Source organism: Croceivirga lutea, from assembly GCF_014235875.1.
In the GTDB taxonomy this organism is placed as follows: domain Bacteria; phylum Bacteroidota; class Bacteroidia; order Flavobacteriales; family Flavobacteriaceae; genus Croceivirga; species Croceivirga lutea.
Genome location: NZ_JACJUK010000001.1, coordinates 1 through 115,343, shown reverse-complemented (window position 1 = coordinate 115,343; position 115,343 = coordinate 1). Strand labels below are relative to the sequence as shown.

Genomic DNA, 115,343 nt, shown 5'->3' with positions numbered 1-115,343 from the left:
TTCTGGTCCCCAAACTCCCGCAGCATAACCATACATTCTAACATCTTTACCATTAGCCCAATAATCTAGAATTGGGTCTACAAATGCCCAAGCCGCTTCAACTTCATCTGCTCTAGCATATAAAGTAGCGTCGCCTTGCATGGCATCTAATAGCAAGCGTTCGTAAGCTTCCATGACATTGGTTTCAGCCAAATCTGCATAATAAAAATCAAGATTTGCGCGCTCAACTTTAAAACCTTGACCAGGAACCTTAACGCCGAATTTTATTAATATTCCCTCATCTGGTTGAATTCTAATGATTAACTTATTGTCTTTACTACTCATGCCAGAATCTTGAAATATTTGATGGTGAGGCGTTTTAAAATGTATTACTACTTCGGTAACTTTTGTTGGCATTCGTTTAGCCGTTCGAACATAAAATGGAACTCCTTGCCATCGCCAATTATCTACAAAAAACTTAACAGCTGCATAGGTTTCTGTGGTAGAATCTTCAGCAACACCTTCCTCTTCTCTGTACCCTTTTACCTTTTCACCATCAATGGTTGAAGGCATATATTGTGCCCTTATGGTGTTGTTAAACAAAGTTTTTTCGTCTTTCATTATTTGTAAAGAACGTAAGGCTTTTACCTTTTCATCTCTGATATCTTCTGGAGCGTCACTAATAGGTGGTTCCATAATAATTAGTGAAACAATCTGTAATAAATGGTTTTGAAACATATCTCTCAAGGCACCAGATTTGTCATAATAGCCACCTCTTTTTTCTACTCCTCCGTCTTCGGCATTAGTAATTTCTACATGATGAATATAATTTCTATTCCATAGTGGTTCAAAAATGCTATTGGCAAAACGGGTAACCAGTAAATTCTGAACGGTTTCTTTACCTAAGTAATGGTCAATCCTATAAATCTGATGTTCTTCAAAATGTTTTTGAAGTCCATTGTTCAGTTCTTTAGCCGTTTCCAAACTATAACCAAACGGCTTTTCTACTATCATACGTTTCCAACCATTTTTCTGGGTACTCATTCCAGCATCAGCTAAATTTTGCGCAATGGTTTCATATAAAGAAGGTGGCGTGGATAAATAGTAAATAATATTGCCTGAGGTATTGTGTTTAGATTTTAAATCCTCTATTCTTTTCTTAAGATTACTGTAATCCGTGTCATACGAACCTCCTAAATCATGATAATAAAAACAATTGGCAAATTTTTCTAAATCATTAGTATTCAGTTCCTCACGCTTATCTTTTAAATACTTACTTTCTGTAACAACCCGTTTTCTAAAATCCTCATCAGACATATCACTACGGCTTGCGCCTAACACCACAAAATTCTTAGGTAAATTTTCTGAAACGAATAAATTGAATAATGCTGGCACCAGTTTTCTTGCAGTTAAATCGCCAGAAGCGCCAAATATTACTAAAATTTGATTCTCAGTTTTCTTAGCCATAGTATTTTTACATTGGTAAAAACGAATATAACCTTTATTTTAAGCAGCATAGCTGGTTATTGACTTTCTTAGTGCTATCTTAACATTTAAAATTACAAAGCATGGCAGATATAAAATACGATTTCGGACTTGTAGGTTTGGGCGTAATGGGTAGAAACTTTATTCTAAATGTAGCAGACAAAGGTTTTACAGCTTTTGGTAATGATTTAGATGATGAAAAAGTAAATGCCCTAATTGAGGAAGGTGGTGATACTCAAAAAGTAAGTGCAAGTACAGATGCTGCTGAGTTTGTAAATGCGTTAAGTACGCCCAGAAAAATAATGCTTTTGGTACCCGCAGGTAAAGTTGTTGATGCGGTTATTGAAAATCTTTTGCCTCTTTTAGACAAAGGCGATATCATAATTGATGGTGGAAATTCTTTTTTTACTGATACAGACAGGCGTGAAGCCTTTTTAAAGGAAAAGGGAATTAACTTTTTTGGAGCAGGAGTCTCTGGTGGTGCCAAAGGTGCCCGTAGAGGTCCTAGTATAATGCCAGGTGGCTCCAAAGATGCTTACCAACATGTTAGACCTATTTTTGAGGCTGTTGCGGCCAAATATGATGGGGAACCGTGTGTGGCCTATTTAGGACCAAAATCTGCAGGAAATTATGTGAAAATGGTACATAATGGCATTGAATATGGTTTAATGCAATTAACATCTGAAATTTACGATGTTCTTAAAAAAGCGGGTAAATTATCTAATGAAGAATTACATGCTACCTATGCCGAATGGAATAAGGGTAGATTGCAATCTTTTTTAGTAGAAATAACTTCTGAAATCTTTGAACAAAAAGATAACTTAACTAACGGTGACTTAGTTGATGTTATTTTAGACAAAGCAAAGCAAAAAGGAACTGGTAAGTGGACCTCTCAAAATGCAATGGACTTAGGTATACCAGTACCCACCATTGACATTGCTGTTAGCATGCGTGAAATTTCTGCTTTGAAAGACGAACGTAAAAAAGCTGACGAACTTTACAATAGACCAACTCCAAACGCTATCAATAAAACTGAATTGATTAAAGACTGTGAGCAAGCACTTTACTTTGCTTTTATTATGGCGTATGCTCAGGGTATGCATCAATTAGCAGATGCCTCTAAAGAATATGGTTATGAATTAGATTTAGGAGAGATTGCCAAAATATGGCGTGCCGGATGTATTATTAGGGCAGCTCTTTTAGCCGATATTACTAATGCTTACAAAGCTAATTCAGGATTGCAAAATTTACTTTTAGCAGATTCTTTTGTTGAAAAAGTTCAAAGTACAGTGGTCGCTGCTAGAAAACTTGTTTCTTATGGTGCTTTAAACGGAATTCCCTTACCTGGTCTTTCCAATGCACTAACCTATTTTGATGCGTATACCTCTGAACGTTTACCATTGAATTTAATACAAGCACAGCGAGATTATTTTGGTTCTCACACCTACGAAAGGTTGGATAGAGAAGGAATTTTTCACACAGAGTGGGAAGCATAACAGGTCTTTGTGATGCAAAAGTATTGTGTGTATGTTATTGAATTACACAAGAAAGTGTACACAGAGAATAAACGCTTTAGAGAAGCAAATCCTCAGTATAATGGAGTGCTAGAATGCCTCTATGTGGGTATGACTAGTAAAACACCAAAAGAACGTTTTGAACAACACAAAAAGGGATTAACCTCCAAAAAAGGTTATTCTATTTCATCCAGTATTGTACGTAAATACGGTAGCTATTTAAGACCCAGTTTATACAACCACATTAAACCCGTTAATACAAAAGCTGAAGCTTTACAACTAGAAGAGCAACTGGCAAAAGAATTACGCCGCAAAAGATATGCGGTTTGGTATAATTAAAAAAAGGGATATTTCTGAATTGAAAATATCCCTTTTTAAACTAGTATACACTATTCTTTATTTTGATAGGTACATTTTTCTTCTAGAATATAAATTGTAGAATTCGTCGTCTTTTAAACTATCAATAAACAAAATACTCTCTCCTGTACTTTTCATTTCAGGACCTAAATTCTTATTCACATTCGGAAATTTATTAAAAGAGAAAACTGGTTGTTTAATTGCATAACCTTCTAACTGCGGGTTAAAATTAAAGTCTTTAATCTTTTTTTCACCCAACATAACTTTGGTTGCATAGTTTACGTAAGGCTCTTTATAAGCTTTTGCAATAAACGGTACTGTTCTAGATGCTCTCGGATTAGCTTCTATTATATATACCGTATCGTCTTTAACCGCAAATTGAATATTGATTAAACCAACAGTGTTCAATGCTAACGCAATCTTTTTAGTATGGTCTTTTATTTGCTGAATTACAAACTCGCCTAAATTAAATGGTGGTAAGGTGGCATTAGAGTCTCCAGAATGAATTCCGCAAGGTTCTATATGCTCCATAATACCTATGATGTATACATCTTCACCATCACAAATTGCATCTGCCTCAGCCTCTATTGCTCCATCTAAATAGTGGTCTAATAACAACTTATTATTTGGAATCTTACGAAGTAAATCTACCACATGAGCTTCTAAATCTTCCTTGTTGATAACAATCTTCATACCCTGACCTCCTAACACGTAAGATGGTCTAACTAGAAGTGGAAAACCTAACTGTTCAGCCAATTCTAAAGCTTCGTCTGCACTTTCTGCAGTGCCAAATTTTGGGTAAGGAATGTTGTTGTCTTTAAGCAAAGTAGAAAAACTACCTCTATCTTCGGCTAAATCTAAAGACTCAAAGCTAGTGCCAATAATTTTAACACCGTAACGCTCAAGTTTTTCTGCTAATTTCAATGCAGTTTGCCCTCCGAGCTGAACAATTACACCTTCTGGTTTTTCATGTAAAATAATATCGTAAATATGTTCCCAGAAAACAGGTTCAAAATATAGCTTATCAGCAGTATCAAAATCTGTTGAAACCGTCTCTGGATTACAGTTAATCATTATAGTTTCATAACCACATTCTGCTGATGCCAATACCCCATGTACACAGCAATAATCAAACTCAATTCCCTGACCAATACGGTTAGGCCCTGAACCTAATACTACAATCTTCTTTCTATCTGTAACCTCACTGTCATTGGCTACATATTTTTTACCGTCTGCAGATTGTATTTGTTCCTCAAAAGTAGAGTAATAATAAGGTGTTACCGCTTTAAATTCGGCCGCACAGGTATCTACTAATTTGTATACTCGAGTAATATCATACTCTTCTCTTTTCTTATGCACCTCACTCTCCCAACAATCTAGCATATGCGCTATCTGTCTATCTGCAAAACCTTTTTGTTTGGCTTCGAGCAGTAAAGACTTTGGTAAGCTTGCAATAGTGTATTTAGATATTTCTTTTTCTAATAGATGCAATTCTTCATACTGTTTTAAGAACCACATATCTATTTTAGTAATATCATGAATGGTCTTTAGTGAAATACCTAACTGAATGGCATCATAAAGTACAAATACCCTATCCCAACTTGGTACTGTTAATTTCTGAATGATGGTATCATAATCTTTTAAGCCTTTACCATCTGCGCCTAAACCATTTCTTTTTATTTCTAAGGATTGTGTTGCTTTATGCAGCGCTTCTTGAAAAGAACGTCCAATACCCATTACCTCACCAACGGCTTTCATTTGAAGACCAAGTGTACGGTCAGAACCTTCGAATTTATCAAAATTCCAACGCGGTATTTTTACAATTACATAATCTAAGGTTGGCTCAAATAACGCAGAAGTTGATTTGGTAATTTGATTCTGTAACTCGTCTAAAGTATAACCCATAGCCAATTTTGCGGCTACTTTTGCAATAGGATAACCTGTAGCTTTAGAAGCTAAAGCTGAAGAACGAGAAACACGTGGGTTAATTTCAATTGCAATTATTTCTTCCTCTTCATCAGGACTAACTGCGAATTGAACATTACAACCCCCTGCAAAATCACCAATGCTTCGCATCATATGTATGGCCATATCTCTCATCCTCTGAAAAGTTCTATCAGATAAGGTCATTGCTGGTGCAACGGTTATAGAGTCTCCTGTATGAATACCCATTGGGTCCATATTTTCTATGGTACAAATAATAACTACGTTATCATTTTTGTCTCTTAATAATTCGAGCTCATATTCTTTCCAACCCATCATGGCCTTATCAATCATCACCTCATGTATAGGTGATACTTCTAAACCATGGCTCAATAGTTTATCAAAATCTTTTGGGTCATAAACAATAGATGCCCCAGCTCCACCAAGCGTAAACGATGCTCTAATTACTAATGGAAATCCAAATTCTTGAGCAATTTCTTTTCCTTTTAAGAATGATGTAGCTGTTGCTTGTGGTGCCATTGGCACCCCAATCTCTGTCATCAACTCTCTGAATTTTTCTCTGTCTTCAGTAATGTTAATAGCATCAATATCAACCCCGATAATTTCTATGCCAAAATCTTCCCAAATGCCTTTTTCGTCGGCCTCAATACATAAATTTAATGCCGTTTGACCACCCATTGTTGGTAAAACAGCATCAATATTTGGATGTTTTTTTAAAATTTCAATTATCGATTTAGTATTTAAAGGCTTTAAATAAACATGGTCAGCCATTGAAGGATCCGTCATTATCGTAGCCGGATTACTATTAATCAAAATAGTTTCAATACCATCTTCACGTAACGAACGTAATGCCTGTGAACCAGAATAATCAAATTCACATGCTTGGCCAATAATAATTGGTCCTGATCCAATAATTAAAATCGATTTTAAATCTTCTCTTTTTGGCATATTCTCGTGGGTTTACTTCAATCGTTAAAAATAGGTCAAAAAAAAGGTGCTAATTTAAATATCAGCACCTTTATATTCATAAGTTATCTACAATCATCTATTTTTTGTGTCTTGGCTCAGATGATACAGTTAATTTTTTTCTTCCTTTAGCTCTTCTTCTAGCAAGAACCTTACGGCCATTGGCTGTTGCCATGCGCTCTCTAAATCCATGCTTGTTTCTTCTCTTTCGTTTCGATGGCTGAAATGTTCTTTTCATTTGTTTTCGTGCTTAAAGGTTATTATGAAGCCTTTCAAAATTTCTGGGCGCAAATATACAAAGACTTTTTGCTCTGACAAGAACATTTAAAAAAATGTTTGTGTTAGTTTTGCTTTTTTATAAAAATACCACATTTATAATTTATGACCCTTTTTAAATACGAGGCTTTTAAATTCTTAAGTGCGGTAAATTATTTTTAAAAACAGAACACAACTAACTAAATTAAAATACGCTTAATGTTTCATAAAAACATAAAACTTGTACTAGCAGCAGCAATAATTGGTTTTGCAGTTTATCAATTTATTGAGGGTGAAATCGGAAATGGTATTTTCCTAATCTTACTTTCTTTGATATTTATTTTTTTGTATTTCAGAAATGAAATCATTCTTTTAGCTTTTCTTCAAATGCGTAAACAAGATTTGAATGGTACAGAAAAATGGTTATCAAAAATTAAAAATCCAGAAGCTGCCCTAGTTCAGAAACAACAAGGTTACTACAATTACCTACATGGTATAATACAAAGCCAAAAGAATTTAAGCAAAGCTGAAAAGTTTTTTAGAAAAGCGCTTAAGCTGGGTTTAAACATGGATTATGATGCTGCCATGGCGAAACTTAGTTTAGCAGGAATTGTAGCGCAAAAGGGTAGAAAAAGAGAAGCTACAACGCTTCTACAAGAAGCTAAAAAATTAGATAAAAACGGTATGCTGACGGATCAAATTAAAATGATGCAACAGCAAATGAAAAAAGCTCAGGCAGCTGGTGGCCGCCCAAGATATCGCTAGTTTATTTGGCTGTTCTATAATATCCTTTATTTGGAATTTTAATGCCGTATTTTTTGCGTGATGCATTATTTAAATGTGCTTCGCGCAACCATGGGTTATGACGTTTTAAAATCTTGTAATTGATTTCGTAGGTTGAAGCAAAATCGGCCCAATCTGCAATGGGTTCATCTACTTCTACCGTAAATGTTGGTACATCTTTATACAAATCATCTTTTTCCAGCTCAAAACCATATTTTTCAGGATTGGAAAGAATCTCTTTAATGGCCATAATTCTAAATACATAACGGCCGGTTTCTTGCCCTAAAAGTAAATCGTAATAATCATCAACTTTTTGAATATTCATGTACTTTTGAATACCGCCTGGTCCAGCATTATAAGCCGCCGCAGTGAGTGTCCAAGTACCAAAACGGTTTTTCCATTTATTTAAATAATCGCACGCTACTTGTGTTGATTTCTCTAAATGATATCGCTCATCAACATTATCATTAACTTCTAAGCCATATTCTCTACCAGTGGCCTTCATAATTTGCCAAAACCCTGTAGCACCAGCTGGTGAAACAACATTTTGCAAACCGCTTTCAGCAACAGCTAAATACTTAAAATCATCTGGTATACCGTTCTTAGCTAAAATAGGTTCAATTATTGGAAAGTATTTATTTGCACGCTTCATTAACAATAAAGCATTAGACTGCCAATAGGTGTTTACTAAAAACTCCCTATCTACACGCTCCATTATTTCAGGGTCTGATAATGGTACCATTTCACCGGAAAAATTTAAATCTTCTGGTATATCAATAGCACTAATTTGATAGGTATCACTAACATTTTTATCAGTCTCTGTTTCTGTTACTTTTTGGTTTTCAATGGCATTATCAGAATTATCTTGTTGAATGGCATAAATTAAAGTGCCAACCACAAAACCAAAACCTATGATTGCTAGGATATTTTTCAAATACTTCATTAAATCAATTTTTATGCAATATATAAACTTAATTAAGACAAAATTAGTGCAGGTAAGTGTTCATTAAACCATTTTGAACGATGTATAATCATGGTATGTGTCCCATTCTTTACAGTAATACACTCTTTTATATTGACTATTGGAAAGACCGCGTCTTTTTCTCCATGTATATGAATAGTATTTTCTAAAGGCTCAGTTTGTTTCCAATTTACAATGGTATTTATGGCCCAATCCAAATAAACTTTATCTCTTACACTTAAATACATTTCGTACAGGTGTAATCTTTTATTTACGGTTTCTCCAAATGCATATTTAGCAAGTAATTCTATATTAGTTACCAAACCTGTTGGCAACAATTTATGTACTTTGGTATACTTAGCAAACCACATACGCTTTGGCATTTCTGAATTGGATTTTACTGAAGATATAATAATCAATTTACGAACTGGTATATGCTTTGCCATTTCTTGAATTAACATACCCCCAAACGAAACCCCTAAAAGTACTGGATGATCATGTGTTACCATGTTACACATATGCTTAGCGTATGCTGAAAAAGACATTCCCTTTTCGGGCATAAACCATTCTAAGTACACAATTTCAAAATGTTCTTCAGATAGCCTTAAGTTTTCGAATATTTTAATACTAGCTGCCATACCTGGCATTAGGTAAAGTGGAACTTTAACAGCATTCATAAGTCGAAAGTAGCGGATTTACTAGGAAAAATGCTATATTTTACATAATTTTGTAATCCTTTTGTGAATTACCCCAATTAATGCTTTTTTAAAAATAGGGCAATAATGGAAGTGAATTCAAACCAACAAAACCTAATCCACACAAGAATTAACACTATATTTTTTATATATGGAAATTACTGACAATAGCTTTTTACGCCAATTTGAAATCAATGTTGACGGTCATTTGGCAAAAATTGAGTACTCTTCACAAGAAAGAAAAGTATTCTTGACCAAATTAGTCATCCCTGAAGCGATTGAGCAAGAAGGTTTTAAAGAATCTTTTATTAAAGCTGTACTAAACCACATTCAAGACCAAAATCTTAGAGTGGTTCCAACAAGTCCGCACATTGCTGGCTTTTTACGTAAAAATAGACATCAATATAAAGAGATGTTACCTGTTGGAATAAGAATATAAGTACAGAACAGTACCAAAGAAAAATCCCGATTCTCATCGGGATTTTTTTATGCAAAAACTTTTTCTTTTATAAAGTCGAACCTAACCAAACCGTCTTCTGCAATCTGAGTTAGCTCTACTTTATGTAAGGTGTTTACCAAATCAGGATTCCAAGGTGCTTTAACCTTTACATAATTCTCTGTAAAGCCATGAATGTAACCTTCCTTATTTTCGCCTTCAAATAAAACTGTTCTTATGGTTCCTAGCTGACTTTCGTAAAAGGCTCGTCTCTTTTTTGTTGAAAGCCCTCTAAGCATTTTGCTTCGTTTAGAGCGTATATTTTTAGGTACCACAGCTTCCATTTCAGCAGCTATTGTATTTGCCCTTTCTGAATAGGTAAATACATGCAAGTAAGAAATATCTAATTCATTTAAAAAGTGATAGGTCTCAAGAAAATCTTCATCAGTTTCACCAGGAAAACCAACTATCACGTCCACTCCAATACAGGCATACGGCAACACCTCTTTTATTTGCCTAACTCTATCTACATACAAATTTGTTAGGTACCTGCGGCGCATCAACTTTAAAATTTTGTCGCTTCCGCTTTGTAAAGGAATATGAAAATGGGGGACAAAACTTGAGCTTTGCGCCACAAAGTTTATAGTTTCATTTTTTAAAAGATTGGGTTCAATTGAAGAAATGCGTAGCCTATGAATACCTTCAACATTATCTAGCGCTTTGACCAAATCTAAAAAAGTATGCTCATGCTTTTTATTACCAAATTCTCCTTTGCCGTAATCTCCAATATTAACTCCGGTTAAAACAATCTCTTTGATGTCTTGCGCTGCAATTTCACTAGCATTTTTTAGCACATTTTGTAAAGAATCACTTCTAGATATTCCTCTAGCCAACGGAATTGTACAATAGGTGCATTTATAATCACAACCATCTTGAACTTTTAAGAATGCTCTAGTTCTGTCGCCAATTGCGTAACTACCCACATAAAAATCTGCGTCTTCAATCTCACAAGAATGTATTTCAGCTAACCCCTTAGATTTTTCGGTTTGACTTAATAGGTCATTTAAATAATCGGTTATTTTAAATTTTTCTGTTGCTCCAAGAACCAAATCAACACCATCAACTGCAGCTAACTCTTCTGGTTTTAATTGTGCATAACAACCAATAGCAATGACAAAGGCTTCCGGATTCACTTTTTGGGCCTGCTTAACAATGGTTTTAAAACGCTTATCAGCATTCTCTGTAACTGAACACGTATTAATCACATAAATATCAGCATATTCAGAAAAATCTACCCGATTAAATCCGTCATTTTCAAAACTTCTAGCAATGGTAGAAGTCTCTGAAAAATTTAGCTTACAACCCAGTGTATAAAAAGCAACGTTCCTCTGCATAACCTCTTGTAAATGGGGCGCAAAGATACAATATTCGATACAAAATTTTTGGAGCTTAAAATAAGAATGTCAATCAGGATAAGATTAACTTTTTCTCCATTTTTGAGTGAGCTCAAATACGGTTTCCAAAATATCTTGTTCAATTTGGTCGAATTCAACACCTCGCCTACCCATCATAGCCTTGGCGGTTTCAAATGCTTTGTTAGTTCTATATGTAGTAAAACCAGATGCACCTCCCCAACTGTAACTTGGTACAAAATTTCTTGGGAAACCAGTTCCAAATACATTAGCACTCACCCCTACAACGGTACCTGTATTAAACATGGTATTAATTCCTGCCTTGCTGTGGTCACCCATCATTAAACCACAAAACTGTAATCCGGTTTGGACAAACCCTTCTTTTTTATAATCCCAAAGTTTAACAGGAGCATAATTATTTTTTAGGTTTGAAGTATTTGTATCAGCACCCAAATTACACCATTCTCCTAGAACTGAATTTCCTAAAAAACCTTCATGACCTTTATTAGAGTACGCAAATAAGACCGCATTATTTACTTCTCCGCCTACCTTGCAAAACGGGCCAAAAGTTGCAGCACCATAAATTTTAGCACCCATTTTTAAAACTGCGTTATCACATAGAGCTAAGCCACCACGAATAATACAACCTTCCATAATTTCTGCATTCTTACCCACATAAATAGGCCCCGTACTTGCATTTAATATAGAGCATGACACCTGGGCTCCTTCTTCAAGAAAAACGTTTTCAGGATTTATTACTGTATTATTTGACGGTATTGGTTGACTTTTTCTGTCTTTGGTAAGTAAATCAAAATCTTGTTGTAAAGCTTCAGCATTTTTAGAAAAAATATCCCAAGTAGTTGTTATAGAAATAAATTCAGCATTGGATTCAATAACATTTAAATCAGCAACAGAAAAGTCTTTTAAAGGGTCGTTAGTAACATAACCAATAACAAGTGAATTTTTTACCAAAACCTCATTTGATTGCAAAGCAAGTAGTTGATTCACTAAAACTGCTGTAGGCAAAATACCTCCATTAACCACCAAATTATTTTCACCAACTTTTAAAGAAAATTTAGCCGCTAGGTAGTCTTTTGTTTGATAACTCACCGTTGCCTTTAGGTATCTTTCCCATTTTTCAGCAATTGTAAGTATACCAACTCTAATGCCTGCTACAGGCCTTGTAAACGTAAAAGGAAGTAAATTATCGCTATTGAAATCTTTTAGAATAATATTCATTGCACTTTAGGTTTGTGTAAAAATAAAAACGCCTTCGTTAAGAACGAAGGCGTTTCATATATATTCTCGTAAAAGGGACCTACTTATCTTCCTTTTTAAATTTTTTGTATTTGTTCTTGAACTTATCAATACGTCCAGCAGTATCAATAAGCTTGGTTTTACCAGTATAAAACGGATGTGATGTTCTAGAAATCTCCAATTTAATTAATGGATATTCTTCACCATCTACTGTAATGGTTTCTTTAGAATCTGCCGTTGACTTAGTAATAAACACATCGTCATTAGACATATCTTTAAAAGCTACTAATCTATAGTTTTCTGGGTGAACTCCTGCTTTCATTTTCTTGACTTCAATTTTTCGGACTGCAAATTTAGATAAAATTTTATCACTTACAACACTTAATACAAAAAAAGTTAAATTGTATTTTTCTTGTAACAAAATTAACTGCTTTACTACTAATAACCGTAATCAACTAAATTCTTAATAATGGAAGAAACCGATTTAAAAACAAGAAAACAAACCATAAACTTTGGAATATTTGCTGGTGTAGTCAGTGTAGTTTTTGGACTTATGCTCTTTTTTCAAGAATTACATTACGAAAGAAGCTTTGGTATACAAGCTGTACAATTTGGAATTGTAGCACTATTTGTTGTATTAGGTGTAATCCAATACAAAAAATCTAACGGTGGGTACATAACCATTATGCAGGCCTTGAAAATTGGCGCTGGTGTTGGTGCCTTAAGTGCTGTAATTGGAATTATCTACTATTTATTTATGTCTAATGTATTAGACCCTAATTTCTTAGACAATTCTATTGATTTAGCAAAAGAACAAGCTTTTACTCAAAACCCATCTATGACTGAAGAACAATGGCAACAAGGAGTTGAAATGCAGAAAAAGTTCATGCCAATATTTTTAGGTATAGGTGTGCTTTTAAGTACCATTTTTGGATTAGTTGTGGGTTTAATTACTGGTGCAATTGTTCAAAACAAGAGAGCACAATACTAGAAAAGTTTTACTTTTGACGGAATTTCGACTGAATCAAACATGCAGTTATCGCTGGTAATTCCGTTACTTAACGAAGAAGAATCTTTAAAAGAATTACACGGTTGGATTGTAGATGTAATGCAAGCCAACCGTTTTTCTTATGAAATGATTTTTATTGATGATGGTAGCACAGATAAATCTTGGCAAACCATTCAAGAACTTTCCCAATCTAATGAGTTCGTAAAAGGAATTCGTTTTCAGAAAAACTTTGGTAAATCTCAAGCATTACATGCTGGCTTTAATACCGCTCAAGGTGATGTCGTAATTACCATGGATGCTGATCTACAAGACAATCCGGAAGAAATACCTGAATTATACCAACTTATTACTCAAGAAAACTTTGACATTGTTTCTGGTTGGAAAAAAAAGAGATATGACTCTATTCTGGCTAAAAATCTACCTTCAAAATTATTTAATTGGGCTGCCAGAAAAACTTCAGGGTTAAAACTGCACGATTTTAATTGCGGTCTCAAGGCTTATAAAAATGAGGTGGTGAAAGCCGTAGACGTTACTGGTGATATGCACAGATACATTCCGGTTCTTGCCAAAAATGCGGGCTTTGATAATATTGGAGAAAAAATAGTAAAACACCAAGCCAGAAAATATGGTAGAACCAAATTTGGTATGAGTCGTTTTATAATTGGTTTTCTAGATTTAGCTACTATTTGGTTCATCTCAAAATTTGGTAGAGCACCCATGCATCTTTTCGGAGCTCTTGGGGTTTTTATGTTTTTTATTGGTTTTGTATTTGCAGTATATTTAGGTGTAGATAAATTATTCATCAATAAAACAGGACGTTTAATTACCAATCGCCCTCAATTTTACATAAGCTTAACAGCCATGATTATTGGAACACAGTTATTTTTGGCAGGATTTCTAGGAGAAATTCTAATCCGAAATCGCAAAAAGGAAGCTAGGTATACAATAATTGACGAATTTTAACATTACTGTAAGCAAATACTTACGGTAAAATATAAAACCACCTCTTAACATGAGTACTATTAAAGATACGGCCGCTAAATGGCTAACCGATTTTTTCGACCCAGAAATTAAAAATCAAATTCAAAACCTAATTGATACCAATGAAGAAGAACTAAACGATTCATTTTACAAAAACTTAGAGTTTGGTACTGGTGGTATGCGAGGTATCATGGGTGTTGGTACTAATAGAATTAATAAATACACCCTAGGTAAAAATACTCAAGGTCTTAGTAATTATCTAAAAAAGGTATATCCTAATGAAGATTTAAAAGTTGTAATTGCTTATGACTGTCGTCATAATAGTGACACCTTATCGCAAGTTGTTGCAGAAGTGCTATCAGCAAACGGAATTAAAGTTTACCGCTTTTCTGATTTAAGAACTACTCCAGAATTGTCTTTTGCAGTGCGCCATTTAAATTGTCATGCAGGAATTGTATTAACTGCATCTCACAATCCGCCAGAATATAACGGTTATAAAGTTTACTGGACAGATGGTGGTCAAATAGTACCACCACAAGATGGAGAAATAATTGCTGAAATTAATAAATTAGATTTTACAGATATAAAATTTGAACCTAATACAAATTTAATTGAAGCTATAGACAAAGAAGTCGACGAAGCTTTTTTTGAAGAATCTGTAAAAGTGGGCAACTTTAACGCCGATGGTAAAGACGATTTTAGCATTGTATTTACTTCTATTCATGGCACTTCAATTACAGCAATACCTGAGGTTTTAAAGCGTGCAGGTTATAAAAACGTAACTGTTATTGAAGAACAGGCTACACCTGATGGCAACTTTCCAACGGTGAAATCTCCAAACCCTGAAGAACCAGAAGCTTTAGCAATGGCTTTAGCTAAAGCAGAAGAAATTGGAGCTGACATGGTTGTTGGTACAGACCCAGATAGTGACCGCTTAGGCATTGCTGTTCGCAATCTTGACGGCGAAATGGAATTGCTTAATGGCAACCAAACTATGGTTTTAATGACTAAATTTCTTTTAGACCAGTACAAAGCAAAAGGTTTTGCGGGTAATGAATTTATTGCGACCACCATTGTATCTACTCCAATGATGGAAAAAATGGCAGCTTCTTATGGTGTTGAATTTAAAACTTCATTAACTGGTTTTAAATGGATTGGTAAAATGATTAAAGATTTTCCCGAGTCCCATTTTATTGGTGGCGGTGAAGAAAGCTTTGGCTATATGGTAGGTGATTTTGTTCGAGATAAAGATGCTGTGACCTCTACCCTATTAGCCTGCGAAATTGCAACTCAAGCAAAAGCTAATGGTAGTTCTTTCTACAAAGATTTAATTGATTGTTATCAGCAATTTGGTTTCTACAAAGAAAAACTTGTTTCTTTAACTAAAAAAGGGCAGTCTGGAGCGGAAGAAATTAAGCAAATGCTTAAAGATTTTAAAGAGAATCCGGTTGAATCTGTTCAAGGTGCAAAACTACTTTACATTGAAGATTACAACACTTCAATTAAAAAAAACGTTCAAACCGGCGAAGAAACTACTATAGACATTCCGAAGTCTAATGTTTTAATTTATGAAACTGAAGACGGAACAAGAATAGCTGCTAGACCTTCTGGTACAGAACCTAAAGTAAAGTTTTATATTACTACGAACACAACTTTAGTAAATACTTCAGATTTTAAAACCGTAAATTCGCAGTTAGATTCCAAAATTGATGGAATTTTAGCTGATTTGAATTTAGGTTAATGAATAACATACTTGGCAAAATCTTACGGTTTGCCAAACCGTATAAATTTTATGGCATACTCAACATTATTTCCAATGTTTTGTATGCCTTTTTTAATGTACTCTCCATTATCATTTTTATTCCAACACTTGGTATTTTATTTGATAATCAAGAAAAGGTCTATCAAAAGCCCGTTTATGAGGGGTTTTCTAATTTAAAAACATATGCAGAAAACTCGCTAAATTACTTTTTAACAGATAAAGTTTCTGCTGATGGTCCAATGGCTGCACTCGCTTTTATTTGCATTGCTAGTGTATTTATCTTTTTTCTAAAAAACTTTTTCCGATATGCGGCTTTGTATTTTTTGGCATTTCTAAGAACCGGTATGGTTAAAGACATACAAGACCAACTTTATCACAAAACAGTTGATTTGCCAATCTCATTTTTTTCAGAAAAAAGAAAAGGAGATTTACTTGCTAGAATGACCTCTGATGTTAAAGAAGTTGAAGGATCAATAATAAACTCACTAGAAGCTCTTGTAAGAGAACCCATTACCATTGTTATTGTATTAGCAACTATGCTTGGTATTAGTGCAAAACTTACACTATTTGTATTTCTATTTTTACCAATAGCTGGTTTTTTAATATCTGTAGTTGGTAAAAAATTAAAGGCACAATCTGCTGAAGCACAAAAAGAAACGGGCAAATTTTTATCCTTTTTAGAAGAAACATTAACCGGACTTAAAGTGATTAAAGGTTTTAATGCTGAACAAAGCCTAGCCAAAAAATTTACCGATTCTACTGATAAATTCAAAAATATTATGACCTCGGTTTTACACCGAAAAGGTCTAGCTTCACCATTTAGTGAGTTTTTGGGTGTAGCTGTAGTTATAACCGTTCTTTGGTATGGCGGTAGTTTAGTTTTTGATGAGGGTAGCAACTTAAAACCACAAGATTTTATGGGCTATATTGGTTTATTCTACACTATAATTAATCCTGTAAAGGCAATCACAACGGTAAACTATAGTATTAAAAAAGGAAATGCCGCAGCAGAACGAATTTTTGAAATTCTAGAAACCAAAAACCCTATCGCAGATAAAATTGATGCCAAAGTAGTTACAGACCTTAAAAATGGTATTGAATTTAAAAACGTAGCCTTTAAATATATAGATGAACTTGTTGTAAAAGACTTTAATCTAGCAATTAAAAAGGGTCAGACTGTTGCTTTGGTAGGCCAATCAGGCAGCGGAAAAAGTACAATTGCCAATCTCATAACTCGTTTTTATGATGTAAATTCTGGTAGCATTGCAATAGATGGTGAAAACATAAAAAACATCACAAAAAAATCTTTACGTGGGTTAATGGGCTTAGTAACTCAAGATTCAATTTTGTTCAATGACTCGGTTAAGAATAATATCTGCCTTGGCAAACCACTAGCTACTGATGAAGAAATTATTGAAGCGGCTAAAATTGCAAACGCCCATGAGTTTATAGTTAACTTACCAAATGGGTATGACACCAATATAGGTGACAGTGGTAATAAACTCAGTGGTGGTCAAAAACAGCGACTTTCTATTGCACGTGCAGTTTTGAAAAATCCGCCCATTATGATTTTAGATGAAGCAACCTCTGCTTTAGATACAGAAAGTGAACGCCTAGTACAAGATGCACTAGAAAAAATGATGCAAAACAGAACCTCTTTGGTTATTGCTCATAGATTATCTACAATACAAAATGCCGATTCAATAATAGTAATGAATAAAGGAGAAATTGTTGAACAAGGAACTCATGAAGAACTTATGAAATCTCAAAAAGGCTATAAAAAGTTAGTAGAGTTACAGACTTTAGCTTAATTAAAAGTTCAAAACTAAATATTGTTTTCTATCTCATCTTAATAAGTAACCGCATTATTAAAATACTTAACCTTTAAACCTTTTATTACTTTTATAGTCATAAGGTAAAAGCACACTTTTGATTTCAGAAGAAACCCTTGTTTTGGAACTTAAAACCAAAGAAAGTCAAGCTAAGGCTTTTGAGGTTTTGGTAAATACCTACAAAGAAAGATTGTATTGGCATATTCGTAGAATTGTAATGAACCATGATGATGCGGATGATGTTTTGCAAAATACTTTTATCAAGGTTTATCGCAATATAAATAGCTTTAAAGGAGACAGTAAGTTGTATTCATGGCTATATAGAATTGCAACAAATGAGAGTCTCACTTTTTTGAAGCAAAAATCAAAAAAGTCAGGAATATCGAGTGAGGAATTACAGCAATCGCTTATTGATAATTTAGAATCAGATGTATATTTTGAAGGAAGTGAAATTCAGTTAAAGCTTCAAAAAGCAATTGCAACCTTACCCGAAAAACAAAAACTAGTGTTTAATATGAAGTATTTTCAAGAAATGAAATACGATGAAATCTCAGAAGTTTTAAAGACTTCGGTAGGTGGGTTAAAAGCTTCATATCATTTAGCAGTAAAAAAAATTGAAGCATTCTTAAAAGAAGGTTAAACCAATTAGCTTTATCAAAGTCTTACGATTGAAATGAAGGATAAAAACGAAAATAAATTTACTACCCCTGAGGGTTATTTTGATAACTTTAATGAAAGGCTATTTGCAAGAATTGAAGCGGAATCAGATAATGAACCAAATACTGATTTTTTACCAAAGACAGACGGTTTATCGGTGCCACAAAATTATTTTGAGCAAGTACAACCCAAAATACTTCATAAAACTTTAAATAATAAAGAATCAAAGGTTATACAACTTAATCCCTTTAAAAAATATTATGCAGTTGCCGCAGCAATAGTTATACTCTTATCGTTAGCTACTGTTTTCTTTTTATCTAAACAAGAAAAAAGCATAACATTTGAAGATTTGGCCGCAGACGATATTGATACTTATTTTGATACCGCAATTTTAGACATGTCTTCTAATGAAATTACCGAGGTATTAGAATTTGAAACCCTTTCTCTAGATGATATTTCAACCTATGCTATTGAAGATGAAGCTATCTTAGAATACTTAGATGAAGCATATGATGATATAGATGATATAAATTTTACCCAAGATGAAATTAATTAAACTTAGTAGCACACTTTTTACACTACTTTTTACAGTGCTTACCTTTGCACAAAGACCTCCAAGAGATAAGGTAAAAACACTTAAAGTTGCCTTTATTACAGAAGAATTGGAATTGACTTCAAAAGAAGCTCAAGATTTTTGGCCTATTTATAACGCTCATGAAGAGCAGATGGAAAAGCTCAGAAGAAATGAACGCGAACAATTTGGCGGTAAACATACAAACGTGACTGAACTTTCAGAGAAGGAAGCTGAACAAATTTTAGAATCAATTCAAAATTTACAATCTAAAAAAGTAGAAATTGATAACGCATTTATAGCTAAACTCAAAAATGTGCTTCCTAGTAAAAAAATTGTGCAGCTCATAAGGGCAGAAGAACAATTTAAGCGTAGGTTACTACAAGAGTTTCGACGAAAAAGACAATAATTATTTATAAAAGAGCTTCAGTTGAAGCTCTTTTTTTTGAATAGCATTAAACCTTTTCAATTAATAACAGTCAAATACATATAATCCCAAATTGTAATTAATATGAAAAAGCTTGTTGTTTTAATGGTCATATTCTTTTCAACTGCAGTGTTAACTTCCGTTGAAGCACAGAAAAAAATTAGGGTCTATCCTGTTATTGGAACGGTAGTTACCAAAATTTCTAAACCTAAAATTATCATTAGAAATACAGCAAAAATCTATTTTGCTGATGGTATTTGGTATAAGCAACAAAAAGGCAGATATATTGTAATTAGCGCTCCTACAGGCGTCACAGTTTCAAAACTTCCAGTTAGGCGAAAAGCTGTGGTAATTAATGGTAGAAAATTATTTAAATATAGAGGTGTTTATTACAAAAAGTCAGGTAGAAACTTTGTGGTAGTAAACGTATAATAATAGGTTAGTTTAGTTTGATTGATTGTTAGTTAAAAAGCATCTATAACATGTATTTGAAATAGGTGCTTTTTTAATGAAAGGTAAGTTTAGCTATTCGATTTTTTCCAGCAGCATAGGCAATAGAATCATTTAAAAAACGTATGGTGTAAAATCCTTCATCACTAATAGTAGACCAACCCAATCCCCCATTATTAGATACAGAAATGCCCGTAAAACCAACAGTTACTAGTTTATCTGCATCAGAATTGGGCACATACTGCACACAGCTTTTATAACCTGGTTCAGCATTATCTGCAACCAATTGCCATGTTTGCCCACCATCTTTAGTCTGTATTTTGTTAGATTTATTTAGCGTTGGCTTTGAAAAATCACCACCAATACCATATCCATTGTTTTCATCATAAAAATCAATTGAATAAATTCCCTGGTATTGTTCTTTTATTTCAATAGGGGTACGTATTTTTTCCCATGTTTTACCTTTGTCATTGGTAACTACTATTTCTTCTTTGGATGTCATAATCCAAGCCTTGTCTCCTTTAACTTCTATATTCGTATTACTGGCTGCGTAAGCACCAACATCACCCTGTAGCTTTGGTAATTCTGAACAATCAATTTTAGACCAAGTATTTCCACCATTTCTTGTGATAACAATGGCTAAACAACCATTGCTACCATCGCCAATAGCAAGCCCTTCATCATCATTCCAAAAAAGCATAGCATCATAGAATACATCTTCTCCTTCTTCTTTATAAACCAATTCCATTTTACCATTACCCCCAGTTTTATATATTAATGCAGGAGAAGCTACAGATAGCATAAAAAAATCTGTTGATGTATTGGCTACAGCCCTAAATTCAGGGTAAATACTGTCAAACTTTTGAACATTAGATCTAATTTTTTTTGAAGGTAAATCTACAGTCCCAAAAGTTCCATGAGTTCCTGCAAAGGCGAGCGTATTAGTATCTAAAAAAGTAATAGCTCTAATATTTATAGAATCTGTATAAACCTCTTCAATAGTCACCGTACTTATGGGTTTAACTTCTTTTTTGGTCTTACAACCAACTAGCAGTAAACCTATTAGCATGAGAGATGTGAGCAATTTCATTTCACTAATTTTTTCAAAGATACTATTACCAAAGGGTTTGGTTGTGACACAAGAGTCTACTTAATTAAAAATCATAAGTTACCTTTGCTCCCTTAATTTTTTATATGCGACTCCATAGAAATTTAGTCTTTGCTGTAATTGATGCCTTAAACATGATTTTCAATGAAAATGAATATGCAGATAAGGTTATTGAAAAGGTATTAAAATACGATAAAAGATGGGGTGCCCGTGACCGTGGGTTTATTGCTGAAACCACTTACGAAATTGTACGCTACAAACGCTTGTATACTGAAATTGCTGAAGTTAATGCTCCATATTCAAGAGCTAATTTATTCCGTCTTTTTGCCGTTTGGGCAGTGTTAAGAGGTATTCAATTACCAGATTGGAAACAATTAGAAAGCACCCCTGTGAGACGCATAAAAGGTAAATTTGATGTACTGTCTAAGATTAGAAAGTATAGAGAAAGTTACCCAGATTGGATAGATACCTTAGCAGAAAAGGCTTTAGGAAAGGATTTATGGACTAAAGAAGCTGCTGCCTTAAATAAACAAGCAGAAGTTATACTAAGGGTTAACACGCTAAAAACAGATAAAAATACATTACAGGCTGTTTTAGCTGAGGAGGAAATAAATACCGTTCCCATTGCTAAAAATCCTGATGCCTTAAAATTAGTTGAACGCAAAAACGTTTTTGTAACACAGGCATTTAAAGATGGTTTATTTGAAGTTCAAGATGCATCTTCCCAATTGGTTGCTCCTTACCTACAAGTGGAACCTGGCCAACGTGTTATTGATGCCTGTGCTGGTGCCGGAGGTAAAACTTTGCATTTGGCATCTCAAATGCAAAATAAAGGTCAATTAATTGCTATGGATATTTACGAGAGTAAATTAAAAAAGCTAAAAGTTAGAGCTCGTAGAAATGGTGTGCATAACATGGAAACTCGGGTAATTGATTCTACAAAAGCCATTAAAAAATTACATGCAAAAGCTGATAGAGTTCTATTAGATGCCCCCTGTTCAGGTTTAGGGGTTATTAGAAGAAATCCTGATAGCAAATGGAAATTAGAACCTGAATTTTTAGAGCGTATTAAAACAGTACAGGCAGAGATTTTAAGAGACTACTCAAAAATGGTAAAACCTGGTGGAAAATTGGTCTATGCAACCTGTTCTATTTTACCAGAAGAAAACTCTGAACAAGTAAAAAAATTCCTTTCTTCAGAAGCTGGCAAAGATTTTAAGCTTGAAAAAGACCAAAATATTTTTGCTTCTGAAAGTGGATTTGATGGTTTTTATATGGCCTTACTAAATAAAATTGATGAAGTAGGCTAAAATACCTGACAATTCTTCACCTCATAACCAATCAATTTACCATTTACTAAAAGCAATGTTAAGTCTTCGCTAAATATCCTCAACATATCATAAATATAGGATGCTGGCATGACTATTGTGCACTTGTAATGAATCTATAAAAGTAATTATTATCTCTTATTTTAAATTTTGCCTTCCGACTTCAAAAAAGCAAATTTTATTATTTAAACCTCCAATGGTTTAAAGGCACCATTTAGACTTCAGCATTTTGCTGTAATGGTGCCACCCTCTTTCAAATACCTTAATACTAAAGACCGTATTGGAAAACTATTTTTCTAATAATGTAGTCATTTAGACTGTTAGAATTCTTCAACAGTTATTTCATTTTATTTAATAACTATTAATTGCAATTATGTTAAAAATAGAGGTTAAGTCTGGCGAAAAAATCGAAAACGCCTTAAAACGTTACAAAAGAAAAGTTCGCAACACTAAATTGCACAATCAATTAAAAACCAGAAGGTACTATGCAAAACCTTCCGCAGAAAAAAGAGAACAATTACAGAAAGCAACATACAAGCAACAGTATATTTTAGAAAGCAATAATCAATAAAAAAGTGTCTTAAAGACCACAAATTATGAGAGTATTATTAATAGGTGCCGGAAATATGGGACTTACCTATGCTGAAGGTATGTCTAAATCTAAATTGCTCAAAAAACGCAATATTATGGTATTAGACAAATCTGCAGAAACCCTTGAAAAGGTTGAAAAAATAACCCATTTCGACACGTTTGACAGGTTAGAAGATTGTGTGCCTATGGCAGAAGTAATAATGATTGCCGTTAAGCCCTATCACGCAGAAGAACTGTTTAACAGAATTAAACCCTTGGTTAACAATGAACAAATGGTTATCTCAATAATGGCTGGGGTTACCATAAACTATATTCAAGAAGCCTTAGGTATAGAAAAAATAATTCGTGCAATGCCAAATTTGCCAGCTCAGGTTGGTTTAGGTCTAACCTCTTATGTGGCATCAGAAAAAGTGTCGCGTTTAGAAATGTTTTTAGTAGAAGACCTATTAGGAACCACGGGGAAAGCGTTACGCGTTCAAAACGAAAAATTTATAGATGCTTCAACGGGTATATCTGGTAGTGGACCGGCCTATGTATTTTACTTTATGCAAAGTATGATGGAAGCTGCATTACAAATGGGCTTCTCAGAAAATGTATCAAAAGTTCTGGTAAGCCAAACTTTTACGGGGGCGGTTGAACTATTCAATCAATCCAATTTAATGCCAGATACCTGGATGGCCAAGGTTGCTTCTAAAGGGGGAACTACACAAGCTGCCTTAGATTCTATGGACGATAATAATGTAGGAGAATTAATTAAAGAAGCCGCTTTCGCAGCGTTTAACAGAGCTGTAGAATTGGGTGAAGAATATTAAATTATGTATAAACAATTAGTGGTTATTAAGGTTGGAACAAACGTAATGACCAATAAAGACAATAGAATTGTAAGACCTGTTCTTAAAAATTTAGTACGACAAATTGCAGAGCTTTATGAAAGAGACATCATGACAATTTTAGTTTCTTCTGGTTCTGTTATTGCCGGAAAAGAAGTTTTAGGTAAGGCAAAAATTAAAGATAAAACACAACGTAGGCAAGTATACTCCGCAATTGGGCAGCCAAGAATGATGCGCCTCTATTATAACATTTTTAGAGATTATGGTATGAAATGCGCACAAGTACTTCCTACTAAAAGAGATTTTAATCCCGGTGTACACCGCGATAATATGATTAATTGTATTGAAGGATTACTTTCAGAAGGGGTTATTCCTATTGCTAACGAAGATGATGCCGTTTCAGTTACCATGAGTATGTTTTCAGATAATGATGAATTAGCTACTTTAATTGCCGAATTAATGAATGCTGATAAATTTCTGTTAATGACCGATATTGACGGACTTTATAATGGGCACCCGCAAGAAGAAGATTCTAAAATCATACATAATGTTGAACCCCAAGAAGACCTAAATAAATACATTGAAGAAGCCGGAAAAGGTGAAGGTGAAGGCCGAGGTGGTATGGGTTCTAAATTAAATTATGCCCAACAAGCTGCTTCAAATAACATACCTTCTTACATTGTTAATGGTAAAACAGAAAACGTAATTATTGATGTCATTGAAGGAAAAGAAGTAGGCACCAAAGTAGCCCTTTAATCTTTTAAAATAGAATTCATGAAATTATTAAATACCGAAATAAAAAATAAAGTTCTCGCTACAATGGAACGTCTTCTTAATGAAAAAAGAAACCTACTCCTTGAAGCAAATGTAAAAGACTTAGAAGCTTTTAACCGTAACGACCAAGCGTTGTATGACCGTTTGGTTGTAAACTCTAAAAAGGTGGACCAAATGATACAAGCGGTTAAAGAGGTTCGCATGCAAGATGATCCAGTCAACCAAGAAATATCTAGTGTGGAATTAGAAAATGGTTTAAATATTATCAATAAAACAGCACCTTTCGGGGCTATTCTTATCATCTATGAATCTAGACCAGATGTTACTGTAGAAGCAGCCGTTCTAGCTTTTAAAGCCAACAACAAAATATTCCTTAAAGGGGGTAAAGAAGCCATTCATAGTAATACCGTTTTGGTCGATTTTTGGCACCAGGCTTTAGAAGAAAACAATCTAGATAAGGGGTATATAGAATTATTGAATTTAGACAGAACTGCAACTCAAGCATTCTTAAAAAACCCGCCAGAACAGTTAGATTTAATAGTACCTAGAGGTGGTGAGCGTTTAATAGCTTTTGTAAAAGAGCATGCTACTTGTGCTGTCTTAGTTAGTGGTAGAGGAAATAATTTTTTATATGTACACGAAAAAGCCGATTGGCAAAAAAGTATTGAAGTTATTTTAAACGCAAAAACACATAAAATATCTGCTTGTAATGCCTTAGATAAAATTTTAATTGATGTTAATCTTAATGGCTATGAACAAAAAATCAAAGAACTCGAAGCAATTTTAAAATCACACAATGTAGAAATATTGGTTGATGCAAACAGTAAACAAGTGCTTTCAGAAGCTCAACTAATAGAAGATGAAGCTATTTGGAAAGAAGAGTTTCTAGCCATGAAATGTGTCATTGGAACCGTACAAAACGTAGACGAGGCTATTGCTAAAATCAATTTGAATTCTGGCGGACATTCTGCAGCAATAATGACAGAAGAAAATAGTACTGCTGATAATTTTATGCAGCAAGTAGATTGTGCAGCTGTTTATAAAAATGCAAGTACGCGTTTTACTGATGGGGGTCAAATGGGCGTTGGAGCAGAACTTGCCATTAGTACAGACAAACTTCATCATAGAGGTCCGTTAGGTTTAAAACAATTGGTCACCAATAAATATTATGTTTTTGGAGACGGACAAATAAGAGACTAAAAAAAGAGGCTGTACAGCCTCTTTTTTTATTGTTTTTTTAAAGTAGGATAATCAACTCCAAGTTGTTCTAAGTAAGAATCGTACTTGGTTTCATCATAATAAAACACCTCTAATTCTTTTTTAAATGCATCTTGCTTTTCTTTATTAAGATAGATAGGTGCTACATCTGTTTCTGAAATCATGGGCTTATATTGTTGTTCTTTACTTTGAACATTATTAAAATAGTCCCACGCTTCATCAACCAAAGTTGGATTTAATAAAAAATCTAAAATTGTCATAGCTTCGGCTTTTGCTCCTGCGGTTACCCCTTTATGAGCAATAGGGGTTGCCATTGCTATAGCATTACTCCAATGATGACCTTGTAACCCAGGAATATTACTTGGGTAGCGCATGGTAACGGTCGGAATTTTCCAAGAAACGTCTCCAATGTCATCTGAACCACCGCTTTTTGGTTCCACAACGGGCAAACCAATTTTTGAAATTTCTGTTGCTAATCCGGTAGTATCTTTAGAACTAACTTCCTTTTGTACCGCCTTAGCTAAAACTTGGTCTTCTTCTGACCAAGTGGGTAGACCAACTTCTTTGATATTTTTATACATGGTTTCTGCTATGGTCTTATTAAAATGTCTTGGCCAAGCTGCCCCAAGAACTTTAGATTCCATAGTAGTTCCTGTCATTAAGGCAGCTCCTTTTGCCATATCATTAGCAGTTGCATACATCTCCATAATTCCATCATAAGTCACATCCCGCAGATAAAACCAAATACTTGCTTTACTCGGCACCACATTAGGTTGGTCTCCCGCATCTGTAAAAATGGAATGACTTCTTTTTAAAGGATGTAGGTGTTCTCTTTTGTAGTTCCAAGCTATATTCATCAACTCAGCTGCATCTAAAGCACTTTTTCCTCTCCAAGGAGCACCTGCCGAATGTGCCGCCTCTCCCGAGAAAGCGTACGCTACAGAAATTAAACCCGTACCCCAGGCCTGCCCCCATGACACACTAAAATTACTACTCACATGCGTAAAAATGCACAAGTCTATTTCATCAAATAAGCCATCTCTTACAAACCAAGCCTTTGAGCCTAACAACTCTTCTGCAATACCCGGCCATATTACCAAAGTGCCTCCAATGTTTTCTCGTTCCATCAATTGCTTAACTGCCAATGCTGCTGTAACATTTAAAGGAACTCCAGAGTTATGCCCTTCTCCATGTCCTGGGGCTCCTTCAACCATAGGTTTATGATAGGCAACCCCTGGATATTGAGATGCCTTTGGTATGCAATCTACATCACTACCAAGAGCAATAACTGGCCCTTCTCCATTACTCCAGGTTGCCAACCATGATGTTGGTATTCCGCTTAAAGAGTCAGTGACTTTAAAACCATTATTTTTTAGGATACCCGTAATATATTTTTGGGTTTCAACTTCTTGAAATCCCAATTCAGCAAAACTAAATAGCTTATCAACCATAATTTGGCTTTGCTTGTGATTATCTTCAACAATCTGAGCAACTTCAGTTTTTAGTTTTTTAATTTTTGATTTTGAGATTTTTTGTGCTTGTAGGAATAATGGTAGAAATAAAAGAAAGCATAAAATTCTAATAGAAGTAAATTTCATTTTAATGTATTTTGAAGTAGTTGATATTCCTAAAATAGGAAACTTAAAGCTATATAAATGAGATGATTGATAATTTTATTTAATTATCAGAAATCATCAATCTAATCATCACTTTACACTAAAACTAAATAGAATTTATTTGAAATTATAAGGTAATTAACTCCAAATTCTTTTTAGAAAAGACAGAAAGTTATCATGCAAAACTTTTAAAATGTCAGTTTTAGAATATCCACGGGATTGTAATATTGCTGGAATTTTTTGTAGGTCTGCAATGGTATCCATATCGTAAGGTGCTTGCTCTTTACCAAAGCCCCCATCTAAATCAGAACCAATACCTACATGGTTGCAATTGCCAGCGAGTTGACAAATATGGTCAATATTATCTGCTACTTGCTGTAGTGAAACTCCCATAGCTTCTGGTTTTGATACACCCCGTTGCCAGTTTTCTTTCATCATCCAAGCATCTAAAACAACCCCTATTACCCCTCCTCTACTAATAATTTCTAGAATTTGTTTATCACTAAATTGCCTATTGTGGTTAACAAGAGTTCTACAATTATTATGACTTGCCCATAATGGACCATTATAGTAATCCATTGTTTCCCAAAAACTGGTATCACTTAAATGGGTAACATCTAAAATCAATTGTAATTCTTCAATTTTCTTGAGTAATTCTCTTCCTTTTAAACCAATGCCGCCGTCAGAATCTGTCCCATAAGCATACGTGCCTGGTCCGTAATGGGCGGGTCCTATAGCCCTCAATCCTTGTTCATATGACTTTTCTAGATAATCTAGATTACAAATACTATCTGCTCCTTCTAAACTTAGAATATACCCTATAGGTGTAGCGGTATTGTTGGTTTTCCAGTTACTTAAATGATTTTCTACCTGCTCTTTATTCGTAATTTGTATTAATTCACCCGCAGCCTCCATGGCTTTATACCAAGCAAGTTGTCCTTGAGTTTGCGCCCATGCTTGTTCTGGAGAGTTCCAACCTGGCAACAAATTACTTTTTTTAACGTAACGTGCTATTTGTGTAGCCACACATAAACCTACATTACCTTTACGCATAGCTTTAAGTGATACCATATTATTACCTCTGTCTGGTAAGTCTGAAAGGCCTTTTTCTCGCTCACGAATTTCTGTAACAGACAATCGTAAATCTCGATTCCATTCCATGGCATTCATAGACAAATCTAAATGTGCATCAAAAATGAAGGGGTACTGCATTAATAGGTGATTTTATGGTCTCTAGCTGCTACTTTCCATGAATCAATAATTTCCCCATTTTCAACTACGGTAACTTTAGGGTATTTGGCAACGGTAGGACAAACATGTATAGGAACAGCATAAAAAACATCACCGATTTGATACTTTTCAGGATTGGATACCTTTACTACAAAATGTTCTTCACTTTGACTTATTTGCTCAAAATCATCTGTATTTAAAAACTTAACTCTTGGAAACGGCATTTCTGATGCCAAAGCTTTGTGTCCTAAATCTAGACAAAACTGATTTGGTTTTGGTTTGCTTAATAATCTGGTAACTAATACAGCCGCGTGTTTAAATTCCATATCAGGGAATTTGCTTCCGTAACCTTGGTCCCATAGTAAGGTAGTTCCTGGTGAAGCAATAACCTTTGGCCGTTTTGCATGCACATAAAAGGTTGGAGAACCACCGGCAACTATTTCACCCGCCTGTATTTTTTCCAAATCTAAACGTTTAAGCAATTCGTCTACCGCTACAAAAGCTTCATTACACTTTGTAAAGCGTTCATCAATATTCGAAATCCGAATATGTCCATCGTATACATGCAAACCCTTTAATTGAACAAACTCATCTTTGGTAATCTCTTTTATCAACTCAAAAGAATCTTCTGGTGAAATTCCTGTTCTAGACATACCGACATCCAAATCAATAAAAATAGCTAAGGTGGTATTTCTACTTTTAGCTTCTTTGGATAGCTCATTTAATGAAAACTCATTATCAACAAGGCAAGCAAAGTATTTATGAGGAAATGCTTGTTTTAAATTGAAAAACCTGGAAATATTTGGACCAATGGGTTGCATTGCCAAAAGAATATCCTGAGCGTCAGAAGTTGCTAACAATTCAGCTTCAGCAATTGTTGCACATTTGAATTTGGTTATTCCAGCTGCTACCTGCATAGCAATAACCTCTTCCATTTTATGGGTTTTAATATGAGGCCGAAGTTTTTTGGCGTCACCTGTTGCCGCAACCATCAAATTTATATTATGAGCAATGCGGTCTTTGAAAACAAGTAGCCCAGGTGAAGCAATTTCTCTAGGGTTATTTAATTGAAACCAGTTTATATTACTCATCTGTGCAGCTCAAACATTGCTTCTATTTCTACTAAAACGTTACTGGGTAGCATCATGCCTACAGCGCTTCTTACGCCAATACCATTTTCTTTTCCAAAAACATCAGCCATTAATTCACTAAACCCATTTATCACATAAGGATGTTGCTGAAAATCTGGAGTACAATTTACCATACCCAATACTTTGACTACTCTTTTAATTTGGTCTATATCTCCAAAATGTGTTTGAATCGTAGAGAGCATAGTTAGGCCAACTTGCCTAGCGGCTAATTTAGCACCATCTTTATCTGTAGTATCTCCTGCTCTGCCAATCATAAGATTTTCATCTGGAAGAACGGGTCCCTGACCAGAGACATATAAAAAATTATCTACCACCAAAACAGGCCGATAAACCCCTGCTGGAGGTGGCGCAGGTGGTAAAATCAATCCTAATTCTTTAATTTTTTCAGAAGCTTTTTTCATTTGACTTAAATTTAGATAATAGTACTTAATAGTAAGGTTCCTAATAGCCCCATAATACCCACAATAGTTTCCATAACAGTCCAAGTACGCAATGTCTGATTTACAGATAAATTAAAGTATTCTTTAAATAGCCAAAATCCGGAATCGTTCACATGAGATAACATTAAACTACCAGAGCCAATAGCTAGAACAAGCAATTCTGCATGTACGCCTGGTGCTGAGGCTAGTGGTAATACAATACCCGCAGCAGTTAATCCTGCAACGGTAGCAGAGCCAACGCAAACCCTGATGGCAGTGGCTATCAACCAAGCCAAAAGAATTGGAGAAAAATTTGAACCTTCTAATAGACTTGCTATATAATCACTAACTCCGCTGTCTATTAATATTTGTTTTAATGCCCCTGCTCCGGCAATAACTAATAAAATCATGGTAATGCCCTTTACACCGTCTACCATAACTTCCATTACAGCTTTCATTTTTTTACCTTGTTTAATTCCTAGGGTATAAATTGCAAGTAAGACAGAAAGTAACATTGCCATGACTGGACTACCTACAAAAACTAAAATGGTTTTTAATAATCCGTCATTTAAAAACTGCTCTGCACCAATGGCAATAAAAATTAAAATTATAGGAAATAAGGCCGTAAATAAACTAGTGGCCGAAGATGGCATTTCGTCATCTGTAAGTACGGTTGGGTTATAAAAACCAGCTAAAGGCTTTGCTTCAATATTTTTTATTGTTCTTGCAAAAAATGGTCCTGCAACTATTATAGCTGGCACTGCAATTAGTAAACCATACATTAATGTTTTTCCAAAATCAGCATTAAACATAGTGGCAATGGCTGTTGGTGCAGGATGTGGCGGTAGATAACCATGCGTTACAGATAAAGAGGTTAACATAGGTAATCCAACATATAACAATGGTAACCTTGTGGTTGCTGCAATGGTAAAGGCCAAAGGAACTAAAATCACAAAACCAACAGAGTAAAACATAGGTATACCCACAATAAACCCCGTAAGTACTACAGCCCACTGCACATGTTTAATCCCAAAAGTGTCTACAAGTTTTGTGGTTATTCTTTGTGCGGCTCCGCTATCAGCTACTAATTTACCAAGCATAGCTCCTAAGCCCAGAATAAGTACCAAGAAACCTAGTGTGCTACCAATACCTTTCTGTATAGAATCTATTATGGCTAAAGGCTCCATACCTTGTAATAGTCCTACAAATAAACAAACGATAATAAAGGATAGAAAAGAGTTGAGTTTTAATCCAGCAATTAAAGCAAAGAGCAATAATATGCCCGCAATTACAATTAATAAAGACATTGATCTAGTTTGGTTCAGTTAGTTGTACAAGCTTTAAAAGTAGAAAAAAGGATGGAACTAATCTATTTCATTATCTTTCGAAGGCATTTTTATTTCAACTTTAATTCATGAAAAAGTTTTACGATTTTAAAAATTTCAAAGGTGATTTAACTGGTGGTTTAGTTGCCGGTATTATTGCATTACCATTGGCCCTTGCTTTTGGTGTACAATCTGGAATGGGTGCAGCTGCTGGGCTTTATGGTGCAATCGCCGTGGGTATTTTCGCAGCACTCTTTGGTGGTACTGAAACGCAAGCAAGTGGACCTACCGGACCCATGACTGTAGTCTCTGCAGCACTTGTTGCTGGTGCAATACAACTCAACGGTAGTCTAGAAAATGCCATGGGTATTATTCTACTTACTTTTTTATTAGGCGGACTTATACAGGTAATATTTGGTTTATTAAATATTGCCGGTTATGTAAAGTACTTTCCGTATCCCGTGGTTTCTGGTTTTATGAGTGGGGTTGGACTTATTATTATCATTTTGCAGTTATTCCCCTTAGTTGGGCTTTCTTCTCCAAAGTCCACAATTAAGGTAATTCAAGATTTACCCAGAATGTTCGCTGAGGCTAATATTTATGCGTTAATTCTTGGCGTATTGACAATTGTTATATACTACGTTTTTCCAAAAATCACTAAGGCCATTCCAAGCGCCCTTGTAGCACTTGTACTAGCGTCTTTAGCGGGTTATTTTTTAAAGTGGGATGTTCCAGTAATTGGTGAAATTCCATCTGGTTTGCCTTCTTTACAAATTGGAAATTTATGGCCTGTAGATGCTGGAGCCTATAGCATTATCATCGAGTACGCTGTTGTATTAGCAGTGCTGGGAAGTATAGACTCATTATTAACATCAGTAATTGCTGACAATATGACCAAAACCAAACACAACAGTAATCGAGAACTTATAGGACAAGGTATTGGAAACATGATTGCTGCCCTATTTGGCGGTATTCCTGGAGCTGGAGCAACAAAAGGTACTGTTGTTAATATTAATGCTGGTGGTAAAACGCGTTTATCTGGTGTTTTACACGGTATTTTTCTTTTAACCGTTTTACTTGGTCTGGGAACCTTAGCAGCTCATATTCCCCTAGCGGTTCTTGCCGGATTACTAATTCCTGTAGGTTTCAAGATTATTGATTTTAAAGGACTTAAGCATTTAAAGGTAGTTCCACGAGCAGATTCTGTGGTCTTAATTATTGTGCTTCTTATTACCACCTTCGGAAGTTTAATTAATGCCGTTGGTATTGGTGTAGCGTTGGCTTCGCTACTTTTTATGAAACAATCTAGTGACTTGGCCAAAAATGGATTAGACGTTGGGCCTGTAGCCGATTTTGACGGTTCAAAACCATGGCAAGACGAAAAAGAGTTCTATGAAAAATATAAAGACAAAGTTATTATCAAACACCTATACGGACCTTTTTTCTTTGGATTTACATCTCATTTTAAAGATGAAATAAAAAGTTTAGGTAATGATATTAAAGCATTGATAATTAGAATGGACCGTGTACCTTATATTGACCAATCAGGTTTATATGCTCTAGAGGAAGCTGTGTTTGATTTGCGTAAACAAAATATTGAAGTAATTCTAACCGGAATTAAAGAGCAACCAAGAGACCAATTAGAAGCTATTGATTTAATAGATGATTTAATTCCTCATGAAGATGTATTTAATACTATTGATGAAGCATTTGCCTACCTAAAAACCAAACTCGAGTAGTAGGTTTTTTAACAATTATGGTTAACAACTCAATCCATTGATTGCTAATAATACTCAACTATTTGGTAAATTTGCTTTTTGCAATTTTTTGGATATGATTCACTTTTTCGGAAACCCACAAACAAAGGTTTTCGCTCTGCAGACTCAAGAAGAACTTAGCGTTCAAAATAAGGAAAAATTAAGCTGGTTATTTGGTAACCAGCCAAAAATAGAAGCGGCGTCAATAGACGCCTTTTTTGTTGGTCCAAGAGCAGCAATGATTACACCCTGGAGCACTAATGCTACCGAGATAACCCAAAATATGGGCATTCAAGGTATTATACGAATTGAAGAATTTGTTTCGGTCTCCGCTGATTATTCTGATTATGACCCCATGCTTTTTCAAAAGTTTACTAGTCTTAATCAAGATATTTTTACAATTGCGGTTTCTCCTGAACCTATTCTTGAAATTGAAGACATTGCGGCTTACAACACTAAAGAAGGGCTGGCTTTAAATGATGAAGAAGTAACCTATCTAGAAAACCTTGCAAACCGATTGGGTAGAAACCTCACAGATTCTGAAGTATTTGGTTTTAGTCAGGTAAATTCAGAACACTGTAGGCATAAAATATTTAATGGAACCTTTGTGGTGAATGGTAATGAAATGCCTACTTCACTCTTTAAATTGATTAAAAAAACGTCAGAAGAAAATCCGAACGGAATTGTTTCTGCATATAAGGATAATGTTGCCTTTATTAAAGGTCCTAAAGTAATTCAATTTGCTCCTGAAAGAGCTGATATTCCAGATTATTACCAAGAAAAAGAATATAATTCTGTGCTTTCTTTAAAAGCAGAAACACACAATTTTCCTACAACTGTAGAACCTTTTAACGGTGCTGCAACAGGCTCTGGTGGCGAAATTAGAGACCGCCTTGCTGGTGGTAAAGGTAGTTTGCCACTTGCGGGAACAGCCGTGTATATGACTTCGTATTCTAGATTAGAAGATGAGCGTAATTGGGAGAAAGCCTTTCCAGAAAGAGAATGGCTATACCAAACTCCAATGGATATCCTAATAAAAGCTAGTAATGGAGCTTCTGATTTTGGCAATAAATTTGGGCAACCATTAATTGCAGGTTCTGTGCTAACATTTGAACATCAAGAAGCGTCTAAGCTTCTTGGGTTTGATAAAGTTATCATGCTTGCTGGGGGTATTGGCTATGGCAAACAAGAACATGCCTTAAAAGAAACTCCAGAAAAAGGAGATAAAGTGGTAATTCTTGGTGGTGATAATTATAGAATTGGTATGGGTGGAGCTGCTGTATCTAGTGCTGACACCGGAGAATTTGAAGCCGCTATAGAATTAAATGCCGTGCAGCGTAGCAATCCAGAAATGCAAAAAAGAGCTGCGAATGCAATACGTGGAATGGTTGAAGGAGAACACAACCCCATAGTTTCTATTCATGATCATGGTGCTGGCGGTCATTTAAATTGTTTATCAGAATTGGTAGAAGAAACTGGCGGTAAAATAGACTTAGACAAATTACCTATAGGCGACCCTACCCTATCTGCAAAAGAAATTATTGGCAATGAAAGTCAAGAACGTATGGGTCTTGTCATGGGTGAGGCAGCTATGGATTTGCTTCAAAAAATAGCAGAAAGGGAACGCTCTCCCCTTTTTGAGGTTGGTGAAGTTACTGGTGACCATAGATTTACGTTTGAAAGTAGTGCTAACGGTGATAAACCTATGGACCTGGAGCTTGCCGATATGTTTGGCAGCTCACCAAAAACAATACTTGAAGATCATAAAATTGAGGCTAACTACAAGGATAACTCGTACAGTTTAGAACATTTTCATGAGTATTTAGAAAATGTACTTCAATTAGAAGCCGTAGCTTGTAAAGATTGGCTTACTAACAAGGTTGACCGGTGTGTTGGCGGCAGAGTAGCTAAACAACAATGTGTTGGCTCGTTACAGCTACCTTTAAATAATGTTGGTGTAATGGCCTTAGATTTCAAAGGAAAAGAAGGCCTAGCTACAAGTATTGGTCACTCCCCAATTTCTGGTTTAATTGACCCAAGTGCTGGTAGTAGAAATAGTATTGCTGAGGCCCTAACAAATATCATCTGGGCTCCATTAGAAGACGGTTTAAAATCAGTTTCACTTTCAGCTAATTGGATGTGGCCTTGCAAAAATCCTGGTGAAGATGCTAGGTTGTATGAAGCTGTTGAAGCTTGCTCAAAATTTGCCATAGAATTAGGCATTAATATACCAACGGGCAAAGACTCGTTGAGTATGAAACAAAAGTATGCTGATAAAGAAGTAATTGCTCCAGGTACGGTAATTATTTCAGCTGCAGGGCATTGCTCAGACCTTACTAAAGTGGTGGAACCCGTGCTTCAAAAAGATGGTGGTGATATTTATTATTTAAATTTTAGTAAAGACAACTACAAATTAGGTGGCTCTAGTTTTAATCAAATTCTTAACAGTGTTGGTAGCGATACCCCTACAATTACTGATGCTGCTTACTTCAAAAAAGCTTTTAACGCCATACAAGAAGAAATTAAAGCAGGTAACATTAAATGCGGACATGATATTGGTTCAGGTGGTTTAATAACAACGCTATTAGAAATCTGTTTTGCGGACAACAATTTAGGGGCAGCTATTGATTTAAGCGGACTAAACGAAAATGATACCATTAAGTTACTTTTTGCTGAGAACATAGGCATCGTTTTTCAGGCTAAAACCAGTGTAGCTTTGGGTTTACAGTCTAGAGGAATAAACGTAATAAATATAGGTACACCAGGTAATGAAGCTACACTCAAATTAAAAAATCAAGGTGTTGAAATCGGCCTTAATATAGCTTCATTAAGAGACACTTGGTTTAAAACATCATATTTATTAGATGATAAGCAAACTGCAAATGGTCTTGCTAAAGAGCGATTCGAAAATTACAAAAATCAACCGCTAACTTATTCTTTTCCAGATAATTTTAATGGAAATGAAATTATCGTGAATTCAGAATCAAACAAAAAACCAAAAGCGGCTATTTTACGAGAAAAAGGAAGTAATTCTGAAAGAGAAATGGCAAATGCCATGTATCTAGCTGGTTTTGACGTTAAAGATGTTCACATGACCGATTTAATTTCGGGTAGAGAAGACCTAAAAGATATTCAGTTTTTAGGCGCCGTAGGCGGATTTTCAAACTCTGATGTTTTAGGTTCTGCTAAGGGTTGGGCAGGTGCTATTAAGTACAACGAAAAGGCTCAAAAAGTAATTAGTGATTTCTTTGCTAGACCAGACACCCTTTCTGTGGGTATTTGCAATGGTTGTCAATTGTTTATGGAGCTAGATTTGATTAATCCAGAACATGGTGAGCAACATGGAAAAATGATTCATAACGAATCTCAAAAACACGAAAGTAATTTTACTTTAGTAGCTATTCAAAAGAACAATTCTGTAATGCTTTCTAATTTAGAAGGAACAACTCTTGGCGTATGGATTAGCCATGGAGAAGGTAAATTTAAATTACCCCTATCTGAAGACAATTATGATATTGTAGCTAAATATGGTTATGAAGGTTATCCAGCAAATCCAAATGGTAGCGATTACAATACAGCTATGATGTGTGATAAATCTGGTCGCCATTTAGTTACCATGCCTCATATTGAACGTAGTATTTTTCCTTGGAACTGGGCGAATTATCCCAAAGATAGAAATGAAAAAGTTTCACCTTGGGTACTCGCTTTTATTAATGCAAAAAAATGGATAGAAAAAAATAGCTGATAACCAAAACTATATTCTAAAAATCAGCTGTTTACGTTTATTTAGGTTATGTAAGTTAGTTGCTTTTAAATTGATTATTTGATAAAATTTTTGAGTGTATATTGTTAAATACATTTTAAAATACCATTTTCAATTCCTAATTTGCAATTACTTTACAGAAACTTAATATGACTCAGGTAACCCGACTCTTTGATTTCCCTTACTATCAAAGGGACAAATTCAACCTACAAAAGGCATTGATTACCAAACAGAATGGTAAGTGGGAGGCAACATCTTCTCAAGGCTACATAGACAAAGCAAATGCCATAAGTAGAGGTCTTTTGAAATTAGGCGTTAAACCCAATGATAAAATTGCCATTATTTCTATGACAAATAGAACAGAATGGAATGTAATGGACATTGGTGTACTACAAATTGGTGCACAAACAGTACCTATTTATCCAACTATCTCAGAAGACGATTATGAATATGTATTGAATCATTCAGAAGCTAAATTCTGTTTTGTTTCGTGTGACGAGGTTTTGCAAAAAGTACTTTCAATAAGCAGTAAAACTAAGAAACTCGAAGATGTTTATTCTTTTGATGAATTAAAAAACTGCAATCATTGGAGTAATGTATTAGAACTTGGTAAAGATAAGTCTAATCAGAATAAAGTAGAAGAGCTAAAAGATGCTGTTAAACCTGAAGACTTAGCTACACTAATATACACCTCTGGTACTACTGGCAAACCAAAAGGAGTTATGATTAGTCATGACAACATCGTATCTAATGTTATTGCTAGTGAAAAAAGAGTTCCCTTAGAAGCAGGTTCTAGAGCATTAAGTTTTTTACCTGTATGTCATATTTTTGAACGCATGATTTTATATCTATATCAGTACTGTGGTATAGAAATTTATTTTGCAGAAGGTTTAGATAAAATTGCTGATAATGCAAAAGATATTAAACCTAATGTAATGACTGTTGTACCTCGTTTGCTTGAAAAAGTTTATGATGCAATTGTTGCTAAAGGTTCTGAACTAACAGGAATTAAAAAGAAGTTATTTTACTGGGCTGTTGAACTAGGTTTAAAATTTGAACCTTATGGCGCTAAAGGCTGGTGGTATGAGAAACAACTCGGAATTGCAAGAAAACTAATTTTTAGTAAATGGCAAGAAGCCCTAGGAGGTGAAATTAGCATGATGGTTTCAGGTAGTGCTGCTCTGCAACCCAGATTAGCTCGGGTGTTCGCTGCTGCTCAAATGCCCGTTATGGAAGGTTACGGTTTAACAGAAACCTCTCCTGTAATTTCTGTAAATGAAATAGCCAATAAAGGTTGGAAAATTGGTACTACAGGTAGAATTATAGAACGTGTTGAGGTAAAAATAGCAGATGATGGTGAAATTCTTTGTAAAGGACCTAATGTAATGATGGGCTATTACAAAGACCCAGAAAAAACTGCTGAAGTAATTACTGACGGTTATTTTCATACCGGTGATATTGGGGAGATTGATAAAGAAGGATTCCTAAAAATCACAGACCGTAAAAAAGAGATGTTTAAAACATCAGGCGGAAAATATGTTGCCCCGCAATTGTTAGAAAATAGATTTAAACAATCTCGTTTCATAGAACAAATAATGGTTGTTGGTGAGGGCGAAAAAATGCCAGCTGCTTTAATTCAACCTAATTTTGATTTTGTTTATGCTTGGGCAGAAAAACACAATCTAACTATTGGTGCAAATTCTGATATCTGCATAAATGAAAAAGTTATTGCACGTTTTCAAGAAGAAGTAGACAAGGCTAATGCAGATTTTGCTAAGTGGGAGAAAGTAAAGCAATTTAGACTAACACCAGATGCTTGGAGTATTGATGAAGGGCATATGACCCCCACAATGAAACTCCGCAGAAAAATTATTAAAGAAAAATATGCTGCACTTTATAATGATATCTATGGTCATTAATTAAAGGCTACAAAATTTTAAAAGCTCACCTAAAGTGAGCTTTTTTTATTTATAACTTCATCAAATTTATTATGCATGCATAATAAATTTTCCTATATTTGAATTCGAAATTTGTTCCATGAAAGAATTGACAATTGACTGGGCGCTCAGAGCTACATGGCAAGCTGTAACTAAATTATACAACGAAGAGGCTAAAAACTATGGTCTAACTATGGCAATTGGTTTTACCCTTTTAAGCATAGACCCTAAGAAAGGAACACCTAGTACTAATCTTGGCCCTAAAATGGGAATGGAAGCTACTAGTCTTTCTAGAATATTAAAAAATTTGGAAGAAAGAGGTTTCATTGTTAGAAAACCCAATCCAAATGATGGTCGAGGTGTATTAATTCATCTTACTGAACTAGGCTTAGAAAAACGTGAAGACTCCAAAGAAGTTGTACTTCGTTTTAATGAAGCTGTAAAACATAACGCATCTCAAGAAGACCTTATTGGCTTCTTTAACATAATGGAGATTATTAATAAACTTATCGTAGATAAGAAAATCTACACTAAAACAACAACTGAATAAAAACTCAAGTCTAAACATGAAAAAAAGGCATATAAACAAAGTTGCCGTTATAGGCTCAGGTATTATGGGTAGTGGTATTGCATGCCACTTTGCTAATATTGGAGTTGAAGTATTGCTCTTGGATATTGTTCCAAGAGAACTTAACGAGAAAGAACAAGCTAAAGGGCTAACATTGGATGACAAAGTAGTTAGAAATAGGTTGGTAAATGATTCATTAACCAAAGCCTTAAAGTCTAAACCTTCACCAATTTATCATCAAGATTTTGCTAAGAGAATAAGCACTGGTAACCTTGAAGATGATATTGCAAAGGTTAAAAATGTAGATTGGATTATTGAAGTGGTAGTGGAACGTTTAGATATTAAACAAAAGGTGTTCGAAAGTTTAGAAAAACACAGAACTCCTGGAACACTTATAACTTCAAACACTTCGGGTATTCCAATAAATTTCATGAGTGAAGGTCGTAGTGACGATTTTCAAAAACACTTTTGTGGTACCCATTTTTTTAATCCAGCTAGATATTTAAAGCTTTTTGAAATTATTCCTGGACCTAAAACCTCAGAAGATGTACTTCAGTTTTTAAACGGCTACGGAGAGCAGTTTTTAGGAAAAACTTCAGTGGTTGCTAAGGATACTCCTGCATTTATTGGTAATAGAATTGGAATTTTTAGCATCCAAAGCCTTTTCCATGCTGTCAAAGATTTAGGTATGACAGTGGAAGAGGTTGATAAATTAACCGGACCAGTAATTGGTAGACCAAAGTCTGCTACATTCAGAACCGTAGATGTTGTAGGTTTAGATACCTTAGTTCATGTAGCTAATGGTATATATGACAACTGCCCTAATGATGAACGCCATGAGCTTTTTAAACTTCCTGGTTTTATCAGCACCATGATGGAAAACAAATGGTTAGGTAGTAAAACGGGTCAAGGTTTTTACAAAAAAGTTAAAAATGCTGAGGGTAAGAGCGAAATTTTAACGCTCGATTTAGACAGCATGGATTATCGTTCTAAAAAGAGTGCAAAATTTGCAACCTTAGAACTTACAAAAACCATAGATAAAGTAGTAGACCGTTTTGCGGTATTATGTGGTGGCAAAGACAAAGCTGGAGAATTCTATAGAAAAAGTTTTGGTCAATTATTCGCCTACGTATCTCATAGAATACCGGAAATCACTGATGAGCTTTATAAAATTGATGATGCCATGAAAGCTGGTTTTGGATGGGAACACGGTCCTTTCCAAATCTGGGATGCTGTTGGTTTAGATAAAGGTTTAGAATTTATAGAAGCTGAAGGTCAAAAACCAGCAGAATGGGTAAACCAAATGAAAGCTGATGGTATCGACTCCTTTTATTCTGTAAAAGATGGTGCAACCTACTATTATGACATTCCCAAAAAGGAAATGACTAAAATTCCAGGTCAAGACGCCTTTATTATTTTAGATAACATTAGAGAATCTAAAGAAGTCTTTAAAAATAGTGGTGTTGTTGTTGAAGATTTAGGTGATGGTATACTAAATGTAGAATTCCAATCTAAAATGAATACTATCGGTGGTGATGTATTAGCCGGACTAAACAAAGCCATTGATATTGCTGAAAAAGATTTTCAAGGTCTCGTAGTTGGTAACCAAGCCGCTAATTTTTCTGTTGGAGCCAACATTGGAATGATTTTTATGATGGCTGTGGAACAAGAATATGATGAGCTAAATATGGCTATTAAAATGTTCCAAGACACCATGATGCGTATGCGTTATTCTTCTATTCCAACTATTTCTGCCCCTCATGGTATGACTCTCGGTGGCGGATGCGAACTTTCTATGCATGCTGATAAAGTTGTTGCAGCAGCAGAAACCTATATCGGGTTAGTAGAATTTGGTGTTGGTGTAATTCCTGGTGGTGGTGGTTCTAAAGAAATGGCTATGCGTGCTTCTGACTCTTTCCGTAAAGGAGATGTTGAGTTGAATGTATTGCAAGAGTATTTCTTAACCATTGGTATGGCTAAAGTATCTACCTCTGCCTATGAAGCCTTCGATTTAGGCATACTTCAAAAAGGAAAAGATATTGTTGTGGTAAACAAAGACCGCCAAATTGCAACTGCAAAGGCATATGCTAAATTAATGGCTGAACAAGGGTACACTAAACCACCACAACGTAAGGATATTAAAGTACTTGGTAAACAAGCATTGGGTATGTTCTTGGTAGGTACAGATTCTATGGAAGCTAGTAAATACATTAGTGAGCACGACCAAAAAATTGCCAATAAATTGGCCTATGTTATGGCTGGTGGTGATTTATCTGAACCTAGTTACGTTAGCGAACAATACCTTTTAGATATTGAGCGCGAGGCTTTCTTATCGCTTTGTACAGAAAGAAAAACCTTAGAACGTATCCAACACATGTTAAAAACTGGTAAACCACTTCGTAATTAAGAAGTAGTTAATTATGATAATAGTTAACAGAATAGCAATTGACTACTATCTAAAATCTAACATCGAATAAAATGAAAACAGCATATATAGTTAAAGGTTATAGAACTGCAGTTGGTAAATCTGGAAGAGGCGGCTTTCGCTTTAAAAGAGCAGATGAATTAGCAGCAGAGACTATTGAACATTTGGTAAAACAATTACCTGATTTTGATAAAACACGTATTGATGATGTCATTGTTGGTAATGCTATGCCTGAGGGTTCTCAAGGATTAAATATGGCAAGATTAATCTCTTTAATGGGATTAAATATTGTTGACGTACCAGGAGTAACCGTAAACAGATTCTGTTCTTCCGGATTGGAAACCATTGGTATTGCCACAGCTAAAATTCAGTCAGGAATGGCTGATTGTATTATTGCTGGTGGTGTAGAAAGCATGAGCTCTGTTCCCATGACTGGCTTTAAAACCGAATTAAATTACGATTTGGTAAAATCTGGCCATGAAGATTACTACTGGGGTATGGGTAATACTGCAGAGGCAGTAGCTCAAGAATTCAAAGTCTCTAGACAAGACCAAGATGAGTTCGCTTTTAATTCTCATATGAAAGCTTTAAAAGCGCAGGCTGAAGACCGTTTTCAAGACCAAATTGTTCCAATTGAAGTTGAACAAACTTATGTAGATGAAAATGGTAAAAAAGCTACCAAAAAATATACGGTCACTAAAGATGAAGGCCCACGAAAAGGCACTTCAATAGAAGCGCTTGCCAAATTAAGACCAGTTTTTGCAGCAAATGGTAGCGTTACTGCAGGTAACTCTTCTCAAACAAGTGATGGTGCTGCATTTGTAATGGTGATGAGTGAAGAAATGGTGAAAGAATTAAACCTTGAACCAGAGGCAAGATTAGTGAGTTATGCCGCAGCGGGTGTTGAACCAAGAATTATGGGAATTGGACCTGTAAAAGCTGTGCCAAAAGCGCTAAAACAAGCTGGTTTACAACAAAGTGATATCGAACTTATTGAATTGAACGAAGCTTTCGCATCTCAGTCTATCGCGGTAATTCGAGAATTAGGCCTTAATAATGATATTGTTAATCCTAACGGGGGTGCAATAGCTTTAGGTCACCCACTTGGATGTACAGGAGCTAAACTTTCCGTTCAACTATTTGATGAAATGCGTAAGCGTAACATGCAAGGTAAACACGGTCTTGTTACCATGTGCGTGGGCACCGGACAAGGAGCAGCCGGAATCTTTGAATTTTTAAAATAAATTAAACTTAACAAAATACAATTGCCATGAGTACTGAAACTTTAAATAAGGATATTCTTCGAGGAGGGCAGTTTTTGGTTAAAGAAACCAATTGTGAAGATGTTTTCACCCTTGAAGATTTGAATGAAGAACAAAAAATGATGCGTGAAAGCACCAAAGAATTCGTTGACCGAAAGCTTTGGGCGCACTGGGAACGCTTTGAGAAAAAAGACTATGCCTACACAGAAGAGTGTATGCGTGAGGCGGGTGAATTAGGATTACTTAGTGTTGCGGTACCAGAATCTTACGGTGGTATGGGAATGGGCTTTGTTTCTACCATGTTGGTTTGTGATTACATCTCTGGTGCAACCGGTTCTTTCAGTACAGCTTTTGGAGCTCACACCGGTATTGGCACCATGCCAATTACCCTTTATGGCACAGAAGAGCAAAAGAAAAAATACGTTCCTCAATTGGCATCTGGCGAATGGTTTGGTGCTTATTGTTTAACTGAACCTGGTGCTGGTTCTGATGCCAATTCTGGTAAAACTAAAGCAGTACTTTCTGAAGACGGAAAATATTACAGTATTACTGGTCAAAAAATGTGGATTTCAAATGCCGGATTCTGTAACCTATTTATAGTTTTTGCTAGAATCGAAGACGATAAAAACATTACAGGCTTTATTGTTGAAAATGACCCTAGCAACGGAATTACTTTAGGTGATGAGGAAAAGAAATTAGGTATACATTCTTCCTCTACACGTCAGGTATTCTTTAATGAGACTAAAGTTCCTGTAGAAAACATGCTATCTGAAAGAGGTAATGGTTTCAAAATTGCAATGAATGCACTTAATGTAGGGCGTATTAAACTTGCAGCTGCATGTTTAGAGGCACAACGTCGGGTAATTAATGAAGCGGTAAACTACGCAAATGAGCGCATCCAATTTAAAACTCCAATCATCAATTTTGGTGCTATCAAAGCTAAAATTGCAGATATGGCAACCAATGCCTATGTAGATGAATCTGCTTGTTACCGTGCAGCAAAAAATATTGAAGATAGAATAGCCATTAGAGAAGCTGAGGGTAATACGCACCAAGAAGCTGAACTAAAAGGTGTTGAAGAATACGCTATTGAATGTTCAATCTTAAAAGTTGCTGTTTCTGAGCATGTACAAAATACTACTGATGAAGGTATTCAAATCTTTGGTGGTATGGGCTTTAGTGCAGATACGCCTATGGAATCTGCATGGAGAGATGCTAGAATTTCTAGAATCTACGAAGGTACCAATGAAATCAACAGAATGCTTTCTGTAGGTATGTTAGTTAAAAAGGCTATGAAAGGTCATGTAGACTTATTGGGTCCAGCCAGTGCTGTCGGTGAAGAACTAATGGGTATTCCTTCTTTTGATGCTCCTGACTACAGTGCATTATTTGCAGAAGAAAAAGATATCATTAAAAGATTAAAAAAGGTTTTCTTAATGGTAGCCGGTAGTGCAGTTCAAAAATTTGGAACTGAATTAGAAAAACACCAACAATTATTAATGGCAGCTTCGGATATTCTGATTGAAATTTACATGGCTGAATCTGCAATTTTACGTACCGAAAAGAATGTAAATAGATTTGGTGAAGATAATCAAGCTACACAGATAGCCATGGCCAAATACTATCTTTATAAAGCAGTTGACGTTTGCAGTGACAAAGGTAAAGAAGCTATAATTTCATTTGCTGAAGGTGATGAACAACGTATGATGTTAATGGGCCTTAAGCGATTTACAAAGTACACAAACTTCCCAAATATTGTGGAATTAAGAACTCAAATTGCTAACAAAATAGCCGAGGATAACGGTTATAAATTCGACTAATTCAGATAGCTTTTCGACTAAAGCTAAACCGTCTTGATTTTTATCAAGGCGGTTTTTTGTTTACTTCAATTTTTGAAGCAATTTTACAAAATGAAAAATATTTGGGAAGATTCTGTTTATAACGAAAATGAATTTTTAAGATTAAGCAATTTAATGCTTAAAGAGCTTCAAAACCATCTGGAAAACTCTAAAAATTCTACTTCCAAAACTATAAATTGGAATAGCCCTGAAAATGAGCTATCATTTTGGCTAGACTTTCTAAATAATGGTAAGAAAGATGACTTTGTAAAAGAAGTTCTAACGCGCACCATTCATGTTCACAATCCTAAATACGTTGGGCATCAGGTTGCTGCGCCCGCTCCAATTACGGCTATAACCGCAATGGTAAGTGCATTGCTCAATAACGGTATGGCGGTTTACGAAATGGGTATGGCTCCATCTGCTATAGAACGAGTGGTAACAGATGAAATTTGTAAGACCATTGGTTATGATAAAAATTCTGGTGGATTTTTAACCTCTGGTGGTACCTTGGCTAATCTTACCGCACTTTTATCTGCAAGAAAAGCTGTTGTAAAAGAAGACATTTGGAACCATGGTACTACTAAACCTTTAGGAATACTAGTATGTGAAGAAGCACACTACTGTGTTGATAGAGCTGCTCGAATAATGGGACTTGGTGAAAAAGGTATCATCAAAATACCAGCAACTTCTCAATTTGACATGGATACTACTTTATTGGAACAATATTTTAATAAGGCTTTAGAAAGTGGTATTGAAATATTCGCTATAGTGGGTTCAGCACCATCTACCGCTACTGGAGCTTATGATGACCTTCAAAAAATAGCACAATTTGCACAACAAAAGAATATTTGGTTTCATGTTGATGGTGCCCATGGTGGGGCAGCAATTTATTCTCAAAAATACAAGCATCTTGTTAAGGGAATAGAAAATGCCGATTCTGTTGTAATTGACGGCCATAAAATGATGCTCATGCCAACCATTACCACTGCCCTACTCTTTAAAAACAAACTCCATGCACAGCATACTTTTAGTCAAAAAGCTGATTATTTATTAACAGATACTGAGGAAGACCAATGGTACCAAAGTGGTAAAAAGACTTTTGAGTGCACAAAAACAATGATGAGTTTACATTGGTTTGTTTTACTAAAATATTATGGTGTAGCACTCTTTGATGAATTTGTAACCAGACAATATGACCTTGCTAAAGACTTTGCTCTAATAGTAGATAAACACCCAAATTTTGAGCTAGCTGTACAGCCCAAATCAAACATACTTTGCTTCAGATATATAAGACCATCAATACCTGGAGAACAAAGCAATGAAATTAATGCTCGTATTCGAGAAATGATTTTAGTCGACGGTGAGTTTTATATGGTGCAAACCAAACTTAATGGTATTCTTTACCTGCGAACTACGTTAATGAACCCGTTGACCACCATAGAACACTTAAAAGCTCTACTGGATAAAATTTTAGCAATAGCTACTAAAATTAGCTCATAGATTCTAAAATATGTTCACTACTTTCTTTTCTTGAAAAATTAATAGCACATTCAATTAAGGCTAAATGGGAATAGGCTTGTGGAAAATTACCCAGCATTCTTTTTGTTTTAAAATCTAAGTCTTCACTAAACAATCCTAAGTGATTGCTATAGCTTAACAATTCATCAAACATTGCTTTTGCTTTTTTACGCTCACCAATTTTTATTAGCGCATTAATAAACCAAAAAGTGCATACCGTAAAAGACGAAGATGGTAAACCAAAATCATCTTCATTTTTATATCTATATAACAAACCTTCATAACACAGCTCTTTCTCTATAGCGTGTACCGTTTTAATATAGCGCTCATCTTTGGCATCAACACAACCATAAGCTTCCATTAATAAAACTGAAGCATCTAAATGCTTACTACCGTAAGATTGCGTGTAAGCTTGAACTTCATCATTCCAAGCATTATCATAAATATCTTGCCAGATTTCTGCTTCAAGTGGTTTCCACTTTTCAATTTTATGCTTTTTACCTAAAATTTTAGCAACCTTAATTGCTCTGTTCAACGCTGTCCAGCATAATACTTTAGAAAAGGTAAAATGCCTGTCTTCTGTTCTAAACTCCCAAATACCCTTGTCTGGTTCTTTCCAAGATTCGCTAACAATCCAAACAATACCCTTGGTAATTGTCCATAATTCCTCTCCATTTTCGATATCTGTACTAAATTTCTCTAGCTGTTGATAGATGACATCCATCAAAATACCATAGATATCATTCTGCTTTTGCATGTAGGCAGCATTGCCTATACGCACAGGCTTGGAATCTTCATAACCCGCTAGATGCTCTAATGTTACCTCGGTAAGCATTTTTTCACCGTTAATACCATACATTATTTGCAGTTTCTCAGCCTTATCAGGTATAATATTCATAATGAATTTTAAATACCGGCGAGCAACATTTTCATGACCAAGTTGTGAGACAACTTTAATCACCATTGAAGCATCTCTAATCCAACAGAATCTATAATCCCAATTTCGCACCTCTCCGATAGTTTCTGGTAATGAGGTAGTTGCCGCTGCTAAAACTGCACCAGATTTATCATAACTCAATAGTTTTAAGGTAATGGCACTTCTGGTAATTTGCTCATTATAGGTTTTGTAATTTGGTGTTTTACTACACCAATTTAACCAGTAAACCTTGGTGCGTTCAAACTCTAAATAGGTTGTAGCCGTTGTTGGCGCAAAAATCTTTTCGTTATATGCTAAAAGAAAATATCCATCCTCTTCCAATTCTAATTCCTCACCAGCTAAAATTTTCTCTTTATTAAATGAAGTATATAGAAAAACGGTATCAAACTTTCCTTCTTTAGTTAAACTTGCAATAAATTCTGGCTTAACATAAGAGTCTGTACCCCCTTTTGCATAATTTAATTTTGGAGTATAATTTACCTTAAATTTTGGCTTACCTTCTACTATCATTACATAGCGTATCAGCTCTGGTGGTGAATAATAGGCGCCATTGTGCTTTGTATAACGAGGCATAAAATCATACACTTCAAAACAATCAGTCCCATTACTATATTTTGTAATTAGAATAGCTGTATTTGCTTTATAACGTTGTTCAATGGTATAGTCATCACTTACAATAATTTCAAAGCTTCCCCCAATTTTTTTATCCAATAACCTACCAAAAACGGAAGGTGAATCAAATTCTGGCAAACAACACCAATCTATTGCTCCGGTTTTGGATACTAATGCTGCACTCCTGCAATTTCCAATAATTCCGTAATCTAGGTTATCCATATATTAATTATCTATAAAAGGGGGTTAACTAATTGCTTTTGAGCCCGAATTTGACGAAATTTCAACAAACTTTAAAGAAAAATCATCATAATTTACATTTTATGGGTAAAACAATCATCATTTCCAACAGATTACCGGTTCAGTTAAAAATAGAACAAGGAAAACTTTCTGCTACACCAAGTGTTGGTGGTTTAGCTACAGGATTAAAATCTGTTCATAGAGATGGAAATGGATTGTGGATAGGTTGGTCTGGATTAACAGAAGAAGACACTCCCAGTGAAATGGAATCTGAAATTGATAGTGCTCTTGCTGATTTAAATTGTTCTAAAGTAATTTTAAATAGTGATGAAATTGAAGGTTTTTACTTTGGGTTCAGTAATAGAACGGTTTGGCCGTTATTTCATTACTTTCTAGAATATACTGAGTACGAACTAAATTTTTGGGAAACTTATAAAAATGTTAATCAAAAATTTGCAGACGCTATTATAGCTAATGGTAACGAAGATGATACCATTTGGGTACATGATTATCAGTTAATGTTAGTACCACAAATGGTTAGAGAAGTTTGGCCTAATGTAAATATTGGGTTCTTTTTACATATACCCTTTCCGTCTTACGAAATATTCAGAACAATGCCTTGGCGTGAAGAAGTATTACAAGGTCTTTTAGGGTCAGATTTAATTGGTTTTCATACTTATGATTACGAACGTCATTTTTTAAGCTCTGTTAGAAGATTACTTAATCTAGATGTTAGTTTTAATGATATCTATTTAGACAATAGGGTTATTAAAGTAGATTCATTTCCAATGGGAATTGATTATCAAAAATTTGAAAAAGCGGCAGAAGCCAGTGCGGCAAGAACTGGTGATGAACGTAATGATATACAAATACGTTTAGACGAGCATAAAAAATCAGCACCCGGCACCAAACTTATCGTTTCTATTGACCGCCTAGACTACAGTAAGGGTATAGCTAAAAGAATTAATGCTTTTGAATATTTTCTAAACAAATACCCAGAATACAAAACCAAAGTGAGGTTGATAATTTTGGCAGTACCTTCCCGTTCTAATGTTCCGCAATATCAATTATTAAAAAGAGAGATAGATGAGCTAGTGGGTAGAATTAATGGTGAACTCTCAACAGTTAATTGGACACCAATTTGGTACTTCTATCGGTCGCTTCCGTTTAGTGATTTAATTGATTTATATACCTCTAGTGATATAGCTTGGTTAACACCCTTACGAGATGGTATGAACTTAGTAGCTAAAGAATTTATAGCTACGAGAACAGATAAAAAAGGGGTGTTAATTTTAAGTGAAATGGCAGGTTCAGCCTATGAAATGAACGAAGCATTGTTAATAAATCCAAACAATTTTGAACAACAGGCAGATACGTTAAAAAAGGCTATAGAAATGCCAGACGAACAGCAGATAGCTAGAAACACTTTTCTACAAAATCGACTTAAACGCTACAATGTTGAAACATGGGCTAACGATTTTATGGGTGCTTTAAATAATATGAAATTAGAAGAAGTTTCTAATATTTCACTTAAACTTTCAGCTCAGGTTTTAGATAACATTTCTGAAAAATACAGGTCTGCTAAAAAACGTCTCTTGTTTTTAGACTATGATGGAACCTTATCTGGTTTTCATAAAGACCCGCAAAAAGCATCACCAGATGATGAATTATATGAATTGCTAGATACCATTAGTAATCAAGAAAACACTACCATGTTTTTGATTAGCGGAAGAGATAAAGACACCTTTACCCGTTGGTTTTTACCTAAAAAATACAATATGATTGTGGAACATGGTGTTTGGATTTCTAGAAATGGTGAAGAATTTAAAATGATGGAACAGGTGAAAGGTGAATGGATGGAAAAAATACGACCTGTATTAGAATCTTTTGTAGACAGAACCCCGGGTTCATTTATTGAAGAAAAGAATTATTCGTTAGCGTGGCATTATAGAAACACTGACCCTGATTTTGGTAACAAAAGAGCAACGGAACTAAATACTGTGCTTACTAGCCTCATTGGCAACGATGATATAAGTATTCTAAACGGTAATAAAGTTATGGAGGTCAAAAACAGCAACGTAAATAAAGGAAGAGCCTCTGCACGAATCTTTAGTGAAGAAAATTATCAATTTGTTTTTGCCATTGGAGATGATTGGACAGATGAGTTTATGTTTCAAGAATTACCAGATTCTGCCATCACTGTTAAGGTAGGTTTGCAAAAAACGGATGCTAAATACCATGTAGAAGGTCCTAAAAAGGTTCGTGAACTTTTGAAAAAGTTTGCTACATTAGGCTAACATGAAATACTTACATAATAGTAGTCGCATCGAAGCCTTTAGCGATGCGGTTTTTGCCTTTGCCGCTACCCTTATGGTAGTCAATCTCAATTTTGTAGAAGGTCTAAATATCACAAAATCTAATGCAGCCGATTTTCTTGGTTTTGCTGTGAGTTTTTTTGTTTTAGTAGCCCTTTGGTGGGTGCATTATAATTTCTTTAGAAGAACTAAGTATATGGATAATGGTATTATTACCCTAAATGCCTTTTTACTGTTTGTGGTCTTATACTATGTATTTCCTCTAAAACACTTAGTTTACTCTTGGATGGGAGAAGGTGTGAAAACAAAGGAAGACCTTTCCAACTTATTTGTGCTGTATGGTATTGGATTCTTACTAATATTTTTATGTTTTGCTTTGATGTACTACAGAGCTTACAAAAAAACTACGGCTACAGCACAAAAAATTAATCTACTTTTTTACGCTAGACACTTTAGTATTTTTGTCTTAGTAGCCGTCATTAGCGTATTGCTTTCTGTTTTAGAAATTGGTATGAACTACGGTTTTCCTGGCTTTTCTTACGCTCTTTTAGGGCCCCTATGTTTTCTACATTCAAAAATGTTTTATAAAAAAATTGAACTTAAATAATTATGAAAAAATTTACCCTTTTATTAGTACTAGTCACTTCCTTAAGTTTTGCCCAATCAAATACCAAACTCTATGATATTATCAATTCGGTTTCGGCAGAGCGAATTGAAAAAGATGTAGAAACACTTGTAAATTTTGGCACAAGACATACCTTGAGTGACACTACTTCAACCACTACTGGTATTGGTGCTGCTAGAAGATGGATTAAATCTGAATTCGAAAAAATATCTAGTGAATGTAACAATTGCCTCGACGTTTTTTACCAGAAAGATTTAGTTAAAAAAGGAGAAAATCAGCGCATCACAAAAGACGTTTATGTGGTTAACGTAGTTGCCATAAAACGCGGCACTAAATTTCCAAATAGATATATTATCATGAGTGGTGATATTGACAGTCGTGTAAGTGACCCAAATGATTTTACTTCTACTTCACCCGGTGCTAACGATAATGCAAGCGGAATGGCTGGTACTATTGAAGCCGCAAGAGTGTTATCAAAGTATAATTTTGAAAGTAGCATTATTTTCGTTGGACTTTCTGGAGAAGAACAAGGTCTTTTTGGAGGTAAAGGCTTAGCCGCTTACGCTAAGAATAACAATTGGGATATTGTGGGAGTTTTAAATAATGATATGATTGGTAACATTACTGGTGTTGATGGTGTAGTAAGTAATAGAGACTTCAGAATATTTTCAGAACCCGTACCACCTACAGAAACCGAAAGACAACGTAACTCTAGACGTTTTTATGGAGGTGAAGTTGACGGTATTTCTAGACAATTGGCTAGGTACATTCATAAAACAACAAAAACCTATATGCCAGAAATGAATCCAATGCTTATTTATCGATTGGATAGATTTGGTAGAGGAGGTCATCACAGACCCTTTAACGATGCAGGGTTTGCAGGAATAAGAATCATGGAAGCCCATGAAAACTATACACAACAACACCAAGACATTAGAGAAGAAAACGGAATAAACTACGGTGATGTATTAGCACATGTAAATTTTGATTATGCCAAAAAATTAACCGCTGTAAATGCTATTAATTTGGCTTCAATTGCATGGGCTCCGCCGGCACCTACTGAAGTTGAAATTGGTGGAATTGTGCAACCCTCGACAAAACTTAGGTGGAAAAAAGTCGATGGTGCCAAAGGTTATAAAATCTATTGGAGAGATACCACTAGCCCAACTTGGGATAATCAACGTTATGTAGGTGATGTTAACGAGTTTACCCTAAACGGAATAGTTATTGATAATTTTTTCTTTGGAGTAGCGGCTGTAGGAGAAAATGGTGAAGAGAGTATTGTTACATTTCCATCAGGAGTTTATAGATAAAGTAGTATGAAAAAAGGAGTATTTCTTCTTTCGCTTTTAGGTGTTTTTGCATTTGGCCAAGACCAAGAAAGTTATACAGAAGACGAGTTTTTAAGAGGTAGTATTACCCCAGAAAGAGAATGGTGGGACTTAACTTTTTACCATTTAGATATTACCGTAAATCCCGAAAAAAAATATATCTCTGGGAGTAATGATATTCATTTTAAAGTGCTAAAAGAAAATCAGGTTTTACAGGTTGATTTACAACCACCATTGAAAATTGATAGTGTTCTTTACCAAAACAAAGCACTACCTATTAAGAAAAAAGGCCTAAATGTGTATTACGTCTTATTTGATGAAAATTTAGATAAAAACACGCACCATTCTATAAAAGTCTATTACTCGGGCAAACCAAAGGAAGCAGTAAGAGCACCATGGGACGGCGGAGTTTCTTGGAAAAAAGACAAAAATGGCAATCCATTTATAGCCACTTCTTGCCAAGGTTTAGGAGCCAGTGTTTGGTGGCCTAATAAAGACCATATGTATGATGAGGTAGATAGTATGCTTATTAGCACAACTTTTCCTAAAAACTTAATGAATGTTTCTAACGGTAGATTACGCAGTACTGAGGAGCAGAGAAACACACAAACTACACATTGGTTTGTAGCTAATCCAATAAACAATTATGGGGTTAATATAAACATTGGCGACTATGTTCATTTTGGCGAAGATTACGATGGTGAGAAAGGAAAATTAGATTTAGATTACTGGGTTTTAAGAGATAATCTTGAGAAGGCTAAAAAGCAATTTTCCCAGACCCCAAAAATGATGGAAGCCTTTGAGCATTGGTTTGGTCCCTATCCATTTTATGAGGATGGTTTTAAACTGGTTGAAGTGCCATATTTAGGAATGGAACATCAAAGCAGTGTTACCTATGGTAATCAATATAATAATGGGTATTTGGGTAGAGATTTATCCGGTACAGGTTGGGGACTAAAGTTCGATTTTATCATTATTCATGAAGCGGGGCACGAGTGGTTCGCCAATAATATTACTTATAAAGACATTGCTGATATGTGGATTCATGAAAGCTTTACTGCCTATTCTGAAAGTTTATACTTAGAATATCATTTTGGTAAAAAAGCTGGTGAGGACTATGTTATTGGTACACGAAATAATATTCTTAATGATGAGCCAATTATTGGTAGATACGATTTAAATAGAAGAGGTTCTGGAGATATGTATTATAAAGGCTCCAATATGATACACACCCTAAGACAGTTGGTAGAAGATGATACCAGATGGCGGTCTATTTTAAGAGGTTTAAACGAAGAATTTTATCACCAAACTGTTACAACTAAACAGATTGAAAATTACATTTCTAGTAAATCACAAAAAGATTTGAGTGCCTTTTTTGACCAGTATTTACGAACTACAGCCATACCAACAATAGAGTATAAACTAGAAAATGGAACACTTAAATACCGCTATCTAGATACGGTGGAAGATTTTGATATGCCCATAAAAGTAACCTTAGATGGTAAGGAAAAATGGCTGTTCCCAAATAAAAATTCTGTTTGGAAAACCGAAAAAATATCGGGTTCTAAACTGGTTGTTGACCGAAATTTTTATGTGAATGTTAAGCAGGTAAAATAAAAAGCTATACTTAACAAAAAGGCCAGCAAATGCTGGCCTTTTTTATTGGTTGGTTAATTGGTTGTTTATTAATTAAACTGAACCTGCGTTATTGCAAAAGTTCCTAATTCTGCACCTTCTGCTTTATACGTTAAATACAGTTCAGATTGTATTCCGTCTGTCTTCTGAATTGGAATGACAATGGCTCCACCTTGACCACCAGTAGAAGCTGGGTCTAAAGTTCCACTACCGATAACCTGACCATCAGAACTACCTGTTCTAAGCTCCATAGTATAAGGTATAGTTGGTGGTGCTTGCCAACCTACTATTGCCATTATCGTAGATACTCCTGTTAAATCTGTGTTTTCAATCTTCAACCAGCCCTCAGCATCATTTAACAATTGTAACTGCATTCCATTAAATACCATAGCCTGCATGCCTTTAGTTGGTGTACCTTCAGGGAAGCTCATACTATTACTAGATAAAGCTATAGTTTTGGAACCAGTTAATGGTAAAGCCTCTGAAGTACCCTCATCTGTATAACTAGCCGTTAGTAAAAATAATTCTCCATTTTGTTTGGCTTCTGGTCTTACCGTACCCGTTAAAGGTAACGATGGTTTTCTAGTATCACCACCTGTTAACGATTGAATATACTGTGTAATTTGTCTAGCTTCTAATTGCGTAACATTAGGGTGCGCCGGCATAGTTACTTCACCCCAAACGCCTGTGCCACCAGCAATGATTTTGGCCATTAAATAATTTGTAGCTCTTCTATCACCTTTATACTTTGTTGAGATGTCAACATAACTTGGACCTATTGAAGCTTCCTTTTCTTTATGACAAGACTTACAATCCATACTCTGGGTTAATGCTTTGCCCATTACCGCACCAGAAACTTGTTGATGGCCCATATTCATATTAACCTCATCCATTCCTTCTCTATAATCAACTGAAACATAAACATTACTCAAGTCTACATTTCCTTCAGCATCTGTAACCGAAACTTTGTAATTTATAGGTTGACCAGGCACGTAAAAAGATTTATTAGCCTGTTCTAAATCAATGGACACTACTGGCCTTTGATTACCTGCAACAATAGTTTGGTCTGTACTTTTTATGGTTTCTCCACCTGAATCTTTTGCCGTAACACTTAGTTTATAAGAACCTGCATTGTCATATGTATGTGTTAGTTTTGGCTCACTAGTTTCTTGGGTACTACCATCTCCTAAATCCCAAACATAAGTCATTTCATCACCTTCTCTATCGTGCGCTTCTACCGTTGCGTTTACTGTTAAGGGTAAAGAACCAGAATCTACATCAACTATAAAACTGTCTATTACTGGTGGTCTGTTACCACCATTATATTCAATATAACCTAATCCGCTATCTGGATTTGCAGAGAACCAACCACTGCCATACTCTAATAAATAAACGCGACCGTCTGGACTCATTTCCATGTCTATTAGGTTACTCACCTTTATATCAGAAGCAAAAGGTTCCATTTTATTAAAACTACCATCTTCAAATAAATGAACTGCCATCATCCAACCACGCATCCAATCATAAATGATAACTTTTCCATCATAATAAGCGGGTAAACCACCACCATTGACATATAAATCTGACCAATAGGTGGGTCCTGCCATGGCATTTCTACCCCCTGTTGCAACTTGCGGAAAATCTCCTGTTTCGGCATAAGGATAATATACATAGGCTGGTTGTGCAGGTGGTAATTCTGTTAATCCTGTATTATTTTCAGAATCGTTAATAGGTTTTTCGGGGTCAAAAGGCTCTCCAAAAGTTCCAGTGGCATAATCATAATCTCTGTAAGCATAGTTATCTCCAATAAACAATGGCCAGCCAAAATTACCTGGTTGACGAGCTTGGTTCATTTCATCATACCCGCGTGGGCCTCTGGTTGCTAAACTATCTGCTCTAGCATCTGGCCCTACATCACCCCAATAAACATAGCCTCTTTTTAAGTCTACTGAAATTCTGTATGGGTTTCGATGTCCCATAGTATATATTTCTGGTCTTGTTTTTTCTGTTCCGACCGGAAATAAATTTCCTTCAGGAATATCATAACTTCCATCTTCATTAACCTTAATTCTTAATATTTTACCTCTTAAATCGTTGGTATTACCAGATGAACGTCTGGCATCATATTGTTGCTTTCCTGGCAAATCATTTAAAGGTGCAAAACCATTGTTTACATAAGCTACCTCTGGTTCATTAAACGGTGTAGAGTTATCTCCGGTTGATAAATACAACAAACCATTACCATCAAAAGCAATAGAACCCCCTGTGTGACAACAAATTTCACGCTGACTATCCACTTCTAAAATTACCTGCTCAGAGTCCATAGCAAAGTTTCCGTCGGCGTATTTAAATCTAGATAATCTATTTATCCACTTATCTCCTGTAGGAGAATAGTATACATATATCCAGTTATTTTCTGCGTAATTAGGGTCTTTTTGTAAACCCATTAAACCTTCTTCAGCATTCACTCCAGGAGTTTCTAACGTTTTATAATACACGTCTAAAAAAGCAACTTGGGTTAATTCGTTGGTTTCATTAGAGTACAACATAACTTCACCCCTGCGCTGTGCTATTAAAACATCGTTATTAGGTAAAACAGTCATTTCTGTAGGCTCAAAAAACTTACCAGTTGAAAGTGAAACTTTAGAAAAACGGTCAATTTCTGGTGGTATCTGAGAAGTTGCTTTACTGTAATCTAATTCTAAATTTTTACCAATGGCATAATCTATTCCGCCTTGTAAATGTTTAAGAAATAACGCTTCTGAATAACTTTCATCTGTGTGCCCACCAGCAGTATAAAAAGCTCTACCTCCGTCAAAGTTGTGATACCAAGCCATGGGGTGATTGTCTCCATTCTGGCCACCCTCGTAGGTAGATTCATCAATGGTAACCAACACATTAACACCGTCGTAAATGTTTTTGTAATTATACATTTCATCGGTTCTATGCCAAATTGTATCTGTGAAAAACGAAGTTGATGGATGATTTTTATCCTTTATAATAAAATCAGCCTCAGGTGTACCGGCGGGGTGACTTAAAAACTGGGCACCTGCTAATCTATTATACCAACCCCAATCATACTCAGTATCAGCAGCTGCATGTATACCTACATAACCACCACCAGCTTGAATATATCTTTCAAAAGCTGCCTCTTGACTTGCGTTTAACACATTACCAGTGGTACTTAAAAAAACAACAGCTGAGTATTGTTTTAAATTCTCATCTGTAAATAAATCGGCATTCTTAGTTGTATCAATAGAGAAGCCGTTTTCTTTGCCCAACTTTTCTAGGGCTGCTATACCTGCAGGAATTGAAGCATGTTTAAAGCCTTCTGTTTTGGAAAACACCAAAAGTTTTGGCGGTCCTTGACGCTTTTTCTCACAGCCAATACTAATAAAGAGCAAACAAATTGCTCCCATAATGAACTTTTTCATGTTAGGAAGTAATAAAATTGTAGAATTCGTAAAGTTTAGTTTTTCTATTCGGTAAAATACCGAATTTTGGGTAAGATAATTACAATTTTGGTAATTACCCATTTCTATTGTCTCAAATTGAGAAAATAAATGTACGAATCATCTCGTATTCAAATAAATATTCTGCATTCATTTTAAACTATACGAATAACCATTATCTCGTTTATGAAGTAACCTTCAAAAATATTTGATACCGTAATCAAGGTTCTACGCGTTCTAAACTGCGTACTTACGATGGTATAATAAAGAAGCTATTGCGCCAATAAACGCAAACGCACTTAACATTAAAAACACATATTGATGCCCTATTTCCTCCCCAGGGTGAGCGTCTAATAGCATACCATATGCTGGTCCAGCAAAAACATCAGGTGTGTATCCAATTAGAGAAATAAGCCCAACGGCCGTTCCTGTTAATGCTAAGGGTATTTTACCAACTTGCATAACCCCAAAATACAATGCTCTTGTGGCGTAAACACCTGCTGCAATTACAATTACAGAAAAGAAGAATAAAATTGTGGTTGAAGGGCTAATTATTCCCGTCGCAAATAATATTCCTCCAAAAAATGTAATTATAAAACTTAAAAATAACAACCATGTTATTTTAAAACGGTCAGCGAAAAAGCCTATAAGAATGCCGGTAGTTGGTCTTAAAAATTGTAAAAGTGTTCCCACTTTGGCAGACTCAACTTGGTTATACAACATTACTTCTTCTGCATATTGCGATATAATATCTGTTATTTTATACCCAACATAACCGCATAGAATTATAATCATTAATAACCAAACGGCTGGCAGTTTTAATACTTCTTTCAATTGTTGCCATGTAATTTTTTCTAAGACCTCCTTTTCTTGAGCTACAGGTGATTTCATAAATAACCAAACCAAGATTCCCACAACTATGATTATTATTGAGGCACTGTAAATTACATAAGTAAAGGCTTGTTTGCGGTCTTCTAGAGATGCCGTTGTAGGCTCTTCATATAAAAAGAAGGCAAAAATAATTACCCCTAATAGTCCAAATAATGCACCGGTAAGCCCTCTACCGCCGTCTAAAAAACCAAATGCTTTACCTTGAGCTTCTACCCCGCCCCAAATTCTAGTTGCTTTAATCATTGGAGCCCAAAACAAAAATATTGTTGTAAAACCCCACCAGCCATAAAGTAGTTGTAAAACATATAATTTTGGGTATTGCGCAAATACAAAACCACCCAAAGCAGTTAACCAAAGTGCTATTGCAATTAATTTTCGAGGTTGATATTTGTCGGCAATTGGGCCTCCAAATAAATAAGAAACCATAGCTACCAAACCATAAACCGAAAAGCACAACCCTAATTGTACATTATCTAATTCTAAAACATCTAAAACGGTTGGTCTAAAAATTCTGGGTAAAACAAATGGTAAAATAAAAATGGCTTCACCAGATAAAATAAGTAGTAGTAAATAGAGCCAGCTGGGTTTGTTTTCTTTCAAAATGTTGGGTTGGTTGGTCTAAAAATCCCGAAAAATCTTCAGAATTGCAAAATTGTAATTTGTATCTAATTTTTATTGGTTGGTATTCACCTTTACCCATTTAAAATAATCGGTTTGGTCTTTAAATTCCGAAATACCCAAAATCCAACAGACTTCAGAAAAGTCAGAAAAATCTAAACCTCCAGCTTTCATTGATGTGTTTAAATACCTGCCCTCTTCGCCATTATAAGCATTTGCTAAAGCAATAGCTAACTGCCAAATTGGTAACATCTTTGCATTTAGAAACAATTCTAAGGTGATATTATCATCTGCTCTAAAACCAGGAGTACCGTTACCGGTGGCGTTACCATCTGGTATTTTTTGGTAATGCGCATTCGATTTTACATAGGATAAACTAGACGGTGTTGTCGTCTCCTCATTCCAATCAGAATGTTGCACTACATGATAGCGTTTTTGTGATTCAAATTGGGGTAATTGTTTTTTTATTGCTTTCAACAGGGCGGCTGAAAAATCAGACTGCCCACCTTCTGCAATCCATATAGCACCTCCATTTTTAATAATAGCTATTGCCTTTGTGGTAACTTCATTAACTGCGTTTTCAAAATCAGCATCAGCATCACTCCAATTAGTTCCAAATGCCAATTTGCAAAGCTTATTTGGCGGAACGTACAGGCCTGCTTGCATGCCGTAAGTACCAGAAACAGCATGGAAATTAACACCACTAAATGCTTTGGTATTGGCTAAAGTTGCAAAAGCGGCCGCTGAATGCAAATCATCAACATCAGTTTTAAAATCATAATGCAATAGCAACAAATCGTTTTCTAAGTCAAAAGGCTTTTCTGCAGCTCTTTGAGCACTTAACACACTTGTTATAAAAACTATTATAACTAGTAAGGTGAATTGACGTTGTTTCGTAATCATGATTTTAGTTCAGTTTTTCTAAAGCTACATAATTATACAATTCCAACTGCCGTTGCTGAATCTAATTTAGGCGTTAACATCATGTTAAGAAACTAGCTTTACCAATTCTTTATCTTTAGGCAACTAATTCAACTCACAAATGAAAAAATTACTACTCTTCTTGATGCTAGTTGCATCTACGGCATTGTATTGCCAAGAATTTTCAATGGATTTGGTTCAAGATTTAAAACCAAGAAACATTGGCCCTGCTGGTATGAGCGGGCGGGTTACTGCAATAGATGTGGTAACCAATAATCCAGATATTATGTATGTTGGTACCGCTTCTGGTGGCCTCTGGAAATCTACTTCTGGTGGTATTAAATGGGAACCTATTTTCGACAAAGAGGTAACTGCTTCTATTGGTGCTGTAGCAATTCAACAATCTAATCCTTCTGTGATTTGGGTAGGAACTGGAGAAGGTAACCCAAGAAATAGTTTAAATGGAGGTTATGGTATTTACAAGTCTCTAGACGGTGGTAAAACCTGGAAAAGTATGGGCTTAGAAAAAACCCGTCATATCCATAGAGTTATTATTGACCCTACCAACCCTGATGTTGTTTATGTTGGGGCCATTGGCTCACCTTGGGGAGAACATCCAGAACGTGGTGTCTTTAAAACCACAGATGGTGGTAAAACATGGAACAAAATTCTATTTGCAAATAACAAAACAGGTGTTGCAGATATGGTTATAGACCCTACCAACCCTAATAAGCTTCTTGTGGCGCTTTGGGAACATAAAAGAGACCCGTGGTTTTTTAAATCTGGGGGTAAAGGTAGTGGCCTATATATGACTCATGATGGTGGTGATAATTGGAAAAAACTTTCTAATGAAGATGGCCTACCAAAAGGGGAATTGGGAAGAATAGGAATAGCCATGGCCAAAAACAAACCTAATGTGATTTATGCGCTAATTGAAGCTAAAAAAAATGCATTGTACAAATCAATAGATGGTGGTTTTAAATGGTCAAAAATCAATGATAAAAATGATATCGGAAACAGACCATTCTACTACTCAGACATTAGGGTAGACCCTGAAAATGAAAATCGTGTTATTTCTGTTTTTACCTATGTTAATGTATCAGAAGATGGCGGAAAAAGTTTTAAAGAATTAATGCCCGCTTATGGTGTAGATAACGGTGTACATCCAGACCATCATGCGTTTTGGATACATCCAGAAGACGGTCAATTTATGATTGATGGTAATGATGGTGGATTAAACATTTCTAAAGATGGTGGTAAGTCTTGGCGGTTTATAGGCAATTTACCTGTAGCACAATTTTATCATATTAGTGTTGATAACGAATATCCGTACAATGTTTATGGAGGCATGCAAGATAATGGTTCTTGGAGAGGCCCTGCTTATGTATGGAAAGCACAAGGTATTCGTAACAGTTACTGGCAAGAAATTGCTTTTGGTGATGGGTTTGATGTGGTACCTGATTTAGATAACAGTCAGTATGGCTATGCCATGAGTCAACAAGGATTTGTATCTAGATACGATTGGAAAACAGGGAATAATTACATTGTACGCCCTACCCCACCAGATGCTGAAACCAAGCTTCGTTTTAACTGGAATGCTGGTATTGGCCAAGACCCTTTCAATAATTCTACTGTGTATTTCGGAAGTCAATTTGTACATAAATCAACAGATAAAGGGTTAACCTGGAAAGTAATTTCTCCAGATTTAACAACAAACGACCCCGAGAAACAAAAACAAAGTGAGAGTGGCGGTTTAACAATGGATGCTACAGGGGCTGAAAACCACTGTACTATTTTGGTTATAGAACCTTCTGTTGTTGAACCAAATATGCTTTGGGTTGGCACAGACGATGGTCGTGTACATTACACGCAAAATGGTGGTGAGTCTTGGACTGAAGTTACAGCCAATATTAAAGGATTACCAAAAGGTAGTTGGATTCCTCAAATTAAAGCGTCTCAAAAAAATCGTGGTGAAGCATTATTAATTGCGAATGATTATAGAAGATTTAATTATACACCATATGCTTACAGAACAAAAGATTATGGTAAAACCTGGACACGTATTGTTGATGCCGATGATGTAGAAAGCTATACCCTTTCTATAATTGAAGACCCTGAAAATCCTAATCTAGTTTTTTTAGGTACAGATGATGGTTTATATATATCATTTGATGCGGGTGAAAAATGGCAAAAATGGAAGGAAGGCTATCCAACGGTTTCTACAAAAGATTTGGCTATTCATCCAAGAGAGCAAGATTTGGTAATTGGTACATTTGGTAGAGCCGCATGGGTTTTAGATGATATTCGTCCTCTACGAGAAATAGCCGCGAATATGGCTGTTCTGCAAAAAGAAATTGCTCTTTTTGATACTCCTGATGCATATTTAGCAGCATATCAGCAACCTACAGGTAGCAGATTTGGAGGTGATGCCTTGTACAATGCAGAAAACAAAAAGGCAGGAGCTATGATTACCTATTATTTAAAAGAAGGTAAGAAAGATGTAGCTAAGAACTCGGCTACTGAGAAAAAAGAAGAAGAATCTGAAGAAACAAATGCAGAATCAAAAGAAAAATTAACAGGCGTTCAAAAGAAGGATTCAATTCAATTTGATTTTTATAATGGTGACCAATTAATTCGAACATTAAAATATAAAACTCCAGAAAAAAAAGGATTTCATAGAATTTATTGGAGGATGGATGAAAAAGGTGCTGATAGACCTTCTCGCAAAATCAGTAAGAATACTAGAGAACGCGGTGGAGTGTCTGTAAAATCAGGAACGTATAAAGTAGTAGTTAGTTTTGGTGATAGCACAGATTCCACTACGGTTAATGTTAAAACAGACCCAAGAATAGATGTGAATACCTCAGCTTTAAATGAAGTCTATGCTGCTGGTAAAAAGCTCCAAAGCTATTCACAGACTGCGGCTGATGCAGTAAAACAACTAGTAGAGAGCAAAGATTTAGCCAATAAGTTTCAAAAAGAAATGAAAGATTTAGATGAAGATAACTACAAAGAGCAAATAGAAGCATCTAAGGCTATTGTAAAGAAAATTGATTCTGTGATTGCTTTGTATCTAGGTAAAGAAGATAAAAGACAAGGTATTACTAGAAACCCAGAAATTACGGTTATGCAACGTATAGGTACCGCATCTAGATATGTATATACTAGAAAAACCGGACTTACAACTACAGAGAATCAACTAATTAAGTTTGCTGAAGACGAGCTAAAAATGGCACTAGAAAAAACCAATATGTTCTTTACCGAAGATTGGAAACCATATCAAAACACCATTGAAAGCTTAGACCTTTCACCTTTCAAGAAAACCAAAACTTTTACTTTAGATTAATGAAGAAACTTTTTATTTCCCTTTTTCTAATTTCATTAGCAGTAAACGCCCAACAACCTGGAGAAGGTGAAAATGGTATCTGGTATATGTATTTTGGCATGAATAAGATTGCCGAAAAATGGAGCCTACATACCGAAGCGCAGTTCAGGTATTTTGAAACTAGTAAGAATTTTAATCAGTTATTATTACGAACAGGCGCAAATTACCATATCAACGATAACGCAATAGCCACAATCGGTTATGCTTTTGTTGATACAGACCCCACTTTTGAAGGTTTTGAAAGTGAGGTTAATAAAATTTCTGAAAATCGAATTTTTCAACAATTCATTTTAAAAAATAAGGTGTGGGAATTTTTGTTTGAACATAGATATCGATTAGAACAACGATTTATAGAAGTGGAAAATGAAAATAGTCCATTCTATTCTAAAAGTACAGAACACAGAGCTCGCTACAGACTTCAACTAACTTTGCCGTTAACAAATACTTTCTTTCTAAATTTTTATGATGAACTATTCATAAATCTACAAGACAATTTATTTGGACAAAATAGACTTTATGGAGCTTTGGGTGTTCATATAACCGAGAACAGTAGTTTGCAATTAGGGTGGTTGAGAAATCAGTTCTCAAACGCTGTTTTTAACAGATATCAGATAGGTTTCTTTTACAATCCCGACTTAAGAGGTGTATTCAAAAAGAAATAATGAACTCTCAAAAAATATCCTTTAAGAATAAAGATGGTCAAACATTGGCAGGTAAATTAGAATTACCTGCCAATGCTAAGCCACATAATTTTGCACTTTTTGCCCATTGTTTTACCTGTACCAAAAATTTATCTGCCGTTAGAAATATTGCAAAAGCATTAACTGCAAATGGCTTTGGTGTTTTGCGGTTTGATTTTACTGGACTTGGTGAAAGTGAAGGTGATTTTGAGAACACTAATTTTTCTGGAAATGTAGAAGACTTAGTAGCGGCTTCAGATTATTTGGCTAAAGCACACCAATCTCCTACCCTTTTAATTGGGCACTCTTTAGGTGGTGCAGCCGTTATTTTTGCAGCTGAAAAAATTTCTTCTGTACAAGCTATTGCTACTATTGGTGCTCCTTCAAATACAAACCATGTAAAACATCTTTTTAAAAGTGATTTAGAAGTTATTCAAACTACAGGTAAGGCGGTGGTTAATTTAAGTGGTAGAGATTTTACCATTAAAAAACAATTCTTAGATGATTTAGAAACCAAGTCTTTAACAGAAACTGTAAAAAATCTAAGAAAAGCAATGCTGATTATGCATTCACCTCAAGATACAATTGTAGGTATTAAAAACGCAGAAGAAATTTATGTAGCCGCACATCATCCTAAAAGCTTTGTAACCTTAGATGGGGCCGACCATTTATTAATGAAACAAGAAGACTCGTTATACGTGGGTCAAATAATAGCTACGTGGGCAAATAGATATTTAAATAGTTCTGTAGATGAATCAACTGTGTTACAATCTGAGCATCATGTTGTGGCTAGTCTGGATAAAGAAGATGATTTTACTACGCAAATGAAAGTTGGTAGCCATCATATGATTGCTGATGAACCCCATTCTTTTGGAGGTAAAGATTTTGGCCCCTCACCTTATGAATTTGTTTCAGCAGGTTTATCTGCTTGTACTGCAATGACACTTCAGTTATATGCTAAACGTAAAAAATGGCCTCTAGAAAATGTGGAGGTACATACTTCTTACAGTAAAAGTCATGCCGTAGATTGTGAAAACTGTGAAGACCAATCTTTAAAAATAGATACGTTTGAACGTGAGATTAAACTCACAGGCATATTAGATAGTACACAAAAACAACGCTTGTTAGAAATTGCAGATAAATGCCCTGTGCATAAAACCCTGCACAGCCAAACTCAAGTGGTTACCAAGCTAGTACAGTAATGAAAAGTTCAGTTTTTGAAGTTAGCCTTCAGGGTTCTCATACCATAGTTTTACCAGAAAATATTATAAATCCATTCTTAGAAAAGGGTCAAAAACGCGTGGTAGTCAAAGCCATATATGAAAATAAAGAATTAACCTTTCATGCAGCAATAACCAAATATCATGGTAATTATATTATGATGTTTAGTAAGGCCAAACAAAAAGAGCTGGGTGTTTTTCTTAATGATTATTTTCAACTTCAATTTTTTGAAGATACCTCAAAGTATGGCGTAGAAGTTCCTGAGGAATTTGAAGCCGTTTTAATGAGCGACTATGAGGCCTACCAAATTTTTGAAGAATTAACTAAAGGAAAGCAACGAAGCATTATCTACGCCATTAGTAGACATAAAAATGCGCAAACTCGTATTGATAAAACCATAATCGTATGCGAGAATTTAAAAAGAGGAATCCGAGATAATAAAGATTTGTTTAAGACTTTTTAATTGGTGCTGCTTGTATTTATTGTTAAATTACAACTCAACTTAAAAACACACAATCAAATGAAAAAGATATTACTAATGCCAATGGCATTAATTCTACTAACAGCTTTTAGTTGTAAACAGGTAAAAAAAGAAACAGAAGAGGTTTCTGAAGAGATGGAAGAAATGGTTGATGAAGCCAAAGAAATGGTTGAAGAAGTTAATGTCGAAACCATTAATTTTCAAATGGAACCAAAAAGTGGAAGCACAGTTACTGGAGACGTAACCTTTACAGAAGAAAATGGCGTTGTTAAAATGAAGGCTATGTTAACTGGTTTAACCGAAGGAGAACATGCAATTCATATTCACGAAAAGGCGGACTGTTCTTCTGATGATGGAAAATCAACTGGTGGTCACTGGAACCCAACTGGTCAACCACATGGAAAATGGGGTGCAGAAGAAGGATACCACAGAGGAGACATAGGTAATTTTACTGCAGATGCTGAAGGTAACGCTACAGTTGAATTTGAAACAGACCAATGGTGTATTGGTTGTGAGGATGAAACAAAAAATATTGTTGGTAAAGCTGTAATAGTACATCAAGGTGTAGATGATTTTACTTCTCAACCAAGTGGTGCTGCCGGGGCCAGAGTTTCTTGTACGGGAATTATTCAGTAATCAAATTATTTCATGAAAAAAGTCGCTTATTGAGCGACTTTTTTTTGTGTATATTTTGAATGTTAAAAAAATCACAATGCCTTTTAAATTCAATTGCTTTCCTATATTTGAAAGACTATGAAATTAGAAACATTAATCGAAAAATTTCAACAAAAAGATACCGCTGCTTTTGAGCAGTTACATCTTATGTATGCTGAAAATATATGTGGAGTAATTCACACCATAATTAAAAATAAAGAGCGTTCAGAGGAATTGTGCCAAGATGTTTTTATAAAAATTTGGAATAATGCGGATAGTTATAATAAATCAAAAGGCAGATTTTTTACATGGATTTTAAATATAGCGCGTAACGCGGCTATTGATGAATTGCGCTCAAAATCTCATAAAAACTGGAAAAAAAACCTCAGTACAGATTACTTCGTAGGTATTCTTGAAAGTTCAGAAGAAACTAACGAGACTATTGACACCTCTGGACTTCGAAAATTAGTACAAGGGTTAAAAGAAAAGTGTACCCAAATAATAGAATTATTATACTTTAAAGGTTTCACCCAAAAAGAAGCCGCTGAACAATTAAACATTCCGCTAGGTACCGTAAAAACTAGAAATAGAAATTGTATTTCTCAATTAAGAGAAAATATTAGTATTTAATATGGATACACAAGCCTACATAGCATCTGGAATACTTGAACTTTATGTTGCAGGGTTACTTTCACCTATAGAAAACTTAGAGGTCTACGATAATGCCCAGCAATATCCAGAGATTCAAAAAGAAATTGAAGCTATTGAAGCTGCGGTTTTAGCCTTATCAAAAACGGCAAATCCTGGGTACAATCAAAATAACTTTAGAAGAATTCAAACCTTTACAAGTGGTGTTAAAAAAGTTGAATCAGCAGCTACCAATCGTAAGCTATTTAGTGGATTAGGTTGGGCTGCAGCTCTTATTTTAGCTGCCGGTTTGGTTTGGATGTATATACAAAATAACAAGCTTGAATCTGAATTTGAAATAGTTACGCAACAAAAAGACACGCTAAAAAAAGAGGTTTATGATGCTAACATACAAGTTGCAGAAAACGAACGTATTTTAAATATCATTCGAGACCAAGATGTTTCAATAATTACTTTAGGCGGACAAACCGTATCGCCTTCATCTTTTGCAAAAGCATATTGGAATAAAAACAATCAAAAAGTAGTTATAGACGCAAGTGGTCTGCCTGAACCACCTCCCGGATTTACTTATCAAGTTTGGTCTTTGAAATTAGACCCTTTAACCCCTACCAGCCTAGGGTTACTAGATGATTTTGCTGAAAATGATAAAAGACTTTTTGAGTTGAGTAATACAAATGAATCTGAAGCCTTTGGAATTACTTTAGAGCCAGAAGGTGGTAGTGAAACTCCAACCCTAGAACAGCTATATACATTAGGTACAGTGGCTTCTTAAATACATATGATAGATACGTTTGCTTTACTATTAATTGATATTCAAAAAGGCTTAGACGAGGTCGACTTTTATGGCGGTTATCGTAATAACCCTAATGCTGAAAATAACGCAGCCATCCTTTTGAATTGGTTCAGAGAAAAAAACAAACCAATTTTTCATATTAAACACAGTTCAACGAACCCAAATTCACCATTACATGCCTCTAAAGAAGGATTTTCAATTAAAGAAGTAGTTAAGCCATTACCAACTGAACCTGTTATAACTAAAAACGTTAATTCTGCTTTTATAGGAACAGATTTACAGAAACACCTTCAAAAGCAAAATATCAAAAATTTAATCATTGCAGGTTTAACCACAAATCATTGTATTTCGAGTACTGTTAGAATGGCTGCTAATCTTGGTTTTGAAGTAAACGTAATAGCTGATGCATGTGCCGCCTTTGACCAATTTGGCATTGAAAATCAAAGACAAGGGGCGGAGTTGGTGCATCAAATCACCTTGGGCAACTTAAAAACGGAATTTGCTCAAATCTTCACAACCCAAGAAATTTTACAAACACTAAATAACCATTTCTAACTTTTACGTATTTTTCGGCCATGGATATTAAAAAGATATTTGGAGCTACACTTACCTTACTAGGTATTGGTGGACTGGTTTATACCGCTATTTTATTTGGAAACAATCATGCAAATACTAGAGCCATGATAGTCTATGGTGTTCTAGGTGCCATCTTCTTTTTCTCTGGAATTGGATTGTTACGAACCACAAAAAGTAGTTCTTAAGCTATAAATCTTTAGTTACTCGACTAAATTTTAATGTTTTAACCATCCAATTAGGCAATGGTTTCTTGGCGTTTCTGTTTTTGAGATTTATAAACAAGCCTAGTTTTTTACTAACTGGTACTTTATGGGTTTCAACTAGTTCAATTAAAGTGCCATCTGGGTCCTCTATATAAGCAAATCTACCTGCGGCTTCACCCATATCAAAACTTTCCGCACTATCCACTTTAAAATTAAATCCCATCTCTCCTGCCTTGTTCTTTAAAATTTCAATACCCATAACATCAAAACATAGATGAATATAACCAAGGTCTCCCCATAACCTATCTTTAAATATGCTATTAGGTTGACAAGATAGGTTTTGAACTAATTCTATTTGGCATGGCCCAAGTAATTTGCCAAAGCCACCAACTGCTCTTTTATTATGTTTAAGTAGTACTCTTCTAAATTTTGATTGACCACCAGGTAAATTCTTAAAACTCTCTATATGTCCTGTTTCGTCAAGAATTGTAATATTAAAACCTAAAATTTCTTTATAAAAACGTATTGCTTTTTCAATATCAGACACCCCAATTATAGCACCCATTACTCCGCCGTTGGAACTAGTTTTAGTATCACAAAAACAATAATCGTCTTGTACTAATTGAATCCAATTGCCAAATTTATCCGTAATAAATTCTTGGGAAATTCCGGTTTTTGACCGCAACTTCATCATATTAATACCTAAGTCACCTATTTTAAATTCACTTTTGGGGCCAACGGGTTGCCTATTTAAAAATTGCCAAATTTCTAGGCCCCCGCCACCAATTAAGTTCATAGTTAACAACGCTTTACGTTTTTCTACCCTACCATTGGTGTATTTGGTCATTAAATTAGCTTCAGCTTCATCTTCAAAAACTAGAATATCAAAGCCAAAGTTTTTACGATAATAGTTAAATACCGCATTAGCATTGCTGACACCAATACCTATTTGCTGAATACCATTTATAGTATAATCCAAAAATTTAGTTTTTGGTTTGGTAAGAAAGACGTAATAAGCGGTTGTGCAGTACTTTTAATTTCTCCGCAGAAAAACCCATTTTAAAAAGTATGACTAAAAGTAAATTAGATAGATTAACTCGTAGATAGGAGTTTTCTTGATATTTCCGCGCTGAAACAATGAGCTCATTAGGAACAATTTTATAAGAAACCTTGGCTTTTTTCATCCGTTTAAAAAACTCAAAGTCTTCCATTAAAACTTGTGCTTCATTAAACCTTCCTAGTTCTTCAAAGGTTTTCCTTTTAATGAACAAACATTGGTCTCCCCCACCTGTAAAAACCCCATCTTTTTTTGTAAAAGACGCATTTAAGTTAAGAAGGAAACTTTCTTTATCAAACTTATAAGAAAAGAAGCCCGCCTCATTTCCACTTTCTAGCGTAGTCATAATATCTTTAAAAAAACCTTTTGGTGGTCTTACATCGGCGTGCATGAAAACAAAAACATTACCCTTAGCCAAATTAGTTCCATAATTCATCTGGCTTGCTCTCCCCTTTTTTTTACAATCTATAAACTGTATGGGTTTTGAAAAGTTTAAATTCAGGGTATCATCCTGATTAGCACAAGAAACACATACTAAAACCTCATACTCAAAACCCTCCCCTATCATTAATAAGGTTGGTAAAAGTTCTTTTAGATTATCAATTTCGTTGTGTGCAGGTATGATTACACTAATCATTAATAACGTTTTATTTAGTTACGTAAATAGGCTATTTAGGGTTTTAAAAAAATCACTTATAAAAACAAATTAAATTTGATACGAATCCATTTCAATATTAATGCTATACTTCTAATTTTAAGTAAATACTTTTGAAAGGTAACAAACAACATACGACCAAACCTTTAGTCTATTGTTATCGTATTTAAAATAAAACTATGTACAGACTATTTTTATCTTTTCTTTTATTGCTTTCTATTGTGGGTTGTAAAGTAAAAAGAACAGAGTTATCACAACAGAATAATCCTACCAATCTCAATACCTTATCTGAGCGTTTATTGCAAAATATCATCGAAGATAAAGACACTAAAGCTTTAGAAGAAGAACTGGCAAATATTTCTTTTGATACGCTAGACAGCACCTTACGTACAGATGCGCAGAAGTACGCTTTTTGGCTAAATATTTACAATGCCTACATACAAATTGTACTTACTAAAAATCCTGATTTGTATAAAGACAGAAGAGATTTTTTTTCAAGAGAACAGCTAAAAATTGCTGGAGAGCAAATTTCATTTGAAAAAATAGAACACGGCATTTTAAGAAAGTCGCAATGGGGGTTTGGTTTAGGATATGTTAGAAAATGGTTCCCCGAAAAATTCGAAAGAAAATTACGTGTAAGTAAGCGCGATTTTAGAATTCACTTTGCCTTAAACTGTGGTGCTAAAGATTGTCCGCCTGTGGCAGTATATACTCCAGAACGCTTAGAAGAACAGCTTGAAAAAGGTACTGAACGTTATTTAAAACAATCTTCTGACTATGATAAAGCAACAAACACTGCTAAAGTTACATCATTATTTAATTGGTTTAGAGGCGATTTTGGCGGGAAGTCTGGGGTGAAAAAAATATTGAAATCGTACAAAATAATTGACGATACTAAGGATGTTTCTATTTCCTATAAAAATTATGATTGGACACTAGACCTTGATAATTTTATTACCCTATAACTAAAACGCCACGGTCCCCACCGTGGCGTCTCTAAAAACAACTAAACATCCAACAAGGAATTCTTAGTATAGGTAATGGTTAATGGAGCTAGATGCTACAATTGTTCAATTTCTTGTCTACTCCCCGGACCTAATTCATAAACCGCGCCTATTAATTCTTGCTTAAGCGCATCAACTTTATCAAATTGATTAGTAGCCTTGTACACTTGTGCCACACTAAGTAATATTCCTGGTTCGTAAGTTTTACCCACCACGTAATTTTCAATTATAGCGTTGGCTTTTACTTTTTGCCCAATTTTTAAATAAGCAGTTGCTAGCATGGCATAAGATTCTGGTGTAGCTCTGTTTTCTACTTCGGTTTTAGCTATTGCTAATGCCTTATTCAGCTGTACATCATAATCTAGAAAATAATCAAAATGATAATTGTTATACATATGACCATATGCTATGTTTTTTGAAGTTTCATAGAATAGCTTCATATTTTCATGGTACAAACTAGAATCTCCGATAAAACTTGCGATTTCTGATTTTAGCAAAAAATAATCTGGAGCATTATAATTAGAGGTAACCGCGTCTAAAATTCGTAAGGCTTCTTTACCATTTTTTTCATGTGAGTAAACTATCCAAGCAATGCCTTTTTTAGCATAAGCATTATTAGGGTCTAGTTGTAATGCTTTTAGATAATGATTATAGGAGTCTTTTAATCTACCGGCATGACCGTAATAATCGGCTAAATTGGTGTAAGACCATAATTTTAGATTCTTATTATTGGCGCTTTCGGCTTTAGCCATAGCCTTTTCCATCATTAAAATGGTGGTGTCTAAATTGCCTTTATAATCGTTCCATTTTGCTAAACGAATTAGATAACCGAAGTCTGAAAAATTCTTTAACTCTTCTAAGTATTTCTCAGCAATGTCATAATTGCCAAGTTCCATATGTATATCAAAATAAAGACTTTGAGTATCCTTTTTTCCTTCATTTTCAGCATTAGCCAAATCTGCTAGTTGCAGTGCATCTTTAAATCTATGTTGTGAGATGTAATTTCTTGCAAGCGCCCGAGCATAACTTGCCTTATTAATATTGGCTACTTCTAACGCTTTTATTAAGGCTTTTTCGGCCTTTTTTAACTGTGCTATATCACCCGTATTTTTAAAAAAACGGTTGTACTCACTACTTACATTTGCCAAAGCCATCATTTGAACACTATCCGTTTTAATTTTAGCATTCCATAATTCGTAGTATTTAGAAGTTTTTTCAGCAGTTTCGGTGGCTTCTAAAAAAGAGTTGTAGTCCTTTGAATTGGTAACAAATGATGTGTTTTCATTTGTACACGACATTAATAATATGGTAAGAAAAAAGGTATATACTAAGGTTTTCATTGTTGTTGTTTTTAGTTGAAAAAAGCAAAAGGGAGAGGCAATCCCCCAACTCCCCCTAATGCACATTAATCATAGCAATTTTGCTTATTCAGGATTGCTTAAATAGGGAAAAGTTGAAGAGATGGTGGCAGTTAACGGAACACCGTCTGTAACTAATTGGGGCAAACCGTTTTCTCCATTAAAACGTGCACCGTTTCCACCACCAAATAATAATATTAGTGACACATCTATAACATCATCTTGTGGAGTTCTACCGGTTAAACCAATACCACCTTCATATGTTGGCGCACCAGCTCCAGGATTAAAATAAGTTGTAGCTGCATCTGGAGCTACTTCTAATACGTCTGTTGCCAATACCGTTGTTAATACCTCTGCAGTTACTGGATTTTCTGTAAAACCGTCATTTTCAGGACCATTTAAAATATCTCCTAAAATATTTGGTTCAAAATCAACATCTTCAGCCGTAAGACCAAGAGCTACTGCATAAGCATCATGATAAGCTTCTAATTGATTTTGAAATACTGGTTGAAAAATTGCACCCATTTCAGCTGGTATAGCTTGGTTGTGCATATCCTTAACATCACTTGAGCTCAGAACGGTATTAATTCCTGGTCTTCCCATAAAGTCAACTTGCACATAGGTACCAGAAAAATCAGGGTCCATGCTCATGGTATCATCATCCATCATCATGTCGTCATCCATCATCATATCATCATCCATCATGCCATTATCATCACTATCACAAGAAACTACCATGGCTAAAGTTGCCATTGCTAATAATCCGTATTTTAAATTTTTGAATATCATATCTCTACTATTTTTGTTGATTATTGTTTTCTGTTTGTGGTTACCCAAGTCTTATAAACTGGAACTCCCAATACATTAGTTCCTGTTGCTGCACCCAACCTATTGTTAGGTATTTCAATAGCAATAGACATTGTATTTGCGCCATCAAAGGTGTCTTCTCCTGGCACATTAAAGCCAGAGTTGTCTTCTGCTGAAGGCATTACTACTTCATTATATCTGAAGAAATCAAAGAAGAAAGGGTCTTGGCGGGGTCCTGCAAAAAGCATTACACCATCTGCAGTAGTTTCTACAATTGCTTCTGTTGTTGAAATTTCAACATCTCCAAGGGGAGCATCTACAGCAACTTCACTTGTTAGACCGGTAGTACTTGGCGCTACTGGACCAAAGAAATACATTCTACCTTCTCTTGCAATGGCTTGTATTACCATATCTTCTGTTAAATCGCCATCTGCATCAATATTAATTTCTGTTAATACATCTTCATCAAAAGTGCCGTAAGCAAGGTCTGGTAAAACGCTTGATTGCAGGTCTACAATAAATACGGTGTTATCTGAACCTGCTTTAGGTTCAAATGCAAAATAATCGGCAATGTCTGCCGAGGTACCCATGCTCCCTGGAGCATCAATATGGTCGGCTGCTACAAATATTCCGGTGGCAATTGCTAGTGCACTAATACCTAGAATAATTTTACTTGATTTTTTCATCCTATCTTTTTTAAGAGGTTAATTACCTTACCTACGCAAGCATTATTCAAGGGTTTGGTTTATTTTGTTAAACTCTTCTTAAACCTATTCAAGTAAATTTTTACTTTTGAAGAATCAATCAAAAAACTATGAACCCTTCAACCTCTGGCTGGATTAAGAAGTTTGGGTATAATCTCAAAAAAACAAAACAGCCCTATTCTACTTTTGAAGCATTGTATAAGGGCTTATTAGATTCTGGATTTATTTATGGTATACACTTATATCCGCCCGCATGGATGCCGACAGAAATTAAACTTACTGAGGATGAAATTGCCAAAATAAACCTACTCAATGCCCTTTACTTTAGTTATGTATTCGAACGTAAAGACACTACATTCTCTAAATTTTTAGAGGTAGTTTTTGAATATTACAACGAAATTGAATTAGGTAAAATCTCGTTTTTAAATAAAATCTTAACGGGCAATAAAACTGAAGACCAGCTAGAGAAGTTACTAGATTCTCGAATTTATTTGAATGGAAACGTATTTAATAAAGCTATTGGTAATAGTTTAACCAATTCATTACTTTTTGTTGATGTTTTAATATTTCAAGCGTATTTACGTGGTGTAAAATCATTAATGGGTCATGCAAGGCTTTTAGAATATGTAACCATTAATATTGCCTACCATGCATTAAACTCTAAAGAGATGAATAAGAATGATGCTAAGCTGATTCAATTACTGGCATCTTCTTTATCTTTTGTGGATTTAAAACAAGACGAATTTGATGGTACATATCTAGATTTATTACACTCTAATTTTACAGCAATTGAGCGTCAATATTTATTAGATATTGCATGCTTAACTGTGTGGGAAGATAAGGCTATAGATTATACTGAATCTGAGTTTATATATGAAATAGGTAACGACTTAAATTTTGACCAAAAAACTATAGGACATTCTTTAAAAAATGTGGGTGCTTTTTTTGCTACTAATATTGAAAAAATACCTTATTTAAAAGACCAAAATTTAGCTCAGCGGTATTACGATGGAATGTCTAAAAATGTAAGTAGACTTATTCTTAGAAACGGGAAACGACTTAAAAGAGAACTTCTAGAAAGTAAAGAATTGGTTTCTTTAATTTCTAAATCAACAGTAAAAGAATTAACCAAAGAAGAGCGTAAAAAGGTACAATTACAACTTTTAGATGTATTTAAATCAATACCATCTTTAGCTATATTTATGTTACCGGGAGGAGCTGTTTTATTACCAATTGCCGTAAAATTAATACCAACTTTATTACCTTCAGCTTTTGATGAGAACAGAGTTGACAAAGAGACAGAATAAGCAACTATAAGATTTTTCTATAGTTTGTTCTAATAATTTTATTTCCAGTTAATTAAATAACGTTATTCTAACCAAAGCTTAAAGTCTTTTACCCGTTCTCTACTTACGATGATTTCTTGCTCTGAAAAGCTATTTAGCTTAATTTGAAGCCTAGAATTAGTATATGAAATTATATCTTTAATGTGATGTATGTTAACATAGAATTTTCTGCTAACTCTAAAAAATGATTTGGGTGAAAGTTCAGGTTCTAAATTTTCTAATGTAGTATCTAAAAGATAATTTCTGCCATCTGTAGTTGCTGCATAAGTTCCTTTATTTTCACTAAAAAAACATTCTACTTCATCTGCATTTATAATTTTAATGTGCTGCCCTACTTTGGCCGTAAACCTTTTTTTGTATTCTCTTTCTAAAGGGTTTACCAAAAGCTTTTTAATGTCTTCAAAATCAACTGAAATTTTTTCTTCAGTAGGTTTAAATTCACCATATTTTTTTACTGCTATTTCTAACTCCTCATCATCAATTGGTTTAAGCAAATAATCAATACTATTTAGCTTAAAAGCTTGCAGCGCATATTCATCAAAAGCGGTAGTAAAAATGATTGCACTTTTTACTTCAATTACATCAAAAATTTCAAATGAAAGACCATCTGATAATTGTATGTCTAAGAATATTAAATCTGGATGCGTATTTGCTTGAAACCAATCTATAGATTCCTCAACAGAATGCAACATAGTAGCTACGTCCACCTCTAAACTAGACAGTAATCTTTGTAGTCTTCTTGCCGCGGGTTTTTCATCTTCAATAATAATTGCCTTCATAAATTCTAAGCTTTTATTAGCGCTTTTAAATTTAACTTAAATACTAGTTTTATTCTTTATTATCTAGTTTTTCTTTATCCAATATTTTTTGAATCTGGCGAGCTTCCCATTTTTTTAATAATGGAACTTTATCTCGATAAACATATACTGCGTGTACAATTAGAATTACTCCCCAAATAAGTAAATTAATATCTACCCAACTATAAAAACTTGGTTCTGAGGTTAAGAATTCTGGAATAAATCTATTGAATACACCTAGCTTAAATAGGTAGAAAAATCCATTTATTAATGCAAAGACTTTTATATGTCTAAAAAGAGCCTTTAGTTCATCTACCCTTTTTTTGGCGCGTTCATATTTGTTTTCAAAACTTTCCATTTTATTATTTTAAAAACTTGTTAGCGTCTTCTCTATCCTTATCCATATACTTTTTTATTTGGCGCTCTTCCCAACTCTTGCTAAAGAAAGGGTTTTTACCAAAAGTATGCATCCAGTGGAACAACACCCCAATACCCCAAAAAAATGGCGTTATAAAATGCCCCCAATGCCAGAAATTGTTTGATTGTAAGCCAATATTTACTAAAATAAATATGTTTATAGCCAGGTATACAGCAAAGTGAATGTAAAATCCTTTGATTTCGTTTACACGCTTTTTTGCTCTTTCCAATTTATCTTGATTAAAATTTTCCATTACTATTCCCATTTTGATTGATTTTTGTCTTTATCCATAAACTCCTTAATCTTACGCTCTTCCCAATCTTTATTAAAAAGCGGATTCCATCTAAAGGTGTTTATTGCATGAAAAAATACACCTATTCCCCAGCCAAATGCTGCCCAAAGAAACCAAGGGTAGCTCCAGCCATCTACCCAATAATTTAAAGCTGCTAATGCCGAAATTACTATGATATATGAGGTTAGGTTACTGTAGAATTTTTTAAGTTCATCTACCCGTTCTTTAGCCCTTGTATACTTATTTTCTCTATTTAATTCTTGCATGATTTCTATATTAGAAGTTATCACTTTGCATTAGTTCTTCTATCTTTCTTTGTTCCCAATCTTTACCCCAAAAAGGGTTTCTACCAAAAACACTCCACCCATTTATTATAAGACCTATACCCCAGCCTATTGCCGGAAAAATAGCCCATACAAAACTAGTTGTCTTGTAATTTAGCCAAAATAATGCGGGTATTACTATTAGATAAGCTAGTAGATTGCCATAAAAACTTTTGATTGCTTCTACCTTTTCTTTTGCTCTTGTATATCTTGTTTCATTAGTTGTCATAATAATAAGTTTTATTGATTAATTACACTTCAAATATCTAAAACAATACATGGCGTTGAAAAAAGTACTTACTCAACTGTAGATATACTATACTGGATTGTGAAATTCTATATTATTCAATTAAAACTATTGAACAAATTGTAATTTAGATTTAGTTTTCGTTCTCAATGTTTCGTGAATTATGAAGATATGTTACCGGTTTTTAGATGATAAAGGTCTAATGATAAAAAAATACATTGGTGACCCTTGCTTAAATACCTATATTAACTATTTAGATGCTATTACCAAGGAAGAATTTTTTCCAAGGTTAAAGTATATTATTACAGATTTAACTGGTATGAAGATTGACCAGGTTAAATTATCCGCTCAAAAAATTAGTGAAATACGAAAAGAGAAGGTGTCTTTGTCTTTTACTGAGGTTATGGTAGTAGCTACCCCAGATACCACTGCATTTGCTACTTTATTTAAAAAGGAAGAAAATGAAAATGCTAAATTTAACTACTGCAGTACATTTGAAAAAGCGTTAACACTTTTGCCAGTAGAAATGTCTATTGAAGAGTTGAAAGAAATTCTTCAGAATATAGAAAACTATACCTGTATTTCTTAAAAATCTTCATTTTCCATCAACTCTTTCATTTTTTTCTCTTCCCAGTTTTTACCCCAAAGTGGATTGTATCCAAAGGCTTCTAAACCATGAACCGTAAGACCAATACCCCATCCAATAGTTGGGAAGATTGCCCAATAAAAATCAGTAGTTCTTGTGTTTAACCACCATAAAAAAGGAATAACAAGGCAATATGAAATTAAGTTTCCATAAAACCCCTTTATCTGGTCTACACGCTCTTTAGCTTTTAGGTACCGCTTTTCTTCTAAATGCAATTCTTGACTTTCTTCTTTTCTGGCCATTGCAATTTGCTGAGAAAGCATTGGCAAGGATACTGTGAATTCTTGATTGGCATTAGAAATCATCATTTCCCTATCCGTCAAAATAGAATATCGTTGTCTAATATTTTGTAATCCTACTCCACTACTCTTTTTAACCACCTGTTTTTCTTGTATGTTGTTTTTAACTTTAAGCATTCCATTTTCTTCATAAACCTTTAGGCGTAAAGGTCTAGAACTAGTTACAACATTGTGTTTTACTGCGTTCTCTAAGAGTAATTGTAATGATAACGGAACTATTTTAAATTCTGGATTAGTAGCCTTCTCTGGAATTTCAAAATCTAAACTATCTTCAAAACGCATTTTAAGTAATCTAACATAGGTTCTAGCAAAATTTAATTCTTCATCTACCGTAACTAAATCCTTATTTTTTTGTTCTAAAACATACCTATAAACTTTAGAAAGTGAAGTGGTAAACTTTTGAGCAGCGTCAGGGTCTTCCTCAATTAAACTAGTTAAAACATTTAAACTATTGAATAGAAAATGAGGGTCTAATTGATTCTTTAACGCATCAAACCGGGCTGATGCTGAACCTGCAATAATCTTCTGTTCTTTAACCTGCCTCTTCTGTAATGCCCGATAAAAATAGAAGGCATGTGTAAATAAAGAAGCAATCAATGTAATTACAAATGCAACCACATAAGAGGGTGACCTTTCATTTTCTAAAAACTCAGTAAACGATGCACCTGTATAATAAAAGGTAATAAGATAGCGTAGTAACCCAAAAGTTAATAGGGTTAAAATAAACGAGCCAATGGCACCAAACCAAAGTCTTTTTTGTGGCCTTGTTTCCCAGTTGTATTTTAGACTTATCCAATCATGGAAATAAGCATTAACTGCCGTTAAACCAAAAGAAAAAATAAATACGATTATTGTTTGTTCTAAAATATTTGATAGCGAATAATCTCCGCTATCAAATACAAAAAGGTTCAAAATGGCAACAATAACCGTAATGAGTAATGAAATCTTTAGAACCTTTATAAAATTTTTCATTGATAATTTTTATGCTTTACATTCTGCTAAAACCTCTTGTGCTCTTTCTGCACCCCAGTCTGGATAATAAGGTTCTTCACTTGGTTTAAAAGTAGTAAAAAGTTCTACTGCCTTTTCTATATCCAAACAATATGGTGCAGTGTCTTTACCAAAATACCTTGCAGAACCCATGTCCCATTCGGTTTTAGATAATACTACTCTAGGATTTTCTGGCGCTAATTGCATAGCTTTTGCATACAATTGCGTGTTTTTTCCTGACAACGTCATACCATAAGTAGCGCCATCAAAAGCAATCCAAGCGGTATTGGTCATGGCTTCTAAAATCAGTAATTCAGCGTTATCTGGTGAAAGATTTTTAGCAATATCTACGAACTCCTTTGCTTTATCTAATTGCTGTTTTAATTTGGTATCATCTTTTTCTCCAAAAGAAGCAGATGTATTTACCATAGCCACATAATAGTAGGGAATCCAATTATCGTCTTCTGCTACTGCTATGCGCTCCAATAAGTTAGAGGCTTCAACTATTTTGCCTTCTCCCCAAAGCTTCATGGCCTTTTCCATACCTTTTTCATATTGACTTTGAGCAGTTACCAATAGAGAAAATAAAATTACTGTTAGTGTGAATACGTTTTTCATGACTGTTTGTTTTTTATTTTGAATACAATGTAAAAATGGTGTATTTGTATGCTGAGAACTAATAAGAACTACTCAACTGTAGTATTCTATAGCTCAATTGTATTTTTTAAAGATTGTTTAATTGATTGCTTTTGTTATCTGTACTGAGTGTCCAAAAGAATCCAACGAAAAAGAAACTATCCGCGGCCGGAGATATGGCTCTTCTATCAAAATTACCCTGGGCATTTGGCGCATTAGCGTATTGATAGTTACCTATATTTCTTGTGCCTAAGACATTGTTTACAGATAAAAATAGAATTTTTTGCTGGTCTATAAGATAAGCCCAATTTAAACTTAAGTTATGATAGTCTTTAGTTTTTTCGGCATAAAAGTCTGTGGTATTTGGATTGTTATAAGGTCTACCAGAACCGTAGCTATAAGACACGCCTATTTGTGAACGCCAATTGTTAACCCAATACTTTGCTACTGCTGAAAAATTATGGGCATTAGCAAAATTTGGTGTAGCTGTAGTTCTAAAATTTAGAAAATCTCTTTCAGTATCTAAATAGCTGTAAGACAGCCAATAATCTAAATTTTCAATACTCTTATTGTCTCTATAAAAAACATCTATCCCGGTTGCATAACCACTACCGTTATTGGTAAAATCAGAGCTAAATTGTGGCGCTACAGTATTGTATTTTACAAGATTAGCATAGTCTTTATAATACCCCTCTATACGAAACGTTTTTCCATTCTTATTATACTGATAATTAGCTATGTAATGAGAAGTTTTTTCATAGTCTAAGCTATTATCATAATTAATAAATTGTGTTAACGGGTTTTGAAAAAAATCACCATAAGCTAGAGAGAATTGAGCGCTTTCTCCACTTTTATAAGCCAACGAAACTCTTGGCGCAATATTCCAATCTTCAATTAATGTGGAATATTCAGCCCTTGCCCCTAGTTTAAGTGCAAAATCATTTGAAAAGAAAATAGCTGTTTCTACAAAATTACCCCATAGTAATTCATTAAAACCTGATGTAACTAAAAATCCGTTTTCCGCAGTAAAATCTTCTTCATAATCACTATGAAAAACTTCAGAGCCTACATTTAATTTAAACCTATTGGTAAAATCTTTAGAAGCTTTTAGCTTTAGATGCATGCTGGCATCTTCAGTTTCAATTTTGTTATCTACAACCTTTATTTCATTAGTATCCCAAGCAGAACTAGCTCCAGCATACACTGTCCAATTATTCTTGAAAAAATATTTGTAATTCGCGTTTAAATACAAATTGCTATTTTCTAATTGAAAATTCACAAAATCTTCAAAATTGATGTCTTCTTGGTCGATATCAAAATTTGAAAAATTATAGCCGGTATAGAATTTAAACATACTGCGTTCTCCTTTATGTCGAAAAACAGTTTCACCAGCAATTGACTCGTAAGGCTTGTTCCAACTAATGCCATTTGTAGAGGGTAATAAAGATTCATACGGGGCTAAGTTGATATACGCTGTGTTTAGACTCAAGCTTGTATTACCCCAAATTTCTGTATGGCCAACACCCCCACCTACACTCATTACAGAAATATCTGTTTTCTCTTGGTCTGGTAAGTCTGTTGTATTTAACAATAAAACTCCTGATAATGCCTGACCGTATTCGGCTGAATATCCGCCAGTACTAAAACTAATGCCTTTAAATAAAAAGGGTGAAAAACGACCACGTGTAGGTACATTATTTGTGCTTGCCATAAAGGGTTGAAAAACACGTTGACCATCTATAAAAACCTGAGTTTCCTCTGCCCTACCACCGCGAACAAATAACCTACCATCTTCACTTACCGTTGTGGTACCTGGTAAGGTTTGTAAGGCAGAACCTATATCACCAGCAACACCTGCTGTGGTAACAATATCTAAGGGTTTTAAAACAGAAGCTTTAGATTCTGTACCAGCTTCGAAAGAGCCTGCCGTTAAGGTTACACCACTTAAACTATTTATGGCTTCTTGTAAAGTTATTTGTAGTTGTTGAAAATAGATTACGTCTCCCATTTCATAATGAGTCTCATAACCAATACTAGAAATAACCAGGGTCTGTGTGCCAGACGCTATAGTTTCAAAAAAGAAATTTCCTTCAGCATCTGTAGAAGCGCCGTCGTAAGTACCTTCTAAGTAAACATTGGCTCCTTGTATTGGTAATTTGCCAGAGGTTACTTTTCCGGAGATGGTTGTTTGCGCCCAACTTATTCCTGCTAAAAAAAGAAGTACAATTGATAAAAAGATTTTCATGACTGATGTTTTTGATTGCTAACCCAAAACTCTGAAAAACTAGATGCTCCACTAAAAGTGAATTACTGAACTGTAGATTCTATAGACTGGATTGTTATTTTTCTATTTACCTTACCATAAATTCTTTTTAGTGAAAAGACAGTTACTTATTTATGGTAGTGGTAGACACACAGTTCCATTCTTAGATTATATGGCAAAAGCTACTGGTAAAATAAACCCAAATATTTGTTTTATTCCAACAGCCAGTGGGGATGATGAAGAATATATAAAACGTTTTTACGAGGTCTGTAATCATTTAAAAGTTCAACCTCATATACTACGTGTTTGGATTAATTCTTATGACCAAAAACAATCATTCGAAGAAATAATAACTAGCATGGACGCCATTGTCGTTGGCGGCGGAAACACCTTAAATATGCTTGCAATTTGGAAAGCACAAGAAATTGACAAAGCACTAAGAAAAGCCTATACCAAAGGTGTAGTTATGGGTGGTGGTAGTGCCGGCTCTTTATGTTGGACCAACGGCGGCACAACAGATTCTAGACCCAAAAATCTAAGTATAGTAAAGTGTTTGGCATTTTTAGATAAGAGCCATTGTCCTCATTACAATTCTGAACCCACGCGAAGACCGCTTTATCATAAGAACATTTTAGAAGGAAAACTTTCTGATGGTTATGCCTGTGACGACCGTTCGGCAATACATTTTATTAATGAAGAAGTGCATACATCTATTTCTTTAGATAGTGAAAATCATTCTTATTATGTATTCAAAAACGAAGGTGAAATTGTAGAGCAGAAAATAGAATCTGTAATACTTAAATAATTCATGCACTTTTGTATTGGTATTTTTTAAACCATAGCTATGTACATTCCACATTACTACAAAAATGAAGATATTGAAGAAGTAAAACTCTTTATTAAACAAAATAGTTTCGGAATTCTTATAGACCAATTTGATGGTAAACCATGGGGTACTCACATACCCCTAGAACTAGAAGAACAAGAAGAGAATAAATTCTTTTTGGTAAGCCATGTAGCAAAAGCTAATCCGCAGGCAAGCGCATTAAAAGATGGTAAAGAGGTGTTGTGCATTTTTAATGGTCCACATCATTATATTTCTTCTTCATGGTATAAAACAGAGGAAGTACCCACATGGAATTATATTGCTGTACATGTATACGGAATTGTAAAAATTCTTTCCGAGGAAGAAACTTTGGCATCAATGTACCGCTTAGTTGAAAACTATGAATCCTTTGCAAAAGAACCTATAGATTTAAACACATTTTCAACTAGAACAATGCGGCAAGTAAAAGGAGTTATTGGTTTTAGTATTGAAATTAAAGAAATACAGGCGGCCTATAAACTTAGTCAAACCAGAGGGGAAGACCATCAAAAGATAATTGAAGAATTAGAAGAGATAAAATCTACACATAGTAAAGCAATTGCCAACAAAATGAAAAGTAATGAGCATAACAAAGGTTAAAATAGTACCCTTTGAATCCAAATATGCTTCAGCGTTTAAAGCAATAAACCAAGCTTGGATTGAAGAATATTTTAAAATGGAAGCGTCTGATTTTAAGGCGTTAGACCATCCTAAAGAAAATATAATAGCTAAAGGTGGATATATTGCAATAGCTCTTTTAGATGATGAGGTGGTTGGTGTTTGTGGTTTAATTAAAATGAATGATACCGAATTTGATTATGAATTAGCTAAAATGGGAGTTACGCCTAAAGCTCAAGGCAAAAAAGTAGGAATACAATTGGGGCAACATATTTTAAATGTAGCCAAAGAAAGGGGAGCAAAAAAAATATATATAGAAAGTAACACTATTCTTAAACCCGCAATTCAACTTTATAGAAAAATGGGTTTTGTTGAAATTAATGGTATAAAATCCCCATATGAACGATGTAATATACAACTCGTACTAGAACTCTAGAAAAACGTTTCAATACCCAATTATTACCATTCATTTTTATTTTTATTGATTTCAAATTATTTTTTAACATACTTATTATTTCATTTTAACAATAAATTATAGTAAGTTAGAGTTAAGATTATGGTTTTAACTCAATTTAATTATGGTAAACATTGTTAAGACACTAACTACTCCTTACAAATTAACTCATTGGTTTGCGAACTTAATAACCTCGTTACCACAATTACTTACAGGGCTGTATTTAATATTGAATTGGGTACCTGCTAAATTTGGTCTCCCATGGAGTAATTCAAGTTTAGATTTGTTTGAAATATCTAAATATACTAGCTACCAAATAGCTGAATTTGGTGGAATCTTTCAAACCTATTCAGAAGTCTTTGCCATTTTATTTGTTGTACTGCAAACCATCATTGCAGTAAATTTTATACTGGGTTGTTGTATACGATTAACTTCTTTTGTGTTTTTAATACAGCTAATTACCATTCTAGTTTTTAGAGAGTATGATGGGTCATGGAGTTATATCCCTTACTTTATATTTTCAGCCATTAGTATGCTAGGGTTATGGTTTGGCTCAAGTAAATTTGGTCTAGATTATGTAATAGCGGTACGCTTAAAATGGTGTGATTAGCACAGTTCATCATCTATTTTCAACAATTGGGTATAGTATTTTATTTTTTGTTGGCGAGATATCTCAATTTTGAGGCATTGATAACAATTAAAAACACAAAAATGAAATCACTACTTATTACAATTATTGCTTTAACATTAAATTTTACCATAGCTACTGCACAAGAGACAACGGGTGCATCAATTACTGTTACCATAGATAACGTAACTTCAGATGAAGGTAAAGTAATGGCATCTATACATACGGCTGAAACCTTTATGAAAGGTGCCGGTATAGAAAATCTAGAAAGTGTTATCGAAGATGGTAAAGTAACCTTAGTTTTTGAAAATGTACCAAACGGAACGTATGCTATTATGGCTATGCATGACGCTAATGATAATAAGAAAATGGATTTTGAAGCAAACGGAATGCCAAAAGAAGGTTATGGTATGAGCGGTAATGATATGACCATGGGGCCACCATCTTTTGAAACTGCAAAATTTGAGGTATCAGGTGAAGATTTAGAATTTGCTATTCGCTTTTAAAAAACAAACAACATCAATCAATCAATCAATTAATTAATTAAAAAAATCCCCGATTTCTCGGGGATTTTTTTTAATTAAATTTTCTCAGTTAACCAAGCTTTCATCATCCAAACTGTTTTTTCTTGTTCAGTGATAAAATCACTCATCATAGAATTGGTACCTACATCAGCAGCTTCTTCTGTAAGTTCAAATATTTTTCTTTCTATTTTAAGCAACTGTGTAAGCGATTCTACTATTAATTGAATGGCATCCTCATCTTTTGTAACATTCTTACCTACTGGCACTTTAGAAGATTTGGTATAATCTTCAAAGGTATGCAGTGGTGTACCGCCTAAAGTTAAAATACGCTCCGCAATTTCATCTACCTTAGTATTTGCATCTACATATAACTCTTCAAATTTTTCGTGTAAATTAAAAAAACGTTTACCTGTAATATTCCAATGAATACCGCGTAGATTTAAGTAATATTGCTGAAAATTAGCCAGCAAATTATTTAAATTTACTGCTAGTTCTTGAGACTTCTCTGGGTTTAATCCTATGCTATTTATTTTCATTTAATTAGATTTTATATAAATTTAATATATTGTTTTTATATTTTTAATAGTTTTTATCAATACTTTTTATATCTTTATAACCTCTAATTATATCAAATGACTATTACGCAATTACAATATGTTTTAGCAGTTGCTGAGCATCAAAATTTCACATTAGCAGCTGAAAAAAGTTTTGTTACCCAACCTACCTTATCTATGCAAGTTCAAAAGCTAGAAGATGAATTGGGTATATTAATATTTGATAGAAGTAAAAAACCCATCTCTATTACTGAAATTGGTAAAAAAATAGTGGCTCAAGCAAAAAATATAGTGGCTGAAGCAGAACGTATTAAAGATATAGTAGATCAAGATAAAGGTTATGTAGGCGGAGAATTTATTTTGGGAATAATACCAACTGTAATGCCCACACTATTACCAATGTTTTTACAAACTTTCGTAAAAAAATATCCTAAAGTAAAACTTGTTATAAAAGAGCAAAATACAGACGAATTAATTCGAAATTTACAGGATGGTCATTTAGATGCTGGTATTGCGGCTACTCCGTTATCAATTGAATTTCTCAAAGAGAGACCGTTATATTATGAACCGTTTGTGGGTTATGTGCCTACAAATCATAGATTGGCTCAAAACCCAGAATTAGAGGTAAATGATTTGGCTATTGAGGATATTTTGCTGCTACAAGATGGTCATTGCTTTAGAGATGGTGTAATTAACTTGTGCTCATCCACTAAAAATAGGCTTGAAGATAACTTTCAAATAGAAAGTGGAAGTTTTGAAACGCTTGTAAACCTTTCTAATGAAGGAATGGGAATGACCCTTTTACCTTTTTTAAATACGTTAGAATTGGATGAAAAAAAGAAAAAGAATTTAAGGCATTTTAAGGCGCCGTCTCCGGCAAGAGAAATTAGCTTGATATATCATAAAAATGAATTAAAAATTCAAATTATTGATGCGTTAAAAGATGTAATTTCTAGTGTGGTTAGGGGGGCAATTACATTTCAAGATGTGAAAATTATAAGTCCGGTAAGTATTAAATAAACTTTTATTTCTCTAATAATTCTTTAAGGGTTTCCCAAAGCAATTCTCTTTTGAGTGGTTTGCTAACAAAGGCGGTACACCCTACTTCTAAAGCTTTTTCTTTATCAGAATCTGTAACAAAGGCGGTTTGTACCACAATTGGTAAATCTGCATATTTGGGTCGTATTTCTTTTATTGCTTCAAAACCATCCATAATAGGCATTTTAATGTCCATTAAAATCAAATCTAAATCTGGAGTTGACAAACAAATTTCTACTGCTTCCTCTCCATTTTCAGCTCTAATTAAGTTAAAATCTGCTTCTTCAATTTTACTTAAAAAAGTTTTTAAAAGATAGAAATTGATTTCTTCATCTTCTGCTATTAAAAGGTTATATAAGGGTTTGGTGTTCTCTTTCATTTTATGCTCCTGACCAAAAGGTGTCTTTTTACTTAAAATTATCTTTAAAACTTAGTAAAAACAGGGTTCCCTCTCCAAGGTTGCTTTTCAACGTTAATTTGGCGTTCAACAGGCTTGCGTTTTCTTTTGCTATTGCTAAACCCAATCCTAAACCGCCATAATTTTGAGATATAGCTTGGTCTGCCTGTGAAAAACGTTCAAATATATGATTTTGATGTTCGGCAGCAATTCCTATTCCTGTATCTTCAACAAACAGTATTTTTTCATCACCTACGCATCTATAACCTATTTTTACATAACCATTAGACGTAAATTTATGGGCATTTTCTAAGAGGTTTTCTAAAATCTTTCTTAGCTTAAATTTATCGGTTGTAAGATTGCTGTTGACTTCTTTATCTGGTAACTCTATTATAAAATCTACTTCTTTCTTTTTCCATTTAAGAGCGAAAACTCTATATAGCTCTTCAAGAAATTCATGTATACTAAAAGTTGTTGTGTTTAAACTAGCAATCTTAGTTTCTAAAATTGAAACTTCTAAAATATCTTCAATTACACTTAATAACTGCTCACCACTATTCTTGATAATGGATATGTAATGATTTATGTCTTGCTTGCCTGTATTTTCATTTATAAGTTCTGCGAAGCCCAGAATGCTATTCAAAGGTGTTCTAACCTCATGAGACATGTTATTTATAAACTCTGTTTTTAAACGGTTAACTTCTTCTGCCTTCTCTTTTGCTATGGTAAGTTCTTCATTTAATTTACGTTGCTGAAAATTTCTTTCTTCTAACTGACTTTCATAGGATTTACGTTCTGTTATATCAATACAAATACCTAGCAAACCTGTTACTTCACCTGTAGAGCTTTTGAGTGGTATTTTACTAGTAAGTACCGTAATCTCTCTGTTATTTTTTAGGTAATGTTCTTCGTAGTTGAGAATAGGTTGGCCTGTGTTTAAAACCATTTCATCAGTAAGTTTGCAAACCTCTCCATCATAGGGATTGGAAAGAATGTCTTTACCGTATTTACCAATAATTTCTTCAGGACTGTCTAACTCCAATAAATCTGCAAATACTTTATTACAACCTAAAAATTGCCTGTTTGTATTTTTCCAATATACCTGATTTGGCATATTGGCTATTAAAAGATTTAAAAAGTCTGTTTGTCTTTTGTTCTCATTACTGACCATTTTTAAATCTGTAATATCTATACAGAAACCTAAAATACCGGTTACAATACCATTTTCTTTAATTGGAATTTTATTTGATAAAGCCCATTTCTCTCGACCATTATTATCAGAATAAGAATACTCAATATTATCTATTGATTTACCCGTTGAAATTACTTTTTTATCTAAATTCATATAGAGCATTCCCTCTTCTGGGGTTTTAGCAATATCTAATTCTGATTTTCCAACTAGGTCTTCTACTGATTTAAAACCCCGTTCCAAGGCAAATTCTTTATTACTGCCTAAGAATATGCTATTTCTATCTTTCCAAAAAACATGGTACGGTAAGTGGTTAAGCAAAAGCGTTAAAAAATTCTTTTGCTTTTCAAACTCTAGAGATACCGTTTTTACATCTGTTATATCTACTATAAAACAAATGACCCCATTTATTTTGTTACCCTCTCTTATAGGTAATTTAGTTGTTAAACTATTTCTAACTATACCATCAACACCAATTATTGTCTCTTCTAGATTATATACAGGTTCTCCAGACTCCATAACTTTTCTATCATACGCTAGGTAGTGATTAGCAATTTGTTTATCTGGAATTAAGTCAAAATCTGTTTTACCAATTATTTGTGCTGTTGAATCTAACCCAACAAATTTTGCAAAAGCTTTATTACAGCCCTGAAAAACACTATTGCGATCTTTCCAAAAAACATGATTAGGTAAATTATCTATTAATAGTCTTAGAAAATTTTCATGTTTTTGTTGTTGCTCTTTTAAGCGTTGGTTTTCAGAAACGTCTTTGATTATAATGAAAACTTTATCTATGTCTCCATCTTTATTTTTTTCTCCGAAAGCAAAAGTATTTGCCCAGAAATACCCTTGGTTTTTTTTATTTATACGTAATTCAATTTGGTAACTATTTACTTTTTTGGTTTGAATTTTCATAAAATTCTCAAAGCCTAATGGTAAATCTTCACTATAAATTAAGTCTTTAAGATTCAATGTCTTTAACTCGCTAGAAGAAAAATGCATTTTATCTATAACCCAATTATTAACCGTAAGTATATTACCGTGAGAATCTGTAACACAGAGTCCTATATTGGCATTCTGAAATGTAGCACTTAACCAACTATATTTATCTGATATGGTTACAATCTTCTGTCTTGGCCTTGAAAGGGGTAAAATGGTTACTACATAAAAGTGTAAAGAACCTGATTTATTAGTTTCTTTAACAACACTTAGCCTAACTCTCTTAAAACCTTTTTTATCTTTTTTTTGTAAAACTTTTTCTTGAAACTGATTAGGTACAAATGCAAATGAAATGGCTGCATCTTCAAATTTATTTTCAAAAGGAGCTAAAATTGAGCACAACGGTTTACCCAATAAAAAAGCTGACGAAAATCCAGAAATCTCTTCAAACTTTGAATTAATGTGTATGAATTTTCCTGAGCTATCTAATTGAGCTATACCAAACGGAGAATTAGTGTAGATGCTTTGAAGCAATTCTTCATTTGAATTAATCTGAACACTTTGTTTATAAGTATCAGAGCTATTTTTTTGGTTGGCCATTTACATACAAATTAAAACTAGAGGTTGATGAAACCTCAACAAGGCTTTTGTAGGTGATAAGAGAACTGTCTTATAAATATAAGAATATAAGTACCTTTTTGTGGTAAAATATCTACAGAATATTGACAATAAAGAATGTAAATAAATAAAAAACCGCCTTTCGGCGGTTATCTATACTTTTAAATAAATTAAACTGGAGTGTAATTCTGGTTTATCTAGCACATAGGTTTGTAACCAGATTTTTAATTCTTCAACTTCATTGGGAAGTAAATTTGAACTTGCCTTTCGCACCTCTTTCATAAACAATCTTGCATCAAAACTAACCTTTTGCAGAATAGTAATGGTGTACTCAAGCATTGATTTTGCCATACTTATTTGTTTGTTTTAGGTTGAACATTGCTCTTCTAAGTTAACGTAAAAAACTTTATCTTGTTAGAATTGGCAGTTAAAAACTAGGCAAATTTGTGTTAAAATCGATAAAAAGCAATTTACAACTTGTTGTAAATCAGTATAAAACCTACAACCTTCTCTTTATCTTAGTAGCATTTGCTCTAGTATCGAGTTGTTCAACTCTTAAAAATAATAGGGATAAAAAAATTATTGCTGATGTTCTTAAAACGCAGCGCAAGACGAACTTCCATTCTGGAATTTTAGTCGTTGACCAAAAATCAACAGACACGCTAATCAACTACAATAGTTCTAAAAATTTTATTCCGGCTAGTACCCTTAAACTTCTTACTTTTTTCACCGCTAAAAACTATTTAGAAAAATATATTCCTGCCATGTTTTATGAGGTTATTGGTGATACCTTATTTATAAAAGGTACTGGTGATCCCAGTTTTCTAAATCCGAATTTAAAAGATAGCACTGCCCTAAAATTCTTGAGCAAATTTCCTGTTGTTTCCATTGATATGTCTAATTACGAAGGAAATAGATATATGCCCGGCTGGGCTTGGGAAGATTATTCCTACTATTTTTCTCCAGAATTAACTTCATTTCCAATACATAGAAACGTAGTTCAGTTTTCCTCCAAAGATTCATTAGAGGTGAGCCCTGCCTATTTTAATAAAAATGTACGAAGAACAGAAAACAAATCTAAACGTGAGGAAAACCAAAATATATTCCATATCAATTCAAATTTGTTAGACACACTTCAAATACCGTTTAAAACCTCTTCAACCTTAACCGTAGACTTGCTTAGTAATTTAACTAAACAATCTGTTGTTGAAACAACAACTTCTACACCACTGAGTAACGTTTTGTATGGTAAAGAAACAGATAGTATATACAAACAAATGCTTTGGGAGAGTGATAACTTTACTGCTGAACAAATGCTTTTAGTCTCTTCTTCAACACTATCAGACACCCTAAGTTTTAATAATATAAAATCTAAGATACTGGACGAACATTTTAAAGAAGAACAAAAGCAATTGCGTTGGGTAGATGGTTCCGGACTTTCTAGATATAACCTAGCCAGTCCTAAATTTTTTATTACTCTTTTAAATAAGCTATACAACCAAGTACCTGAAAATGAGCTCTTCCACCTTTTACCTACTTGGAATGCCAACGGCACGGTGCTTAAGCCCGAACCAAATACCAACTATTTTATTTTTGCCAAATCTGGTTCCATGGGTAATGTTTACAACCTATGTGGTTATCTTAAAACAAAAAAAGGTTCAGTGTTACTTTTTAGTTTTATGAATACTAATTTTAACGGTTCTAGTGCAGAAATAAGGGCAACTCTACACAAAACCTTGGTTGCACTACACAATGCATACTAAACTTGTTGAAATTTTACTGCAGTACCCGAAGCGGTAACCATAATCATACCTCCATTAGCACCTAGGGTTTCGTAGTCTAAATCAATGCCTATAACGGCATTTGCTCCTTTACTGGCCGCGTTACTAGACATTTCTTGGAGTGCATTTTCACGTGCTTCTCGTAAAACTTTTTCATAAGACCCTGAACGACCGCCCACTACATCTCGTATAGTTGCAAATACATCTTTGATAATATTAGCTCCAATTATAGTTTCACCAGTAACTACTCCTATATACTCGGTTACCTTATATCCTTCTATTTGATTTGTTGTTGTTAATAGCATAGTTATTAATTTAAAAGATTGTTTACCTGTGCCCATTGCAAAAGCAATATGGTTTTTGCGTCTCTAATTTCCTGGGTTTTAATCATTTTTAGTGCTTTCTCAAAAGACAACTCCAGAACTTCTATATTTTCCGTTTCGTTTGCTGCACCACCACCATCACTAACCTTCATTTTATCTTGATATTCACCTATAAATAGATATAGAATTTCTGTTACCGACCCCGGTGACATGTATGTTTCAAAAACGCGTTTAACATTTTCAATTTTATAACCCGTTTCTTCTTCGGTTTCTTTTCGTATACAATCTTCAGGATTATCACCATCTAACAATCCTGCACAAACTTCTATCATCATACCATCTTCATTACCATTTACATAAGTTGGCATTCGAAATTGCTTCGTTAAAATTACAGTGCCTTTTATTTTGTTGTATAATAAAATACCAGCCCCGTTACCTCTATCATAAGCTTCTCTATGCTGTTCTTCCCAAGTACCATCTGGTTTTTGATATTCAAATGAATATTTATGAAGTGTATACCAATTATCAGATAATAATGTTTTTTTGATATGTCTAATATTTTCGTTTTTCATAGTGAATTTTAAATCATTGCTGCCTCGTTTAAATATCGCCTAAAAGGAAGCATTTCTTGGTAAACCGATACTATCTTTTCATTAAAGTTTGGAGCAAGAACTTCTTCTTTAGACAACTCATGAACAACAGCGAAAGTTTTATGCTTTAGCAATGCTATATGTTCATGTTCTTTGCTAAATCCTTTAGGTGGGTTTTTCAATTTTTCGTCTTCGTAGAGTTCACCAAATGTTGATTTAAAAGATTTTTTATTCAATATGTCTTTAAAAACCTCACCATTATAATCAATACCATCTCTAATATTTCTTAAAATCTTAGGTTCTGGTCGCCAAAAGCCACCCGCTAATACACATTGTTTTAAGCCTATTTCTATATAAAAGTCTGCTGAATTTGGCGCCTTATCTAAACCCGCCCCAAAATGGTCTTTGTAAACCGGTTTGTTGGGATGAAACATCAAATTATTATTGATACGATTTATTCCCTTTTTACCTGGGGTTGCATAATAATTTGGGTCGATTTCAGCAACCCTCAAATCGAGTTCATCTAGCCAATGAATAAACGCTGTACGAACTTCTTGATACCATTTTCTATTGGTATCCATCCATGCTTTAGAATTGTTTTTGTTTAAAGTTTCTAGGAATTTAAACAGGTTTTGAAAGTTCATACACTATTGATTAGATTAATTAACCTAAAATAGGAATCTAACCTTGAAATTGTTATTTAAAATTATTTAAAATCTGTTATCGCCATCTAGTAAATCTCCAAGACCGCCTAAAATACTACCTTCACCTTTGTCTTTACCTCCACCTCTAGGAGCAGCTGCCCAAACACGACCTGCCAATCTGCTAAATGGTAATGACTGAATATAAACTGTTCCGGGCCCACGAAGCGTTGCAAAAAACAAACCTTCACCACCAAAAACAGTGTTCTTAATTCCTCCAATAAACTCAATGTTATAATCCACGGTTTGTGAAAAACCAACAATACAACCGGTATCTACTTTTAATACTTCACCAGCTACCAAGTCTTTTCTAGCAAGCGTGCCTCCTGCATGAACAAAGGCCATTCCGTCACCTTCTAATTTTTGCATAATAAAGCCCTCGCCACCAAATAAACCTCTACCTAATCGTTTAGAAAATTCAATACCTACGGTTACCCCTTTTGCTGCACATAAAAAAGCATCTTTCTGACAAATAAACTTACCCCCTTTTTCAGACAAATCTATGGGTACAATTTTACCGGGATATGGAGAGGCAAAACTCACCTTCTTTTTACCTTGACCTATATTTAAAAAGGCAGTCATAAATAAGCTCTCCCCGGTTAGAATACGTTTACCTGCCGAAAATATTTTACCTAAAACTCCAGATTCTTGATTTGAACCATCGCCAAAAATGGTATCCATTTTTATGTCGTTGTCCATCATCATAAAGCTTCCGGCTTCTGCAACTACCGCCTCTTGAGGGTCTAACTCAATTTCAACGTATTGCATTTCTTCTCCGTAAATATCATAGTCTATTTCGTGTGCATTCATTTTTTGATTGATTTTAATGTGATACTAATACGTTGTAAAAATTTAATTTTTGTTACAAAAAAAAGACCATAAAATTGGTCTTTTGCTATAATTGAAGTAAACAACTATGGTTTTATTGCTTTAGTCTTATGGTCCATTCAAAATTAAAAGTGGATACCACAACCCCGTCTTCATTAACGCCTACTGATTTCATCCAAAACTTCTGACCTTCGCCAGTTGTTATAGTTTGTTCAATGGCTTCTTTAATTAAATGCCCATCTTCACATGTAAACGTAATTCTACCTGTTGCCTTTTTAGAAAAATTGGCGTTGTTGTTTTGAACAAGCATTGAAATTTTCTTTCCACTTTCTCTTATTTGTTCGATAACCATTGCTCCTGTACTTAGCTCAGCAGCCATACCTTGAACAGCCCAAAACATGCTTTTAAACGGATTTTGATTCGCCCATTTATGTTTCACAGTTGTCACTGCCTTTTTTTCATCTAAATGTGTTAATCGTACTCCCGTCCACCAAGCAGAAGGTAATTTAAAAAAGGTAAACGTATTGAATTTACTAGGTTTTGTAGCCATTGAATTGCTTTAATTTTCGCTAAAATAAACCAATTTTATAAATCTTTACATTGTTAAAACTATGTTAATTTTTAGTACTTTGTTTTACATAGTACTAGTTTTTGGATATATATTTGCATCATAAGCTAGTAGGTAATCAATTAATCATCAATCAAAAATGGAAACCACTTTAAGCAAACATGAACGAAATTTATCAGCGATAATACACGCTTCAACTCTCTCTAAGTATTTTATACCTCTAGGTAATTTTATTCTGCCTTTGGTATTATGGTTAGCAAATAGAAATGAATTAAAGTTTGTTGACTATAATGGTAAACAGGCATTAAACTTTCAAATAAGCATGCTGTTATACTCCTTATTAGCTGGCATGATTACCATTCCCTTTTTTATTGGAAATTTTCCAGATATTTTTCAAAATAGTGGTTGGAATGGTTTCTGGGATTGGGATAATATCAATATTCATTGGGATAGTAATGATTTTCCGTTTAATAGATTCTTTTGGCCTGCTGGTATAGCTGGTTTAGTGCACGCTGCATTAACTATTATAAATCTAGTTTATACCATTCTAGCAACTCTGAGAACTAATGAAGGTGAGTATTTTGAGTATCCAATCACTATAAAATTTATAAAGTAATTACTATGAAGTAGGCGTTTATTCATCAATCAAAAAACAATCATCAATCAATCATCAATCAATCAACCTAGTTTCCACTCCCTTCTCTAATCAAGAAGGGAGCGGCGGAAACAAAAAGAACATCACGTTCAAAAAACGAACAGTTAATTATATAAGAACCATGAAGTTATGAATATAGAAAACACAAAAGCACAAATGCGCAAGGGGGTTCTAGAATACTGTATTTTGTCTATTTTAAAAGATGATGACAAATACGCTTCTGAAATTTTAGGAGCTCTTAAAGACGCTAAAATGCTTGTGGTTGAAGGCACTATTTATCCTTTATTAACAAGGTTAAAAAATGCCGGACTTTTAAACTACAGATGGGAGGAGTCAACCTCTGGACCACCAAGAAAATATTACGCCCTAACAGAAACCGGACAGTTATTTTTAAAAGAACTTAACGGTACTTGGGATGAACTAAGGAATGCAGTAAATCTGGTAACCAACAACAATTAAGACATCAACAGAAAATGAACAAGACAGTAAATATAAATTTGGCAAATACCTTCTTTCATATAGATGAAGAAGCGTATAACAAATTAAGGCTATATCTAGAAGCCATTAAAAGGTCCTTTTCAGGTACCGCTGGCAGCGAAGAGATACTTACAGATATTGAAGCTCGTATTGCAGAATTGTTTTCTGAAAAAATGGAGCACGAGCGCCAAGTAATCACGCAAATCGAAGTTGACCATGTTATTAATATTATGGGGCAACCAGAAGATTACATGGTAGACGAAGATATCTTTGAAGATGCACCAAGACCACGGTCAGAAGCTCCAAAAAAAGGAAAAAAACTGTATAGAGATATTGACCACAAATTTATTAGTGGGGTTTGTTCTGGTTTAGAACACTATTTAGGGGTAGATGCCCTTTGGATACGTTTAATATTTATCTTTTTAGCAATAGTAACCTCGGGCTTTTGGTTATTGGTTTACATAATTCTATGGATTCTAGTTCCTGAAGCAGCAACTACGAGCCAAAAATTAGATATGCGGGGAGAGCCCGTCAACATCAGCAATATAGAACGCAAAGTAAAAGAGGGGTTTGTTGATGTTGCCGACAAAGTAAAAAACGTTGATTACCAAAAAGTAGGTGATCAAGTTAAAAGCAGCTCCAGAACTTTTTTCGACACCATTGGTGATATTTTTATGTTCCTATTTAAAGTGTTTGGCAAATTCATTGGAATTGTAATGATTCTAACCGGTGCTGCTGCACTTTTAGGCTTATTTATAAGCTTATTTACCATTGGTATATTTAAAGCAGTAAACCTACCAGGTGTTGACTTTTACGATATTGTGAATACCACTGCGGCACCTGTTTGGCTGGTTTCAATATTAGTGTTTTTTGCTGTTGGTATTCCATTCTTTTTTGTACTCTATTTGGGACTTAAAATTCTTGTAAACAACTTAAAATCTATTGGTAATGTGGCAAAATATAGCTTGTTAGGCCTTTGGTTAGTTGCTATTACCTTACTGGTATTTTTTGGAGTTAAACAATCTATGGCGTTTGCTTACACGGGCACTACTACTGACACTAAAGAACTTGTGCAGTTACAACCACAAGACACTTTAGTTATTGGTATGCAAAGTGCTGACTATCTAGATTTTGAAAACAGTATGTCTTTTGACGACTTAGAGCTTGTGTATACCGATGAAGGCGAACCTATAATCTATTCTGACAATGTAAGACTAGATTTAAAACTTGCTAAGGATAGTTTACTACAAGTAAAAGTAAAGAAGGATGCTGACGGTTCTTCATTTGAAGAAGCTCGCAATCGTTCAGATAAAATTCAATATGAATATACTTATGCCAATGGTACGCTGCTTTTCAATGATTTTTTAACTACACCTAAGGATGCTAAAATGAGAAATCAAGAAATACGTGCAGAAGTTTATATACCAGCAGGTACTGTAGTAGATTTTGGTAGAAGTCTTAAAGGACACATGGGCAGAGGTACAAAAAATAATAAAGATTATTACAGAAGTGAAATAGTTGATTACCAGTGGGTCATGGGCAGCGATGGCATTTTAGAATGTCTAGACTGCCCTGATGACCCTGAAATGGAAGGCAACTTCAAAATTGATGAAAATGGCATTGATATTAATGTTGGTGAAGAAAATGGGCACGTTAAAATCGGGGAAAACGGAATTGATATTGACGTAAAGGATGATGGCGAATCTGTAATACTTAAAATAGATGAAAATGGTATTCAGGTTAAAGCTAAAGACAACGACGATGACAATTGAGAAGCTAAATTCAACAATTGAGTACGAATTAATTCAAAACAACAATCTTTTAAAATACATTTAATCAATCAATTAAAACAAACATCATGACAACATTAGCGAGAATAGCCGTAGCCATCATCATGTCATTATTTGCATCATCTTGTATGTTTGATGTAAATTTTGGCTCAGGCAAACAAGGTAACGGTCAAGTTACCGAAGAAACTAGAACAGTAACTGAAGATTTTACAGAAGTTTATGCTTCTGAAGGTCTAGATGTTTTTGTAACTCAAGACGATGAATTTAAAATTGTGGTTGAAGCAGATGAAAATGTAATTGACCTAATTGAAACTGATATTAACAACGGTCGATTAAAAATTCATACCACAGAAAATATTGGAAGAGCTACAAAAAATGTATACGTGTCTTTACCAAGAGTTACCGCCTTAGAAAGCTCTAGTGGAGCTGATTTACTTGGTCAGAATGTAATTTCAGCTGAAAGATTACATATTGAAGCTTCTAGTGGTTCTGACATTGAAGCAGAGGTTTCCGCGGAGGAAATTAACGCCAATTGTAGCAGCGGAGCAGACATTAAACTAAGTGGTAAAACAGATAGTTTTTATGCAGACGCAAGCAGTGGTTCAGATATTAGAGCTAGAGGGTTAGAAGCAAGAACATGCGATGCCAATGCAAGTAGTGGCGCAGATATCGATGTTAATGTTATCGAAAGTCTCATAGCCGATGCTAGTAGCGGAGCAGATATTTCGTACTCAGGAGACCCAAGTGTTCAAAAATCAAAATCGGTTTCTGGGAGTGTGAGAAAACAATAATTTTCATTGTGTTAACCAACCTTAAAATGCCTTTAGTTGGCTACTAAAGGCATTTTTAATTTGATAATATTTGTAGTATTATTTTAACATATCTTCAAAATTATTCGTACCTTTTATAGAAATATTCAACACGAACCAAAATTTATAGCAAAATGAAAAAAATTTTCGCACTCTTATTTTTGGTCTTGTTGTTAGTTGGTGCAACTACAATGGAGACCGATGCTTCTTCAGATTCTTTTAACTCTATAGAGGGTACTTGGGAATTGGTTAGTTTTTATAATTATGATGATGGTATAAATATTTCTGACACTGTAGAAAAAGACGAAGGCTACAGACAGGTAAAAATGTATTACAACGGTAAAATAATGTGGTCTAGATATGTTCCTGGGGAACCAAATGGTAGGTTCGGCTATGGTTCATATGAAATTGAAGATGGTCATTTAATTGAAACTATTGAGTATGGCGATGCCGAAATGATGAAAGCTTTAGACACCTTAAGACTATTTAAATTTGAGCTAGATTTGAATGCTAAAAATTACAGTCAGATAAGTTATGATGAAGAAGGAAATCGAACTTTTTCTGAAAACTATAAACGTATAGATTAAAAAAAGCCGCTTTAAGCGGCTTTTTTATTAATCCCATCTTGCAGTGGCTTCCTCTACAGAGCCGACTTCTGCTAAATAACGTTCGGCATCTAAGGCTGCCATACAGCCTGTACCTGCAGCTGTAATTGCTTGTCTGTATATTTTATCTTGGGCATCACCACTTGCGAATACTCCAGGTTTGTTTGTTTTTGTAGAATCTGGTTTGGTAATAATATACCCTACATCGTCCATTTCTAACTGGCCTTTAAAAATATCAGTATTTGGTTTGTGACCAATTGCAATAAATAACCCTGTAATGGCTATTTCTTCTTTTTCACCTGTTTGATTGTTAACCATGCGTAAACCTTCTACTACCTGCTCACCTAAAACTTCATCTACCTCTGTATTGTATTTTATTTCAATGTTTGGTAAACTATTTACTCTATGCTGCATAGCTTTTGAAGCGCGCATATGGTCTTTACGAACTAACATTGTTACCTTTTTACAGATATTTGCTAAGTATGAAGCTTCTTCAGCGGCTGTATCCCCTGCTCCAACAATAGCAACCTCTTGTCCTTTATAAAAGAAACCATCACATACTGCACATGCAGAAACACCACCACCACGCAAGCGTTGTTCACTAGGTAAACCTAAATATTTTGCCGACGCGCCTGTAGAAATAATTACCGTCTCTGCTTCAATAACCTTACTATCGTCAATGGTAAGTTTGTGAATACCTCCAACTTCATCACTTAATTCTGTAGTGGTTACCATACCTATACGCACCTCTGTTCCAAAACGCTCAGCTTGTTGCTGTAACTGCACCATCATGCTTGGGCCATCTATCCCTTCTGGGTAACCAGGAAAGTTGTCAACCTCAGTAGTTGTTGTTAATTGGCCTCCCGGTTCCATTCCGGTATATAAAACTGGTCTTAAATCTGCTCTAGATGCATAAATTGCAGCGGTATAACCCGCTGGACCAGAACCTATTATAACTGTTTTTAATCTTTCTATTTGTTCAGACATAACACGTATTTCTATGAATATTTGCTATAACAAAAGTAGGGTTTTTGATAGGAACCTTACAGGGGTTTTATAAGTAATAACTAACAACCCATAGTTAATAATAATAACTGTTTTAAACGCTTAAAAGCAAAAGAGCAAATAATCAATTCATTTGACTTAATTCTAAACCTTTTTACCACGTACCTTTAAACTAAATCGTACAAAATGGGCGTAATTTCAAAACATAAAAACATGATACAATTATATTACAATTCTAAGGATTCTATTGGCAAACAAGCTGTAGGTTTTGTAAAAAGTAGTGACAAGAAGGTACAACTTATAGACATTTCTAAAGACACGGTAACCCCAACCCAGTGGGCCGAAATTTGTAAAGACCTTTCAGTAGATGCTTCACACATGGTCAATCAAGAACATCCTGACTTTACGTCAAATTATAAAGAAGATAATGTAGATTTAGAAAAGAACGACTGGCTAACCATGCTAAGTAAAAATCCGTTAATACTAGCTCACCCAGTGTTGCTTACGCATAAAAAAGCCATGTTTTTGAAAACCCCTTCTGATTTTGTAAAAATACAAGAAGCAGATAGTGCTACTATCGAAAAAGAATAAATAACTACTTGAGCAAAAAAAAGGGAGGCAAATGCCTCCCTTTTTTATTATTTATTGGTATTACCAATTATCTATTTCACTTTTTATTTCTTCCTTGGTTTTACCTGTTTTCTCTTGTAGTTTACCTACCATTTCATCAAATTTACCTTCGGTATAGGTAACATCATTATCTGTTAGTGAGCCATATTTTTGCTTAAACTCACCTTTAATTTGTTTCCATTTTCCTTCTAAAGTGTCGCTATTCATAGTTTTCTTTTTTTGTTCACCCCAAAATTGAAAATTTCTAAGGGTAACTATTGATGGAAATGAAGTAATTCCTGTTTCATTTAAAATAACAAGCGTAAACCCGCATACAAGTTAATGCCGGCTGCTGGTTCAAAATACCTATTACCAAAAGCATTAATACGAACATTATCACTATACTTTTGGTCTAAAAGATTGTTGACGCCTATATAGGGCTTCAATTTGAAACCCGTAAAAACAAAGGCTTTAGAAATATTAGAGCTTACCAAAAAAACTCCACCTTCTTCAATAGTGTTAGCATCATTGGCATAAAAAGAACCTCTATACTGCGTGTTTACTACTACAATGAAATTCGTGTCTGTAGTATAAATGCCTTGTACATTAAAAAGATGTTCAGGTATACCTGGTAGTTTGTTGTCATTAAAACTTCCGTTTGGGAGTTCATATTCCTCATAGGTAAATTTTGACCAACTGTAACTTGAATTTAGTTTTAGCTTAGGACTTAGGTAAACCGTATTTTCTAGTTCTAGACCAATTCTCTTGGTTTCTCCTGCATTTCTATAAAAGGTTCTTTCTGGAAAAGCTTCCAATTCAAATGGAACAATATCGCCTTTTGTTTTAATTGAAAATACGGTAGCATCTATAGCAATTTTAGCATTTGTAAAACTATAGCCTAATTCAAAATTAGAAGCGGTTTGCTCTGATAGCTCTTGATTAAACCCACCTTGATTTGTAGGATTTGCACTTAACTCACTTAATACAGGCGTTTCAAAACTGGTGGAGAAATTAGAAAAAAATGAATGTGCTTTGGTTAGTGCGTAGCGCACCCCAATACTTGGATTTAGTGTATTGAGATTAAGTTTATCTGAGGCATTACCATCTAATAAAAAATTGTCTTCTGCTTTAAGTTTGTTCGCATCAAAACGTAACCCGCCAGAAAAATTAAAGCTTCCCAATTGAGATTTTGCCAAAACAAAGGCACCAAAGTTTTGAAAAATTTCGTTTTGCTGAAGACTAACTTCACCTCTGTTGCCCAGTAAGTTATTGTATCGTGTACGTCTATCATTTTGTAAAGCCAGCTCATATCCAACTTGAAAAGAAATCTCTTCTTTACGCTTTAAAGGATAAAAACTGAGGTTGGACCCATGCCCCCAATAATTTCGAACTAAATCTACTGCGCCCCCATTTTCAAACGGAAGATAGTTTTCAAAATCACGATAGGAATAATACCCAAAACTATTGAATTCAATATCTGTTTTTTGCCATTGAAAAGCTAATCCTGTTTTTAATTGATTTACGGCTTCACTTGCATTAAAGTCAAGATTTCTATCTCTAGCTTGTCTTCTATCATTAGCAACATCCTCAGCGGTAATTCCGCCTGCGTCTTCTGCAATAGGACTATCTGTATAATTCAGTTGAACGATTAAATTTGAAGTATTTGATATAGCCCTTTTTGATTTTAAATTAAATTGATTGGTTTCAAATTTGCTGTGCTCGCGATAGCCGTCTGAAACCGTTCTATTCAGAAACAATACCGTCTCAAGCTTATCATTTTTAAGACCCCCTAAAGCTTGATAATTTTGAAAACCAAAGCTCCCTATTCCCGAAGAAAGGGTAAGAAAATCGTTTTCAAAATTACCTAAAGTAGAAATGCTTATAACTCCGCCAGAGGCATTACCATAAAGTGCTGAAGAAGCACCCCTTAAAATCTCAACATTTTGTATGAGTCCTAAACCCAAATTATCTATTTGGCCTTGACCATCTGGAGTAGTTTCTGGAATACCATCTACAATCAACTTTACTCCTCTAATACCAAAAGCTGACCTTGACCCAAAACCTCTTATTGAAATTCTAGAATCTTGAGCAAAATTGTTGCTATTTTGAATAAACAACCCTGGAACGCCTTGTAAATAGTTATTCAGCGTAAGTTGCTGCATGTTCTCTCTCTCTAAAGCAAATGATTTTACTGTTATTGAAGAAGGAGACTCATTTTTTACTGTTTTTAGCCGTGTAGCTTCAACTACAACAGAATCTAATTTAATAGGCTGAACTTGAGCTTGTATGCAACTAAAAATAAGCCCTAAAGACAATACTAAAAACCGCTTTATCATACTTACATATTTCTTCTATATTGCCCGCCTACTTCAAAAAGTGCGTTCGTTATTTCACCTAAAGAACAATATTTGCTTACTTCCATTAGCTCTTCAAAAATATTTTCGTTACGCATAGCTACCTGTTGCAATTGACCAAGCTTTTCTTTTGTATTCCAAGCTTTATGTAAATTGTTTAAGGTTTTAATTTGATTTTCTTTTTCATCTTCTGTAGCTCTAATTACTTCTTGTGGTAAAACCGTTGGAGAGCCTTTGCTACTCAAAAAGGTATTTACCCCAATAATAGGATATTCACCATTATGTTTTAGCGTTTCATAATGCAAGCTTTCTTCTTGTATTTTACCTCTTTGATACATAGTCTCCATAGCGCCTAAAACACCGCCTCGTTCTGTAATTCTATCAAACTCTTGAAGTACGGCCTCTTCTACCAAATCTGTTAACTCTTCTATAATAAAAGAACCCTGTAACGGATTTTCATTTTTAGCTAAACCCAGTTCTCTATTAATAATTAATTGAATAGCCATTGCTCTTCTTACAGACTCTTCGGTTGGGGTTGTTATAGCTTCATCATAAGCGTTGGTGTGTAAAGAATTGCAATTGTCATAGATGGCATACAGCGCCTGCAAAGTGGTTCTAATGTCATTAAAATCAATTTCTTGAGCATGTAAGCTTCTACCTGAAGTTTGAATATGATATTTCAACATTTGAGCACGCGGACTAGCACCATACTTTAATTTCATGGCTTTTGCCCAAATTTTTCTTGCCACACGACCAATAACAGCATATTCAGGGTCTATTCCGTTAGAAAAGAAGAATGATAAATTAGGTCCGAATTTATCAATATCCATTCCTCTACTTAAGTAATATTCTACGTACGTAAATCCGTTAGCTAAGGTAAAAGCCAACTGTGTTATAGGGTTTGCACCAGCCTCTGCTATATGATACCCAGAAATGGAAACCGAATAAAAGTTTCTAACATTGTTAGCTATGAAATAGGCTTGCACATCACCCATTAGCTTTAAAGCAAATTCCGTAGAAAAAATACAGGTGTTTTGCGCTTGGTCTTCCTTTAAAATATCAGCTTGTACGGTACCTCTAACCTGAGAAATGGTAGTAGCTTTAATAGTATGGTAAACTTCTAAAGGCAAAACTTGGTCACCAGTAACGCCCAGTAAAAACAATCCTAAACCATTATTACCTTCTGGCAGCTCCCCAAAATAGGTTGGCCTTTCTTTGTCTTTATAAATAGCATCAATTTTTGACTGAACTTCTTTTTCTAAGCCGTTTTCTTTGATGTAAATCTCACACTGTTGGTCAATTGCTGCATTCATAAAATAGGCCAACAACATAGGTGCTGGGCCATTTATAGTCATGCTTACTGATGTTTTAGGGTCAGCAAGATTAAATCCTGAATACAGTTTTTTGGCATCATCTAAACAACAAATAGAAACCCCTGCATTACCAATTTTACCATAAATATCTGGTCTGTAATCAGGGTCGTTACCATATAAAGTTACAGAGTCAAACGCTGTTGATAAACGCTTGGCGGGTTGTTCTAAGCTTACATAATGAAATCTTCTATTGGTACGCTCTGGACCGCCTTCACCGGCAAACATTCTTGTGGGGTCTTCCCCTTTACGTTTAAACGGATATAAACCTGCAGTATACGGAAATTCTCCCGGTACATTTTCTTGTAGTAACCATGTTAAAATATCTCCCCACGAGCTAAACCTAGGCAGTGCCACCTTTGGAATTTCTTTTTGTGATAACGAAGTGGTATGCGTATCCATCCGAATTTCTTTATCACGCACCTTGAAAATATATTCTGGTGCCTTATACTTTTCTACAACACTGCTCCAGTTTAAAATTTGTTCCCAATGGTGCGGATTTAAATTCATTTTAGCACGGTCAAATTCAGCTAGTAATACCTTTACGACCGAGCTTTTTTCCTCGGATATTTTAGCGGAATTTATTTCAATACCTGTCTTTGTTAATTCAGGATTTTGATTACTTAACGCTGCAATAGTTTTATAAAAACCGAATAACTGCTCTGCAATTTCAGCTTGCGCTTTCACCATGCTGTCATAGCTTCTATTATTTTCCGCTATTTCTGATAAATAACGCACACGAGCTGGAGGAATAATATATATTTTTTCACTCTCACCTTCTTCGGTATATAACGTAGTTATAAAATCTGCACCTGTTTTTTCTGCTATAGTTTTAAATATTCTGGAATACAAGCTGTTCATTCCAGGGTCGTTAAACTGAGAGGCTTGGGTACCAAAAATGGGCAATTCTTCTTGTGGAATATCCCACAAGTTGTTATTACGCATATATTGTTTGCGAACGTCTCTCAATGCATCTTGAGCTCCCCTTTTATCAAACTTGTTAATGGCTACCAAATCAGCAAAATCTAGCATGTCTATCTTTTCTAATTGCGTAGCTGCACCAAATTCTGGTGTCATTACATACAACGAAACATCAGAGTGTTCAATAATTTCAGTATCAGATTGACCTATACCTGAAGTTTCTAAGATGATCAAGTCAAATTTTGCTGCCTTAAGTACTTCAATAGCTTCATTTACATATTTTGATAATGCTAAATTTGATTGGCGGGTAGCTAAACTGCGCATATAAACTCTTGAATCGTTTATGGCATTCATGCGAATACGGTCTCCCAAAAGGGCTCCACCAGTTTTACGTTTAGAGGGGTCAACAGATATGAGGCCAATAGTTTTTTCAGGAAAGTCTAATAAAAACCTACGAACCAATTCATCTACTAAACTAGATTTACCTGCACCACCAGTACCCGTAATACCTAATACCGGAGTGGTAGCCGTTTTATTACTGTTTTTTATTTTAGTTAAAATATCGGCAGCAACTTCTGGGAAGTTTTCTGCTGCAGAAATAACTCTAGCTATAGCTCCTGGTTCACGTGCTTGCAACCTCTTGATATCAACTGCAAGCTCATCTCCGATAGGATAATCTGATTTTTGAACCAAATCGTTAATCATGCCCTGCAGTCCCATTTCTCGCCCATCATCAGGAGAGTAAATTCGGGTTATTCCATATTCCATTAAAGCCTTAATCTCTTCTGGAAGAATTACACCACCACCGCCTCCAAATATTTTTATATGACCAGCTCCTTTCTCTTGAAGTAAATCATACATGTATTTAAAATATTCGTTATGCCCGCCTTGATAAGAGGTCATAGCAATGGCGTTAGCATCTTCTTGAATTGCAGTATTTACCACCTCTTCAACACTTCTATCATGACCTAAATGAATAACTTCACAACCGGTTGCTTGTATGATTCTACGCATGATATTTATAGACGCATCATGACCATCAAAAAGCGAAGCAGCAGTAACTATTCTTACTTTGTTCTTAGGTTTATAAATTTCCGGAGACTTCATTCAGTTTAATTCAGTTTCTACAAATTTACAGGTTTAAAATGGGCTTTTTAAAAATGAAAAAGCACCGATTTCTCGGTGCTTTTCGTTTTTGGCTGGTAGTATATTTTAAGTGAGGAGGTTACCGTTCTCATCCCACTCTGCTTTTATATTGCGTTTGCTTTGGTCTACACACTTGGCCAACCATTCTGGTTCATAAGATACCCCATGTTGTGCCAATATTTCTTCTGGAACACCATCCCATACGTTGGGCTGATTACCCTTATAACCCAATTCTTCAATACCTATTTCTGAGGTATAAAAACCTGTCATTGTTAAATTACGAACTATAGAAAAGAAGTTAACTTCAAAGGGTCTTTCATCCCAAGGTTCTTCGGGATTGTAATACGCAATTTTATCTAAAATAGCTTTTTGTTGTTCTGGTGTGGCAGATTTAAAATCCATTTCATACAAATCGTTGCTGGTATGGTCTAACCACATTAAACCCCCACGCAAGTCGGTTTGAAGATTTTCATTTTCAACTTCACCATCAAATGCCATAAAATCTATAAACGAAACTACATCTGCATCTGAGGCTCCTTTAAACTCCTCGCTTGGTGGTAAAATTAAATCACACAACACCACCATTGTTTCTCTCTGGTGGTCATTAAAAAACGCTTTAGAGGCAATGGCTTCGTCTCGCTCTCTTTCCATCGGAGTTCTGCCATAAAATTTATTGGCCTGTGCTACACTTTGCTCAATTTCTTCTGGTGCGGTATTGCAACCTTTTAAGGCTAGCCCGCCAGCCACAGAACCTAGCACAATTGACTTTATACTTTTTCTTCTATCCATGGCTTAAATGTTTTGTTTTTTTAATTGTTCTACAATGTGTTCTGAGGCTCTCCATGATAGTGCCATTATTGTCCATGTACAGTTCTTATCGGCCTGCGAAACAAAAGGGCCTGCATCTACAATAAATACATTGTCTACATCATGTAATTGTTGAAACTCATTAACTACAGAGGTTTTAGGGTTGTCACCCATTCTAGTGGTACCTACCTCATGTATAATTCTACCTGGTGTATGCAAACCGTAGTTTTTATCTGCTCCTGGTCTTTCACCTAAAGGTTCACCACCCATATTATGAATGATTTCTTCGAAAGTATCGTGCGCATGTTTAGCTTGATTTCGTTCTAAATCTGACCATTTATAATGAAAACGCAATACCGGAATACCAAATTCATCAACCACATTAGGGTCTATTTCACAGTAGTTTTCTTTACGAGATATTGATTCTCCCCTAGAGGAAATGCCCATAGTAGCACCGTAGTATTTCTTAGCATCACTACGCAGTATATCACCATAACCACCCACCTTGGTTCCAAAGAATTTATTGAAATCGTTTACATTGAAACCAAAACCGTAATTAGGCATACCCATACCACCCCAAATTTCTAAATGGTATCCGCGTGGAAAATCTAATTTTGAATTGTCTCCCCACCACGGTGAATAAATATGCATTCCGCCAACACCATCTTCGTTGTACGATACCTTTCTATTCATTAAATCTGGAATAAAAGCAGCTCTATCAGCACCAGTAGAATCATGAAGATATTTACCTACGACATCACTACTGTTACCTAAGCCATTAGGATGTTGCTCACTTTTTGAATTCAATAAAATTCTTGCCGAACTGCACGCTGACGCTCCTAATACAACAACTTTACCCTTGAGTTTATATTCTCTACGGTCTTCTTTATTAATGTACGATACTCCAGTAGCTCTACCTTCACTATCTGTTGTTACGGTTCTAACCATGCAGTTTACAAAAAGGTCTACTTGTCCTTTACTTTTCTGGGCCGGAAAAATTAAACAGGTACCTGCTGAAAAATCAGCGTAGACTTGACATGCTCTGCTGCATTGTCCGCAATAGAAACATACTCCGCGCTCATCATTTATACGTTTGGTAAGCATCGACATTCTAGAAGGATAAACTGGTATACCCGATTTTCTAGCTCCTTTGATATAAAAAAGCTCATGAAGCCTTGGTTTTGGAGGAGGTAAAAAATAACCATCAGGGTCGTTAGGTAGCCCTTCGTTAGTTCCAAACACCCCAATTAGTTTGTCTAGTTTATCGTAATACGGTTTTATATCCTCATAACCTATGGGCCAATTGTCTCCATAACCATCAACATCTTTATGCTTAAAATCTTTAGGTCCGAAACGAAGTGAAATTCTTCCCCAGTGATTGGTTCTACCCCCTAACATATGAGACCTGAACCAATCGAATTTTGTGCCTTCTACATGGGTATAGGGTTCGCCTTCAATATCCCAACCACCATAAGCGGCATCAAAATCTCCGAAAGGACGAAAACGTGTACTTGCTCCTCTACGAGGACTCTCATACGGCCATTTTAATTGGGTTTGATGTTTTGGGTCCGCTGGGTCAAAAAACGGTCCTGCTTCTACTACAGCAACTTTTAATCCTGCCTCGGCGAGTATTTTTGTTGCCATACCCCCTCCTGCTCCCGAGCCAACTATAATGGCATCGTAAACGGTGGAGTTCTCAATAATCTGCATGTGAATTTGTTTAGTTTAGTTTAATAGTAGTTTCGTTAGAATTTCCTTAGCCTAGTGGCTTTTAAAGATAATTAAACGATTTATAATATTCTACCCTGCCTGCACAGTACTTATTAAGCGTTCTTGTTAATTTTTTGCGATTTCTATGAAATGAGTTCTCTTTTGATGCAAACGAACTACCCTTCACTACTACTTGTTAGTACTTTGCTGATGCGTTTACAACTTTATGTATTGCTAATAAAAATTACTTAAAAATAGAGCTATGAAAATTTACAATGCCATTAAAAAAGACCACGACATTCAACGAGATTTATGTGATAAATTAAAAGAGACTTCTGGTGCCTCAGAGGAACGTAAAAATCTCTGGGAAGAGCTAAAAAAAGAACTTCAGGTACATACCGTAGCTGAGGAACGTTATTTTTATTCGCCCCTTATAGAAACTGATAAAATGCAGGAAGATGCTAGACATGGTATGGCTGAACATCATGAGATGGATGAACTTATTGAAGAATTAGACACTACAGATATGAGTTCGCCTCACTGGATTGCCACTGCAGAAAAACTTTTTGAAAAAGTTGAGCATCATTTAGAAGATGAGGAAGAAGATTTTTTTCCTAAGGCTAAAGAAATATATTCAAAAACCGAAGCTGATAACTTGGCAAGTGACTATGAGCGTTCCATGCAAGAATACAGAAATTCATGGCCAGAAAACATTCCAGGCAACCACTAATATGTATTTGGGTTACTAATGTAAAAATTGGTAACCTTTACTTTTTAGGTCTGAATTAGTAGTTGTTCTCTTCTACTTTTATAAACTGCAAAAGTCTAAAATCAATTCCTTGTTTTCCAACAATTTTAGGCGATTTTAAGGTTAAATTGTATTCGCCCTTTTCTAAGTTTAATTGCCCCATTGGCAATGCTTTAAAATCTTTAACGTAAGATTCTTTTCGCGGATGTTTATCCTGCTCCATCCCTACCAAAGGTGGGTCAAAAGACTCTGTAACTGCGTTTTCTAGTTCATTGTTTTCTGCAATTAACTTTAGTGTTGTTCCAATATTAGCTGCTTTACAGGTGTAATAGAGCACTACCTTAAATTTGCCATCTTCTAGAACTTTTACAGGCCAAAAAATGGAGTCTTTCTCACTCACCCAATTGGTGTAAAAAGAATCGTTTGGCCATTTATTACTGCGTTTAATTTGTCCTGTAGCATTTGCATCTCTAGCTGGTAATTGGGTGTACTTTGCTTCTGGAAATCCTAACGTAAAATGCACTTTTTGTTGTTTGGCTTCTTTTAGGTTGGCAAGTGTAAACCACGCCTCTTTTAAATTAATTAATGAGTCTTTTAATTGTTGATGGCTATCAGAAATATCGTTTTGTTGTTCAATATCTGTATGCATATTGTAAAGTCTATTTTCGTGGTCTAAACGAAAATCTTGTGTGCGCACACTGGTTCCTCCATTCCAGTAATTAAACAATACTCTGTTCTCTATTTCTTCAGTTTTTAATATACTTTTGGATAAATCTCTACCGTCTAATGCCTTTGTATTGTATGGTATATTAGCCAAGGTTGCTAGTGTTGGCAAAATATCTATACCACTAGCTATAGTGTTCACTGTCTTTTTTTTAGAAATGCTATTTGGCCATTGCATATAACAAACCGTTTTTACACCGCCTTCATCGGTTGAACCTTTAATGCCCCGTAAACCACCATTATATCTTACTGAATTTGGACCATTGTCTGATAAAAAAACAACAATAGTATTTTCAAGTTTATTTTCCTTTTTTAGCTGGTCTAGTAGACGCCCAACATTATAATCAATATTTTCTACCATAGCTAATGCAGCCTTGGTAAATAGTTCATCTTCATCTTCAGAAGTTTTTAATTTTAAACTGGTATTTGCGAACTTTTTGTAGAATGAATCTGGTACCTGCATTGGACTATGTGGCGTATTTAAAGGTAGGTACAAAAAGAAAGGAGTCTCTTTATTTGCTTTTATAAAATCAATAGCCCTAGTAACCAAATCATCCGCTAAAAAGCCATTGCCTTTCACAAGTTCTCCATTATGTTCTAGGGTAGGACTAAAATAATTACCCCAATGACCGGAACAGAATCCGTAAAAATCTTGAAAACCTCTATTATTTGGATGGTAGGGTGGTTGCATACCATTATGCCACTTACCATAAGCAGCTGTTGCATAGCCAGAATTTTGAAACACATCGGCAATAGTTTCTACCCCTAATTTCATGCGTTCACCCCCTTCTGAGGTTGAATACACCCCTAATCTGGTGTGGTATATACCCGTTAACAATTCTGCTCGGGTTGGGGAGCAAACTGGCTGTACAAAAAAGTTATTGAATTTTAGACCATTTGCCGCAATACCATCTATATTGGGTGTAGCAATATTGGAGTTGCCAGTACTGCTTAAGTCTCCCCACCCCTGGTCATCTGTTAAAATGATGATTACATTGGGTGGTACGGTTTCTATTTGCTTTTTAGGCTCATTATGGCATGAAGAAAGTGTCCAAATAACAGCACTAAGTACTGTTATTTTCTTAAGAATATTCATCTTTTCAATTAAAAATTAAAGTAAAACGGGTTGCTTTATCTAGTACTGAATTTACGTTAATAGTTCCACTATACAAATGCATTATTTACCTGGATGTACTTAATCTGGCACGTTGGTCATTTGCTGTGGCTGCAGCAAAACCTATGTGGTTTTGTTCTTTAATTTCTATGTTCATAAATTAGATAGATATACATTATGGTACAACTGCAAAAAAGAACATAAGATATTAAAAAAGCTAAGGATTATAAGCTTTAACTTAGATGTATTGCATGTAGTAAACTGTAATAAGGTGGTATTTAAGTACTGCTAATTTTAACCCTAGCGGTTAGAAAAACACTTATCTTAGGTCCACATATAAAAGAAATATAAATCATGATTTATATTTCTATGTTGTAAAACATAATGAAACAGACTTTCAGCATATTAATAATTCTTGTGACATTTCAAATGTCATTTGCTTGTAGTTGTGGAAAATATCGGACTTTTATATCTGCAAGTAAGGACAGTGAATTAGTAATAAAAGCCAGAGTTCTAAAACACAATTATTACAACCGACATGGACAATCTATTTTAAAAAACGAACTTGATAAAAACAAACGTTTCGGACATTCTATACTTGTCGAAGTTTTGGAAATCTTAAAAGGAAAAGAAATCAGGACAACTTTTGAAATTTATGGTGGCTGGGAAATGGAATGGGCTTTTGATTGTAAAAGTAAAATTGACGGAATGGAAACTGGAAAAACCTATATTTTTTCTTTGCATCAAGCAGAAAACTCAAAATTCAGTCAAATAAATGAAAGTATAGACGACTATTCCCTTTATGCTTGCCAAGAATCTTACATTGAATTTATTGACAAAACGGAATCTGTGAAAGGTGTTCTGAAAGGAAAAAACTTGGACAGAATTAGAATAATGTCTTATGACAAATTGAAAAATAAAATTACGTTTTACAACACCGGCTATAATTCATTGTGGCGGATTTCCTAAACGGAAATCCTTACTTTTAAGCTAAGGTTAGATTTCGGGCGGAATGTTCACTGCGTGAAATTCCACAACGAAATCATAGCCCAAACGTTGTATGTAATGCCCGAAACGCAACAGAGGAAATTGAAAAACTGAATGAAATTGAGCAAATGGACAAAAATCTAAACCAAATCAAAGCGGAAATTTATGATAAATGCTCTCTTAAAATTTCGGACTTCAAAACCGAAATGGAAAGTAATGAATATAATGCTTGCCGATTTCAACTCAACGGACTGAATATTTTGAGTAGAAACGCCAAAATAACACCAAAAAAAGTCGGACAATTTGTTACGTTTTGGAAACGAAATGGAAACGGACCGATTGAGCCATTTAACGAAAACGACCGAATTGACTTTTATACCGTGAACGTGAGAACTGAAAATGAATTTGGACAGTTTGTCTTTCCAAAATCCACGCTGGTAAAAAAAGGAATTATATCAACGGAAAAGAAAGAAGGGAAAAGAGGTTTCCGAGTTTATCCGAAATGGGATGTTGCGAAAAACAAACAAGCTGAACGAACTCAAAAATGGCAATTGAATTATTTTTATGAAATAAACGATTCGACTGATTTACAAAAAGTGACTGAATTGTATGATGGAAAATAAAGCACTACATACAACAATGTATAACCGCAATTACGGCGGATTCGACTACGTCCGAATCCACTCGGAATTGCCAAAGTCAGTGCCAAACCGAAAATTAACGCATACTAACCCGTAACTGACGGTTATACGAGACCGTTAGCCACAATTAGAAGGAGATGAAAAAGCTTATATTATTTGTACTTGTTATTTCAAGCTTCAGTTGTTCATCAAATAATAAAAAAGGAGAAATGGGAATTTTTGACAAACTATTTGGGAAGAAAGAACAGAGTAGTACACCAAAAGAACCTGTTCAAAATTCTGAGAAATTAATGGATTCAGATAAATTTTGGGAAATAATTGCTACTTCTAAATCTAATAGCTCAGGCGACTATGAAAAACAACAAACCGAACTAGAAAAGGAGTTATTGAAATTGACAGCTATCGAAATATTAGAATTTGATAACAAGTTCAGGACGTTAAGAGGTGAAGTATATAACTGGGATTTTTGGGCCGCTGCATACATCATTAATGGTGGTTGTTCAGACGACTGTTTTTCAGACTTTAGAGGTTGGCTGATAGGACAAGGGAAATCAACTTTTGAAAATGCAGTTAAAGACATCAGCACATTAACTCAGCTTGAAAACACGAATGATGGAGACTGGGAAGGTTTAAGCTATGTTCCAACTGATGCTTATGAAAAAAAGACAGGAAATGACATGCCACAAGGAATCCGAGAAAACATCGATATTACTGGTTTAGAATGGGATGAAGAAGGTGACGACTTGCAAAATAAGTATCCAGAATTATGGAAAACTTTTGGAATGAATTAAAATAAAAAGTGGCTAACAATGGCTAAAAAATCATAGCTGCCCTAAGGGACAGCAACGCTTTTTAGCCGGAACGTTAGGCAACATAAAGACAAACGATATTGACAAATAGAAAAACCAATTTCAAAACCATCTGGCAAAGAGCCAAAATCAGACCAATTCTACTACTCTTTGCATTTCAAGGAATCGCATTTGCATTACTTCTTTTTCTTCCAATGGGCTTAATGATGAATTCATTAGGAAATAGCTTCCCATTTGTTGAAAACGCTGAAAAAATTGAAACTGATGGAATAAAATCGAATGCCATTCTAACTGGAATTAAAGGAATTGATAACATAACTATCAATGGAAATAATCCACAAATTCTGACTTATGAATTTGACAACAACGGACAGAAAACGGAATCAAAGTTTAGTGTTTTTGAACCTGAAAAAACTGATAATTTAAAAATCGGAGATATAATTCCAATTAAACATTTGAACGGAGAGTCAATGCCAACCGAATTTCAACAGTATTCGTTTAGTATGGATTTTATGTATTACATAGCTGGAGCCATTCTTTTGATTGGACTAATTCTTTGCTATCTTCTATACTCACTAATAAATAAGGAAATTTCCTTATATAAGACAGGCAGAATAATGGAAGGAAAAATAATCTCTATAAGTCATAATAAAGGTTTCACATTTTCGAAATTCGGTTCATCAATGGATGTACATTATGAATACGGAAATAATGTTGCAAAATCAAGGACGAATAATTTCGCTTTGACAAATAACAAATCTATTGGAGATTCAATTAAAATTTTAGTTTCTCAAGACGGAAATTCATCTTGTTTATATCCAGAATTGATTGCTAAAACTAATGGTTGGAAAGAAAATTACGTTGCCTAACAAAGAACTGAGTTAAAAAACAAGTTCTTTTAAGTTAATCTGGACACATAATTTTCATCATAGGGTATCCCTGATTTTGCAATGGCAAATGCTTGTTTTAAAAGTTTGTTGGACACTGCTATCAA

106 protein-coding genes (1 of these 106 running past the window's edge) are annotated in these 115,343 nt (G+C 34.7%); 59 read left to right on the top strand and 47 right to left on the bottom strand.

Annotated features, from left to right (window positions below; genetic code table 11):
- Window positions 1–1,446 carry the 5' portion of a glucose-6-phosphate dehydrogenase gene (zwf, locus tag H5V42_RS00530; protein ID WP_185781160.1) on the bottom strand. It extends 90 nt beyond the left edge of the window, so 1,446 of the gene's 1,536 nt are visible here — the first part of the coding sequence; its start codon is at window positions 1,444–1,446; the stop codon falls past the left edge of the window.
- Window positions 1,447–1,547: 101 nt separating this feature from the next.
- On the opposite strand from zwf, the gene gndA reads away from it, so the two are divergent.
- Both gndA and H5V42_RS00520 read left to right on the top strand, forming a co-directional pair.
- Complete coding sequence (gndA, locus tag H5V42_RS00525) at window positions 1,548–2,960, top strand: NADP-dependent phosphogluconate dehydrogenase (protein WP_185781159.1); 1,413 nt, start codon at window positions 1,548–1,550, stop codon at window positions 2,958–2,960.
- 12 nt (window positions 2,961–2,972) lie between these two features.
- On the top strand, window positions 2,973–3,317 hold the full coding sequence (locus H5V42_RS00520; protein WP_185781158.1) for a GIY-YIG nuclease family protein: 345 nt from the start codon (window positions 2,973–2,975) through the stop codon (window positions 3,315–3,317).
- Between the two features lie 57 nt (window positions 3,318–3,374).
- On the opposite strand, the gene carB is transcribed toward H5V42_RS00520, so the two are convergent.
- Complete coding sequence (gene carB / locus H5V42_RS00515) at window positions 3,375–6,227, bottom strand: carbamoyl-phosphate synthase large subunit (RefSeq protein WP_185781157.1); 2,853 nt, start codon at window positions 6,225–6,227, stop codon at window positions 3,375–3,377.
- A gap of 97 nt (window positions 6,228–6,324) precedes the next feature.
- A complete protein-coding gene (gene rpmH / locus H5V42_RS00510; RefSeq protein WP_002669412.1) occupies window positions 6,325–6,483 on the bottom strand; it encodes a 50S ribosomal protein L34 in 159 nt (52 codons plus the stop codon).
- A gap of 236 nt (window positions 6,484–6,719) precedes the next feature.
- Here rpmH and H5V42_RS00505 point away from each other — a divergent pair, with 236 nt between their 5' ends.
- Window positions 6,720–7,265: a DUF2892 domain-containing protein gene (locus H5V42_RS00505; RefSeq protein ID WP_185781156.1), complete on the top strand. Its 546-nt coding sequence runs from the start codon at window positions 6,720–6,722 to the stop codon at window positions 7,263–7,265.
- Window position 7,266: 1 nt separating this feature from the next.
- Here H5V42_RS00505 and H5V42_RS00500 read toward each other — a convergent pair whose 3' ends face one another.
- Complete coding sequence (locus tag H5V42_RS00500; protein ID WP_185781155.1) at window positions 7,267–8,226, bottom strand: lytic transglycosylase domain-containing protein; 960 nt, start codon at window positions 8,224–8,226, stop codon at window positions 7,267–7,269.
- A 32-nt stretch (window positions 8,227–8,258) separates the two neighbouring features.
- Window positions 8,259–8,921, bottom strand: a complete 663-nt coding sequence (locus tag H5V42_RS00495; RefSeq protein WP_185781154.1) for an alpha/beta fold hydrolase — start codon at window positions 8,919–8,921, stop codon at window positions 8,259–8,261.
- Window positions 8,922–9,090: 169 nt separating this feature from the next.
- Here H5V42_RS00495 and H5V42_RS00490 point away from each other — a divergent pair, with 169 nt between their 5' ends.
- Window positions 9,091–9,378, top strand: a complete 288-nt coding sequence (locus H5V42_RS00490) for a GNAT family N-acetyltransferase (RefSeq protein ID WP_185781153.1) — start codon at window positions 9,091–9,093, stop codon at window positions 9,376–9,378.
- Between the two features lie 47 nt (window positions 9,379–9,425).
- Here the strand turns inward: H5V42_RS00490 and mtaB are convergent, their stop codons facing one another.
- From mtaB to H5V42_RS00475, 3 genes are all read right to left on the bottom strand, one after another.
- Window positions 9,426–10,769, bottom strand: a complete 1,344-nt coding sequence (gene mtaB, locus H5V42_RS00485) for a tRNA (N(6)-L-threonylcarbamoyladenosine(37)-C(2))-methylthiotransferase MtaB (protein ID WP_185781152.1) — start codon at window positions 10,767–10,769, stop codon at window positions 9,426–9,428.
- An 84-nt stretch (window positions 10,770–10,853) separates the two neighbouring features.
- Window positions 10,854–12,026, bottom strand: coding sequence for a GlmU family protein (locus tag H5V42_RS00480; RefSeq protein ID WP_185781151.1), 1,173 nt, complete (start codon window positions 12,024–12,026; stop codon window positions 10,854–10,856).
- A gap of 79 nt (window positions 12,027–12,105) precedes the next feature.
- Window positions 12,106–12,366, bottom strand: coding sequence for a type B 50S ribosomal protein L31 (locus H5V42_RS00475; protein ID WP_185781150.1), 261 nt, complete (start codon window positions 12,364–12,366; stop codon window positions 12,106–12,108).
- A 147-nt stretch (window positions 12,367–12,513) separates the two neighbouring features.
- Here H5V42_RS00475 and H5V42_RS00470 point away from each other — a divergent pair, with 147 nt between their 5' ends.
- The 8 genes from H5V42_RS00470 to H5V42_RS00435 all read left to right on the top strand — a co-directional run bounded on the left by H5V42_RS00470 (window position 12,514) and on the right by H5V42_RS00435 (window position 19,715).
- A complete protein-coding gene (locus H5V42_RS00470; protein WP_185781149.1) occupies window positions 12,514–13,035 on the top strand; it encodes a DUF4199 domain-containing protein in 522 nt (173 codons plus the stop codon).
- Window positions 13,036–13,074: 39 nt separating this feature from the next.
- Window positions 13,075–14,016: a glycosyltransferase family 2 protein gene (locus H5V42_RS00465; RefSeq protein WP_185781148.1), complete on the top strand. Its 942-nt coding sequence runs from the start codon at window positions 13,075–13,077 to the stop codon at window positions 14,014–14,016.
- A gap of 49 nt (window positions 14,017–14,065) precedes the next feature.
- The gene (locus tag H5V42_RS00460; RefSeq protein ID WP_185781147.1) at window positions 14,066–15,775 is read left to right on the top strand and encodes a phospho-sugar mutase; all 1,710 of its coding nucleotides are present in this window, start codon (window positions 14,066–14,068) and stop codon (window positions 15,773–15,775) included.
- Window positions 15,775–17,607 carry an ABC transporter ATP-binding protein gene (locus H5V42_RS00455; protein WP_185781146.1) on the top strand — a complete coding sequence of 611 codons (1,833 nt, stop codon included), beginning with the start codon at window positions 15,775–15,777 and terminating at the stop codon, window positions 17,605–17,607. Before H5V42_RS00460 ends, H5V42_RS00455 begins: the two co-directional genes overlap by 1 nt.
- 118 nt (window positions 17,608–17,725) lie before the next feature.
- On the top strand, window positions 17,726–18,268 hold the full coding sequence (locus H5V42_RS00450) for an RNA polymerase sigma factor (protein WP_185781145.1): 543 nt from the start codon (window positions 17,726–17,728) through the stop codon (window positions 18,266–18,268).
- Between the two features lie 33 nt (window positions 18,269–18,301).
- Window positions 18,302–18,841, top strand: a complete 540-nt coding sequence (locus tag H5V42_RS00445) for a hypothetical protein (RefSeq protein ID WP_185781144.1) — start codon at window positions 18,302–18,304, stop codon at window positions 18,839–18,841.
- Entirely contained in the window at window positions 18,828–19,265 is a 438-nt protein-coding gene (locus tag H5V42_RS00440; protein WP_185781143.1) for a hypothetical protein, read from the top strand. The genes H5V42_RS00445 and H5V42_RS00440 overlap by 14 nt, the downstream gene beginning before the upstream one ends.
- A 102-nt stretch (window positions 19,266–19,367) precedes the next feature.
- Window positions 19,368–19,715 carry a DUF6515 family protein gene (locus H5V42_RS00435; protein WP_185781142.1) on the top strand — a complete coding sequence of 116 codons (348 nt, stop codon included), beginning with the start codon at window positions 19,368–19,370 and terminating at the stop codon, window positions 19,713–19,715.
- A 73-nt stretch (window positions 19,716–19,788) separates the two neighbouring features.
- Here the strand turns inward: H5V42_RS00435 and H5V42_RS00430 are convergent, their stop codons facing one another.
- Complete coding sequence (locus H5V42_RS00430) at window positions 19,789–20,823, bottom strand: sialidase family protein (RefSeq protein ID WP_185781141.1); 1,035 nt, start codon at window positions 20,821–20,823, stop codon at window positions 19,789–19,791.
- Window positions 20,824–20,927: 104 nt separating this feature from the next.
- On the opposite strand from H5V42_RS00430, the gene H5V42_RS00425 reads away from it, so the two are divergent.
- The 5 genes from H5V42_RS00425 to H5V42_RS00405 all read left to right on the top strand — a co-directional run bounded on the left by H5V42_RS00425 (window position 20,928) and on the right by H5V42_RS00405 (window position 25,564).
- Window positions 20,928–22,151, top strand: coding sequence for an RsmB/NOP family class I SAM-dependent RNA methyltransferase (locus H5V42_RS00425; protein WP_185781140.1), 1,224 nt, complete (start codon window positions 20,928–20,930; stop codon window positions 22,149–22,151).
- 391 nt (window positions 22,152–22,542) lie between these two features.
- Complete coding sequence (rpsU, locus tag H5V42_RS00420; RefSeq protein ID WP_185781139.1) at window positions 22,543–22,740, top strand: 30S ribosomal protein S21; 198 nt, start codon at window positions 22,543–22,545, stop codon at window positions 22,738–22,740.
- 25 nt (window positions 22,741–22,765) lie between these two features.
- Complete coding sequence (gene proC, locus H5V42_RS00415; protein WP_185781138.1) at window positions 22,766–23,572, top strand: pyrroline-5-carboxylate reductase; 807 nt, start codon at window positions 22,766–22,768, stop codon at window positions 23,570–23,572.
- A gap of 3 nt (window positions 23,573–23,575) precedes the next feature.
- Window positions 23,576–24,346, top strand: coding sequence for a glutamate 5-kinase (proB, locus tag H5V42_RS00410; RefSeq protein WP_185781137.1), 771 nt, complete (start codon window positions 23,576–23,578; stop codon window positions 24,344–24,346).
- A gap of 18 nt (window positions 24,347–24,364) precedes the next feature.
- Complete coding sequence (locus tag H5V42_RS00405) at window positions 24,365–25,564, top strand: glutamate-5-semialdehyde dehydrogenase (protein ID WP_185781136.1); 1,200 nt, start codon at window positions 24,365–24,367, stop codon at window positions 25,562–25,564.
- 26 nt (window positions 25,565–25,590) lie between these two features.
- On the opposite strand, the gene H5V42_RS00400 is transcribed toward H5V42_RS00405, so the two are convergent.
- The 5 genes from H5V42_RS00400 to H5V42_RS00380 all read right to left on the bottom strand — a co-directional run bounded on the left by H5V42_RS00400 (window position 25,591) and on the right by H5V42_RS00380 (window position 31,305).
- On the bottom strand, window positions 25,591–27,180 hold the full coding sequence (locus H5V42_RS00400) for an amidohydrolase (RefSeq protein WP_185781135.1): 1,590 nt from the start codon (window positions 27,178–27,180) through the stop codon (window positions 25,591–25,593).
- 156 nt (window positions 27,181–27,336) lie between these two features.
- Window positions 27,337–28,410: a dipeptidase gene (locus H5V42_RS00395; RefSeq protein WP_185781134.1), complete on the bottom strand. Its 1,074-nt coding sequence runs from the start codon at window positions 28,408–28,410 to the stop codon at window positions 27,337–27,339.
- Complete coding sequence (locus tag H5V42_RS00390) at window positions 28,410–29,519, bottom strand: D-TA family PLP-dependent enzyme (RefSeq protein WP_185781133.1); 1,110 nt, start codon at window positions 29,517–29,519, stop codon at window positions 28,410–28,412. The genes H5V42_RS00395 and H5V42_RS00390 overlap by 1 nt, the downstream gene beginning before the upstream one ends.
- Window positions 29,516–29,980: a RidA family protein gene (locus tag H5V42_RS00385; protein WP_185781132.1), complete on the bottom strand. Its 465-nt coding sequence runs from the start codon at window positions 29,978–29,980 to the stop codon at window positions 29,516–29,518. The genes H5V42_RS00390 and H5V42_RS00385 overlap by 4 nt, the downstream gene beginning before the upstream one ends.
- 11 nt (window positions 29,981–29,991) lie before the next feature.
- On the bottom strand, window positions 29,992–31,305 hold the full coding sequence (locus H5V42_RS00380; RefSeq protein ID WP_185781131.1) for a gluconate:H+ symporter: 1,314 nt from the start codon (window positions 31,303–31,305) through the stop codon (window positions 29,992–29,994).
- A gap of 107 nt (window positions 31,306–31,412) precedes the next feature.
- Between H5V42_RS00380 and H5V42_RS00375 the strand changes: the two genes are divergently transcribed.
- The 8 genes from H5V42_RS00375 (at window position 31,413) to H5V42_RS00340 (ending at window position 46,376) form a co-directional block, all read left to right on the top strand.
- Window positions 31,413–33,062, top strand: coding sequence for a SulP family inorganic anion transporter (locus H5V42_RS00375; RefSeq protein ID WP_185781130.1), 1,650 nt, complete (start codon window positions 31,413–31,415; stop codon window positions 33,060–33,062).
- A 94-nt stretch (window positions 33,063–33,156) separates the two neighbouring features.
- Entirely contained in the window at window positions 33,157–36,825 is a 3,669-nt protein-coding gene (gene purL / locus H5V42_RS00370) for a phosphoribosylformylglycinamidine synthase (protein WP_185781129.1), read from the top strand.
- Window positions 36,826–36,992: 167 nt separating this feature from the next.
- The gene (locus tag H5V42_RS00365) at window positions 36,993–38,762 is read left to right on the top strand and encodes an AMP-dependent synthetase/ligase (RefSeq protein ID WP_185781128.1); all 1,770 of its coding nucleotides are present in this window, start codon (window positions 36,993–36,995) and stop codon (window positions 38,760–38,762) included.
- Between the two features lie 118 nt (window positions 38,763–38,880).
- Window positions 38,881–39,330, top strand: a complete 450-nt coding sequence (locus H5V42_RS00360) for a MarR family winged helix-turn-helix transcriptional regulator (RefSeq protein ID WP_185781127.1) — start codon at window positions 38,881–38,883, stop codon at window positions 39,328–39,330.
- Window positions 39,331–39,346: 16 nt separating this feature from the next.
- On the top strand, window positions 39,347–41,755 hold the full coding sequence (locus H5V42_RS00355; RefSeq protein ID WP_185781126.1) for a 3-hydroxyacyl-CoA dehydrogenase/enoyl-CoA hydratase family protein: 2,409 nt from the start codon (window positions 39,347–39,349) through the stop codon (window positions 41,753–41,755).
- A gap of 71 nt (window positions 41,756–41,826) precedes the next feature.
- Window positions 41,827–43,017: an acetyl-CoA C-acyltransferase gene (locus tag H5V42_RS00350; RefSeq protein ID WP_185781125.1), complete on the top strand. Its 1,191-nt coding sequence runs from the start codon at window positions 41,827–41,829 to the stop codon at window positions 43,015–43,017.
- A gap of 26 nt (window positions 43,018–43,043) precedes the next feature.
- Window positions 43,044–44,855: an acyl-CoA dehydrogenase family protein gene (locus tag H5V42_RS00345; RefSeq protein ID WP_185781124.1), complete on the top strand. Its 1,812-nt coding sequence runs from the start codon at window positions 43,044–43,046 to the stop codon at window positions 44,853–44,855.
- 90 nt (window positions 44,856–44,945) lie between these two features.
- Window positions 44,946–46,376, top strand: coding sequence for a pyridoxal phosphate-dependent decarboxylase family protein (locus H5V42_RS00340; RefSeq protein WP_185781123.1), 1,431 nt, complete (start codon window positions 44,946–44,948; stop codon window positions 46,374–46,376).
- Here H5V42_RS00340 and H5V42_RS00335 read toward each other — a convergent pair.
- Window positions 46,366–48,165 (bottom strand): glycoside hydrolase family 15 protein, encoded by a 1,800-nt coding sequence (locus H5V42_RS00335; RefSeq protein ID WP_185781122.1) that lies wholly within the window; start codon window positions 48,163–48,165, stop codon window positions 46,366–46,368. The genes H5V42_RS00340 and H5V42_RS00335 overlap by 11 nt on opposite strands.
- Window positions 48,166–48,266: 101 nt before the next feature.
- On the opposite strand from H5V42_RS00335, the gene H5V42_RS00330 reads away from it, so the two are divergent.
- Genes H5V42_RS00330 through H5V42_RS00315 form a run of 4 tightly spaced genes read left to right on the top strand, consistent with a single transcriptional unit; the run spans window position 48,267 to window position 54,071 of the window.
- Complete coding sequence (locus tag H5V42_RS00330) at window positions 48,267–50,480, top strand: bifunctional alpha,alpha-trehalose-phosphate synthase (UDP-forming)/trehalose-phosphatase (RefSeq protein ID WP_185781121.1); 2,214 nt, start codon at window positions 48,267–48,269, stop codon at window positions 50,478–50,480.
- A gap of 1 nt (window position 50,481) precedes the next feature.
- Window positions 50,482–51,105 (top strand): TMEM175 family protein, encoded by a 624-nt coding sequence (locus H5V42_RS00325; RefSeq protein WP_185781120.1) that lies wholly within the window; start codon window positions 50,482–50,484, stop codon window positions 51,103–51,105.
- A gap of 2 nt (window positions 51,106–51,107) precedes the next feature.
- The gene (locus H5V42_RS00320; protein WP_185781119.1) at window positions 51,108–52,436 is read left to right on the top strand and encodes a M28 family peptidase; all 1,329 of its coding nucleotides are present in this window, start codon (window positions 51,108–51,110) and stop codon (window positions 52,434–52,436) included.
- Window positions 52,437–52,442: 6 nt separating this feature from the next.
- Complete coding sequence (locus H5V42_RS00315) at window positions 52,443–54,071, top strand: M1 family metallopeptidase (RefSeq protein WP_185781118.1); 1,629 nt, start codon at window positions 52,443–52,445, stop codon at window positions 54,069–54,071.
- A gap of 68 nt (window positions 54,072–54,139) precedes the next feature.
- On the opposite strand, the gene H5V42_RS00310 is transcribed toward H5V42_RS00315, so the two are convergent.
- The 3 genes from H5V42_RS00310 to H5V42_RS00300 all read right to left on the bottom strand — a co-directional run bounded on the left by H5V42_RS00310 (window position 54,140) and on the right by H5V42_RS00300 (window position 59,953).
- Window positions 54,140–57,523 carry a ThuA domain-containing protein gene (locus H5V42_RS00310; protein ID WP_185781117.1) on the bottom strand — a complete coding sequence of 1,128 codons (3,384 nt, stop codon included), beginning with the start codon at window positions 57,521–57,523 and terminating at the stop codon, window positions 54,140–54,142.
- A 255-nt stretch (window positions 57,524–57,778) separates the two neighbouring features.
- Window positions 57,779–59,032, bottom strand: a complete 1,254-nt coding sequence (locus H5V42_RS00305; protein WP_185781116.1) for an MFS transporter — start codon at window positions 59,030–59,032, stop codon at window positions 57,779–57,781.
- Between the two features lie 72 nt (window positions 59,033–59,104).
- Window positions 59,105–59,953: a hypothetical protein gene (locus H5V42_RS00300; protein WP_185781115.1), complete on the bottom strand. Its 849-nt coding sequence runs from the start codon at window positions 59,951–59,953 to the stop codon at window positions 59,105–59,107.
- A gap of 139 nt (window positions 59,954–60,092) precedes the next feature.
- Here H5V42_RS00300 and H5V42_RS00295 point away from each other — a divergent pair, with 139 nt between their 5' ends.
- The 9 genes from H5V42_RS00295 (at window position 60,093) to H5V42_RS00255 (ending at window position 68,594) form a co-directional block, all read left to right on the top strand.
- Window positions 60,093–63,317 (top strand): VPS10 domain-containing protein, encoded by a 3,225-nt coding sequence (locus H5V42_RS00295; RefSeq protein ID WP_185781114.1) that lies wholly within the window; start codon window positions 60,093–60,095, stop codon window positions 63,315–63,317.
- Window positions 63,317–64,018, top strand: a complete 702-nt coding sequence (locus H5V42_RS00290; RefSeq protein WP_185781113.1) for a DUF2490 domain-containing protein — start codon at window positions 63,317–63,319, stop codon at window positions 64,016–64,018. Before H5V42_RS00295 ends, H5V42_RS00290 begins: the two co-directional genes overlap by 1 nt.
- Window positions 64,018–65,238, top strand: a complete 1,221-nt coding sequence (locus tag H5V42_RS00285) for a bifunctional alpha/beta hydrolase/OsmC family protein (RefSeq protein ID WP_185781112.1) — start codon at window positions 64,018–64,020, stop codon at window positions 65,236–65,238. The genes H5V42_RS00290 and H5V42_RS00285 overlap by 1 nt, the downstream gene beginning before the upstream one ends.
- Window positions 65,238–65,720 carry a YdeI/OmpD-associated family protein gene (locus H5V42_RS00280; RefSeq protein WP_185781111.1) on the top strand — a complete coding sequence of 161 codons (483 nt, stop codon included), beginning with the start codon at window positions 65,238–65,240 and terminating at the stop codon, window positions 65,718–65,720. The genes H5V42_RS00285 and H5V42_RS00280 overlap by 1 nt, the downstream gene beginning before the upstream one ends.
- Window positions 65,721–65,777: 57 nt before the next feature.
- A complete protein-coding gene (locus H5V42_RS00275) occupies window positions 65,778–66,374 on the top strand; it encodes a superoxide dismutase family protein (RefSeq protein WP_185781110.1) in 597 nt (198 codons plus the stop codon).
- A 117-nt stretch (window positions 66,375–66,491) separates the two neighbouring features.
- Window positions 66,492–67,022, top strand: coding sequence for an RNA polymerase sigma factor (locus H5V42_RS00270; protein ID WP_185781109.1), 531 nt, complete (start codon window positions 66,492–66,494; stop codon window positions 67,020–67,022).
- Between the two features lies 1 nt (window position 67,023).
- Window positions 67,024–67,812 (top strand): anti-sigma factor, encoded by a 789-nt coding sequence (locus H5V42_RS00265; protein ID WP_185781108.1) that lies wholly within the window; start codon window positions 67,024–67,026, stop codon window positions 67,810–67,812.
- Window positions 67,813–67,818: 6 nt separating this feature from the next.
- Window positions 67,819–68,388: a cysteine hydrolase family protein gene (locus H5V42_RS00260; RefSeq protein WP_185781107.1), complete on the top strand. Its 570-nt coding sequence runs from the start codon at window positions 67,819–67,821 to the stop codon at window positions 68,386–68,388.
- A gap of 20 nt (window positions 68,389–68,408) precedes the next feature.
- Complete coding sequence (locus H5V42_RS00255) at window positions 68,409–68,594, top strand: hypothetical protein (protein WP_185781106.1); 186 nt, start codon at window positions 68,409–68,411, stop codon at window positions 68,592–68,594.
- 1 nt (window position 68,595) lies between these two features.
- Here H5V42_RS00255 and H5V42_RS00250 read toward each other — a convergent pair whose 3' ends face one another.
- Window positions 68,596–69,591 carry a VOC family protein gene (locus H5V42_RS00250; RefSeq protein ID WP_185781105.1) on the bottom strand — a complete coding sequence of 332 codons (996 nt, stop codon included), beginning with the start codon at window positions 69,589–69,591 and terminating at the stop codon, window positions 68,596–68,598.
- 4 nt (window positions 69,592–69,595) lie between these two features.
- A complete protein-coding gene (locus H5V42_RS00245) occupies window positions 69,596–70,306 on the bottom strand; it encodes a TIGR04283 family arsenosugar biosynthesis glycosyltransferase (RefSeq protein ID WP_185781104.1) in 711 nt (236 codons plus the stop codon).
- Window positions 70,307–70,503: 197 nt separating this feature from the next.
- Here H5V42_RS00245 and H5V42_RS00240 point away from each other — a divergent pair, with 197 nt between their 5' ends.
- Window positions 70,504–71,289 carry a DUF547 domain-containing protein gene (locus H5V42_RS00240; RefSeq protein ID WP_185781103.1) on the top strand — a complete coding sequence of 262 codons (786 nt, stop codon included), beginning with the start codon at window positions 70,504–70,506 and terminating at the stop codon, window positions 71,287–71,289.
- Between the two features lie 95 nt (window positions 71,290–71,384).
- On the opposite strand, the gene H5V42_RS00235 is transcribed toward H5V42_RS00240, so the two are convergent.
- The 3 genes from H5V42_RS00235 to H5V42_RS00225 all read right to left on the bottom strand — a co-directional run bounded on the left by H5V42_RS00235 (window position 71,385) and on the right by H5V42_RS00225 (window position 74,179).
- Complete coding sequence (locus H5V42_RS00235) at window positions 71,385–72,668, bottom strand: tetratricopeptide repeat protein (RefSeq protein ID WP_185781102.1); 1,284 nt, start codon at window positions 72,666–72,668, stop codon at window positions 71,385–71,387.
- Window positions 72,669–72,752: 84 nt separating this feature from the next.
- Window positions 72,753–73,475, bottom strand: a complete 723-nt coding sequence (locus H5V42_RS00230) for a DUF4331 family protein (protein WP_185781101.1) — start codon at window positions 73,473–73,475, stop codon at window positions 72,753–72,755.
- 20 nt (window positions 73,476–73,495) lie between these two features.
- Entirely contained in the window at window positions 73,496–74,179 is a 684-nt protein-coding gene (locus H5V42_RS00225; protein WP_185781100.1) for a DUF4331 family protein, read from the bottom strand.
- A gap of 128 nt (window positions 74,180–74,307) precedes the next feature.
- Between H5V42_RS00225 and H5V42_RS00220 the strand changes: the two genes are divergently transcribed.
- Complete coding sequence (locus H5V42_RS00220; protein WP_185781099.1) at window positions 74,308–75,504, top strand: LETM1-related biofilm-associated protein; 1,197 nt, start codon at window positions 74,308–74,310, stop codon at window positions 75,502–75,504.
- 62 nt (window positions 75,505–75,566) lie between these two features.
- On the opposite strand, the gene H5V42_RS00215 is transcribed toward H5V42_RS00220, so the two are convergent.
- From H5V42_RS00215 to H5V42_RS00195, 5 genes are read right to left on the bottom strand one after another with little or no spacing between them, the layout of a single operon-like run.
- Window positions 75,567–76,322: a LytR/AlgR family response regulator transcription factor gene (locus H5V42_RS00215; RefSeq protein ID WP_185781098.1), complete on the bottom strand. Its 756-nt coding sequence runs from the start codon at window positions 76,320–76,322 to the stop codon at window positions 75,567–75,569.
- A gap of 49 nt (window positions 76,323–76,371) precedes the next feature.
- On the bottom strand, window positions 76,372–76,698 hold the full coding sequence (locus tag H5V42_RS00210) for a 2TM domain-containing protein (protein ID WP_185781097.1): 327 nt from the start codon (window positions 76,696–76,698) through the stop codon (window positions 76,372–76,374).
- Window positions 76,699–76,702: 4 nt separating this feature from the next.
- The gene (locus H5V42_RS00205) at window positions 76,703–77,023 is read right to left on the bottom strand and encodes a 2TM domain-containing protein (RefSeq protein ID WP_229665651.1); all 321 of its coding nucleotides are present in this window, start codon (window positions 77,021–77,023) and stop codon (window positions 76,703–76,705) included.
- Window positions 77,014–77,316, bottom strand: a complete 303-nt coding sequence (locus tag H5V42_RS00200) for a 2TM domain-containing protein (protein ID WP_185781096.1) — start codon at window positions 77,314–77,316, stop codon at window positions 77,014–77,016. Before H5V42_RS00200 ends, H5V42_RS00205 begins: the two co-directional genes overlap by 10 nt.
- 10 nt (window positions 77,317–77,326) lie before the next feature.
- Complete coding sequence (locus tag H5V42_RS00195) at window positions 77,327–77,602, bottom strand: 2TM domain-containing protein (RefSeq protein WP_185781095.1); 276 nt, start codon at window positions 77,600–77,602, stop codon at window positions 77,327–77,329.
- Window positions 77,603–77,783: 181 nt separating this feature from the next.
- Between H5V42_RS00195 and H5V42_RS00190 the strand changes: the two genes are divergently transcribed.
- Window positions 77,784–78,209, top strand: a complete 426-nt coding sequence (locus tag H5V42_RS00190; protein WP_185781094.1) for a hypothetical protein — start codon at window positions 77,784–77,786, stop codon at window positions 78,207–78,209.
- Here the strand turns inward: H5V42_RS00190 and H5V42_RS00185 are convergent.
- The 3 genes from H5V42_RS00185 to H5V42_RS00175 all read right to left on the bottom strand — a co-directional run bounded on the left by H5V42_RS00185 (window position 78,206) and on the right by H5V42_RS00175 (window position 82,436).
- On the bottom strand, window positions 78,206–79,537 hold the full coding sequence (locus H5V42_RS00185) for a 2TM domain-containing protein (protein ID WP_185781093.1): 1,332 nt from the start codon (window positions 79,535–79,537) through the stop codon (window positions 78,206–78,208). The two genes, H5V42_RS00190 and H5V42_RS00185, sit on opposite strands and share 4 nt — an antisense overlap.
- Before the next feature lie 9 nt (window positions 79,538–79,546).
- Window positions 79,547–80,173, bottom strand: a complete 627-nt coding sequence (locus H5V42_RS00180) for a hypothetical protein (RefSeq protein WP_185781092.1) — start codon at window positions 80,171–80,173, stop codon at window positions 79,547–79,549.
- Window positions 80,174–80,279: 106 nt separating this feature from the next.
- Complete coding sequence (locus H5V42_RS00175; protein WP_185781091.1) at window positions 80,280–82,436, bottom strand: TonB-dependent receptor; 2,157 nt, start codon at window positions 82,434–82,436, stop codon at window positions 80,280–80,282.
- 130 nt (window positions 82,437–82,566) lie between these two features.
- On the opposite strand from H5V42_RS00175, the gene H5V42_RS00170 reads away from it, so the two are divergent.
- From H5V42_RS00170 to H5V42_RS00150, 5 genes are all read left to right on the top strand, one after another.
- Window positions 82,567–83,259 (top strand): Type 1 glutamine amidotransferase-like domain-containing protein, encoded by a 693-nt coding sequence (locus tag H5V42_RS00170; RefSeq protein ID WP_185781090.1) that lies wholly within the window; start codon window positions 82,567–82,569, stop codon window positions 83,257–83,259.
- Window positions 83,260–83,298: 39 nt separating this feature from the next.
- Window positions 83,299–83,919 (top strand): FMN-binding negative transcriptional regulator, encoded by a 621-nt coding sequence (locus tag H5V42_RS00165; RefSeq protein ID WP_185781089.1) that lies wholly within the window; start codon window positions 83,299–83,301, stop codon window positions 83,917–83,919.
- Window positions 83,900–84,373 (top strand): GNAT family N-acetyltransferase, encoded by a 474-nt coding sequence (locus H5V42_RS00160; protein ID WP_185781088.1) that lies wholly within the window; start codon window positions 83,900–83,902, stop codon window positions 84,371–84,373. Before H5V42_RS00165 ends, H5V42_RS00160 begins: the two co-directional genes overlap by 20 nt.
- A gap of 142 nt (window positions 84,374–84,515) precedes the next feature.
- Window positions 84,516–85,001, top strand: a complete 486-nt coding sequence (locus H5V42_RS00155) for a hypothetical protein (protein ID WP_185781087.1) — start codon at window positions 84,516–84,518, stop codon at window positions 84,999–85,001.
- Between the two features lie 101 nt (window positions 85,002–85,102).
- Window positions 85,103–85,525: a DUF2141 domain-containing protein gene (locus H5V42_RS00150; protein ID WP_185781086.1), complete on the top strand. Its 423-nt coding sequence runs from the start codon at window positions 85,103–85,105 to the stop codon at window positions 85,523–85,525.
- A gap of 74 nt (window positions 85,526–85,599) precedes the next feature.
- Here the strand turns inward: H5V42_RS00150 and H5V42_RS00145 are convergent, their stop codons facing one another.
- Window positions 85,600–86,079 (bottom strand): Dps family protein, encoded by a 480-nt coding sequence (locus tag H5V42_RS00145; protein WP_185781085.1) that lies wholly within the window; start codon window positions 86,077–86,079, stop codon window positions 85,600–85,602.
- A 96-nt stretch (window positions 86,080–86,175) separates the two neighbouring features.
- Between H5V42_RS00145 and H5V42_RS00140 the strand changes: the two genes are divergently transcribed.
- A complete protein-coding gene (locus H5V42_RS00140; protein ID WP_185781084.1) occupies window positions 86,176–87,117 on the top strand; it encodes a LysR substrate-binding domain-containing protein in 942 nt (313 codons plus the stop codon).
- A 4-nt stretch (window positions 87,118–87,121) separates the two neighbouring features.
- Here H5V42_RS00140 and H5V42_RS00135 read toward each other — a convergent pair whose 3' ends face one another.
- From H5V42_RS00135 to H5V42_RS00125, 3 genes are all read right to left on the bottom strand, one after another.
- Window positions 87,122–87,514 (bottom strand): response regulator, encoded by a 393-nt coding sequence (locus tag H5V42_RS00135; protein ID WP_185781083.1) that lies wholly within the window; start codon window positions 87,512–87,514, stop codon window positions 87,122–87,124.
- A gap of 28 nt (window positions 87,515–87,542) precedes the next feature.
- Complete coding sequence (locus H5V42_RS00130; protein WP_185781082.1) at window positions 87,543–90,260, bottom strand: PAS domain S-box protein; 2,718 nt, start codon at window positions 90,258–90,260, stop codon at window positions 87,543–87,545.
- A gap of 171 nt (window positions 90,261–90,431) precedes the next feature.
- On the bottom strand, window positions 90,432–90,629 hold the full coding sequence (locus tag H5V42_RS00125) for a hypothetical protein (protein WP_185781081.1): 198 nt from the start codon (window positions 90,627–90,629) through the stop codon (window positions 90,432–90,434).
- A 95-nt stretch (window positions 90,630–90,724) separates the two neighbouring features.
- Between H5V42_RS00125 and H5V42_RS00120 the strand changes: the two genes are divergently transcribed.
- A complete protein-coding gene (locus tag H5V42_RS00120) occupies window positions 90,725–92,041 on the top strand; it encodes a D-alanyl-D-alanine carboxypeptidase (protein ID WP_185781080.1) in 1,317 nt (438 codons plus the stop codon).
- Here H5V42_RS00120 and H5V42_RS00115 read toward each other — a convergent pair.
- The 5 genes from H5V42_RS00115 to H5V42_RS00095 form a co-directional block, all read right to left on the bottom strand.
- Window positions 92,038–92,364, bottom strand: coding sequence for a heavy metal-binding domain-containing protein (locus H5V42_RS00115; protein WP_185781079.1), 327 nt, complete (start codon window positions 92,362–92,364; stop codon window positions 92,038–92,040). The two genes, H5V42_RS00120 and H5V42_RS00115, sit on opposite strands and share 4 nt — an antisense overlap.
- A 5-nt stretch (window positions 92,365–92,369) precedes the next feature.
- The gene (gene nudK, locus H5V42_RS00110; protein WP_185781078.1) at window positions 92,370–92,954 is read right to left on the bottom strand and encodes a GDP-mannose pyrophosphatase NudK; all 585 of its coding nucleotides are present in this window, start codon (window positions 92,952–92,954) and stop codon (window positions 92,370–92,372) included.
- Window positions 92,955–92,962: 8 nt separating this feature from the next.
- Entirely contained in the window at window positions 92,963–93,616 is a 654-nt protein-coding gene (locus H5V42_RS00105) for a DUF2461 domain-containing protein (RefSeq protein ID WP_185781077.1), read from the bottom strand.
- Between the two features lie 66 nt (window positions 93,617–93,682).
- The gene (locus tag H5V42_RS00100; protein WP_185781076.1) at window positions 93,683–94,483 is read right to left on the bottom strand and encodes a TIGR00266 family protein; all 801 of its coding nucleotides are present in this window, start codon (window positions 94,481–94,483) and stop codon (window positions 93,683–93,685) included.
- Window positions 94,484–94,595: 112 nt separating this feature from the next.
- Window positions 94,596–95,051 (bottom strand): DUF4442 domain-containing protein, encoded by a 456-nt coding sequence (locus tag H5V42_RS00095; protein ID WP_185781075.1) that lies wholly within the window; start codon window positions 95,049–95,051, stop codon window positions 94,596–94,598.
- A 157-nt stretch (window positions 95,052–95,208) separates the two neighbouring features.
- Between H5V42_RS00095 and H5V42_RS00090 the strand changes: the two genes are divergently transcribed.
- The 5 genes from H5V42_RS00090 to H5V42_RS00070 all read left to right on the top strand — a co-directional run bounded on the left by H5V42_RS00090 (window position 95,209) and on the right by H5V42_RS00070 (window position 99,387).
- Complete coding sequence (locus H5V42_RS00090) at window positions 95,209–95,685, top strand: DUF4870 domain-containing protein (RefSeq protein ID WP_185781074.1); 477 nt, start codon at window positions 95,209–95,211, stop codon at window positions 95,683–95,685.
- Window positions 95,686–95,853: 168 nt separating this feature from the next.
- The gene (locus tag H5V42_RS00085) at window positions 95,854–96,183 is read left to right on the top strand and encodes a PadR family transcriptional regulator (RefSeq protein WP_185781073.1); all 330 of its coding nucleotides are present in this window, start codon (window positions 95,854–95,856) and stop codon (window positions 96,181–96,183) included.
- 14 nt (window positions 96,184–96,197) lie between these two features.
- Window positions 96,198–97,973: a PspC domain-containing protein gene (locus H5V42_RS00080; protein ID WP_185781072.1), complete on the top strand. Its 1,776-nt coding sequence runs from the start codon at window positions 96,198–96,200 to the stop codon at window positions 97,971–97,973.
- Between the two features lie 86 nt (window positions 97,974–98,059).
- On the top strand, window positions 98,060–98,782 hold the full coding sequence (locus H5V42_RS00075; protein WP_185781071.1) for a head GIN domain-containing protein: 723 nt from the start codon (window positions 98,060–98,062) through the stop codon (window positions 98,780–98,782).
- Window positions 98,783–98,934: 152 nt separating this feature from the next.
- Window positions 98,935–99,387 carry a hypothetical protein gene (locus tag H5V42_RS00070; protein ID WP_185781070.1) on the top strand — a complete coding sequence of 151 codons (453 nt, stop codon included), beginning with the start codon at window positions 98,935–98,937 and terminating at the stop codon, window positions 99,385–99,387.
- 27 nt (window positions 99,388–99,414) lie between these two features.
- On the opposite strand, the gene trxB is transcribed toward H5V42_RS00070, so the two are convergent.
- On the bottom strand, window positions 99,415–100,392 hold the full coding sequence (gene trxB / locus H5V42_RS00065; protein WP_185781069.1) for a thioredoxin-disulfide reductase: 978 nt from the start codon (window positions 100,390–100,392) through the stop codon (window positions 99,415–99,417).
- A gap of 231 nt (window positions 100,393–100,623) precedes the next feature.
- Here trxB and H5V42_RS00060 point away from each other — a divergent pair, with 231 nt between their 5' ends.
- Window positions 100,624–101,001: an arsenate reductase family protein gene (locus tag H5V42_RS00060; RefSeq protein ID WP_185781068.1), complete on the top strand. Its 378-nt coding sequence runs from the start codon at window positions 100,624–100,626 to the stop codon at window positions 100,999–101,001.
- Window positions 101,002–101,061: 60 nt separating this feature from the next.
- On the opposite strand, the gene H5V42_RS00055 is transcribed toward H5V42_RS00060, so the two are convergent.
- The 5 genes from H5V42_RS00055 to H5V42_RS00035 form a co-directional block, all read right to left on the bottom strand.
- Window positions 101,062–101,247, bottom strand: a complete 186-nt coding sequence (locus H5V42_RS00055) for a CsbD family protein (protein ID WP_185781067.1) — start codon at window positions 101,245–101,247, stop codon at window positions 101,062–101,064.
- Window positions 101,248–101,327: 80 nt separating this feature from the next.
- Window positions 101,328–103,355, bottom strand: coding sequence for a TonB-dependent receptor family protein (locus H5V42_RS00050; RefSeq protein ID WP_185781066.1), 2,028 nt, complete (start codon window positions 103,353–103,355; stop codon window positions 101,328–101,330).
- Between the two features lie 2 nt (window positions 103,356–103,357).
- Window positions 103,358–106,771: a methylmalonyl-CoA mutase family protein gene (locus H5V42_RS00045; RefSeq protein ID WP_185781065.1), complete on the bottom strand. Its 3,414-nt coding sequence runs from the start codon at window positions 106,769–106,771 to the stop codon at window positions 103,358–103,360.
- Window positions 106,772–106,876: 105 nt separating this feature from the next.
- On the bottom strand, window positions 106,877–107,599 hold the full coding sequence (locus H5V42_RS00040; RefSeq protein ID WP_185781064.1) for a gluconate 2-dehydrogenase subunit 3 family protein: 723 nt from the start codon (window positions 107,597–107,599) through the stop codon (window positions 106,877–106,879).
- Window positions 107,600–107,602: 3 nt separating this feature from the next.
- A complete protein-coding gene (locus H5V42_RS00035) occupies window positions 107,603–109,327 on the bottom strand; it encodes a GMC family oxidoreductase (protein WP_185781063.1) in 1,725 nt (574 codons plus the stop codon).
- A 262-nt stretch (window positions 109,328–109,589) separates the two neighbouring features.
- On the opposite strand from H5V42_RS00035, the gene H5V42_RS00030 reads away from it, so the two are divergent.
- On the top strand, window positions 109,590–110,057 hold the full coding sequence (locus tag H5V42_RS00030; protein WP_185781062.1) for a hemerythrin domain-containing protein: 468 nt from the start codon (window positions 109,590–109,592) through the stop codon (window positions 110,055–110,057).
- A gap of 55 nt (window positions 110,058–110,112) precedes the next feature.
- On the opposite strand, the gene H5V42_RS00025 is transcribed toward H5V42_RS00030, so the two are convergent.
- On the bottom strand, window positions 110,113–111,894 hold the full coding sequence (locus H5V42_RS00025; protein ID WP_185781061.1) for an arylsulfatase: 1,782 nt from the start codon (window positions 111,892–111,894) through the stop codon (window positions 110,113–110,115).
- Window positions 111,895–112,296: 402 nt separating this feature from the next.
- On the opposite strand from H5V42_RS00025, the gene H5V42_RS00020 reads away from it, so the two are divergent.
- The 4 genes from H5V42_RS00020 (at window position 112,297) to H5V42_RS00005 (ending at window position 115,218) form a co-directional block, all read left to right on the top strand.
- Complete coding sequence (locus H5V42_RS00020; RefSeq protein WP_185781060.1) at window positions 112,297–112,881, top strand: hypothetical protein; 585 nt, start codon at window positions 112,297–112,299, stop codon at window positions 112,879–112,881.
- Between the two features lie 146 nt (window positions 112,882–113,027).
- Window positions 113,028–113,522, top strand: a complete 495-nt coding sequence (locus H5V42_RS00015; RefSeq protein ID WP_185781059.1) for a MepB family protein — start codon at window positions 113,028–113,030, stop codon at window positions 113,520–113,522.
- Between the two features lie 155 nt (window positions 113,523–113,677).
- The gene (locus tag H5V42_RS00010) at window positions 113,678–114,331 is read left to right on the top strand and encodes a DUF4240 domain-containing protein (RefSeq protein ID WP_185781058.1); all 654 of its coding nucleotides are present in this window, start codon (window positions 113,678–113,680) and stop codon (window positions 114,329–114,331) included.
- Between the two features lie 98 nt (window positions 114,332–114,429).
- Window positions 114,430–115,218, top strand: coding sequence for a hypothetical protein (locus H5V42_RS00005; protein ID WP_185781057.1), 789 nt, complete (start codon window positions 114,430–114,432; stop codon window positions 115,216–115,218).
- Window positions 115,219–115,343: the final 125 nt, after the last annotated feature.

Bases quoted from the DNA above. Each gene is read 5' to 3' on its own strand.
- gndA (WP_185781159.1), top strand. From the start codon at position 1,548: ATGGCAGATATAAAATACGATTTCGGACTTGTAGGTTTGGGCGTAATG.
- H5V42_RS00520 (WP_185781158.1), top strand. From the start codon at position 2,973: ATGCAAAAGTATTGTGTGTATGTTATTGAATTACACAAGAAAGTGTAC.
- carB (WP_185781157.1), bottom strand. From the start codon at position 6,227: ATGCCAAAAAGAGAAGATTTAAAATCGATTTTAATTATTGGATCAGGA.
- rpmH (WP_002669412.1), bottom strand. From the start codon at position 6,483: ATGAAAAGAACATTTCAGCCATCGAAACGAAAGAGAAGAAACAAGCAT.
- H5V42_RS00505 (WP_185781156.1), top strand. From the start codon at position 6,720: ATGTTTCATAAAAACATAAAACTTGTACTAGCAGCAGCAATAATTGGT.
- H5V42_RS00500 (WP_185781155.1), bottom strand. From the start codon at position 8,226: ATGAAGTATTTGAAAAATATCCTAGCAATCATAGGTTTTGGTTTTGTG.
- H5V42_RS00495 (WP_185781154.1), bottom strand. From the start codon at position 8,921: ATGAATGCTGTTAAAGTTCCACTTTACCTAATGCCAGGTATGGCAGCT.
- H5V42_RS00490 (WP_185781153.1), top strand. From the start codon at position 9,091: ATGGAAATTACTGACAATAGCTTTTTACGCCAATTTGAAATCAATGTT.
- mtaB (WP_185781152.1), bottom strand. From the start codon at position 10,769: ATGCAGAGGAACGTTGCTTTTTATACACTGGGTTGTAAGCTAAATTTT.
- H5V42_RS00480 (WP_185781151.1), bottom strand. From the start codon at position 12,026: ATGAATATTATTCTAAAAGATTTCAATAGCGATAATTTACTTCCTTTT.
- H5V42_RS00475 (WP_185781150.1), bottom strand. From the start codon at position 12,366: ATGAAAGCAGGAGTTCACCCAGAAAACTATAGATTAGTAGCTTTTAAA.
- H5V42_RS00470 (WP_185781149.1), top strand. From the start codon at position 12,514: ATGGAAGAAACCGATTTAAAAACAAGAAAACAAACCATAAACTTTGGA.
- H5V42_RS00465 (WP_185781148.1), top strand. From the start codon at position 13,075: ATGCAGTTATCGCTGGTAATTCCGTTACTTAACGAAGAAGAATCTTTA.
- H5V42_RS00460 (WP_185781147.1), top strand. From the start codon at position 14,066: ATGAGTACTATTAAAGATACGGCCGCTAAATGGCTAACCGATTTTTTC.
- H5V42_RS00455 (WP_185781146.1), top strand. From the start codon at position 15,775: ATGAATAACATACTTGGCAAAATCTTACGGTTTGCCAAACCGTATAAA.
- H5V42_RS00445 (WP_185781144.1), top strand. From the start codon at position 18,302: ATGAAGGATAAAAACGAAAATAAATTTACTACCCCTGAGGGTTATTTT.
- H5V42_RS00440 (WP_185781143.1), top strand. From the start codon at position 18,828: ATGAAATTAATTAAACTTAGTAGCACACTTTTTACACTACTTTTTACA.
- H5V42_RS00435 (WP_185781142.1), top strand. From the start codon at position 19,368: ATGAAAAAGCTTGTTGTTTTAATGGTCATATTCTTTTCAACTGCAGTG.
- H5V42_RS00430 (WP_185781141.1), bottom strand. From the start codon at position 20,823: ATGAAATTGCTCACATCTCTCATGCTAATAGGTTTACTGCTAGTTGGT.
- H5V42_RS00425 (WP_185781140.1), top strand. From the start codon at position 20,928: ATGCGACTCCATAGAAATTTAGTCTTTGCTGTAATTGATGCCTTAAAC.
- rpsU (WP_185781139.1), top strand. From the start codon at position 22,543: ATGTTAAAAATAGAGGTTAAGTCTGGCGAAAAAATCGAAAACGCCTTA.
- proC (WP_185781138.1), top strand. From the start codon at position 22,766: ATGAGAGTATTATTAATAGGTGCCGGAAATATGGGACTTACCTATGCT.
- proB (WP_185781137.1), top strand. From the start codon at position 23,576: ATGTATAAACAATTAGTGGTTATTAAGGTTGGAACAAACGTAATGACC.
- H5V42_RS00405 (WP_185781136.1), top strand. From the start codon at position 24,365: ATGAAATTATTAAATACCGAAATAAAAAATAAAGTTCTCGCTACAATG.
- H5V42_RS00400 (WP_185781135.1), bottom strand. From the start codon at position 27,180: ATGAAATTTACTTCTATTAGAATTTTATGCTTTCTTTTATTTCTACCA.
- H5V42_RS00395 (WP_185781134.1), bottom strand. From the start codon at position 28,410: ATGCAGTACCCCTTCATTTTTGATGCACATTTAGATTTGTCTATGAAT.
- H5V42_RS00390 (WP_185781133.1), bottom strand. From the start codon at position 29,519: ATGAGTAATATAAACTGGTTTCAATTAAATAACCCTAGAGAAATTGCT.
- H5V42_RS00385 (WP_185781132.1), bottom strand. From the start codon at position 29,980: ATGAAAAAAGCTTCTGAAAAAATTAAAGAATTAGGATTGATTTTACCA.
- H5V42_RS00380 (WP_185781131.1), bottom strand. From the start codon at position 31,305: ATGTCTTTATTAATTGTAATTGCGGGCATATTATTGCTCTTTGCTTTA.
- H5V42_RS00375 (WP_185781130.1), top strand. From the start codon at position 31,413: ATGAAAAAGTTTTACGATTTTAAAAATTTCAAAGGTGATTTAACTGGT.
- purL (WP_185781129.1), top strand. From the start codon at position 33,157: ATGATTCACTTTTTCGGAAACCCACAAACAAAGGTTTTCGCTCTGCAG.
- H5V42_RS00365 (WP_185781128.1), top strand. From the start codon at position 36,993: ATGACTCAGGTAACCCGACTCTTTGATTTCCCTTACTATCAAAGGGAC.
- H5V42_RS00360 (WP_185781127.1), top strand. From the start codon at position 38,881: ATGAAAGAATTGACAATTGACTGGGCGCTCAGAGCTACATGGCAAGCT.
- H5V42_RS00355 (WP_185781126.1), top strand. From the start codon at position 39,347: ATGAAAAAAAGGCATATAAACAAAGTTGCCGTTATAGGCTCAGGTATT.
- H5V42_RS00350 (WP_185781125.1), top strand. From the start codon at position 41,827: ATGAAAACAGCATATATAGTTAAAGGTTATAGAACTGCAGTTGGTAAA.
- H5V42_RS00345 (WP_185781124.1), top strand. From the start codon at position 43,044: ATGAGTACTGAAACTTTAAATAAGGATATTCTTCGAGGAGGGCAGTTT.
- H5V42_RS00340 (WP_185781123.1), top strand. From the start codon at position 44,946: ATGAAAAATATTTGGGAAGATTCTGTTTATAACGAAAATGAATTTTTA.
- H5V42_RS00335 (WP_185781122.1), bottom strand. From the start codon at position 48,165: ATGGATAACCTAGATTACGGAATTATTGGAAATTGCAGGAGTGCAGCA.
- H5V42_RS00330 (WP_185781121.1), top strand. From the start codon at position 48,267: ATGGGTAAAACAATCATCATTTCCAACAGATTACCGGTTCAGTTAAAA.
- H5V42_RS00325 (WP_185781120.1), top strand. From the start codon at position 50,482: ATGAAATACTTACATAATAGTAGTCGCATCGAAGCCTTTAGCGATGCG.
- H5V42_RS00320 (WP_185781119.1), top strand. From the start codon at position 51,108: ATGAAAAAATTTACCCTTTTATTAGTACTAGTCACTTCCTTAAGTTTT.
- H5V42_RS00315 (WP_185781118.1), top strand. From the start codon at position 52,443: ATGAAAAAAGGAGTATTTCTTCTTTCGCTTTTAGGTGTTTTTGCATTT.
- H5V42_RS00310 (WP_185781117.1), bottom strand. From the start codon at position 57,523: ATGAAAAAGTTCATTATGGGAGCAATTTGTTTGCTCTTTATTAGTATT.
- H5V42_RS00300 (WP_185781115.1), bottom strand. From the start codon at position 59,953: ATGATTACGAAACAACGTCAATTCACCTTACTAGTTATAATAGTTTTT.
- H5V42_RS00295 (WP_185781114.1), top strand. From the start codon at position 60,093: ATGAAAAAATTACTACTCTTCTTGATGCTAGTTGCATCTACGGCATTG.
- H5V42_RS00290 (WP_185781113.1), top strand. From the start codon at position 63,317: ATGAAGAAACTTTTTATTTCCCTTTTTCTAATTTCATTAGCAGTAAAC.
- H5V42_RS00285 (WP_185781112.1), top strand. From the start codon at position 64,018: ATGAACTCTCAAAAAATATCCTTTAAGAATAAAGATGGTCAAACATTG.
- H5V42_RS00280 (WP_185781111.1), top strand. From the start codon at position 65,238: ATGAAAAGTTCAGTTTTTGAAGTTAGCCTTCAGGGTTCTCATACCATA.
- H5V42_RS00275 (WP_185781110.1), top strand. From the start codon at position 65,778: ATGAAAAAGATATTACTAATGCCAATGGCATTAATTCTACTAACAGCT.
- H5V42_RS00270 (WP_185781109.1), top strand. From the start codon at position 66,492: ATGAAATTAGAAACATTAATCGAAAAATTTCAACAAAAAGATACCGCT.
- H5V42_RS00265 (WP_185781108.1), top strand. From the start codon at position 67,024: ATGGATACACAAGCCTACATAGCATCTGGAATACTTGAACTTTATGTT.
- H5V42_RS00260 (WP_185781107.1), top strand. From the start codon at position 67,819: ATGATAGATACGTTTGCTTTACTATTAATTGATATTCAAAAAGGCTTA.
- H5V42_RS00255 (WP_185781106.1), top strand. From the start codon at position 68,409: ATGGATATTAAAAAGATATTTGGAGCTACACTTACCTTACTAGGTATT.
- H5V42_RS00245 (WP_185781104.1), bottom strand. From the start codon at position 70,306: ATGATTAGTGTAATCATACCTGCACACAACGAAATTGATAATCTAAAA.
- H5V42_RS00240 (WP_185781103.1), top strand. From the start codon at position 70,504: ATGTACAGACTATTTTTATCTTTTCTTTTATTGCTTTCTATTGTGGGT.
- H5V42_RS00235 (WP_185781102.1), bottom strand. From the start codon at position 72,668: ATGAAAACCTTAGTATATACCTTTTTTCTTACCATATTATTAATGTCG.
- H5V42_RS00230 (WP_185781101.1), bottom strand. From the start codon at position 73,475: ATGATATTCAAAAATTTAAAATACGGATTATTAGCAATGGCAACTTTA.
- H5V42_RS00225 (WP_185781100.1), bottom strand. From the start codon at position 74,179: ATGAAAAAATCAAGTAAAATTATTCTAGGTATTAGTGCACTAGCAATT.
- H5V42_RS00220 (WP_185781099.1), top strand. From the start codon at position 74,308: ATGAACCCTTCAACCTCTGGCTGGATTAAGAAGTTTGGGTATAATCTC.
- H5V42_RS00215 (WP_185781098.1), bottom strand. From the start codon at position 76,322: ATGAAGGCAATTATTATTGAAGATGAAAAACCCGCGGCAAGAAGACTA.
- H5V42_RS00210 (WP_185781097.1), bottom strand. From the start codon at position 76,698: ATGGAAAGTTTTGAAAACAAATATGAACGCGCCAAAAAAAGGGTAGAT.
- H5V42_RS00205 (WP_229665651.1), bottom strand. From the start codon at position 77,023: ATGGGAATAGTAATGGAAAATTTTAATCAAGATAAATTGGAAAGAGCA.
- H5V42_RS00200 (WP_185781096.1), bottom strand. From the start codon at position 77,316: ATGCAAGAATTAAATAGAGAAAATAAGTATACAAGGGCTAAAGAACGG.
- H5V42_RS00195 (WP_185781095.1), bottom strand. From the start codon at position 77,602: ATGACAACTAATGAAACAAGATATACAAGAGCAAAAGAAAAGGTAGAA.
- H5V42_RS00190 (WP_185781094.1), top strand. From the start codon at position 77,784: ATGAAGATATGTTACCGGTTTTTAGATGATAAAGGTCTAATGATAAAA.
- H5V42_RS00185 (WP_185781093.1), bottom strand. From the start codon at position 79,537: ATGAAAAATTTTATAAAGGTTCTAAAGATTTCATTACTCATTACGGTT.
- H5V42_RS00180 (WP_185781092.1), bottom strand. From the start codon at position 80,173: ATGAAAAACGTATTCACACTAACAGTAATTTTATTTTCTCTATTGGTA.
- H5V42_RS00175 (WP_185781091.1), bottom strand. From the start codon at position 82,436: ATGAAAATCTTTTTATCAATTGTACTTCTTTTTTTAGCAGGAATAAGT.
- H5V42_RS00165 (WP_185781089.1), top strand. From the start codon at position 83,299: ATGTACATTCCACATTACTACAAAAATGAAGATATTGAAGAAGTAAAA.
- H5V42_RS00160 (WP_185781088.1), top strand. From the start codon at position 83,900: ATGAGCATAACAAAGGTTAAAATAGTACCCTTTGAATCCAAATATGCT.
- H5V42_RS00155 (WP_185781087.1), top strand. From the start codon at position 84,516: ATGGTAAACATTGTTAAGACACTAACTACTCCTTACAAATTAACTCAT.
- H5V42_RS00150 (WP_185781086.1), top strand. From the start codon at position 85,103: ATGAAATCACTACTTATTACAATTATTGCTTTAACATTAAATTTTACC.
- H5V42_RS00145 (WP_185781085.1), bottom strand. From the start codon at position 86,079: ATGAAAATAAATAGCATAGGATTAAACCCAGAGAAGTCTCAAGAACTA.
- H5V42_RS00140 (WP_185781084.1), top strand. From the start codon at position 86,176: ATGACTATTACGCAATTACAATATGTTTTAGCAGTTGCTGAGCATCAA.
- H5V42_RS00135 (WP_185781083.1), bottom strand. From the start codon at position 87,514: ATGAAAGAGAACACCAAACCCTTATATAACCTTTTAATAGCAGAAGAT.
- H5V42_RS00130 (WP_185781082.1), bottom strand. From the start codon at position 90,260: ATGGCCAACCAAAAAAATAGCTCTGATACTTATAAACAAAGTGTTCAG.
- H5V42_RS00125 (WP_185781081.1), bottom strand. From the start codon at position 90,629: ATGGCAAAATCAATGCTTGAGTACACCATTACTATTCTGCAAAAGGTT.
- H5V42_RS00115 (WP_185781079.1), bottom strand. From the start codon at position 92,364: ATGCTATTAACAACAACAAATCAAATAGAAGGATATAAGGTAACCGAG.
- nudK (WP_185781078.1), bottom strand. From the start codon at position 92,954: ATGAAAAACGAAAATATTAGACATATCAAAAAAACATTATTATCTGAT.
- H5V42_RS00105 (WP_185781077.1), bottom strand. From the start codon at position 93,616: ATGAACTTTCAAAACCTGTTTAAATTCCTAGAAACTTTAAACAAAAAC.
- H5V42_RS00100 (WP_185781076.1), bottom strand. From the start codon at position 94,483: ATGAATGCACACGAAATAGACTATGATATTTACGGAGAAGAAATGCAA.
- H5V42_RS00095 (WP_185781075.1), bottom strand. From the start codon at position 95,051: ATGGCTACAAAACCTAGTAAATTCAATACGTTTACCTTTTTTAAATTA.
- H5V42_RS00090 (WP_185781074.1), top strand. From the start codon at position 95,209: ATGGAAACCACTTTAAGCAAACATGAACGAAATTTATCAGCGATAATA.
- H5V42_RS00085 (WP_185781073.1), top strand. From the start codon at position 95,854: ATGAATATAGAAAACACAAAAGCACAAATGCGCAAGGGGGTTCTAGAA.
- H5V42_RS00080 (WP_185781072.1), top strand. From the start codon at position 96,198: ATGAACAAGACAGTAAATATAAATTTGGCAAATACCTTCTTTCATATA.
- H5V42_RS00075 (WP_185781071.1), top strand. From the start codon at position 98,060: ATGACAACATTAGCGAGAATAGCCGTAGCCATCATCATGTCATTATTT.
- H5V42_RS00070 (WP_185781070.1), top strand. From the start codon at position 98,935: ATGAAAAAAATTTTCGCACTCTTATTTTTGGTCTTGTTGTTAGTTGGT.
- trxB (WP_185781069.1), bottom strand. From the start codon at position 100,392: ATGTCTGAACAAATAGAAAGATTAAAAACAGTTATAATAGGTTCTGGT.
- H5V42_RS00060 (WP_185781068.1), top strand. From the start codon at position 100,624: ATGATACAATTATATTACAATTCTAAGGATTCTATTGGCAAACAAGCT.
- H5V42_RS00055 (WP_185781067.1), bottom strand. From the start codon at position 101,247: ATGAATAGCGACACTTTAGAAGGAAAATGGAAACAAATTAAAGGTGAG.
- H5V42_RS00050 (WP_185781066.1), bottom strand. From the start codon at position 103,355: ATGATAAAGCGGTTTTTAGTATTGTCTTTAGGGCTTATTTTTAGTTGC.
- H5V42_RS00045 (WP_185781065.1), bottom strand. From the start codon at position 106,771: ATGAAGTCTCCGGAAATTTATAAACCTAAGAACAAAGTAAGAATAGTT.
- H5V42_RS00040 (WP_185781064.1), bottom strand. From the start codon at position 107,599: ATGGATAGAAGAAAAAGTATAAAGTCAATTGTGCTAGGTTCTGTGGCT.
- H5V42_RS00035 (WP_185781063.1), bottom strand. From the start codon at position 109,327: ATGCAGATTATTGAGAACTCCACCGTTTACGATGCCATTATAGTTGGC.
- H5V42_RS00030 (WP_185781062.1), top strand. From the start codon at position 109,590: ATGAAAATTTACAATGCCATTAAAAAAGACCACGACATTCAACGAGAT.
- H5V42_RS00025 (WP_185781061.1), bottom strand. From the start codon at position 111,894: ATGAATATTCTTAAGAAAATAACAGTACTTAGTGCTGTTATTTGGACA.
- H5V42_RS00020 (WP_185781060.1), top strand. From the start codon at position 112,297: ATGAAACAGACTTTCAGCATATTAATAATTCTTGTGACATTTCAAATG.
- H5V42_RS00015 (WP_185781059.1), top strand. From the start codon at position 113,028: ATGGACAAAAATCTAAACCAAATCAAAGCGGAAATTTATGATAAATGC.
- H5V42_RS00010 (WP_185781058.1), top strand. From the start codon at position 113,678: ATGAAAAAGCTTATATTATTTGTACTTGTTATTTCAAGCTTCAGTTGT.